Source organism: Paenibacillus pinihumi DSM 23905 = JCM 16419 (assembly GCF_000422505.1).
In the GTDB taxonomy this organism is placed as follows: Bacteria; Bacillota; Bacilli; order Paenibacillales; family Paenibacillaceae; genus Paenibacillus_D; species Paenibacillus_D pinihumi.
Window position 1 is genome coordinate 1 of the sequence record NZ_AULX01000027.1, and the last position, 115,343, is coordinate 115,343.

The window sequence follows — 115,343 nt, forward strand, 5'->3', positions numbered from 1 at the left end:
GGACGCTTAGCTCAGCTGGGAGAGCATCTGCCTTACAAGCAGAGGGTCGGCGGTTCGATCCCGTCAGCGTCCACCATATAAAGTAATTAACGACGCGGGGTGGAGCAGCCCGGTAGCTCGTCGGGCTCATAACCCGAAGGCCGCAGGTTCAAATCCTGCCCCCGCAACCAATTTGTTTTACCTTCGGAGAAATTCCGGGACTTATAATGTGGAGCTGTGGTGTAGAGGCCTAACATGCCTGCCTGTCACGCAGGAGACCGCGGGTTCGAATCCCGTCAGCTCCGCCATTTACATCATTTGGCTCGGTAGCTCAGTTGGTAGAGCAGAGGACTGAAAATCCTCGTGTCGGCGGTTCGATTCCGTCCCGAGCCACCTTTAGTGGAAAATTGTATACTTGCCGTTGTAGCTCAACTGGTAGAGCAACTGACTTGTAATCAGTAGGTTGGGGGTTCAAGTCCTCTCGACGGCACCATCATGGAGGATTAGCGAAGTGGCTAAACGCGGCAGACTGTAAATCTGTTCCTTCGGGTTCGGTGGTTCGAATCCATCATCCTCCACCAGTTTTTTTTAAGGCGGTCGTGGCGAAGGGGTTAACGCACCGGTCTGTGGCTCCGGCATTCGTGGGTTCAAGTCCCATCGATCGCCCCATTTAAGTAATAAGCCAACTGTGAGACATTAGCTCAGTTGGTAGAGCACCTGACTTTTAATCAGGGTGTCGTAGGTTCGAATCCTACATGTCTCATGCTTCATAATTTGCGGTCGTGGCGGAATTGGCAGACGCGCTAGATTCAGGTTCTAGTGGTGTAACAGCCGTGGAGGTTCGAGTCCTCTCGACCGCACCATACTTGCGGAAGTGGCTCAGCGGTAGAGCATCGCCTTGCCAAGGCGAGGGTCGCGGGTTCGATTCCCGTCTTCCGCTCCATAAGTGCCCTTAGCTCAGCTGGATAGAGCGTTTGACTACGAATCAAAAGGCCGGGAGTTCGAATCTCTCAGGGCACGCCATTTATTTTCTTATGATTGTCTTCGGGATGTAGCTCAGCTTGGTAGAGCACCTGGTTTGGGACCAGGGGGTCGCATGTTCAAATCGTGTCATCCCGACCATCATAATGCGGGTGTAGTTCAATGGTAGAACTCCAGCCTTCCAAGCTGGTAGCGTGGGTTCGATTCCCATCACCCGCTCCATAATTTAAACTTCTGAAACCCTTGTGTTACAAGGGTTTTTTATTTTCGTTCATATTGCTTAACTTAATATATCAGAGTGCACCTTGTCTATAGAAGGTTCCTTTGCAGGTTTCCCCAGGTTTTAACTCCAATTTAATCACTCCTTATTTATCCTTCTAAAGGTTGTAATGATTTTCTGTATTTTAAATCCATCTTTATAATTATGCTACAAAAGTCTCTATATCGTGGGACAGATTTAACTCCATCTAGTAAAAAATATCTATACGTTCTCATTATGTTCGGTTTATAAGTAAACCTTAATCGATTAAGATTGAAAGATAAAGAGAAGAAGGGGAGAAGAATGACTAAGAGAACAGTAGCACTGAGTATAGATGATTGCGCTATATTGGTACTTGATGTACCTGAAGGAGTTACGGACACTCAAGTAATCGTCTTATATCGGCAGACAGTTTTAAAGTGTGGAATAGTAAGGTCGATATATTTTTCCGAGTTAGAGCCGCTTAATCTAAAAAAAAGGAAATTAATAAACTCCGTGCAAGCTGCTGAAATAATAGGGATAACTCGTCAGGCCATTTATAAACTGGCATTAGCAAGCCAAAAGCCGGGATATAAAGGGAAGTTTCCTAAGCCGATACATACAGATCCAAATGGCAGAAATCCTTGGTTTGATCCAAAAGAAATAAACAACTATGCATTAAGTCGAAGTATGCAGGATAAAGAAAATGAGAATAGGGGCTAAAATATTTAATAGGGGTGCAACTGATGGATTTTGCTTTATTTATGATTTTCTCTACAATTGAAGGCTTGGCAACATACGCGTTAGCCCTCTATATATTCAGAATGGATTTAAAGAAATATATCTGGCATGTTCTTTTAATCATTCTGCTAGTGAACTTTCAAAACTATGTGATAAGAGACATGTTAGAGCTTAGTATGCTAGCCCCATTAGTAAATATAATTATAAGCGTTCTATTTTTTACTACAATCGTTCGTGTTCCTATTATATGGTCATTTATTATGGTATTAACAGGATTTTTAGGGTTCGCAATTATTCAGACTGCAATCATTTATTTTTCGTTCGGGTATTTTTCTATTGAACAGGTACAGCTATATACCTGGAAGGCTTATACTGTTCAAACATTGTGTGGACTGATAGGCACATTTTTGGGCTGGTTTATTTACAATAAAAGACTTGGATTCACATTTGAGTTTGAAAAGATTCGGCTCAAGGGAGAAAGATTTTTTGTAATTTTTCTTATTGCTGTTTCAGCTATTGGATTAATTGTAATGGTTTATTTTGGGGATATGGTTTTGAACTTGATTGGTTTCGTAGTTGCAATGATTATTTTTTTATTTTACTCTATTAGAAAAGAGGTTAAAGATAAAAAAGAATGGTGAATCTCATCGCTCATTCTCTTGCCGTGAAGATAAAAAGTATAGTTCCAGAGCATCCACGAAGTGTAGAAGTTTTAAGGTATTCCATTTCGTTTCTGCTTAATGCGTTTTTTACAACATTATTTACGTTTATAGTTTCTCTAACTACTGGAAGAGTCGTGGAGGCGATAATCGTCATGTGCGGTTTCGCCTTCCTACGGCAACTATCCGGAGGATATCATTTAAAATCGGGATCGCTTTGTATATTAGTAACAACTGTTATTTTTACTTTACTGTCTCTGCTATCATTTGAGCGGCATATCACGTACATTTTGATAATTGCCGCAGCGGTCCTGGCACTGATTTATGCTCCTTCTGGAATTGAAAAGCAAACGAGAATACCAACCAAATACTTTCCACTTTTAAAAATAGCTACTGTTGTAGTAGTTCTTTTAAATATTTTTTTTCTCTCTAATTCAATTGCTGCTGCTTTCTTTTTTCAATGTTTAACATTAATTAAAGTAAGGAGGAGTTAGATAAGATGAAAAAAAAAATGGTGTACCATATTGCAACAATTTTAGGGGCATTGGCCGTTATGATAGTTAGCACTGCTAGTTGGCTTTATATTCATCAGGAAAAGACACCAGAGGAGTTGCTGTGAAAAATTGGGGGTGTCAACATTGTTATTATCTTTAACTAAAGATGTTGAAGGTAAATCTGGATTCTTCCAGGTCAAACCAGAAGATGTTTTATATTTATCCCATGAAGATGGTCGTGTTGTATTCCACTTGAAGTATGAAGATTATACAGCATTTGGCTCATTGAAATATTTTTACGCGGCCCTGAATGCATCAGGATACAGGTACGAGAAAGTTGATCGTAATACGGTTGTTAATATGGATAATGTAGTTCTAATTGACCAGGAACGTGGAATGCTTTACTTTGATGAGCATATCTCTACCTATTCTAAGGGCTGCACTATCGCGCTCACGAATTACAGATCGATCGTCAAACAAATTAAGGACATTAATCCATCACTCATCATTAATTAGGAAGAACCACCTGTCTAGCGGGGACTTTTTAGTCAGAGTTCCTGCCTTGCGCTAAAATTTATAAAGCGATGAACGGATATATAATCGTAATCACAAATTGAATCAACCAATGTTGATTCAATTGACGAAAGCTCATGTTCGTCGCTCCCTATTTTATCACCGATTTCCTCAACCACGAATGTAACCCCTTAATACAGCACTTCAACTATTAGCATCGTTACCTTCTTTCTTTACCTGTCCAATATCTAACTAACCAGATCCATACGTCCAGCCTTCTTCTCATTTATATCCAGCATCAATTTTGTAAACGCTATTGTAATGGGTAGGGCGAATAGGGTATAATACAAGTGAGTAAAGCGCTTACCCTTACTTTTCTTTCTTAGAGATGAATGAAATAAGTGGAATGGACGAAACCTAAAGCTTAGCGGACAATGATGATCATGCTGAAAGCAGCAAGACAGCCGTTTTGTTGGCAGGTTCTTTTTCCCTTCTATACCAAGGGGTTAAGATCCAGACAAAAGCAGTAAAGCCCATAGCGGACGAAGTACCATCAGTGTTGTCTAAGAATGGTTGGGATCGGACAGACGGTAAGAGGCTTATAGTGATTAATTTGTTTGATCAGCCAGTAGATTTGTATATTTTTTTATTATAAGGTTAAGCGCATACCCTATATAGTGGAGGTTCGATATGAGTACAATCCGATTGACGATGGCTCAAGCGTTACTGCGTTTTTTGGATAATCAGTATATTAGTGTTGACGGACAAGAACAGAAGTTTGTAAAAGGTGTAATGGGGATTTTCGGGCACGGGAACGTGACGGGAATCGGTGAAGCGCTGGAGAATGATAAAGGCCAGCTGGAATTCATCCAAGGAAAGAATGAGCAGGGAATGGCCCATGCTGCAATGGCATTTGCCAAGCAGAATAACCGCTTGGAGATTTTTGCATGTACTTCGTCCATCGGACCTGGTGCGCTCAACATGGTAACTGCTGCAGGTACAGCGACTGTGAACCGGATTCCGGTTCTGTTCTTGCCTGGAGATATTTTTGCATGCCGTCAGCCTGACCCTGTATTGCAGCAAATCGAGGATCCGACTGATTACACCATTTCGGCCAATGATGCATTTAAACCTGTCAGCCGTTATTGGGACCGGATTTCCCGTCCGGAACAATTGATTACAGCAGCGCTTCAAGCGATGCGTGTACTGACTGATCCAGTGGATACGGGTGCAGTTACATTGTCGCTGCCTCAAGATGTTCAATGTGAAGCTTATGACTATCCGGAAGAATTTTTCGCCAAGCGAGTTCACTATATCGAAAGACGCCTGCCAACCACGGGTGCATTGCAGCGTGTAGTAGCAGCTATTCAGAGCGCACAACGTCCGCTCATTATTGCCGGCGGCGGTGTTCATTATTCTCTGGCAACTCAAGAGCTGATTGCCTTTGCTGAGAAGTTCGGCATTCCGGTAACAGAAACACAGGCAGGCAAAAGCGCAGTAGCCTGGAACCATCCGCTCTATATGGGAGCAATCGGGGTAACGGGTTCTCTGGCTTCCAACAAGCTGGCCAAAGAAGCTGATCTCATTATCTGCGTCGGTACCAGACTGGCGGATTTCCCGACGGCTTCGAAGAGTGCGTTCCAAAATCCGGATGTTCAGTTCCTGTCCATCAACGTTAGCTCCTTTGATGCAATGAAGCTGGATTCCACTATGCTGGTAGCAGATGCAAAGGAAGCGCTGATTGCCTTGCAGCAGAAGCTGGAGCAAAGCAATTATAAAGTGGCTTATCAAGCTGAGCAGCTCCAGACGCTTAAAGCGGAATGGGATTCAGAGGTTGACAGACTGTACAGCCTGGAGCGTGAAGACGGTCTGGTGCAAACAAGAGTGCTGGGCGAACTGAATTCATTCCTCGGCAAAGAGGATGTTATCGTATGTGCAGCGGGCAGCCTGCCGGGCGACCTGCATCGTGTGTGGCGCTCTGAGGCTCCGCAAACCTACCATATGGAATACGGATTCTCCTGCATGGGTTATGAAGTATCCGGCGCATTTGGCGTTAAGCTGGCGCATCCTCACCGTGAGGTATATTCGTTCGTTGGTGACGGAAGCTTCCTGATGCTGCATTCGGAGCTGCTGACCAGTATTCAGGAAGGCAAGAAGATCAACGTTATTTTGCTGAACAACCACGGCTTCCAATGTATCCATAACCTGCAGCGCGGCCACGGCAGCAACGGGTTCGGCAATGAGTTCCGCTTCCGTGAAGAGGAGAGCGGTCGTCTCACCGGCGGTTACATGCCAATTGACTTCTCTCTGATCGCACAAGGCCTGGGCGTCAAAGCGTTCTCTGCAACGACGATTGATGAGCTGCGCAGCGCGCTGGAAAGTGCGAAGAAAGAAGAAAGCTCTACACTGATTGAAATTCGTGTATTGCCTGGAACGAACACAGGCGACTACGAGTCCTGGTGGCGTGTAGGCGTTGCGGAAGTCTCCGAGAGCGAGAAGGTCAATCAGGCAAGCGACAAGCTGGGGCAAAAGCTGCTTCAGATTAAACCATATTAATCAGATGACGGAGGCGGAGCGATGAGCGGCAAAACATTAAAGCTTGGAATTTCCCCGATTAACTGGGTCAACGAAGACGTACTTGAGCTTGGGGATCATTATACATTTGAAGATTTGATGAATGACTTTGAATCGCTTGGCTTCAAAGCGACGGAGAACTGCCGGAAATTCCCGAAGGACCCGGTGGAATTAAAGCAGAAGCTCGCTGACAGAGGCATTCAATTGACTTCGCAATGGAAGGGCGTATTGTTCTCCGATCCTTCCCGCCGCGAGGAAGAACTGGCTGCTTACAGAAAGCATGTCGAGTTCCTTTCTCAAATGGGCAGCAAGGTTGTTGTAACCTGTGAGTTGGGCGGCTCCATTATCGGTGATCCGCGCCGTGACCCGTCCGAGCGGGATGTTAAGCCACTCAGTGATGAGGAGTGGAATGCGATGGTAGAAGGGCTGCACCAGGCTGGGGAGATTTGCCGCGAATATGGCATGAAGCTGGTGTACCACTACCATATCGGAACGAATGTGGAGCGCGGCGAGGAAATTGATCGTCTGATGGCAACCACCGACCCGTCTCTTGTGCACATGCTGTACGATACCGGTCATGCCTACTACGGCGGAACAGACCCGCTTGCGCTGCTGGAAAAGCACGCTGACCGCTTGGGTTATGTGCATCTCAAGGACGTACGTCAGGACGTACGGGATCGCGTAAGCCAAGAAGGAATTCCGTTCCAGACAGCCGTTATTCAAGGCGTATTTACAGTGCCTGGTGATGGCGCAATCGACTTTGAGCCTATCTTCCGCAAGCTGAATGAGATCGGCTATGACGACTGGATGATTATTGAAGCGGAGCAGGACCCTGGCGTAGCCAATCCGTACGAATACGCTAAGAAGGGCATCCAGTACATTGATGGTGTAATGGCCAAGCTGAATAGCGAAGGTTAATTCGGCTGCATTGAATTCGATTTGTATGGGGCTTGATGGGTAAACTCATTCATTCTAACCGGTCAGAATTGATTCCGGAATTATAGCGATCATAGGTTGAAATAGATTTATTAACGGTTCAGTAATAAAGGTAAAATATGCGCCTGAACATGTCATGGCATTCTGAAGATATGTTCAGGCAACAGGGAGGACATTATGGCAGAGCTTATCGTACCAACCAGCAAACAACCTGATGAGAACGGCAGAGTGCTGGAGATTACACCGGAATCCGCAGGCTGGACTTATGTAGGCTTTGAAGTGTTCAAGCTGGAGCAAGGACAAAAGCTGGTCAGACAAACTGGAGACCAGGAGTTTTGCGCGGTATTGCTGTCCGGCCGCGCTGCAGTCAACACGAATGAGCTAGAGAAGGTAGAAATCGGGCAAAGAATGAGTGTATTCGAGCAGATTCCGCCATATAGCCTGTATGTCCCGCCGCATGACGAGTTCACAGTTGAAGCTCTTACTGCTGTAGAGGTTGCGCTGTGCGCGGCGCCAGGCAAGGGCAATCACAAGGCAAGAGTGATCGAGCCTGCGCATGTTGGCGTTGAGAAGCGCGGCCAAGACAGCACGGAGCGCTATATCCATAACATTCTGCCTGAACAGGAGCCGGCTGACAGCCTGCTGGTCGTAGAAGTCTATACGCCAGGCGGCCACTGGTCGAGCTACCCGCCTCACAAACATGACCAGGACAATCTTCCTGTAGAATCATTCCTGGAAGAGACCTATTACCATAAGATCGAGCCTGCGCACGGCTTTGCCGTACAGCGTGTGTATACGATTGATGATCCGGAGCCGCTTGATGAGACGCTTGTGCTGAAGGATGGAGATGCCGTGCTGGTGCCTAAGGGCTTCCACCCGGTATCAGCAGCTCCAGGCTATAATCTGTACTATTTGAACGTGATGGCTGGACCGGTAAGAACGTGGAAATTTTACAATGATCCGGCGCATGAATGGCTGATGAAGGCTGCGCCAGCTAAGGAGGAATAGGCATGAGCGGCTTGAAATTCCCAGAAAATCGCGAGCTTGATTTTGTTGCCCTGGGCAGAGCTTGTGTAGACTTAAACGCGAATGAAATTAACCGTCCGATGGAAGAAACCTCGACGTTCACCAAGTATGTCGGCGGGTCTCCCGCGAACATTACAATTGCACTGGCAAGACTTGGCGCACGTACCGGGTTCATTGGCAAAATCGCGGATGACGCGCTGGGCCGGTTCATTAAGCAGTACATGGACAAGCAAAATATCAACACCGACAATCTGGTCGTGGATGATACAGGAGCTGTAACTGGTCTGGCTTTGACTGAAATCAAAGCACCAACAGATTGCAGTATTCTGATGTACCGCGAGCATGCGGCTGATTTGGAGCTGAAAGCTTCTGAAGTACGTGAAGACCTGATTGCCAAGAGCAAAGCTTTGCTGATCTCTGGTACGGCACTGGCGAAGAGTCCTTCCCGTGAAGCTGTGTTCCAGGCTCTGGCTTATGCACGCAAGCACAAGGTTGTAACGATTTTGGACATCGATTATCGTGCCTTTACATGGCAATCCCTGGAGGAAGCAAGCACGTATTGCAACCTTGCAGCAGCACAGTGTGATGTTATTCTCGGCGGACGTGAGGAGTTTGACATTTTGGAGCTGACCGCTGGGCCGGACACCAAGGATGATCAGGCAACCGCAAACTACTGGCTGGAAGACAAAGCCCAGATCGTCGTCGTGAAGCATGGCGGCAATGGCTCCATCGTCTATACGAAGGATGGCACAGTGTACAAAGGCGGTATTTTCCCGGCGAAAAATATGGTGAAAACCTTCGGCGCAGGTGATGCCTATGCAGGAGCTTTCATTTACTCGCTGTTCCAAAACCGTCCGCTGGACAAATGCCAGGAGTATGGCAGCGCAGCAGCTTCCATCGTCGTATCCAGCCACAGCTGTTCGGACGCAATGCCGACCGTGGAGCAGATCGAAGCGTTGATCGCAGAGCATAAAGCATTGCAGTAATAGAGTGCGGGCACGCTTAACCGTCAGCATCGCACATAGACAAGGCAGTAGCAGCAAAATATAGATAAAGCTGGCATCAGACCAGCCCTAATAGAGAAGTGCAGTGTGAAGCTGCCGGCACAGATCAAGAAGCAGCGTATTTTTGATTCAGTCCGGTAAAAGCATACTGTGATGGATACAATGGATAGGCAGCTTGGTGGGAAACGTCGTAAGGAATCGAGAGTCGTTTTGCAGCATTGTCATGCTGTTAAGCATAGAAGGATAAACCCTGTCAGTACAGGAAATGGAGGACATAAAAATGAGCACAGAAATCAAACAGGTTCTCAATTTTGTTGGCGGTAAATGGATTGAAGCAACTTCCGGTAAAAGCGATCAAGTAGTCAACCCGGCTACTGGAGAGGTTATCGCTACAGTTCCGTTGTCTTCAACTGCTGATGTAGATCACGCGGTAAAAACAGCGAAGGAAGCTTTCAAGGAGTGGAGCAAAACTCCGGTTCCGCGCCGCGCACGCATTATGTTCAAATATCAGCAATTGCTGGTTGATAAATGGGATGAGCTTGCTGAGCTGATCACTATCGAGAACGGTAAAAACCTGGCAGAAGCGAAAGGTGAAGTACAACGCGGTATTGAGTGCGTTGAGTTCGCTGCAGGCGCTCCAACCCTGATGATGGGAAGCACGCTGCCAGATATCGCAACAGGTCTGGAATCAACGATGTACCGTTACCCAATCGGGGTTGTCGGCGGTATTACACCGTTCAACTTCCCGATGATGGTACCTTGCTGGATGTTCCCGCTGGCGATTGCTTGCGGTAATACATTCGTGCTGAAGCCTTCTGAGCGCACTCCGCTGCTGGCTATTCGCCTGGCTGAGCTGCTTCAGGAAGCTGGATTGCCGGATGGCGTGTTCAACATCGTAAACGGCGCGCATGATGTCGTGAACGGATTGCTGGAGCATGAGCAAGTGAGTGCAATCTCCTTCGTTGGTTCCCAGCCTGTAGCCGAATATGTGTACAAAACAGCAGCAGCTCACGGCAAACGTGTGCAAGCGCTGGGCGGAGCGAAAAACCACTCCATCGTTATGCCGGATGCTAACATGGACTTGACTGTTAAAGAAATTATCAATGCAGCGTTTGGTTCTGCGGGTGAAAGATGTATGGCTGCTTCCGTTGTGGTTGCTGTTGGCGACACAGCTGATCAGCTTGTAGAGCGCCTGCTGGATGCTGCGAAGCAGCTTACGATCGGTAACGGACTGGAGAAGAACAACTTCCTCGGACCGGTTATCCGTGGCGGACACAAGGAGCGTACGATTTCCTATATCGAAAAAGGTGTAGAGGAAGGCGCGGAGCTGAAGCTGGACGGACGTACAAATGCAGAAGCGCAAGGCAAAGGCTACTTCGTTGGCCCGACAATCTTTGACCATGCGAAGCCTGGCATGACCATTTGGAATGACGAAATCTTCGCTCCTGTGCTGCAAATTGTACGTGTTGAAACTTTGGACGAAGCCATTGAGCTGACGAATAAATCCGAATTCGCGAATGGTGCGTGTCTGTACACTTCCGGCTTGAGCGCGGTCAGACAATTCAGAGAGACAATCGATGCGGGTATGCTGGGTGTTAACGTAGGTGTTCCGGCTCCTATGGCATTCTTCCCGTTCTCCGGTTACAAAAAATCGTTCTACGGCGATCTGCATGCAAACGGCAAAGATGGCGTGGAATTCTTCACTCGCAAGAAAATGATCGTAGCCCGTTATTAATTTGTAGGGGAAAGAAAGGAAGGCACACGGATGGAGCAAATCAAGCTGGGTATTATTGGAGCGGGCCGGATCGGCAAGCTGCATGCTGAAAATTTGAAAAACCTGCCGCAAGTTAAAATCAAGGCGATCTCCGACTTGTTCGCAGATTCGATTAAAGATTGGGCAGCATCCTGCGGGATCGAGAATGTAAGCAACGATTACCGCAATATTCTTCAGGACGAGGAGATCAATGCAATCCTGATCTGCTCTCCGACAGATACGCATATTTCGATTATTAAAGAAGCTGCTGAAGCGGGCAAGCATATCTTCTGTGAGAAGCCGATCAGCTTCAACCTGCAGGAGACAGCGGAAATCGTGGAGCTGGTGAAAAAGCATGGCGTGAAGTTCCAGACGGGCTTCAACCGCAGATTCGACCATAACATGAGCCGTGTGGAAGAGCTTGTACGCGCAGGTAAAATCGGCGATCCTCACATGCTGAAGATCACCTCCAGAGACCCTGCACCGCCTCACCCGGACTATATCCCTAGCTCCGGCGGCCTGTTCATCGATATGGCGATCCATGATTTTGACCTGGCGCGTTTCATGATGAACAGCGATGTTGTAGAGGTTTATGCTCAAGGCGCAGTTCTGATTGATCCTGCGTTTGCGAAGCATAATGATGTGGATACAGCTACGATCTCTCTGCGCTTTGCCAATGGAGCGCTTGGTGTTATCGATAACAGCCGTAAAGCGCATTATTATGACCAGCGTGTAGAAGTGTTCGGTTCCGAAGGCTGTCTGACCATTCAGAACGACTTCCCGAATTCTGCTGAGCTGTACACCAATGATGGAGTATACAGAGACAAGCCGCTGTACTTCTTCCTGGAGCGTTACAACAACGCTTATATTAAAGAAATTCAAGCCTTCGTGGAAGCGATCGTTGCGAATGATCTCGTCCCTGTTACGGCTAATGACGGCTATCAGGCAGAGCTGATCGCTCATGCTGCCAGATTATCTATCAAGGAAAACCGTCCGGTAGCCTTGAAGGAACTTGCTGCACTGTAATTGCAATATATGAGCCTTATCCTGCATCTGACAGGCTGGCCAGCCAGTACTTTAGAGCAGGTAGAAATATTGAACTTATGATCGTAATCAGGCGGTGCAAGGGCGTAGAGTAGCCCTCTTGCACCGCTTTTCTTTTATCCGGCGGATATTGGAAAACTGTGGAACGCAGGCAGCCTATATTTGGTATGCGGTTTTATTGCGATAATCGTTGCAGTTGACTATAATATGATACGTAGTGAGAATGATTTTCAATAGAAAGAATGGAGCGGCATTCAATGGACAGAACTTCAGCTGTACAGGACCATCTATTTCAATGGGACCGCGCCCAGGTAAAAATCATAGACGTCCGCCATCTTACAGTTGTATTGCCAGACCTATGTCACGCATGTGTACTGCCTGCGGGCAGCTTTTTATATGTCATAAGGGGATCAGCACATATTCAGACAGGAGACAGGAGCTACAGGGTCAGGCCAGGCTTCGTCATTCACAGCGGCAAGGGACAGGAACTGCAAATCGAGCCGCTGATTGAGGATTGCGAGATGTACTGGATTCTATATCAGGCGGAGCACACATCATCCGATATGCTGCCTTGCATGCATGTGGAGCCGTCTGGCGCTCCGCTCGATATCCAGTACGGCTTTTTATCCAAGTCCTCCGTTATCCTGCTTGATCTGGTCAAACAGCTCTATGAAAGCTGGCATCGCGGCAGTGACCGTGATCGGCTGTTTCAAAAAGGGCTGCTGCTTCAGTTTGTGCATGAAGTTGTCTGTCAGCTTGATGAGGGGAACGAGGAGCAGGGCTTGCAGGGTGATCCGGTCTCTCATATTGTGCAATACATCCATGAGCATTATGGAAAGCCGCTGTCCCTGCAGCATTTGGCTGATTATGTAAATTACAGCGTAGCCCATTTGTCCTCGATCTTTAAGGAGCAGATTGGCATCAGCCCGATTGAATATTTGATTCAGCTTAGAATTAATAAGGCGGCGGAGTTGATGATGGAGAACGACGCGCCGCTGCGAGAGATTTCTGCCAAGGTTGGCTATAAGGATGTTTATTATTTTGGGCGTATATTTAAGAAGGTTACAGGTGTGGCTCCCTCCCGGTTTAAGAAACAAAAAAGAATCGATGTTTCGATAGAATCCGAGTATAGTCCTGCTTTTATCCTAAGATCCTCCCTTGAAACCCTAAGGGACAAAGGTTATATTGATAATGATTATCAGTATAAACTTGGAGGGTCTACAGCAATGATACGATTTGTAAAACCAGGTGTGGCAGCAGCCATGCTATTATGTGCAATGCTCGTCCTGAGCGCATGCGGTGGAGCGGCAGGTACGAACAACGGTGTGAATCAGAAACCGGCAGGCAATCAGACTTCAAATAGTCAGTCCGCAGGCAAGGAAGCGAATCAGGGGGCTGAGCAGCAGAGCAGAACAATTAAGCATGCTCTGGGCGAAACTGTAATTGAAGGCGTACCTCAGCGTGTCGTCGTGCTGGAATGGTCGATTGCGGAAGATGTATTGGCGCTCGGTGTTCAGCCTGTCGGAATGGCAGATATTAAGGGAATGCAGAAATGGGTTAAAGTCCCGGTTGAAATCGGCAGTGATGTCGTTGATATTGGTGTCAGAAATGCTCCGGATATGGAACTGCTGACCTCTCTGGAGCCGGATTTGATTATCGGTCTGGACCGGAACCTGGAGACCAGCTATGAGGCGATGAGCAGTATCGCGCCGACGATTGCGTACCAGCCTTACCCGGTTGAGGACGGCCGTGACCAGTACGATGCCATGGTTGATACCTTTAATGAAATTGCAGACATTTTGGGTAAGAAGGACGAGGCTGCCGCTGTGATGAAGCAGCTTGATGATACCTACGCAGCAGCAAAAGCCAAGATTACCGAAGCCGGAAAGCTGGATGCGCCATTCGTATTGGCAATGGGCTACAGCAATCAGGACGCTGTTGTATTCCGTTTATCTACGGATAATGCACTTGCTGTGAAGGTGCTTGAGCATATCGGACTGAAGAATGCGCACAAGCCGGAGAAGACCGAGGTATATGGCTTTACTACAGCTGATGTGGAAGCCTTGCCGGCTTTACAGGATGCCAACTTCCTGCATATTATCCAGGATGACGATAATGTTATCGAGAACCAGCTGAAGAACAATGCGGTATGGAAAAGCTTGAATTTCGTCAAAGAAAACCGTGTGTACGGTTTGGGCGGCGACGTATGGCCATATGGCGGTCCTTTATCCTCGCAAATTCTGGCGCAAAAAGCGGCTGATCTGCTAACAAAATGAGCAGGCTGCAAACCCGTGTAAATATGATGGAGGCCTCTATCCGTCCAGAGCGGAAAGCCAGGGGCCTCCTATGGTTGCTAGCCGGATTGCTGCTGCTGTTGGCACTTGGCTTCATCAGTCTGACACAGGGACTGGCCAATATATCCGTACGTACCGTAGTGGATGCGATCATCTCTCCGCAGGATACGCCGGATCATCACCTCATTCGCGGTGTCCGGATGCCGCGTACCATCATGGCGCTTATCTCGGGGGCTGCCCTGGCTATAGCCGGTGCGCTGATGCAGACGGTCAGCCGCAACCCGCTCGCCTCGGAGACAACACTCGGGGTTAACGCCGGAGCTTATCTGGCTGTTGTGGCCGGTACAATTCTGTGGCCGTCCTTTTTCAAGCAGGCTCCTCTGTTGTTTGCGGCTATCGGGGGCTTGGCAGCCGCGGGAGCTGTTTACATGCTTAGTGGGGGCAAGAAGAGTACACCCATTCGGATGGTATTATCCGGGATGATCATTACGCTGGCCTTTTCATCGATTACCAATGCACTGTTTCTATTGAATGAGGAATCTGCCAGGGGTGTCTACCTGTGGGGGTCAGGGTCGCTGATTCAGAACAGCTGGTCCGGGGTACAGTTCAGCTGGCCGTGGGTACTGGGCGGCTTGCTCATTGCCCTGCTGATGTCCCGCAACCTCGATCTGCTCTCCTTCCAGGAGGAGACGACCCGTTCGCTGGGACAGCGTGTAGAACGGACCAGAGGTTTTGCCATGGTGCTGGCGGTGCTTGTCGCATGCGTCAGTGTCAGCGTTGTCGGGCCGATCGGATTTATCGGCCTGGTCGCGCCGCATATTGTGCGGCTGTCCGGCCAGCATCGCCATGCTTGGCTGCTGCCGCTCAGTGCCTTGTGGGGCGGCGCTATCCTGATCGGAGCGGATACACTCGCCCGCGGATTCGCCGATTTGTACGGGGAACTGCCGGCCGGGGCAGTGACCGCAATTATAGGGGCACCGTGGCTGATCTGGCTGTCCCTGCGTACCTCGCGCAAAATTGGCAGCAGCAGCGGATCGTCCCTGCAGGTTGGAACAGGCGGCAGGCGTCTGCCGTTTGGGCTGCTGATTACGCTGCTCGTTCTCCTGTTGCTGGGTTTAAGTGTATATAGCCTTATCAGCGGCAGCAAGTCGCTGTCGTTGGCCGAAATTGCTGCCGTCATTCAAGGCAAGGGAAGCGCAATCCATCAGAAGATAGTGATGGAGTTCCGTCTTCCGAGAATGCTGGTATCTATTCTTGCAGGAGCCATGTTTGCCGCGAGCGGGAGTCTGCTGCAAAGCGCGATTCGCAACCCGCTGGGAGATGCGCATGTGCTCGGGGTGACAGGCGGTGCGGGCGTAGGCGCTTTGCTGCTGATGGTTGCCCTGCCGCAGCTGTCCTTCGGCTGGGTTCCGGTTGCAGCGGTGCTGGGCGGCTTGGCAGCAGCAGCAGTTGTATTTGCCGCTGTTTGGCGGAAGGGGCTAGACCCGGGGAAAATGACGCTGGTAGGAATCGCGGTCTCCGCCGTAGCGCTGGCTATGATCAATATTCTGGTTATCCAGATCAAGCTGGGAGCGGCTCCGGCTCTGACCTGGCTGGCAGGAAGCACATATGGCCGGAACTGGGCCAACGTAACTGAGCTTGCATGGTCAGCGGCAGTGCTGCTGCCGATTGGCTGGTGGCTGGGACGCAGGGTGGAGCTGCTTACCTTCCAGGACGAGAGTTCTACCGGTTTAGGTTTGAAAGTAAAGTCGGCACGGTTGTATACATCGCTGATTGCGGTGCTGCTCGCGGCTTTGGCGGTTGCGAGTGTCGGCACCATCGGGTTTATTGGACTGCTCGCGCCGCATGCGGCCAGACTTCTAACAGGCATGAATCATAGGCGCTCCATTGTAGCCGCAGCCCTGATCGGTGCAATTCTGCTGCTGCTGGCGGATTTGCTGGGACGAACTATCATGGCGCCGAAAGAGCTGCCATCCGGAGTTGTCGTTGCTTTGATCGGCAGTCCTTATCTAATCTATTTAATCTACAAATCTTCGCCTGGCAGAAGGACCAGAGCGACTAAATAAAGGAAGTGACGGAGCCGTTCAAACCGATAGAAGTTTCGAACGGCTTTTATTTGGTTGTAGCGGGTAGCGGGAGTGATCGGGAATGGATTGAAGATATGAATTGAAGCTTATCTAATGGGACTTTAAATTTTCATTAGGAACCCATCCCTCTGCGGAGTCAAGGGTTCTTACGCACCAAGTCCAACCGTTGAGCTCTTTTAGGCCCGTGAGACTTTCACCTTCGTTAACATCCAATTCCTTGGCTGTATAGTCTTCCAAGACAATTCCTTCGGCTCCCATTGCGTCAATCAGTTGTCCTGGAACCCAGCCTCCATTTGTCTGGTCTGCTGTTGTACAGAAGTACCAATTATCCTCCTTGCAGGACATCCAGCATAACAAGAGCGCCAAGTTTGAAACCGAATATGAACGATTCCTTTGACTGAAGCGTATCCGACTCTCTGCGAAGATCGAGCAATTCCTCCAGTTCTCTGTATTCCTCAGCCGAAAGCTTCTTTTTCCACGCCAATAGCTTCTCCGAAACTTGCTGATTTACGGCTTTATAGTGGGGTGTCTGCGGAATAACCGACTCCTCAGGGTGAATCTTTCCCTCATATAACTCCTCCAAAATCCTTTTCATGGCATGAACGTCCTTTCAATTAGTTTATTTTTAAACTTGATGTTTCAAAGGCTTGTCCTATGTTAGAAATGATTTTACAGCATTCACCGTTCGCATCATTGATTTTATGCATTTTTCGTATAATTTTTATTGTTAAAAAACAAAAATGAGAAGAACCCTGGTTGACTATTTTGTTCCCGATCAATGAGGTATCGCATGATTGTTACATCTAGTGAATAATGGGGAAATGTCAAAGGTCCTCTCAGGGAGGACTTTTTCCCGTTTTGTCTGTCAAATGGTGGACACTGGGTAGGTATATTGCCCTTGGCAAATAGAAAAAATGGGGACCGATATATAGTTGTTTTATCTTTATTGACTCTATATCTAGTTATGCAAGTTTTGGGCATATAGTGATGCTCATGTCCACCATTTGACAGACAAAATGTCATTTTTGTCCTTGTACAGTGGACAATTCAACGTACAGTGAGCAATTTCAACGGATTCACGACCCTGCGGGCAGTTTTCAGTTAATATTCAGTTCGATTTTAGGTTGATTTCATATGCAGCGGATAGGATAAGCTTATCAACATAACCGGAGGTGATAACGGAACAGTTAACGGTCGTCTCGTTTTAGAACGTCAAATGTCCACTTCAACCTTGATGTCAAATGCCACTTCAATCTAAATATTAAAAACTTCATTTAAGAGAGGTGCACGATACAATGAAAAAATTTAAAACATTAGCAGCAGGTACACTGGCTTTAACGATTGCAGTAGGAGCAGGCTTGTTGAGTACTCCATATGTGAATGCAGCGGCGGTCAGCTCAAGCAGTCAGCCAGCAGTCAAAAATGATTTCAAACGCATCGGCTTCAACGCAGCACCATTCGATAAAGCAGCCCATCCTGTTCGCGGCGGAGGCTTTTTCGCAAATGATGAGCTGGCCAAGCTGCTGGGAGTAACAGCTGATGAACTTGGCCAGTCGCTCCGGTCAGGCAAAACGCTGGCACAGCTGGCGGCTGATAAAGGTGTGGATGTACAGGCTGTCACGGATGCAATTGTGAAGTCTTGGAAGGCCAAGCTTGACCAACAACTGGCAGACGGGAAGCTGACCAAGGAACAATATGACCAAAAAGTCAGTGAGCTGAACGATCATGTTGCAAAGCTGATCAATGGAGAACTGCCTCCGAAAGGCGGACATGAAGGCAGTGGACATGCTGGCAAAGGAGGTCCTGGCGGGCATGGATTCTCCAGGGGTTTCGCGGCTTCTGAAGAACTGACTTCTCTGCTTGGCGTAACAGCAGACGAACTGAAAGAGGCGCTTCTTTCCGGGAAAACGTTAGCTTCCATTGCGACTGAGAAAGGCAAGGACGTTCAAACCGTGATAGACGTAATTGTTAAAGCGGAGACGGCAAGACTGGATGAGGCCCTTGCATCGGGCAAGCTTACGCAAGAACAGCGCGATGAATGGGTTAACAAGCTTCAAGAACGGGTGTCCAAGCAGGTGAACGAAGGCTTTGGCGGTAAATTTCATCATGGTCAGCGTTCCGAGAGAGGAAGCAAATCAGGAAACGGTTCATCCAAAGCGGGATCAGATACCTCTAAAGGAGACAAAACGGCAAAGGCCCAATTTTTAAATCGCTCCGCCTCCGCTGATGCTTAATGCCCGTTGCCCGGTTCTGGTAAGCAGTCAGGCTTCAGACTATTGTTAGCAGGGATGAAGCGTCTATTGGTAGAGAGATGATGAAGCGTCTACTGCTAGCAGAAATGCAACGTATATTGAAGCGGAGATAAAGTGTCTTTCCCGGCTAAAGAGCCTGCTAATGTGCACAGAATGAGCGTATTATGAGTATCAATAGATCAAAAGCAGCTTATGAGTATCAAATAGGGATGTGAAGACTAATTCAGGCGTCGATACGATTGACAGACCTGAATTAGTCTTTTTGCTGTTCTTGAAAATGAATTCGCAATAAGCTGCTCGAACTGAAATGGCATCCTGAATGAAGCGAAGCACACTCTGCTTTAGAGACGAGATTCGGTTCACAACCTGGGACTGTGAAATAATTTTACGATATAAAATAATTTAATTAACAAAAAACCTTAAATTAAAACTATAAAGAACATTGATAAACTTTTCTATACTGATATCAGGATAAGCAGTAGATTTATTAGATTTAGCTTAGCACTTGCATAAATGTTATAAAATTAAAACAGAAACGAAAGGGAGGAAATCGTATTGGCAAACGATCATCTTGCTTCTATGCTGAGGAGCGCAAAGACCGGTGAAATTATTGATTTCGGCACTTATACTCAGACGGCTGACGCTTCAGACAGAACGCCTATAAAGTGGAGGGTACTGCAAGATTCGGATGGCGCGCTGTTCATTTTGAGCGAGTACATTTTGGATTGCAAACGATACTACCGTGATTTTACCGATACGACATGGCGAGACTCAGATTTGCGAAGGTGGCTGAACGATGAGTTTTATAATGCCGCCTTTAACGACCGCGAAAAGAGCTTCATCAAGACGATACACTGTGCAGACAACGGGGAGGGCAGTGCGGACACAGAGGACAAGGTTTTTTTGCTCAGTGTCTCGGAGGCGAAAGAGCTGACCGATAAGCCTGTTGAAAATTCTTTAGGTGCGAAGCGGCAGGCAATAGGAACGGAATTTTCCAAAATAAAAAAGAACGATGGATGTCGCTTATATGTGTATGATAAAAAAATCAAAGCTGATTATATCATGGAGAATGGTGAAGAATTTGGCTGCTCCTGGTGGTGGCTGAGAACTCAGCCTGTTAGTGCTTCACGTGCATTTTTTGTTGGCACCCGCGGCAGCATACGCAGTTATGGCCGTGTCCATTTAGCCTGCTACGGCGTGCGCCCCGCTTTGAATTTGTATGGATTATGATGCATATTCGTTCTTGACTCTCACGTTACGTGATACTCTATAGTAACCAGTGAAGGGAGCTGAAGCTATGGCAATGAAGGTGAAAGAAGTGGCTGATTTGACGGGGATCAGTGTGCGCACACTGCATCATTACGATGAAATCGGGCTGCTGCATCCGGAGGAGACGACTGAAGCCGGCTATCGTTTGTACTCTGGCCGGGATCTGGAGATGCTTCAGCAAATTTTGTTTTTTCGAGAGCTTGGCTTCCCTTTGAGTAAAATCAAGGAAATTGTGGTGAATCCGAATTTTGACCGTTTGGAAGCTCTGACCCTGCATCGCAAAATGATGCTGGACAAACGAAGTCGTATCGACCAGATGCTAACCACGATTGACAGGACGATTCAACATGCTAAAGGAGAGATTGCAATGAGCCATAAGGAAAAATTTGAAGGCTTTGATTTCAGCCACAATCCCTATGAACAGGAAGCAAGAGAGCGTTGGGGTGATGAAGCAGTGGACAAATCCAATGCCAAAATAAATAGCATGAGCAAAGAAGAGCAGAAAGCAATGGGAGAGCGGATGAATGAAATTTATCGAAATCTTGCTTCCCTGCGCCATGTCTCTCCGGATTCAGCGGAAGCGCAAGCGGCAGTAAAAGAGTGGTATGACTTCCTGAACAGCGGTGCTGTGGGGCACCATTATTCACTGGAAGTATTCAGAGGCCTCGGACAAATGTATGTGGATGATGAGCGCTTCAGAAAGAACATTGATAAATTCGGAGAAGGTCTGGCGGTATTCATGCGGGATGCAATGGCTGTCTTCGCTGAGCAAAGCGAAGCATAATTCCGTCTGGTCAGTAGAATTTAAGAAAACTGGGAACTGAGTATATCGGGCAGGTCAGACTGGGGTTGAGTCTGGCCTTTTTTTACATTTTGGATTGAAAAAACTGATTGGAAATAAATTGTCCCTTATGATACATTTTCTATATTCTTGGCTATTTGATTGTTGTAAATCATGGAATGACAAGGGGTGGCGAATGTGCGAATTGTGCTTATAGGGGCTAGCGGGACGCTGGGCAGCGCTGTTCGAAAGGAATTGGCAACGCAGCATGAAATTATTACTGCAGGCCGTAAAGATGCGGATGTACAGGTGGATATCTCCTCCCCTGAGAGTATCCGGAATATGTATCAATCGATCGGGCAGGTGGATGCAGTCGTCAGTACAGCGGGACGTACATTCTTCGGCCCTCTCACAGAACTAACGCCGGAAAATAACGAAATTACCATTCTGAACAAGCTGAAAGGGCAAATCAATCTTGTTCTCCTGGGGATCGATTACGTTCAGGACAAAGGCAGCTTCACGTTAACGACAGGGATCATTATGGATAGCCCGATCATTGGCGGCGCTTCTTCTGCCATTGCCGGTGGAGCAATCAGGGCCTTCACGCAATCCGCTGCAATTGAGCTGCCGCGAGGCATCCGCATTAACAATGTCAGCCCGAATGTGCTGGTTGAATCGATGGAGCAGTACGGGCCGTATTTCCCCGGCTTTGAGCCTGTACCTGCAAGCAGGGCGGCGCTGGCTTACCGTAAAAGCGTAGAGGGTGCACAGACGGGACAAACCTATACGGTGTACTAGAAATTAGGATAAAGCGAACCGGACAAGTATAGTAACAGGCAATTGAAAGTATGGACACTATGCAATGTTCAATGCACCTGAAAAGAAAAGAGAAGCTTCATCCCGGAATCCTGCCTGGTAAGAGGGGTGGCTGAAATGATCCGTGCAGCGGCTAATGTCTGGAAGGACTTCTTGCCCCAGTCCAGCACGCGCACCTTGCCATTGCGGACGGAATAGACCGCCACCCGCCTTCTTGTAGATACTCCCTTGCTATCCTTGTAGACAATCTCGACATTTCGTCCGATGTAAGGTTCAATTACCATTCTTTCCGCCTCCAACAGGAACATTTGTTCTTATTATAATACGAATGAATGTTCGGATTCAAGTCATATTTTTCTAACTCATTTAATTCTCTTTCTCTTTATTATTAAACGTGCCTGTTCCCCTTTAACCTTTTTGGAAGGTGAAGTTTCTCCCCGCTGCTTCTTTTCCCTTGGAATCAAATACGATAATCTCTAGCTTTTGCGTGCCGGAAGGCAGCTTGGCCGGATCAAGCGCAAAGGTATAAGGATACTGCTGCTTGGTGAGAACGGTGTTCCCATTGAGCTTTACGACAACTTTACTGATATAAGGATCATACGTTTTGACCCACACCATGCCGGTAGCGGCGGTTCCGATTTTGGTAGCTGATGAGAGCTTGCTGATTGTTTTGGTATAGCCCTTGGCAGAGCCTGAGTTATTCTGCCGGGTATCTTTCACAGACGACAGATAATAAGGGTCCTGAATCATTTTGCTGTAGGCGGACAATACTTTGTCATTCTCGGTCAGGCTGAAATTGTTCAGGCTCCGGTCTGCACTGTGGGAGTCGGTCAACGTATTCAGGCTGAACCAGTGAATGGCCTTCAGCCGCGGATATTTCAGCTTCACGCCATGATAGAGCATATTCATCTTGGTCTGGGCAAAGTAAACCGCGGAAGCGGAGATAGCCTTGCTGTAATGGGTGGCCGCGTATTCACTGATCATGATTGGCTTGCGGGCTGAATAAGCTCTGTAAATATAATCGAGCGTATCGAGCGGGTTCACCTGATCTGCCGGCTCGGTTACTTTGCCGTTGAAATATTTAACACTGTACATGCTCATGCCTACCCAATCGACCCATTCGTCGCCCGGATAATAGTCTTTAATATTTTGCTTCGGATTCGCTGCCGGCGACCATACCATGGCCACATTATCAGCTTCTTCCCTCATTACCTTGGCGACGAGGCGGAACTTCTCTATGTATTGCTTCGGATTGCCGTTCCACTTCACCCAGCCCCCGTTCATTTCAGAGGCAAATCGCAAAAATACAGGCACGCCCGCTGCCTTGGCAGCTCTTGCAAACTGGCGAAGATAAGCATCATCCTTGACGGAATCCAGGCCGTGATCCGGCTGGAACGCAAGCTGAACCGCTCCGCCTGACCGCTTGACGGTCTCGGCCCAATGCTCAGGGAACGGGCTGCCATAGCGATGATAGGTGAAATAGATCGCATGCTGCTTGCCAGTCAGCTTGTTAAAGGCATTAAACATATCGCCTCCAAGCATCTTCATCTTGCTGTCTTTATCGATATAAGCGCCAATATACATGCCGCTCTCCGGCTCGAATTTGGCCAGCTTGGCACCGCTTGCGGAAGCTGCCCTGCCATTTGTCTCTACATAGACGCCAATGTCGGTATTCAAAGCATCCGCCTTGGCAAGGACAGCATAGTATGTGTTCAGGTCGCCGTTTTGCTGCCCAAGCTTCTGATGGATTTTGGCTTCCCGGTAGTACGTATCTGCGGCTTTCTGATATTGCCTGTCCTGCTCATAGGCTTCTGCCAGCTTGCGCAAATAGCCTGCCTGCTCGGACTGGCTGACCGCCTGTTCGAGCTCTGAGATGGCCAGTTTGATTTTTCCCTGTTTCAGATGGGCTTCGCCATTCTGATAGAGCTTCCAATGATGAAGCTTGCTTCCGGCCGCATTCAGTACGGTAGAAGCGGGAGCCGCGGCAAGCAGGATGGCTAGCAGGAGGCTGACCGCAAGTGTAGACTTTTTCACGTTTGTTTCCTTCCTCTCTGTTGACTTGCCACTATCTTAACACATTGCAGAGCGGGGCGGTCCAGTCACGCTTACGGATTTATCCGTTGTGAAAAAAATGTAATTCGCATTACAGATTCTCCCCTTTTTCTATCGTATACTAGGTTCAAGAAATGAAAACAAGCGGAAAGCGCGGGGGATAAAAATGAAAAAGAAAATGATATTGTCCATGGCTGGCATGATGGTATTCGGTTTTGCAGCTGGAGCGGGTCTGATGCTGAATGATCAAGCGTATCTGTCGATAAAAGGCGTGATTAGTGGCGGGGGAACGAATAATTTTGTGACTGGCAATCCGGGCGGTATCCAGCAGATGGATATCCAGGGGATGGACCTGGAGACCGCGTTAATAGCCGTACAGAGCCAACGGGCCAATTTATTGGATAGTCAACTGAAAAGCCAATTGGAGTCGATAAACAACCGGAATAAGCTGATCAGCGATCTCAACGGCTTGATTACGGCAAGCCATGAGGCTCTTGCCAATTCTGTTCAGGGCGGATTTGCATACAAGAGCAATGATACAGTGAACAGACTGTATGATAACCGAGTCATTGATTCCAAGAAAACGGTGTTCAAGAGTGAGGAGATTCGTACAATAATTGAGAAATTGAAAGGGAAAGTGGATTCTCTAAACAGTTCACAGCAAATGGATATGCTGCGGATGCAGAGCTTGACCAACAAACATAATGAAGCTTTTGATGTCATGACGAATTTTATAAAAAAAATGCAGGATTCGCGCAGCTCGATTATCGGCAATATGCGTAATTAAATAGCGAATCTGCTATAATAGAGAAAACCCGGGGAATCTGTCTGATAGGCGGATTCCTTTTGTCTATGGAGAGGGACGAATGAACAGAACGGTTGAATTTTTGCGGGGGCATTTTCTCTTGCATGCAGTCCCTGAACAGGAGCTGGAAAAGGCTGCAGAAGCCATGTGCGAAATGGAGTTTAATCCTGGTGATTCATTAATAAAGGAAGGATCGCCTGGGAATTGCTGTTATTTCATTATAAGCGGAGAGGCGCTCGTCTCAACACATAATCTGACAGGCAAACCTATTATGCTCGATATATTGAAAGAAGGGGCACTGGCCGGAGAGATTGCGCTGATTATGCAGGAAAAGCGGACGGCAGATGTAAAGGCTGTCGGCATGGTCAGGGCGCTATGTCTGGAAACTGAGGCCTTCACCAGGCTTGCGGAAGCCAGCCCGATGTTTTATGAAAGTCTGCTGTACTCCGCGCGGATACGCCTTGTGCACGGACTGCTTCGCAAGGCGACAATCTGGTCCTCTATTGCCGATCAGGAGCTGCGCGGTCTGGCGGAGATTACGGTGAGGAGGAAGGTTGCACAAGGGGAGATTATTGTTCAGAAGGACGCGCCAGCCGGGCATCTGTATATGATTGCCCGGGGACGCTTTGAAGTCCGGAGAGAAGGCCGCCGCGATACGGTGCTTGGGAGCGGAGACTGCTTTGGCGAGGCCGATCTGCTGCTGGATGGTCCGCATACAGGCACTGTCACGTCCTTGGAGGACGGCCAACTGCTGATTATCGGGCGGGAGGAATTTCATTATATTCTCCAGCAGTACGGGCAGGTTCACAGGCAGCTTGCTGAAATGGTGCGTCTTCGTTATCCGGAGCTGAGTGCATCTGTGCAAGCGGCGCTGGCATCCTCCCGCTCCGGCGAGGGATTACCTGCAGAACCTCATAATCCGGGCAGCAAGACAGTCAAGCAAAGAACAGGCAAGGACCGCTGGATAGACCGGGTGCTTATATTCGGCGGGTTGTTCATTTTGTTCACGGTATGTGCCATTTGGTTCAAGCAGCCAGTATGGGTAGCGGCCGCATTGCTGACGGGCGGACTGACCGGGCCGGTCGCTTACGTATCCTATATGCGCAGCTCCCAGCTGCTCGGCTACCGCTCTTCGCGTCTCGTGCTGTCATTCGTGCTGTCTGCTGCAACGGCTGTCCCTGCAGCCTGGATTATTGAAAGGCAGCTGCTCTATCAGGGAGCAGGGACAGAGCTGGCCTTCGGTCCGATTGGCGGTCCGCTGGCAATTAGCCTCATTGAGGAAACGGTAAAGCTGCTCGTATGCGTGCTGCTGCTGCGCGGGCAAAGCAAACGGTTCCTGATGGACGCTATTGTATTCGGGGCCGCGGTCGGCATGGGCTTCGCGGCAGCAGAAAGCATGCTCTACGGCTGGAATTATTTGCAGAGCGGCACGACGACGGATATGCTGGCGGTCCTATGGGTGCGTACGCTGCTGTCTCCCTTCGGGCACGGGACCTGGACAGCGATTGCTGCGGCGGGCTTGTGGCACGGTCTTCAGCGCTATGGCAGGGAGACGCACCATACATGGTGGAATCGTTATGGCAACATGGCCGGTCTCTGGGGGGCAAGCATCATTCTGCACGCCTTATGGGACTACCATTACAGCAATGGAATATTGCGGCTTGCGGCTATGCTGATTATTGGCGCTGCGGGATTATTCCTGGTGTATCGTTTGCTTCGAAAAGGGATGCGGGAGGAAACGCAGGCGCTAATGCTGCTCAACCCGGACCTGGAGCAAAGGCCGGATCACCAATCGGAAGCTTCAACAGCTGCAGCGCTGGCTGATCTGCTGCTCCCGCAGAGCGGCAAGGCGGCTCCTGATCTTCAATGTGATGAATGCGGTACGCTGTCTCCTCATGATGCGCTTTATTGTGCCCGATGTGGCGGGGCGCTTCGCGCACCGGGAAGACAGATATGAAAACACATGAAAATGTAATATCCATCACAGAATATCCGTCATGAACAGCTTATTGTTAAAGCAGGAAAACAAACCATAGCAGGAGGCTGGACAATGAGCTGGACAGTAGAGGAAGCGTACGAAACGTATGATGTGTTTAAAATACGCACAGCGGAGGACCCGGAGTTTCGCGCCCTGGCGCTGAAGGACCCGGAAGCTGCGGTCAAGCAGCTGTCAGGGCTTGATCTTCCCGACAATCTGGATCTCCAGGTAACGGAAAATATGAACGGAGAGCTGGAAGTGTCCATGTTGTTTCTTTCCCCTGCGGGTGAAGAGGAGCTTGATGAGACAGAGCTCATAGAGACAGCCGGCGGCGCTGCGTACGGATCGCTTATTTTGCAGGGGCAATTGTACATGAACCTTAAAAAGTAGCGGCTAACAGGCTGCGGGCTATGTGCAAATTGAAATCAGGCATGGAATCATGATAGAGTAGAGGGCGCCCTGCTCCAGGGTGCTCTTTTTCGTAAACCGAGCATCATCCGAACGTCCACATTGTCCGGGGCGGCGGAGCGGATGAATGATGATTCGGGAAATTTTTTATTGCTTAGCGGATATGTTAAAATAAGGTTAAGCAAATCTTAAACCTAGAGGAGATATTCAAATGACTGAAAAATATGCATTGCAACTAGAGAAATATGCCAATTTGATTGTGAAGGTGGGCGTTAATGTCCAGCCTGGCCAGAGCGTATTTATTTCCGGATCGATTGAAATTGCTCCCTTTGTAAGAAAGGTTGCAGAGAAGGCTTATGATGCAGGAGCCGGCAATGTCTATGTCGACTGGTCAGACGAAGCGTTGTCCCGGTTGAAATTCGAACGCGCGGCAGATGAGGTATTCTCGCAATTCCCAAGCTGGGAGACAGAGAAGCGCAATTCCTTTGTAGAAAAGGGAGCCTGCTTCATCTCCATCGTATCATCCAACCCGGATCTGCTGAAGGGCATTGACACGAATAAGCTGAGCAGCTTCCAGAGGGCTTCAGGCCAAGGATTGCAGGAGTTCCGCAGAGCAGTTCAATCCAACAAGGTAAGCTGGACCGTTGTAGCGGCATCTTCACAAGGCTGGGCAAGCAAAGTATTCCCTGATCTTGAACCGGCAGATGCGGTTAACCGTCTGTGGGAAGCTATCCTTGATGCGGTTCGTATACATAATGATGATCCGGTACAGGCGTGGAAGGAGCATCACAGCACCCTGATCAGCAAGGTGGATGTGCTCAACAGCAAGCATTTGCACAAGCTTCACTATACAGCTCCGGGAACAGATCTGACGATTGAGCTGCCGGAGAAGCATATTTGGGTTGGCGCGGGCAGCAACAACTCGCAGGGAAATGCCTTCATGGCGAATATGCCGACGGAGGAAGTATTCACTGTGCCTTACCGTGACGGAGTGAACGGCTATGTGTCCAGCACGAAGCCGCTCAGCTACGGCGGCAATATTATTGACAACTTCAAGCTGACGTTTGAGAAGGGGAGAATTGTCAAGGTAGAAGCTGAACAAGGACAGGAGCTCCTTCAGAAGCTGGTCGATACAGATGAAGGCTCGCACTACCTTGGAGAAGTGGCGCTCGTTCCGCATATTTCTCCGATTTCCAATTCGAATATTTTGTTCTACAACACGCTGTTTGATGAAAATGCATCGAACCACCTGGCAATCGGCAGCGGCTATGCCTTCAATGTGAAGGGCGGAGAGAATCTGTCTGCTGAAGAACTGGCAGAAGCAGGCGTAAATTCGAGCATTACACATGTTGACTTTATGATTGGCTCAGCCGAGATGGATATTGATGGCATTGATTATGATGGCAATGTCGTGCCTGTATTCCGCAAAGGCGGATGGGCGTTGTAATCCAGCTGCATAATTCCCTTTACGGGCAAGCCTCCGGCCATGATGGACCGGGGCTTTTTCTTTTGGCCCGCATAATAAAGGGCATGCGTATGTTAAATCCGATAAGATTTTAACTATTTTTCCTATAAATATATTTTTCTAATAGAATCATGCTGGAAAAGGGATGCGCTTTTATGATAACGTTATACTTTGGTGCGCAGCATATTGCTCAGGCTTACAAATTCAGAGAAACAGGGATTCTCATTTCCAATACAAAGCTTGAAGCTTACAAGTTTCCCAAACGTATTTAATGATAGGAGTTAAGTGATGAATATGGATGTAAAAAGAAAAGAAATTACGTTGGATGAAAAATTTTTCGCACGGCTATGGTCCGGAATCGGGTCCTCTATTTCGCTTGAGGAAGGCTTGTCCCGATTGACCAAGAATGAGCTGGACGAGCTGCGCAGAGCACTTGCTGTTAAAAATGCAAGCGGTCTGAAAAAGCAGGATCTGATTCAGAAACTGCAGGATGCAATTGTGGAGTCGCTCTCGGACGAGCTTCAATATATGGATAAGGCGCGCTTTTCGCTCCTGATGGATATTGCCAATAATGGCGGAGTGCTTGCGCCGTTTGTTGGGGGTGTAAGTGCCGCATTGTATTTCCAAAATCGCGGTCTTGTTTTTGCCGGAGCCGTAGACGGTCAGAAGGCACTTGTCATGCCGCAGGAAGTAATTGAGAAGCTGAAAACTGTTCAGGAATCTGATTATACTGATAAGTTCAACCGCAACACGGAATGGATCAGGCTTTCTACCGGACTGCTCTATTATTACGGGGTGCTTGATACTGTGCAATTGGAGCAGATGGTGAGCGGCTATGTGAGCGAGTTTGTGGACAGCGAGGTATTTATGGATGTGCTTTACCATGCAGCTTCCTATTACTCAGATATTCTGTATACAGAGGAAGGCTGGTCCAGTTGGCAGGTTGATTCAGCCCGGGAATTGCTCGAGGGGCAGCAGTCACGTCCAAGCCTGGATTACTTCCCGTTCACAAAGGAACAGCTGCTAAAAGCTTCGGAGCCGAATTACGTGGAGCGGACACCGGAATACTACGCTCTGTTTAATTATATTAAAGTTAATTATTCGGTCAGCCATGAGGATGCGCACGATATTACAGCGGAGTGCGTAGAGAATGCGCAGGCCGGCGGATTATTCACAGAGACGATGCATTTTCTCAAGAGCCAGATTGAAATGGAAGATATTCAGACGCTGGATGAGGTGGCCGGATTGCTGGTCAAGCTGTTCAATGCTACGCGCCAATGGGAGCTCAAGGGCCGTTCGGCAAATGAAATGAGAGCACTCAGCAGCAATGTGCTGAGCAACCTTCCTCTGGCAAAGCCATTCCCTAACACTAGCAATGTAGTCAGCATAGACAGCAAGAAAAAAGTAGGACGCAATGACCCTTGCCATTGTGGCAGCGGGAAGAAATTCAAGAAGTGCTGCTCGCTTAATTGATTTCTATCGACGCTTCCATGAGGTTATGATATGATTGACCCTTGAAGATAGATTTTAGTGTGATAAAGGAGTACAGAGCGGCTTGCCGGTTTATGAAGGCAATTTCTGCTCGGCTTGAATGTTCTGATTCGGGAGGGTTATAGAGATGAAAAAGTTAAGTGTGATGGTACTTGTTTTGGGCTTGGTTCTTGTGGCTCTGGCGGGCTGCGGACCGAAAAAAGCTGTAGACACGTCTGCCGGGGGTTCCGGTGCTGCGGCCGGCAAAAAAATTGTCGTGGGTATCGATGACAAATTCGCCCCAATGGGCTTCCGCGATGATAATAATGAAATTGTAGGTTTTGATATTGATTTTGCAAGAGCGGCCGGAGAGCAAATGGGCCGTGAAATGGAATTCCAGCCAATTGACTGGAAATCAAAGGAATCCGAGCTGATGAGCGGCCGGATCGACCTGATCTGGAACGGATATACGATCAACGAAGACCGTAAAGCCAAAGTATTGTTTACAAAGCCATATCTGAAAAACAGCCAGGTAGTTGCTGTGCTGGACAAGTCGGATATTACGAAGCTGAGTGACCTTGAAGGCAAAGAAGTAGGCCTGCAATCCCTGTCTTCGGCAGCGGATGCTCTGGACAGCAGCGTGCTGAAATCCAAAGTGAAAGTATCTGAATATGCCGACAATGTGCTTGCGCTTAGCGACTTGAAGAACGGTCGTACAAAAGCTGTTGTCATCGATGAGGTTGTAATCAAGTATTACATGTCCAAGGAGCATGAAACGTTCAGGCTGCTGGAAGAGGCGTTATCTCCTGAGGAGTATGGCGTAGGTGTGAAAAAGGGCAATGAGGAACTGCTCAATGAGCTTCAGGCAGCGCTGGATGAATTGAACAAGAACGGCAAAGCTGCGGAGATTTCTGAGAAATGGTTTGGCGAAGATAAAGTCCTGAAATAGGTGAAGAACGATGAATCTAGAGTACCTGGTCAAAATATCCAAGCCTATGCTGGAAGGGGCGGGAACGACGGTCAGCCTGTTTCTGATCGCAATCGCCCTTTCTGTTCCGCTCGGCTTCCTGTTTACGCTGATGTCCAGAAGCCGGATCAAGGTGATCGCCGGGTTCGCGCACACTTATATTTACATCATGCGCGGAACACCGCTCACACTGCAATTGCTGTTCTTCTGTTTTGGATTGCCGATGCTGCCGGTGATCGGAGAGTTTCTGGTCATGGACCGCTTTGTGGCAGCTTGTCTGGGCTTTGTATTGAACTATGCGGCCTATTTTGCCGAGATTTTCCGGGGCGGCCTGCTTTCCATCGACAAGGGACAGCATGAGGCTTCACAGGTGCTGGGGCTGAGCCGCTGGCAGACAACGGTGAAGGTCATTATGCCGCAGATGTTCCGGGTAGCGCTGCCGGCGGTAGCCAATGAGTCGATTTCACTGGTCAAGGATACGGCACTGCTCTATGCGGTAGCCGTACCGGAGCTGCTTCACTATACACTGACAGCGGTCAACCGTGACTTCAACTTGACCCCGTTTATTGTAGCGGGAGCGATTTACCTGCTGATGACGCTTGTACTGACTTTGTTTTTCAAGTTCCTGGAGAAGAAGTTCAAATATGAGTAAAAGGATTGTCGGAGCATGAGTATTATTCAAGTGACGAATCTGAAAAAGTCCTTTGGCAGCCTGGATGTGCTGAAGAACGTCAGTTTTGAGGTCAACAAAAGCGAAGTAATTGCCGTCATCGGGCCGTCTGGATCGGGGAAAAGCACGATGCTCAGAAGTCTGGTCAATCTGGAGCAGATTAACGGCGGGAGCATCCGCATTCAGAATCAATATCTGGTGAAGGATGGCAGCTATGCGAATCAGCAGCAGATTAAATCGATTACGTCGGGCATGGGCATGGTATTTCAGCATTTTAATCTGTTCCCGCATTTGACCGTTCAGGGTAATCTGGAGCTCGCACCGCGCGCAGTTCAGAAGACGTCTGCCAGTGAAGTCCGCCGCAAAAGCCAGGAGCTGCTCGGCAAGGTCGGGCTGGCTGACAAGTCCGATGCTTATCCGGCAAGGCTGTCGGGCGGACAAAAGCAGCGGGTTGCCATTGCCAGAGCGTTGATGCTGAATCCTGCTATTCTGCTATTTGATGAGCCGACCTCTGCGCTTGATCCGGAGCTGGTGGGCGAGGTGCTGCGCGTCATGAAGCAGCTGGCAGAGGAACATATGACGATGATCGTGGTGACGCACGAGATGGGCTTTGCCAGAGAGGTTGCAGACCGGGTGTTGTTCATGGATAACGGCGAAGTTGTTGAATCCGGGACGCCAGAGCAACTGTTTGACAACCCGCAGCATGAGCGGACACGGATGTTTTTGAACAGGGTCGTAAAAGTATAATCGGCTTCGCGCTTCTTCGGTGGCCGTTCCGGCAGCTTTCAGGCGAAGGAGAGTGGAATCTGTATGCATTATCCGGCTTCTTGGCTGCAAGGCGCATCCCGTGGGGAAGTGATTGCTTGCGAGTTGCGGCTTCAAATGGTTAAGGGCGTTCTTCATCCGGGTGAGGTCATATCTGAAAATCGGATTGCATCCGACTTCGGGACAAGCCGTTCCCCGGTAAGAGAGGCGCTTCGGGCGCTTGCAGGCGAGGGTCTGATTCGCCTGGAGCGGATGGGCGCTGTTGTGCTGGGGCTGAGTGTACAGGACATGGAGGAACTCTATGATGTCCGGTATCTCATTGAGAGCTTCGTTCAGCAGCGGCTTGCAGGGACCGGTGAGGCTCAGGACCATCTGCTGGTCCGTCTGGAGCAATTGATTGACCGGATGGAGCTTGCCGCAAGGCATGCCGACGCCGTAGAATTTGCTTATCAGGACTTTGTATTTCATGATACGCTGGTAGAATCTGCGGGACATACCCGCATGCAGCATTTATGGAACAGCATTCGCGAACTGGTCAGGACGGTCATGCTGGTGACGACGGAAGCCGTCTTCGCTGGAGGAAATGATCGCCTTGCGGATGTGGTCGGGAAGCACCGGGACATTATCCGCGGCCTGGAGTCGAAGGATGAAGCCGTGATTTCCCGAGTCGTTCAACAATATTTTGCCGATTCCCGGCAAACGCTTAGAATGAGCTTGGACTGAACTGGTTGATGAGATGCTTGCCGGCTTCATGGTTCATTGGCCAAGTATGACGGATTGTTGGATATGAGCAGGCAAGTTATCCGGAAAGCCTGCACGTCATACTGCTGCCCTGTCAGGGAGGGCGGCAATTATTTTTTGCTCAACTTGTCGACAAGTACACAAACTCTGATTCATTGAAATAAATAGACTCCGATGTTGTTCGCCAGTAATTGCAGATAGTATGGAAGCAGGTAATCGTGGAGTAGTTAATAAGGGGAAATTGCACGGGATAACTATGGCTGAGAGGGTGGAGACAATATGAGCAACAGGAATACAACTTCTTATATGATCGGGGTCGATATCGGAACGACGAGCACGAAGGCGGTGCTGTTCCAGGAGGACGGGCGTGTGGTAGAACGGGCGGGACGCGAATATCCGCTCTATACTCCGGTGCCGGATAGCGCAGAGCAGGACCCGGAGGAGATTTTCTCGGCGGTGCTGTATGTTGTCAGACAGGTCATGGACCTGGGCGGGGTATCTCCTTCACAGATATTATTCGTCTCCTTCAGCTCAGCCATGCATAGTGTCATCCCTGTAGATGCCGATGGACGGCCGTTAATGCGTTGTCTGACCTGGGCGGATAACCGCAGCGCAGGGTGGTCGGAGAAGCTTCGCCATGAGCTGGGGGGACACGAAATTTACCGGAGAACAGGGACGCCGCTTCATCCGATGTCGCCGCTTACGAAGCTCCTTTGGCTGCGCCACGACATGCCGGAGCTTTTCCGCCAGGCAAGCAAATTTATTTCCATTAAGGAGTACATATTCACCAGGCTGTTCGGCGAGTATGTTGTCGATTACTCGGTCGCATCCGCTACGGGACTGATGAACCTGGAGCAATTGGACTGGGATCAGGAGGCGCTGCATCTGGCAGGCATTACAGTGGAGCAGCTTTCCAGACTGGTTCCAACGACATACAAGATGGAGGGGCTGGAAAAGGACTATGCAGTTGCAATGGGGCTCTCAGAGGCCACGCCTTTCATTATAGGAGCAGCAGATGGCGTCTTGTCCAATCTGGGTGTCAATGCGATTCAGCCGGGTGTTGTGGCGGTGACGATTGGCACAAGCGGTGCAATCCGGACGGTAATCGACCAGCCTGTCACTGATCCGCAGGGGCGAACCTTTTGTTATGCGCTTACAGAGCGGCACTGGGTCATCGGCGGTGCAGTTAATAACGGCGGGATGCTGCTGCGCTGGGTACGCGATGAATGGGCAGCTTCTGAGGTGGAGACGGCAAAGCAGCAGGGTGTGGATGTATATGATGTGTTGACGGAGATGGCGGGGGCGATCCGTGCGGGCTCCGACGGCCTGCTGTTCCACCCTTACCTGACAGGAGAACGGGCGCCGCTTTGGAATCCGGATGCGCGCGGCTCATTTTTCGGACTTACGATGCGTCATGGAAAGGCTCATCTGATACGTTCTGTTATGGAAGGAGTCATCTTTAATTTGTATGCGGTGCTCTTGGCGATGGAGGGGCAGATGGGGCAGCCTGTGCAACTATTGGCAACAGGAGGCTTTGCGCGTTCGCCGCTTTGGCGTCAAATCATGGCGGATATTTTCGGCCAGAAGGTTGTTGTGCCGGAGAGCATCGAGAGCTCCTGTCTGGGCGCAGTCGTACTCGGGCTGTATGCAACAGGCAGAATGGATTCACTGGATGCAGTATCGGGGATGGTCGGCGCTACAAATGAGCATCATCCTGACCCTGTCAATGAGGCGCTGTACCGTGAGCTTTTGCCAATCTATATGCAGCTTTCGCACAAGCTGGAGGATGAATACCGTGCAATTGCCGCTTTTCAGCGTAAATTAAGCAATTATTAATCATTTAAGACAGGCAATGTTAGCTCGTATCCGCTATAATGAATTTAGTTCTTTTGTGCGATGCATCTTATCCCAGTTAGAAATGAATTTACAAAAGGAGACGAGTTAATCTTGAGTACCGCCACTTCGCCATTGCGACGAGAGAATATTCCGCAATTGAATATTGTCCGGGCACTTTGCATTATTGCAGTGCTTTGCGTGCATTCTACATCGTTCGCGACTGAAAAATTAAGAGATTCGAATTACTTCTTTCTCTACAATTTTGTCAACATCTTCATGAAATACGGAACGCCATCGTTTATTTTTCTGAGCAGCTTTGTTCTGTTCTATAATTATTTTGAGCGTCCGTTCACGAAAAGCCTGATTGCAGGCTTTTACACCAAACGGCTGAAATACATTTTAGTACCGTATTTCATGTTCTCGGTTCTGTACTATGCCATCAGTTACTATCTAAACAATCGCGATCTCAGTGTGATCGAGACTTTGCAGCATTTCGGTTCACAGCTTTTGATCGGCAAGGCGTACACGCATTTGTACTTTGTATTTATTAATGCGCAGTTTTATCTCTTTTTCCCGTTGGCCTTATGGTTCTTGAAGAAGCACCCGGCTGTGCTTAAGTGGTGTATCCCGCTTGGCCTGGCGATTCAGTACGGGTTCGTATTTATGAACAAGTTTTACTGGCAGGTTAAATATCCGGGGAGCTGGATGTTTTCCTATATGGCGTATTTTCTGCTGGGTGCGTTCCTTGGAAGCTATTTCCCGAAAATCAAACAGTGGCTGATTGCCAGCCGTGAGAACGCAACTCCGGGAAGAGTGGCATTCTGGATACTGTTGTGGGCAGCATGGCTGACCGCTGCCTTGAATCATGTGAACATCTATTATCAAAGCCGTCTGTACGGCACGGTGTATAATACGACTTTGTATGAATTTTTATGGAATGCCCATACGTATCTTGGGACGGTCGTGCTTCTGCAGATCGCGTTCTTTATTTACCGGCATGTCTCACCGAAACTTGTGAAATGGATCAGCCAGCTTGGGGCGCTGTCCTTCGGGATTTACCTGCTTCATCCGCTCTTCAATCTGGTTTACCGGGCGAATCCGGTCACATCGGGCAACTCCATGCTTGTCCACCTGTGGTATATAGGCGGTTTCTTCTTCGCCCTCGTCTGCTCGTGGATTGTCGTTGGGCTGGTCGTAAGGTATGTACCGTTCTCCTGGATCATCTTCGGCAATTCTCCAGCGAAAAAGGTAAAAAAGGCCGCTGCTTAACAGCAATCATATAAAAGTCAAAAAAATGCATTCTGCAGGCAACGGACGCCTTGCGGAGTGCATTTTTCGTGTGCAGGTGGCTTAAGGTCAATATAAATCCAACTCATACAGAAGCTCAAACATATCGGACAAGAATGTTGAATAATCAAATGGATCATGACGCTGCAAATCCTGTATCATCTGCTGAAGTTGTTCCCACTTTGCCAGCATAACCATATTTTTTAACCGATGCTCATTGTCTTTGATCTGTGTTAGATGTTCTCCATGCCGTGAAATCATCCATTCATAGGTTACCAGTTCGGCGGAAGGAGCTGACGGAGCAGGCTGGCTGGTCTTTCGGGCAGTAAGCGCCGCTTTTCTCGCATGAAGCTGAGCCAGATTGTCCTGTTCCCTTTGTTTTCGTAATCGGATTAAATCCGGCTTGAACAAATTCTCGACCCGATTTGTCTGGAGATAGGAGAGGGGCAGTCCGATATCAATTTGCCGCTGAATATCTTCCGGCAGGGACAGGCTGGCATAATCCAGCGGCGGTGTCCAGCCCAGCTCAAATTTATTTAATATTTCATCACGTTCAAGATCGATTTTATGAAACCCGTTGATGATATCCCTGATGAGGTCAGGAGACAACAACGTGTAATTCCCCAAGCATGTTTCGCCAAGGCGGAAAGTCCGATTTTCCTTCCGGTGGCGGACAATGTAGCAGAAGCGCAAAGCCATGCCGCATTCACATTTATAAGGGCGATTCCCATAGCCCCCGTCCAAAATCTCTTTCAGTTCCCAATCGTTCAGCTTGTCCCATGCATCCTCAGCAGACTGGTCTTTATCCAGCACAATTCCCTTTTTTCGGGCAAGCCTTTCCAGCCACTTGCTCTTCTTGCTTTGCTTGATATAATCCTGCAAAAAGCTGATTTGTGCTTCATTCAGCAATTGATATAAGCGGTTAACTTCTTTTTCAACTAACGGAGAAGGCACAGGAGTTCCTCCATTTCAACCTTACTGTATATGTGAATTGTACCATTCTATTACCAGAAATACATCCGGATATCGCATGTTTGTATGACATGTTGAGAGGCTACACAGATTCATCCCCATACCTGGCCAGCGCCTTCGTCGCGGCTTCAAGCATTCGATGCTTGAAATAGTCGCCTTCGGCCACGCGGACCCGCAGGCCCAGAAAACGGATTTTGGAGAGGACAAATTCGGCCTCATGGCCGGGGAAGGCCAAGGCAATCCGGTAGGTGTTCGTACTATCGTTATACGCTACCTCTTTCTCAAAGCAGGAGAAAGCATATAAAATGCGTGAAAGCTCGGCGTTGTAGGCCGGGATGACTTCAATAACAGCCCGCTGCTTGCGCTGCAGCAGCATATCCGCTATGTGCTGAATCATATGTTTTGCTTTATCAGGGGGCATGGATATTTCTTCAACCGCACGAATATGAGCCAGCTTAGTCATCATGAGGGAACGTTCTCTGAACGGATACCAGATCAGATACCATTCCCGCTTCACCATCGAGTACTCCAGCTTATATGGGAAGCCCTGACGATTTTCCCACTGCTCACCATTACGCAGCTGATAGCTGACTCGTACCCCCTGTCTGTTCATGATCATTCGCCGAAGCGTACGCAGGAGCGGGTGATAGATCCGCTTGGGGATGCTGCCTGCTTTCTCCTCAACATAGCGGAATAGATGGCTGTCAGCTTCTCCGGCCAGCAGTCCCCGCAGCTTCTCAAGTGTACCCGAATCAAACGCGTCATCCGCCGCGGAGTGCTCAAGCATAGCTTTCAGCCAACTCCGTTCATGGGAGGTAATCGTGTAAGCCCCGGACTCATCCAGTCTGGAGTGGAGCTGGTAGTTAAAGATTTTCTCGAACAGGTTCATAGCAGGCTTTCAGCTCCTTCCATTCCTCGATCATCTGCCGGCGCAGAATTTGCGGTTCAAGCACTTCACAGCTTGAGCCGAAGCTGCGGAGCCAGGGCCTGATTTCTGTAATGCCGTTAACGATGATTTCATAGATGAAATATCCCGCATGCTCTTCCGTGATACAGCCCCATTGACCCTGCAGCAGTACACGATCCTTGATAAAGTTGGAACCGGACCCGGCGCCTGCGGGGGGATAAAATTTTACGATCACACGGACAGGCTCCCCTGTATCAATGAGCCAACTGTGTTTCATTTTCTCTGCCAGCAGATCCTGCTTCTCTTTGAAATAAGCTGCTTCGACCTGAGTATCGCCTTCTATTTGTGTCAGGCCCTCCATGCGGAGCTTTAATAGTCCGCGTTGTCTATGAAATCCGACTAAATACCATCGGCCATATTGATGGTCGTAAACAACTTTTAATGGAAGCATCGTGTCTGAATAGCCCTTCGTCTCCTTTTCAAACAACGGATTCGTATTCTGTGAGGAATAGCTGAGGGAGGACTTGGGCGAGAAATACATAAACTTCAGCCTTCTGCAGCTATCGATTGCATGCAGCACTACCGGAAGATGGGCTTCATCCAGAATGCGGGAATGGTAATGATACTTGTACCATAAAGTTTCTTGCCAGTCGGGATGCTTCCCGTCCAGCGGTTTCAGGGCTTTTTTCAAGCTTTCCCTTAGCAGGTAGCCCTGAACGGAAGGAACCTGGGTATTTGCCATGACTTCCACATAATCATACAAATCAAGCTGCTCCTCATCCGTCAGCCGGGTAACGATACTCCGGTCCAACCCGTAACGATAGGGCCGTCCGCCTGCCGCTTTACAGATTACGCCAACGTCTTCCAGATATTTCAGATCTGAGCGTATCGTCTTCTCGTCCGGTGGTATCAGCTCCGGCGGCAGGTCAGAACAGCATTGCTCCAGCAATTCTTTGGCGGTTAGTTCCTGTGTCTGCAATGCGGCTACGAGCTGGGAAAGGCGGTGACTCTCGGATTCCTTGAGCGATTTGGCCCGAAACAAGAAGAGCAGAACCGGATCAGCCGATTCGTAATATTGAAATTGCAGATGCTCTGCAAGCTCTCTGCCGGCAGCAGCAGATAATTCATTCGGGTGGTTAACCGTCTGCACGATATCTTTGAGGCGGCGCAATGTCTTGTCGAAGGTATGTACCGAGATGCCCAGCCGCTTGGCGAACTGCTGCCGGTTGTAAGCGCCGCTCGTAAGGGCCAGCAGCCGCAGGAACTGGATTTCTTTATCGAAGCTTTCCTTGGCCATTAAAAGCACCTCCTGTAAATCAAGTTAGCGGATAGCATTTGTTTAGCTCGTAATAGATTTACCCTGTTAAAAATACGAAAAATAAGCGAATATGAAAATATCTTGAAGGCTCAATCTAAGAATCAGTGCTTGACAGCGTAACGTCGAACGAGCGGAGAGGAAGAGGGAGGCTGGAGAAGTGAAACGTTCGCCTTTGCCCAGGGATTTCAACCGCTGAGGCGGTTACATTCAAGAAATCTGGGGACAACAGCGATCGGAAGCCCCCTCTTGCTCGCAGCGCTCCCCCCAAGTTGATGTCAAGAACTGATTTTTCGTGTAGAGCCGTTTTGAAAGGGGATAACTTTAATGCTTATGTCAGATATGCGTGCCAGAATTCAGACTGAACTGCTCGCCATTGAGCAGGAGGAACAGGTCCGTATTCTCTATGCTTGTGAATCTGGAAGCCGGGCATGGGGGTTCCCGTCCCGCGACAGCGATTATGATGTCCGTTTTATCTATATTAGACCTGCCAAGTGGTATTTGTCGATCTTTGAGGGCCGGGATGTTATTGAGCGTCCGGTTGACGGGTTGCTTGATGTGAACGGCTGGGATTTGAAAAAAGCGCTGAGGCTGTTCCGAAAAAGCAATCCTCCGCTGCTGGAATGGCTCCACTCCCCTATTCAATACATGGAACAGTATTCAGTTGCTGAGCAAATTCGCAAGCTGTCTCCGCTTGCTTTTGCCCCTAAATCTTGCATGTACCATTATTTGAATATGGCGAAGGGTAACTACAGAGATTACCTGCAAGGCGAACAAGTGAAAATTAAAAAGTATTTTTATGTGCTGCGACCGGTGCTAGCCTGTGCCTGGATCGAGCAGTTCAATACGATGCCGCCGCTGGAGTTTCCTCTGCTGGTACAGACTCTTCTTCAGGACGGGAGCCAGTTGCGGGTAGAAATTGAGGAATTGTTGGTCCGCAAAAGGGCAGGGGAAGAGCTGGACAAGGGGACGCGGATTGGAATTCTTAACGATTATTTGGAGGAACGAATAACATATTATGATCAGCTTGCTGCAAGCATGGAAGCAGCGGCAGCAGATCAGGATGAGCAGCTTGACCAGTTATTTTTGAGCGCGATCTGTGAAGTGTGGGGAAGGGATTTACGAACAGAATAGAAGGATTATAATAGATGAAAAGCGTTTGGATTTATTTGGCTAGTCTACTTGGCCACAGTCAGGCATGAGCTTCCTTGCTCCGTGAAGCTAAAAGACGGATGCGGCTTAACAGATCAGAGAGGTGATGCATATGTCGGATCAATTGTCGAAGTCTCAGCATTTAGCGCTGGAGCATATCACAAAGTATGCAAGAAGCCGAAAGGACGCTGCACAATCAGCCATCAAAGATATACTTCATATGTCCAATATTCCTTGGCAAAGCTATGAGACCGCCGTAATGAAAATGTTTTCGCATGCCAGGGTGGCCCTGCATTTTCATCCTGACCGTCCAGTTGGGGACATGTCAAGTGTAGCAGAGGCATTGCTGGAGCAGGGAATATATAAGAGCCAGTTCGAAACTCTCATTTCAAATGGCAGCGTATCGGCTTATCCGGGAGGAGCGCGGGATTTATGGGAGGAAAAGTTGTTTGGGGGTGCCTATCAGTCTGAGGACACGACGAATAGCCAGCGCCCCAAATATGGGGCATTGGATTTGATGCTGCACCCGGACGGGCCTGCGCCGCGGTTCGGGTCATGCTATTTCCTTCTGGCCCCCAAGGTTTCCGGCCGCTGTACATTTACATATGGAGATTCGCATGATGACCCGGACGAAAAGGGAACTTATAAGGAATTTGACGACATATTAGCCGCTCTTTTAAATGATGCTTTTTTTCGGGAGTACGTCATTGGTGCAAAAGATGTGACACCACAAAAATTGATGAACCATCTCTTCTACAATCTTGAACAGCCTTATATAGAACCTTCCAATTGCAAGCCCATCCGCAATTTGAACCACTATATCGAAGCCCAGATTCACGGGGATATTACATTGCAGGACGACGTAGACATCCTTGTTGCTGACCCGTCTTTCAAGGGCACTTACTTCGGACAGGTGCTTGAGAGGCTATGCTTGAAGTATTCCATACGGCTTTATTGGCATATGGGATTTATGATGCGAGCGGAAGAAGTGCCAGCAGATTTTAGAGGACCGGCCTTGCCTTCCTTAGCCAAACGGATTGCACAGAATGATTACATTGATGCCAGTGTGATCGGGGATGCTGTCAACCATTTGAAGCATCATCCTGATCAATGGAGCGACAGGGGGGAACATGCCGGGGTGCTCCAGGAATTAAAATATATGTGGCATATTCTAGTCCGGTTTGGCGGTGGTGATGGGTGGAAGGCAAATGTATGATCCTGATAAGGAAACACGGGAATCCGTCACTGGATGCCCATGTTTCCTTATGCTCAAATTGTTTGTGGGAAATTTCATTAATAGCAGCAGGTTGTCCGTAGACGGGGATCAGGAACATATTTCGTTTTGCCAGGATTGCCTTCCGCCCTTAGAACGGTCAGATCATTCAAGCGGACGATGAACGACCACAGGCTGTCAAAACGCAGTTCTTTTTTGTATTGGCAGACAAAGCCGCATTTGCCGGATAAAATATCCTGGGCCAGCTGCATCGGGTCCTGACCAGAGCTCTTCATCAGGGCTTGAAGGACATTATGGTAACGTGTCTGGGTCGAATACCAGTCCGGCTCCGGGCGATGGTCCAGAGCGGTCATCGCTGGATCAATAAATTGATTGGTAGCAATCAGGAACCGTTGTCCGGGCCCGGGTTGCCGGATAGCCATTCCTGCCGGACAGCATTCTACAACCGCCATGTCGCCGGTACGGTCTGCCAGAACGATATTCTGTGATGTGCATAACGGCAAAGGACGCAGAAGCAGAATGGCTTCTTGAACAGTCCGGGCTTTCTCCAACAAGTAACGTACGAGGATAAGGAAATTAAACCCGGGTTTGGTCGATTTGGAAGCCACAAAGGTCATTCCGACAGCAAGACCATGTTCATTGACCCCGTCTTCTTTACCGATTAATGAATCTCCCTGGCCTAGAAATGAATACCCGGAAAACGGCCTATACAGGCAGCTCTCGGTTGTTTTTTTGAATTGGGAGAACATATCATAATTACGGGCAAAAATCACATCATCTCCATGTTGAAAACAGAAAGTCGTGCAACCAAAATCTTCGCCATGAATTCCAATATTCAAGATAAAGGAGGCAAACCCTTCATAGGGAACATGCAAGCCCTCGGCCATTCCGCTGATCTCGTCAATAATTTCAGGGTAGTAGGTTTTGCAGATTGATTCGGAATTCATTCCGAATGCCAAATGAGTCTCATTTACAGGCAATAGAGAATCAAGACGAACCCCATTCTTATACAATAAGCTTCCATATTTGTACCCCATATCATAATGATGGCCTTGCAAACGCGGATGATACATGTGCATACTCTCCTTTTCTTTTATAGCGGATACCTGTATTTTAAAGAGAGCGATTCACATTTTCTTGATGAATCCTGCTGTTTCTTTCCCCGTAGTCATGAGTGTCAGGAGCGGATTTATGGAGTACTTGGATCGGATAATGGCAAGTGTACGATATATTGAGCGTCATCTGGATCAAAAATTAAAAATTGATGATATTGCAAAGCATGCGGGATATTCGAGTTTCCATTTTCAAAGACTGTTTCACCAAATCACTTTTCAGACAATTGGACAGTACATCCATGCACGCAAAATGACTGAGGCGGCGAAAATGCTCCGCGAGAGCCGGCTTCGCATTGTGGATGTCTCGTATCAGTTTGGCTTCGAATCCCATGAGGCATTTACCAGAGCATTCAAGGCAAGGTTTGGAGTGCTGCCGAATCAGTGGAAGAGGTCGGCTGTCATTCCCCCTAACCTGATTATGCCCGCGCTAAAAGAGGACTACTTGGCCCATATTGGGCAGCTTGAGCCTGAGGCTATCGAACAGGTGGAGATGGAGGCGATGATGGTGCGGGGATATCATGCTGAGGATAGTACCATTGAAAATATTCATCGTAGTTGGGAGCAGCTATCCAATTCGTGTCTTAACCGGGATGTCCCCAAATACGGCATCGTCCAATACCCCGAGTGTATGGATGGAGAGGTTGCTTATTCCTACCTGGCTGCGACGGACATAGAGCAGTTGAAGGCATTGGAGGGACAGCAACGCTTTCATATTCCCGGAGGGAAATATCAGGTCTTCTGGCATCGGGGAGAAGTGGAAAAATTGCCTCTTACATACCGGTATATATACGGGACGTGGTTCACGAGAAATCCGGTTCCGTTGGTCGGCGGTTTTGACTTTGAATACTATGACGGGTCTTTTCAGGCTGTAAATGATGCGGAAGCGATGGTGAAAATTTATGTTCCGATTGCATGATTTTATAGGGATTGGAATATAAAATAAAGGAATTTTTAGAAGTGTTTTTGAAAATTTTTTAGAAAATACGTATCATATATAAAGCACCCGTGATGGGAATTACTCATATGTTACTCCCATATAAAAAAATGGCTCGCCCGTATTACGCATGCTTTTCAAAAGCAGAGGCTCGGCGAGATCTGTTGACTTAATCTTAGTTGAAATTCAACAATTTTTAAATTTCTAAATTTAAGGGGCAACTTATTATCCAATAACACAACCAAGACCCCCTGCATATGCTGAATTTACATCCATAATGGCCAGACAACAACACATAACAGGCTGCTAGAGCATCAGATTTTGGTGTATTGCAGTTTCTTTGCGGACTTTTCCCTGCTTTTCCCTGCTTTCTGCCTGATAACAGTTTGTTATCACTATATTTACCTGCTTTCAAATCACATTTAACTATCATATAATAGAAGATAGTTTATTTTTAATAATCATAGTGATATACAAGATCAGGTTTCAATGGGTCCAGAAAAGGTGTTTGACCAGGTTGCAGCCTGACTTGCTATGGAGATGAAGCAGGAGCGCCTGGATTTTCTTCAAGTATTATCATGGTAAGGACGGTAAACATGAGTAACAGACAAAACACAACAGATGTTATCTTGATTGGTGCCGGAATCATGAGTGCGACTTTAGGGTCGCTACTGAAAGAATTAGTGCCGGACTGGGAAATTACAGTGTATGAGAGGCTTGCTAAAGCAGGCGAAGAAAGTTCGAACGAGTGGAATAATGCAGGAACGGGTCACGCTTCACTGTGTGAGCTGAACTACACCGTTCAAAAACCGGATGGATCGGTAGACATCAGCAAAGCGGTCAAGGTAAATGAAGAGTTCCAGGTTTCAAGGCAGTTCTGGTCTTATTTGGTCAACAGCAAACTCATTCGCAACCCGCGGGACTTCATCGCGTCCGTACCTCATATGAGCTTTGTTCATGGGGAGAAGGATGTTACGTTTTTGAAAAAACGTTTTGAAGCGATGTCCAATAATCCGCTATTTCAGGGTATGGAATTTTCCGATGACCCGGCCAAACTTGCACAGTGGATTCCGCTGATGATGCAAGACCGGTCCGCGAATGGACCGATTGCCGCAACAAGAATTGAATCCGGTACGGATGTCAACTTCGGTGCTTTAACGCGCATTATGTTTGACCATCTGAAGAGCAAAAACGTTGGTATCAAGTTCAAGTATAATGTGGATGATATTACGCGTACCAGCGACGGTTTGTGGGAATTGAAGGTACGTAATATCGATAACGGTACTGTAGAACGCCAACGGGCCAAATTCGTCTTTATCGGCGGCGGTGGAGGAAGCTTGCATCTGCTGCAAAAATCCGGTATCCCGGAAGGAAAAGGAATCGGAGGATTTCCGGTCAGCGGACTATTTATGGTTTGCCAGAACCCGGATATTGTAGCGAAGCATCATGCCAAAGTATACGGCCAAGCTCCGGTTGGCGCGCCACCAATGTCGGTTCCGCATCTGGATACAAGAGTCATCGACAACAAAGAATCGCTGCTCTTTGGACCATTTGCCGGTTTTTCACCGAAGTTTTTGAAGACGGGTTCAATGTTCGATCTGATTACGTCCGTAAAACCGCATAATCTCGTTACGATGATGGCGGCGGGCGTGAAGAACATGTCGCTTACCACCTACCTGATCAAGCAGGTTATGCAATCCAAGGAACAGCGCATGGAAGCTTTGCGGGAATTTATCCCGAATGCAAAGAGCGAGGATTGGGATCTGCTCGTGGCTGGCCAGCGTGTACAAATTATCAAGGATACGGCTGCAGGCAAAGGAACCCTGCAATTCGGTACAGAGGTTATCAGTGCCGCGGACGGTTCGATTGCTGCGCTGCTGGGGGCTTCGCCAGGCGCTTCAACTGCCGTGTCCGTCATGCTTGAAGTTATCCAGAAATGCTTCCCGCAGCATGTGGAGGCATGGGAGCCGAAATTAAAAGAAATGATTCCTTCTTACGGTGTGAAGTTGTTGAGTAAACCTGAACTTATTCGTGAGATTCATTCTTCTACAGCACAGGCGCTTGGCCTGAACAGCGAACCGCCCCTTGTAGAGCGGACAGCAGAAGAAGTCAAAATGGGCTGAACTATGAACACTTGATAAAGCCTGATGGTATAACTGCAAGACAGATGAGGCAGCGCCTGGAATTCCGGGTGCTGCCTTATTTATTTGACTTTGCAGGTGGTCCCGGAAAATGCATGTCAAATATAGGACATCAGGCAAATGGGTCTCACACCCGCTAAATGATATGATAAAGGATAGTGAGAGCAATATAATTCAGGAGGATTATTTTATGTATATCGTATCTCAGCCAAGGCCGCTGTCCCAAGATCCCTGTCAAGGGCTGCCCAAGGAAGCCGCCGCAATGATGCCACTGGCATATGTCCGGTTTCTGCAGCAATTTGGAGAAGGGACATACAGAGGGTGGATGAACGTCTCTATGCCGGATACAGAGGTGCTTCAGCCCTTTGCCGAATATGATCTATGGGAGCATGGCGAAGACAGCCCGATATCGCAGCAGCAGATCGGAGAGTGTATCGCGATCGGCTCAACGGCGGACGGTGACTTTTTGGCGGTGCATCCGGGCACATCGCAGCTGCTTTGGCTGCCCAGGCATGAGGAAGCGATCAGGGTGATTTCGATGCCGGTACAGGAGAAGGAGCAAGTGGAAGGACGGTTATACGCGGGGCTATTAGATACTCTGTTTATCCAAGTGTATGGCAGCGGGCAGGAGGGAGCCGTATATTACGAACCCTGGTCGGATACCCGCAGCCATCGCTTTTTACGGTTGCCGCCGGAAGGAAGGAAGCTGACGCTGCCGGAATTGGCCGGAATGTGCCGCGCGGCATTCCCGCCTGATCTGGTTCATGAAACTAAATATTCCGGACTTTTGTTTTACAAGCAGTTGGGTGGTTACATCCGGTTTAATTATGCCAATGAGCAGGAGGTTGCCCTTTTCTATGAACAGGATGCCGGGCCTATATATTCCGTTATAGAGCAGTGGCTGCTTTCCGAGGGATGTACGGCATATTAACCGTCAATAAGGAGGACAGGCTCATGAGAATAGATTTTTATCTTGATACACATGGCACTTGCGCGGGCCAATTGAGAGATGAACTCTTGCCTCTGGAAGAAGCGGCACAGTCATGGAAGTTTCCGTATGCGATTACTATTGTATGGCGGATCTTGCCGGAAAGCTATGGCCGCAAAACGTTCAGACGCTTCGATAGCAGAGATCATACACTAGCCTTGGATATGAGTATCAGCTATGAGCAGTATTTGCGGATGTCCAAAAATGAACAGCGCGAAGCCTTAGGCATCGGTCTGTATGATTACTTGGCAGAGTCTATTGCAAAATATAAGAAATATGCGGACACAGAAGCCCAAAAGCTGCTGCTGGCAAATATCCAGAATTGGATGCTGGAGAACAATTGGCTGAATGGAAAAATCAATCAGGCACGGGAGCTGCTGATGCAAGACATTGGTCTTTTCGAGGTCAGTCAGCAATTAAAAATACCGCTCAAGGAAGTGGAGTATATTTTGCTCCGTTTGGATGGTTATGAGCCGGCGGATGCCCATCCGGACAATATTACCGCAGCAAAAGCCCCGCCTTATGGACTGTAAAGCAGGCTATAAGGCGGGGGATTGGGGATCTGCAAGAAATCTAACTCATGTCCTCAATCACCGTCTCCAAAATATACCTCGTATGATCTTCAAGCTTCCCGTTCATGTGCTCCCGGATGACAGGAAGAGCTGATGCTCCAAGTCCGGCTAGTTGTTCATAGGCTTCGTAGTCTGTCTTCCAGAAGCTGTACGGACTGCCTTCGCAGAATTCTCCTCCCTCGATCACGGTAACCCAGTGCATCACCTGCTCGTCCAGGGGCTTTTGCTGTACGGCATGTACAGCCTCGCGCCCAGGTCAATGTACATTCGCAGAGCACCGGCCTGCTTGCAAAATAGTGCCTGCCATTTGAGGTCTTTTAAGACCTAAGCCCGGTTGTAATGGACTTCACAGTTCTCTATACTTTTCATAAAACTTGAAACAGGAGCAGATATCGGATGATTACACTAAAGGATATCGGTAAATTCGAGCAGCTTCCGGAGATCGCAATGCTCATATACAAAGGCGACGAAATGGCTCTGCAGACTGCGATTGCTGAGGGCTGGAATATCGAAGAGGATATTAAACTTAGCCAGCATTCAACATTAAGCCCTTTGGATCTGGCGCTTATAGCAGAACAGTCCGGGGTGGTTAAGCTGCTTGTCGAGCATGGCGCGGATCTGAATGTGAAGCAGAATCCCGCTTTTTTGAAGGCGGTCCGTTATTGCAAACCGGATATTGTCCGTTATATTGCAGCGCAAGGCGGCAAGCCGGATAAGCAGAATCATGTCGGATCTGGTGCGTATTCTCAGGCCTATTATGGCAACAAAGCTAATATTCCGCTTATTCAAGAGCTGGGACTGGATATTAAAAAGCACGGCAGCACGGTATTGCGCCAGGCTGTATCTGATCATGACAAGAAAACGATTGATTATTTGCTGGGCTGCGGGGCGGACATTAATTATAATGAGCCGGATATGGTCTATCCCTATAGGGCGACACCATTGACTGTTGCAGCGAGAATGGGCAATCTGGCGATGGTCAAATATCTGATAGAACGCGGAGCAGACGTAACCTTGCAGGAGAAGGATGGCGAGCGGGCCTATACAATAGCGGTCAGCAGCAAAAATATGGCTATGGCTGACTATCTCAAATCACTGGAGCCGCCAGAGTTCCATCATGTGGAGAACAGAAAGTATGAGCTGAAAAAATTTAAACTGACGGATGAAATGGTCCGCTTTCTCACTGGAGATAATCTGCGGCTCGCGCTTAAAGAAAATGAATACAAGATTGGCTATATCGACTTTTTTACTTTGACGGATACCATAGAGTTGAAGGTCGGCCGTCAAAAGCTGCTGCGCTTGTCCGCCAACATCGACAACTACTCTCATTTGCAGCTGGTATGGAATCCGAAGAAAAAAGGGCAGATTGGCTGTTATGACATCGAGCATCAGGAGTATGCCGACTTGTGCAGCCTGGCGGATTTTCTCATGCAGCCTGAATACTACATTATCAAATTTATTGAAGGAGATTAAATGACTTATGGCGTATCAAACAATAAAAAATGTACGTGTCTGGGGAGCACCGGACGAAGGAGCTTTATCCCAGGCGGTCACCTGCTCGCAGCATGGGAATGTCATTCAGGCGTTGTTGATGGCCGACCATCACAAAGGCTACAGCCAGCCAATTGGCGGGGTGCTGGTCTATGACGGGCAAATCTCGCCTTCGGGGGTCGGGTACGACATCGCCTGCGGGAACAAGGCGGTGCGAACAACGCTGATGGCGGCGGATATCAAGCCTGTGCTGCCACAAATTATGAATCAAATTGCAAGCAAAATATCTTTCGGCATGGGCCGGGTTAATGATGAGCCGGTAGATCATGAGCTGTTCGATGATCCGGATTGGGCCGTGTATGCCGCAATCGGCAAGCAGGAGCATGATAAGCTGAAGGCGCTGGCACGCCAGCAGCTTGGAACGGTTGGGAGCGGCAATCACTTCGTGGACCTGTTCGAGGAAACGGCTACAGGGCGGTTATGGGCAGCCAATCACTTCGGCAGCCGCGGCTTCGGACATAAGACGGCGAGCGGTTTTCTGAATCTTGCAGCAGGCCGTGAATTTCTGGGGAAAGCGCCGGGTGAGCATATGGATCAGCCTCCTGTGCTGCTGAAACTGGACAGCGAGCTTGGGGATATGTATGAACGGGCGATGAAGCTGGCAGGACGTTATGCATATGCAGGACGGGATTATGTGATTCAGCAGGTACTGTCCATTCTAGGGGCGAAAGCTGATTTCACCGTACATAATCATCACAATTTTGCCTGGAAGGAAGAGCATGAAGGGAAGCAGACGATTGTCGTTCGCAAGGGAGCGACTCCTTCGGCGCCAGGGCAGCTTGGTTTTATCGGCGGGAGTATGGGAGATATCTCGGTTATTGTACAGGGCAAGGATACGGAGGAAAACAAAGCTTCCTTCTACAGCACCGTTCACGGCGCAGGCCGTGTAATGAGCCGGACCAGAGCCGCAGGCAAGATGAATTGGAAGACCCGCACCCGCAGCGGCGGAGAAATAACTCCGAAGCAAATGAAGGAAGCAGTCGAGCGATACGGCGTCGAACTGCGAGGGGCGGGAACCGACGAGAGCCCGTTCGTCTACCGCAAGCTTCAGGGTGTATTGGATGCGCACAGCGATACAATTGAGGTGCTCCATGTGCTAAAGCCGATTGGCGTATGTATGGCGGGCGCGGATGAATTTGATCCGTATAAGGATTAACTGAGCTCTTATGAAAACGTAAATAAAGAGGGTCCAAGCCGAGCTGTCAGCAGACACGGATTCAAGTACAAACTGGATAATATTAACGGCATCAAAACTGCGAATTTACAGGGTCCACAGGCAACCTTCTTCCCGGTCAGGCCGTCTATTAGGCAAAGAGCAATTGTGATGGAGGATATGGCTATGCGACCTTTTGCTATCCGCAAATGGCACCGGATTGCTGTCGGTATGGGAGCTGCAATCTTGTGTGCGATGATTTATTATACAACCGTCTATAGTGCTGTAAATGAGAAGGTAATTGTTGCTCCTGCGCTGTACCTTTCGTACCATTCGGCAGAAGAGCTGTTCCAGGAGGCTGACCTGATCGTGATCGGTTCAACGGAACAGAACTTCGGAGACAGGGAGCATATGACCAGTTCACTGGCTCTCAAAGGGTCTTTGCAGGATTTTTATACGGTGACAACAGTTAAGGTGGATAAGGTCATTAAAGGACCAATCAGTGAAAACACCGAGATCCGCGTCGGAGAGCCAATCAGCTATTCCCAAGGACTCGATGGAATCTCGAAGATTACAAGGCCTAACTACAAAGAGCTGCAAAAAGGCAGCAAATATCTGCTGTTTCTCAAGAAAAATGATAAAGGCTGCTTTTTCGTGATGAGCGGCAGTCTCGGCAAATATAATATTGACAGCACCGACCCCGAGAGGGAAATGAATGAAACCAAGCAGCACATACTTGGAGAAATCCTGCAGGATAGCCGCTTTGCCATCATCCATTTATAATCCATCTGAATAAATAGAGGCTTAACCTACAAAGCCGGCTTCAGGCATATGCCAGAGGCCGGCTTTGTGTATGGGCATAAAGCCAGTAGCTTCTTACCGGATAAAAGGGTTGTCACGCTTTGGCCGGATCAACTAGAATGGAATAGCTCGCATGTATGGCGGTGCAATATTTAATTTGAGTATGATAAAAAAGCGAGGCGGAAAAATGAAAGGCTTATCTATTCTACTGGGCTTTACGCTGCTCGGCTACTTGATTCGTTCGGTGCTCGATATTCCAGTTGCAGGAAATGTAATTGGCTTGATTTTGCTTGTTATCAGTTTGTTTGCAGGATGGGTGAAGCTGGAGTGGGTGGAGGACACGGCGCAATTTTTGCTGCGTCATATGATGATCTTTTTTGCCCCCATCATTGTCGGTACGATGCTGTTCTTCGGGAGAATCGGCTCGGAATGGCTACCCATTGCGGCAAGCCTGATTGGCGCAACCGTCATTGTGCTGCTTGTATCCGGGTATGTGACAGCACGGCTAGCGGGAAAGCAGGAGGAAAAGGCCCATGAATAGTGAGGCATTCTATGACATGCCTTTATTCGGCATGACGGTCACCGTGTTGTTTTATACCTTGGCCCAACTGGTCAATCGCAGGTTCCGCTGGCTGAATCCGTTATTTCTGACGGCTGGCAGCCTCATGCTGCTGCTTCTGGTTTTCAAGATTCCCTACACCTCTTACCGGGCAGGCGGAGACATCATCACCTTTTTTCTGGGGCCTGCAACTGTCGCCCTTGCGGTTCCCTTTTATAAATATGCGAACAAGCTGAAAGGGCAACTGCTTCCGATTGCCGCCGGGGTTGCAGCGGGCGCGGTAAGCGGTCTTCTCTCCGTATGGTTATTGTCCAGTCTGCTCTCGGCTTCCAGGGAGACCTTGCTGTCCATGCTTCCCAAATCGGTGACAGCCCCGGTTGCGATTGAGATTGCCCGCACACTTGGCGGCACACCTGAATTGGCCGGTGTCTTCACTGTGCTGACGGGGCTGCTCGGCAGCATGATAGGGCCCCAGCTATTAAAGCTGTGCCGCATTCGCAGCGATGCAGCAATCGGAACAGCAATGGGAACTGCGGCCCATGGGATTGGTACGGCACGCATTTTGCGGGATTCCGAACTGCAGGGAGGAATTAGCGGTTTTGCCATGGGACTCTCAAGCATGCTGACACCGCTATTGTGCATTCCCCTTGGATGGTGGTGATTCATCCTTCGCCGGATAGCCCTGCCTGAAAACGGAATGAAGGCTTGTGCAACTTTTTCCATATAGAGACGTATATAACAGGCATAGACAAGGAACGGAGGCAATCCTATGAACTCATCGATTACAGTTGCAGAAGCATTGGCAGTCCGAAGCGCCATTTCCCGCCGGATTAGCCAGTTGTCCCATGAACGCGAGCTAAACAGCATGTCGGTTATTGAAAAGGGAGAAGTGGCGGAATACCCCTCCCGGACAGTCGATATGATTACATCCGAGCTGAATCGGGTAATGGCGGATTTCCGCAGGCTGGATCTGTTAATTGCCATTTCCAATACAACAACGGTAATTCAGTGGAATAATGGCGAACTGAAGGTGCTGGAGGCCATTGAGCTCGCCAAGCAGACCCGGAATGAGTCAGCCTATCTGTCCCAGCTTGGAAGCCGCAAGAAGCTGGAACGCCAGCTTAATAGAGGGACGGCGGACGGAGGCAAAAGCCTGTTCACAGTTGCGCTTTACGATCCTGAAGCGTATATGGAGCTTGCCAAGAAGAAGGAGAGAGAGGCTACAAAACTGTCCTCCTTGATCGAACAATCCAATCATTTGAATCATGTGGACTTTGACGCTACGGAATACACGGGTTAAGCTGTCCTTGGACGGCTTGGGGGCAGCATTCCAGCCGGGCTGATGTCTCCAAGCCGGTCCAAGGACCGGAAAGCAGGAAAGTGCGGGCGGCCGTTTATTGTTTGTCGGATACAAACATATACTTTACATCCAAAAGGGATTCTATAGCATAACGGATCACAACTTACGATTCGCCAGCTTACATGCTTACATCTAACGGACTTTAGAGCATATTTGAGAAGCCCCGTTTCCTGCTTTTAAAATAGACATAACAATTCCCAATTGACAGAATCATTAAAAATTTGCATAATTAGAATGAACATTCGATCTAATGAATGTCTTTTATTTTCACTTCATTAGAATGATCGTTCGATCTACTGTTGAAATTATAAATATGGAGGTTGAATCATTATGGCAAAAACAATTTTCATTACAGGCACAAGCTCTGGCCTTGGCAAGTTAACAGCGATTCATTTTGCAAAGCTTGGCTGGAATGTAGCAGCAACGATGCGCACTCCTGAGAAGGAAACCGAGCTTACGGCTTATGAGAACATCAAAATATTCAAGCTGGACGTTACAAACCTGGGGCAGGTGAATTCAGCAGTAAGCCAGGCTATTGAAGCTTTTGGCAGCATTGATGTTGTTGTCAATAATGCCGGAATGGGGGCATATGGCGCACTGGAGCTGGCCGAGGAGAAGGACATTGATTGGCAGTTTGCAGTGAATACCCGCGGACCGATTAATGTGATCCGCAAATTTTTGCCGCATTTTCGTGCCAACGGTGAAGGCATGTTCATTAATATCAGCTCCATTGTCGGATTAACGACGGCTGTTCCGCTTGGTTCCTTGTATAATATGTCCAAGTTTGCTCTCGAAGGATTGTCGGAAGGGCTGTTCTATGAACTGAAATCACTCAATATTGATATCCGGCTCATTGAACAGGGGGGATCATCAGGTAATAATTTTGTAGATAATATCGTATGGAATACAGACGACAACATTACGGCCTATGATGAGCTGACAGCTAAAGTAAAACAGAGAATGCATTCTGCAGACCCGGGCTTGCATGATGATCCGCAAACCATCGTAAATGCAATTGAGAAGCTGGCAACCAGAGAAATCAATACGTTCCGCAACGTTATTGGCACTTCGGGACAGTCACTGCTCGCCCTGCGGAATTCGGTTCCGATTGAGGAATATTTGGAGACAATCGGGAAAAACTTTATTTAAACCTGACAGATCCTGACAACGACGACGCGATTAAGATCGGGCTAGCGTGGAGAAGAAGTTATGGTTTGACAAATGGGCTCACCCTGCCTAAAATGGAATGAACGTTCGATTTATGAAAGATGTTCATTTGATTGGAGGTGTGCGTTCATGTTTGACCGATATAACAAGGTGCAGAAGGCTGTGCTTGAAACGACGTTATCTCTCATTATTGAGAAGGAGCTTCAAGCAACCTCCATGTCTCTGATTGCGAAAAAGTCAGGCATATCGACAGGAAGCATCTATCATTATTTTGATAGTAAAGAGACGATTATTAATGAGCTGTACAAGGCGATTGTTCTGTTTAACGGGGAATATGTGCTACAAAATGTCTATACGGATGAGCCGCTCCGGACAAGGCTTGAGCGGGCATGGGAGAATATGATCCGCCTGTCTCTTGAATACCCGAAGGGCTTTCAGTTCATTGAACAATATTCGTTCTCGCCATATATACACGATGAATCGAAGAGGCAGGCCTATGAAGGCGGATGGTGCGGCCCGTTAAAGCAGCTGTATCAAGAGGCGGTTGAGCAAGGCTTGTTCATTCCAATGGACCCGTTCTCGATGGTACAAATGCATTACGGATCATTTGTTTATGTCATTAAGGCTCACTTGAACAGGGAAGTAGCGATTACAGATGATCTCATCCGGCAGCTTCTTCAGGTGACGTGGAACAGCGTGAGCGCAGACAAGCAATAACAGGATGGAGACGTCCCGCGGCAGCGGGGCGTTTTTTGTTTGCATCTAAAAGCAATAATAAGCTTTTCCTTACAAATGGGCTTCTATTTCAACGGTCGCAAAATGTAGATTTGACCCTCAAGGCCGGCAAGCTATTCAGGCTTGTTAAAATAGGGATAATCTTTCTCTGATATAATAGCTGCAGCACAAAATAAGGGGGCTTGGAAAGTGGATGCTGCTGCAGTTCAAAAGAAGAAAACAGAACGATTGCGCGCTGTTATGGAGGTATTGGCGGTTTCAACCAAGCTCGGCTTCACTTCATTCGGCGGGCCAGTGGCTCATCTGGGGTATTTTCATAACGAATACATAAAGCGCAGACAGTGGATGGATGACCGCAGCTATGCGGATTTAGTGGCGCTGTGTCAATTCCTCCCGGGTCCTGCGAGCAGTCAGGTTGGCATAGGCATTGGCGTGATGAGAGCCGGATTATTAGGCGGAATTGCCGCCTGGATCGGCTTTACGCTCCCATCGTTAATCGCATTGGTGCTTTTCGCATATCTGCTTCACGGATTTGATATTGCCCAAGCAGGCTGGATTCACGGACTCAAGCTGGTGGCTGTTGCCATTGTAGCTCAAGCTGTCCTGAGTATGGGACAAAAGCTTGCCTCCGGCCGTAGTCGAGCAACAATAGCCATCTTGGCGATGGCGGTCGCTTTGCTGTGGCCAACAGCATGGAGCCAGATCATCATAATGATCTTGTCAGCAATTGCGGGGATGATGCTGTACAAGGCGAACGATTCAGAACTTCCGGCAATCCGGGTGCCGGTCCGCCGTTCAACAGCAACAGGAAGCCTGATTTTGTTTGTTGTCTTGTTGATTCTGCTCCCTGTCCTTGCAAGCAGCGGCTCCTCACACTGGCTGTCTGTATTTGACAGCTTCTACCGCTCCGGTTCCCTGGTCTTCGGCGGCGGCCATGTCGTGCTTCCTCTCCTGGAGCGGGAGATTGTGCCCGCAGGCTGGCTGTCCAAGGGGGAATTTCTGGCCGGATATGGCGCGGCCCAGGCGGTTCCCGGACCGCTGTTTACATTCGCAGCATATTTAGGGGCATTAATGGGTGGCTGGTTCGGAGCTGTTGTCGCCACGCTTTCCATTTTTCTTCCTGCATTTCTGCTTGTGGTCGGTGCTTTGCCGTTTTGGGATATGCTGCGGAAAAGGCCGGGCATTCAAGGCGCACTTGCAGGCGTGAATGCAGCTGTAGTAGGCATTTTGATTGCTGCGTTATATAGCCCGATTTGGACCAGCACGATCTTGGACGGGACTGATTTTGCCATGGCGGCGATTTTGTTTGCATGTCTTGCCTTTTGGAAAGCTCCGCCGTGGCTGGTGGTGATTATTGGAGCACTAGGCGGATGGCTGGTTTCTTTATTTCAGGCCGTATAAAAAACAAAAAACGCCCGTTAACACGGAGCGTTTTTTGACATGATCAGCATGATATTGAACGTATTACAAAGTGATCGTTTCACCATCCCCGGGAACAAGCACTTTGGACGCAAGGCCCTGATCGGATACATGGCTTCGCAGTTCTTCACGGGTCAACAGGCAATGGTTTACGGCCTCCATATGGCAGACGATAATGGTCGCGTACTTGGCTGCCTTATGGACCTGGCGGATATCTTCCTTCGTCATCGTAATCGGATCAGCGCCCAGGGGTTGGGCTGCCCCGCCGTTCACGACAATAACTTGGGGCTGGTACGTCCCGATGGCTTCTGCAACCTCACTGCACCAGATGGTGTCCCCTGCAATATACAAGGTTTGCTCATCGTAATGCTGCATGACAATACCGGATACAGGTCCCATAAGCTTGCCGATCTCGCCAGTACCATGCTGGCCGCCTGTTTTAAACAACGTAATATCGCCGAGCTTTGCAGGAGCTTCAAAGGTCTGTACATTCAGAAAGCCTGATTTGCGTATCGTTTCCGCATCGTCTGCGGATTGGGCGAAGATCGGCATGTCTTTGGGCAGCAGGTCAACTGCAGCCTGATCAAAATGGTCGGGATGCAGGTGCGTCACCATGACAGCATCGGCTTTGATAATATCCGCAACAGGGACTGGCAGTCCGACGAGCGGATTCATTTTCTCTTGATTGGCTGTATTCGGAAATCCGGGATATGCGCCTTGCTCCGCAAGGAAGGGGTCCACCAGAATGGTTTGGCCTCCGTACCGGATGATGAGTGTTGCATTGCGTATAAGTTGAATGTTCATGATTGTATTGCCTCCTTTCATATTTCACAGGAATAGCATAATATAAGGACAAGAAGCGGTACACGGATGAAATCAAGTCTTTAGAGGCAAAAACTTGAATGTTGAAAGAGGTTTGAACATGCTCGACGATACGGATAAAAAAATCATCAAAGAACTTAAACAAGACGGCCGGATGACGATGAAGGAACTGGGAGAGCGGGTACACCTTACCGGACAGGCCGCAGCTAACCGCGTTCTCAAGCTGGAGGAAGAAGGCATCATTGAGGGCTATACGATCCGCATGAACAGGCAAAAAGCCGGGGATGCCGTGCAGGCTTTTATCCATATTTTCACGAAAACGATGGATCATTATCCGTTAATGCAGTTCATGGATCAGCATCGCCATGTAATCCTGAACAGTTATCGAATCAGCGGTGAGGGCTGTTACCTGATAGAGGTTGCTTTCCCGTCGAATACAGAGCTGGACGAGTTTCTTCAGGAGCTGAACCGCCATGCCAATTACAGGGTATCCATCGTGATCAGCAAGCAGTTCTAGCAGGATTTGCAGACTACTTTACGAGAATGAAACGGCAAGTATAGTTTAATGCCATAATTTCCAAGGAGGTATTATGCATACAACAATCTATTTGGTCCGACATGCGGAATCTCCTTATATAGCGGGGCAGGAGCTGACGAGAGGGCTTTCCCCGGCAGGATGGCTGGCCGCGCAAAAAGTAGCGGATATGCTGCAGGCAGCCGATATTCATGTGATCGTTTCGAGTCCCTATGCGCGGGCCAAGCAGACTGTGCAAGTGCTGGCGGAACGCAAAGGACTGCCAATTTTGGAGTTTGAGGCATTAAGAGAGCGCTTGATTATCGGACAAGATTATAACGCGGAATGGAACGAGGTTGTCCGGGCCATAGAGAAATCCTTTACAGATTTGGACTACAGCCTGGAAGCTGGAGAATCGACGGGAAGGGCACAGGAGCGTTCGCTTCCTGTTATTCGTCAGCTGCTTGCTGATTATCCAGGAAAAAATATCGTGATAGGGACCCATGGCAACATTATGACCTGTATCCTCAACTTTTTTGATTCCAGCTATGGATATGAATTTTGGCGCGGCACTTCGATGCCGGATATTTACCGTCTGAGGTTTGCGGGGCATGAGCTGACAAGCTTGGAACGGGTATGGAAACCATAAAAGGGGATGATAGGATGAGTCAACAGGTGACACCGATATTCAGAATTTTCGATGAGCAGAAAGCGAAAGAATATTATATGGAATTTCTCGGATTTCAATTGGATTGGGAGCATCACTTTGAAGAGAATTTCCCGCTGTATATGCAAATTTCCAAAGATCAGCTGATTTTACATCTGTCTGAGCATTACGGGGATTGTTCACCCGGTTCTGCGATCCGGATTTCAATCCCTAACCTTGATGCCTTCCATGAAACATTGCTTGCAAAGCAATATAAATACTCTCGTCCCGGAATTGAACATACGCCTTGGGACACCCGGGAAATGAACCTGACAGATCCGTTTGGCAACCGCTTAGTTTTTTATGAAGAGCGGACCTCTGGCGTATAGGTGCTGTAATTCAAACAGGGTTGCCCTCTGGCGAGATAAAGTGAAGTGCATGGCGCTTCGCTTTATTTCACTTGCCTTTTTGCAATCCCGCACTCCAAATTCCTCAACCAGATTAACACCGTCTTGCTTTCGCCCCGCTGGATAGTCAGTGTCAGATGCAGCTGGAATTTTACATTCACTTAACTAGTCTTTCGACCACAACATCTTTAAAAATAGCCAAATGAACGAATTGCCATTCTCAAGCGTACTAAGAATATAATCAACAACAAACATGATATCGTCAACTACTGTCAGGGAAGTGAAATATGGATGAACTGGAGCTTGTAATGGCATCCCAGGAGGGGGACAGGCTCGCGCTGTCGATGCTGTTAAGAAACAATTATCCCTTCCTGGTGAGATACTTGATGAAAATCACGATGCATCCCCAGCTTGCAGAGGATCTCACACAGGAGACAATGATGAAGGCCATGGAGAAAATCAGGCTTTACAACGGAAGCTCCAAATTTTCCTCCTGGCTGATCACAATCGGAACAAATTTATATATGGATGTTCTACGAAAGCAAAAGCGGGAGCAAGCATGGCATCAGGAAGAACAGGCACTGCGCAAGATGAAATGGCAGGTGGAGTCGCAGGGTGACGAATGGCCGGAGCTGCTGGATGCACTGGCACGAATTAATGAAGGCATTCGCATCCCGATTATTATGAAGCATTATTATGGCTATTCCTATGATGAGATCGGCCGGGTAATGGGCATCCCTTCCGGTACGGTAAAATCCCGCGTATCAAACGGCTTGAAGGAACTGCGAAGGGAGCTTGCAGACGATGAACAATAAGGACAAGGAAAATAGCAGTAAAGCGGCTAAGGGCTTGCAGACGGAACAGGAGTTAAAATCAGACCTTGCTAAAATGGAGGAATGGTTTCCTGTCTATACCCCTGATATTTCCTGGTTTGAGACCCGGCTTGCAGCCGGAGAGAAGAAGCTTCGCCGCAAAAAAAACCGGGAATGGGCATTTTTTTATATGCTGGCAGTGGTCATTCTGGGCTCTATAATTGCTGTGGGAGCGGCAAATCCGATCTATTTTATTTGTATTCAATTGCTGGGACTTGTCATTGTACCGGCTGTGATTCGATATGAAAAAAGAAAGCGGGTCGTATAGTATGATGGATACTCCGTTCAATATGATGATTATCGCCATTGCCGTAATCATTTTGCTGGTGCAGGGATCGTGGATGTTCAGGGATGCCGGACGAAACGGTCATAACAAATGGCTTTGGGGTCTGCTTGGGCTCATTCAATTCCCGACCTATCTGCTGATTTATCTGCTGTTCGTCAGGAAGAAAGGGGGAAGGGCATGATTAAGGTAGACGAGGTTAGCAAAAGCATAGGCGGAAAGCCGGTTATTCACGATGTATCCTTCCATATTGCCCAAGGGGAGGTCGTTGGGCTTCTGGGACCAAACGGTGCGGGGAAAACAACGATGATCCGGCTGATGAATGACGTCATTACACCGGATCATGGAATGATCCATATCGACGGACAGCGTGCCACTGTGCATGGAAACACAATCCGGCAGCTCAGCGGTGTCGTGACAGAAAGCGCCGGGCTATATCCGGAGTTGACGGCAAGGGAGAATCTGAATTTTTTTGCAAGGCTGTATGGTGTGAAGCAACCGCAAAGACGCATTGACCAGCTGCTGATGGAGTTTGAACTTAAGGAGCACGAGGACAAGCTGATTGGGAAGTACAGCACCGGGATGAAAAAACGGCTTGCAATCGCCAAGGCGTTGCTGCATGAACCCAAGCTGTTGTTTCTTGATGAGCCGACCAATGGTCTTGACCCTGATGGCATCCGGGATATGATTGGTTACTTGCGAAAATTGAATGAAGAACAAGGGACAACGATTCTCATTTGTTCGCATGTGCTGCATCAGTTGGAAGATGTCTGCTCTTCTTATTTGTTCATCGACCAGGGAAGGCTGATTGAGAAGGGTACGCTGGAAGAGCTGGAACGCAAATATGCGGGCAAGATTGTAATTCATGTAAAGACGGGCTTGCGGGCCGGCTCATCTGAACTCAGCGGATATCAGGTCCGGGAAGCAGGGGAGCAGCTTCTGGAATTTCATTTGCAGGATGAACAGGCAATCTCAGACCTGCTGCGTCTGATGCTTCGAATCTCGTGGGTGCATGAGGTGCAAATTATGAACCGCAGTCTGGAGTCCATATATTTTGAAGTGAGGCGGCGCTGCCATGAACTATAATAAAATCATTGCTATTGCGGACAAGGATATGAAGATGACCCGAAAAACGGGAAAGGTATGGATTTCTCTCATATTGCTCCCCCTTATTCTTGGCGTGCTGATACCGGCCGCAATTGTCAGTATCGGACGGTGGGCGGATATTTTAGCCTTGGGGAACGGAAGAATCATGCTGCTTCTCGAACATCTTTCTATCCCGGATAAGATATCAATGCCGACGGTTAATCATCGTTTTGTATATTTTATGACGCAATATATGCTTGTCCCGATATTCATGCTGATTCCGGTCATCAATGCGATGATGATTGCAGTAAACAGCTTTGTGGGGGAGAAAGAAAGACGGACACTGGAGAGTTTGCTGTTTGCCCCTATTGAAATTAAAGATTTATTTATCGGAAAGCTGCTCGCTTCATTTATACCCGCTTATGCTTCGACACTTGCCAGCTTCCTGGTTGGCGGGATCATCATGAACGTGCTCGCTTATCCGATGTTTGGATCGATCATATTTCCATCCTTGAACTGGTTCATTCTATTATTCTGGGTGATTCCTGTTTTTACAATAAGTGCGATTTTGTTCAGTGTGCTTGTATCGGCCCGCTCAAAGGGCTTTCAGGAAGCACAGCAGATAGCAGGCGTTATTGTTCTTCCCATCGTCGGCCTGCTGGTCGGCCAATCAACGGGAGTCGTGCTGATGAGCCCGCTTGTCTTGCTGGTGCTTGGCGGCGCCCTAATGGGGTTGAATCTGGTACTGCTGGTTCTGATCGCCAAGCTGAATCAGCGTGGTTTGCTGTTTGAACGCCAAATTCAATAATAATCGGTTACAAGTACATTCATCAACGTTTGCGCAGAGCAAAAAATTCACAATCTCCGCGATTATGATAGGTAACCTCGCTCACGCCGGATTGGGTAACCACAAGCTTCTCGTCGAAACGGATAATGACAGCGCTGGATTCGATCAGCAGATCGTCCTTGAATACACGGACATGAATCTGCTGATCGACAGCTTCCTGAAAATCCGGATCGGCTGTAAGCCGGTAATTGATTGCCATCTGGAATTCTCCTCTCTTTAAGCACCTTATTGACTGTTGTTCGGGCTCAAAATCGATAGTTGACACGGAACGCTGAAGCAACGCTGCGAGAAAGAGGGGACTTCCGATCGCTGTTGTTCCCGGATTTCCTGTATTCCTCCCTATACGTGGTTGAAATCCGCGAACAAAGGCGAACGCTACGCTTCTCCAGCCTCCCTCTTTCTCTCCGCTCAAGCTGCTTACAGTGGTCAACCGCTGGTTCTTAGTTGAGCCGTTGTTCGATCTCTCCATTTTAGCAAAAACAGGACCAAAAACACATCCCAAGGTTAGCATGGATTTAACCTTTCCGGGGTTACTTAATGCTATAATCGGTTAAGGATATAAAATATAAACAAATGAAAAATGCCTGTTTTCCGGGCTTTGTTTGTCATGTGAATGATGACGGATTTCCCTGTGTATGCGGAGAAGTGCGTCGAATTGGCAATGCTATAAGGAGGGATACATATGTCTGTGATCAAAAACATGTATGCTGTCGGAAGAAACTACACGCTCCATGCCGCAGAACTGGGCAATGCGGTTCCGGAAAGTCCGTTAATTTTCATGAAGCCGTCTCATGCGGCGGTTCTGATGGATGGCGGTACCGTCCAGTTGCCGGATCGATTGGGCTCGGTTCATTATGAAGCAGAGCTGGTGATCCGGATTGCCCGGACCTATGAGCCGGGGGCAAAGGCGGAGGAACTGATCAGCGATTTTGCGCTTGGGCTCGACTTGACGCTTCGTGACGTACAGGCGGAGTTAAAGGCCAAGCAGCTTCCATGGCTTAAGGCCAAGGGCTTTAAGAATTCGGCTCCCATTACTCCGTTCCTCCGCTTCGAAGGACTGCCACAGCTTGCAGCGGCATCCTTTTCTTTGAAGATTAACGGGGAAGAGCGCCAGCGCGGCAATATCCGGGATATGATCTTTGATCTGCAAACGCTGATTGACCACATCGGACTCCATTACGGACTGGGCGAGGGTGACGTGATTTTCACAGGAACACCGGCCGGAGTCGGGCAAATCAGTGACCAGGATGAGATGGAGCTGTATTGGGGAGAGACGCTGCTGGGGTCCTGCCGTTTCGCTTTTTGATTTAGGCCAAACCATTGCAGTTTGGGTGAAAAAAGATATAATGAAACTTTGATAAAATTGATCTCCCTTATTATTTTGCCCTGTTGAAAGGAGGAGAGCTGCGGATGTCTGATGAGACCATCATCCGTTTCGAACAGGTGACGAAGCGGTATGATAATGATCCTCCGGTACTCAAGGCGGTCAGCTTTGAAATCAAGAGAGGCCGCTTCTATACGCTGCTTGGGCCGTCGGGCTGCGGCAAGACGACGATTCTGCGCCTGATTGCAGGCTTTATGGAGCCGTCGGAAGGAAACATTTATTTTAACGGAAAAGTGATCAACCGGGTGCCTGCCGAGAAGCGTCAGGTCAACACCGTATTTCAGGACTATGCGCTGTTTCCCCATTTGAATGTATTCGAGAATGTAGCATTCGGGCTGCGCATCAAGAAGCTGAAGAAGGCTGAAATTGTTAAAAAGGTGACCGATGCGCTGCGCTTTGTCAACCTTGCCGGTTACGAAACGCGTGAAATTACCGAAATGTCCGGAGGTCAGCGGCAGCGGGTTGCCATTGCGCGCGCCATTGTGAATGAGCCGGAAATTATTTTGCTGGACGAGCCGCTGTCCGCACTCGATCTGAAGCTGCGAACAGAGATGCAGTACGAGCTGCGGGAGCTGCAGCGCCGCCTTGGCATTACGTTTATCTTTGTCACGCATGACCAAGAGGAAGCGCTGGCGATGTCTGATGAGATTTTCGTGCTTGATCAAGGGATCATCCAGCAGAGCGGGACGCCGACAGATATTTATGATGAACCGATTAACCGCTTTGTCGCTGATTTCATCGGGGAATCAAATATCGTTCCCGGCCGGATGCTGCGCGACTATCTGGTTGAATTTGCAGGCAAGCCGTTTGAGTGTGTGGACAAGGGGCTGCGCCCGGACGAGGCGGTCGAGATCGTCATTCGTCCGGAGGATTTGGAGATGGTTGCTCCTGATCAGGGCAAGTTGCAAATTACAGTTGATTCCCAACTGTTCCGCGGCGTTCATTATGAGATCATTGGCTCTGATGACGCAGGCAACAGATGGCTTGTCCACTCTACGAAGAAGACAGCGGTAGGCTCGAAGACCGGGCTGGATTTTGATCCGGAGGCCATTCATGTTATGCGGTTTGGCGAATCCGAGGAGGAGTTCGACAGACGGCTGGAGGGCTATAGTGAAGCGGGAGCGGTACAGGCATGACCAGCAGAGCGCGTAATTTGTATCTGGTCCCTTATCTGCTCTGGATCGGGCTGTTCGTCATCGCTCCGATTGCGCTCATCGTGTACTATTCGCTGTTCGATGTGGAGGGACAGTTTACGCTGTCCAATTACGTAAAATTTTTTACGCCCGTTTATTTGAAAATGACACTCAGCTCGTTCTGGTACGCGTTCCTGATTACGTTCTGGTCCCTGCTGATTGCATATCCAACGGCATATTTGATTACGAAGACGAAGCATAAGCAGCTTTGGCTGCTGCTGATTATTTTGCCAAGCTGGATTAATCTGCTGCTCAAGGCTTATGCGTTTATCGGCTTGTTCGGAACGTACGGCTTTGCTAACGGGTTCCTGGAGCTAATCGGCATCGGGACGAAGCAAATCCTGTTTACGGATTTCAGCTTTATCTTCGTATCGGTATATATCTTTATTCCGTTTATGGTGCTGCCGATCTTCAACGCTTTGGAGGAACTGTCACCCTCGCTTATTTACGCGTCCCGTGATCTGGGGGCATCAGCATGGACAACGTTCCGCCGTGTTGTATTCCCGCTTACACTGGGCGGTGTGAAGGCTGGCTGCCAGGTCGTATTTATCCCGGCGCTCTCGCTGTTTATGATTACACGCCTTATTGCAGGGAACCGGGTCATTACGCTCGGCACAGCTATTGAGCAGCATTTCCTCGTGACGCAGGACTGGGGCATGGGGGCTACCATTGCGGTATTCCTCGTACTGATGATGGCGCTGATTATGATTGTGACCGGCGGGCGCAAGGCAAGGGGGACAAAATGAGACGGGGCATCAAATGGTCAAACCTGTATCTGGCAGCTGTGTTTCTTATTTTGTACGCGCCGATCTTCTATCTGATGTTCTATTCCTTCAACAGCGGCGGATCCATGAGGGAATTCGAGAGCTTCACACTGGAATGGTACGGCGAGGTGTTCTCCGACACCCGGCTGCTCATTATTGTACTGAACACATTGGTTATCGCACTGTTGTCGTCGCTGATTTCCACCATTCTGGGTGTCATCGGCGCATTGGCGATCAGGCAGGTCAGACGGCTGCGTTCCAAGCATACGCTGCTGTCCCTTAACAATGTGCTTATCGTCAGCCCGGACGTCATTATCGGGGCATCCTTCCTGATTTTGTTTACGATGATAGGCTTGCAGCTCGGATTCAGCTCGGTGCTGATCTCGCATATTGCATTTAGTGTTCCGATTGTGGTGCTTATGGTGTTGCCCAAGCTGGAGGAAATGAGTCCGACACTCATTGACGCGGCTCGTGATCTGGGCGCAAGCCGCTGGGAAGTTCTGACGAAGGTGACGCTGCCCTTTATCAAGCCGGGCATCTTTGCGGGTTTCTTTATGGCGTTAACCTATTCATTGGATGACTTTGCAGTTACCTTCTTTGTGACAGGCAACGGCTTCTCCACGCTGTCGGTAGAGATTTATTCCAGAGCGCGCCATGGTGTGTCGCTGTCCATCAATGCGTTGTCGACGCTGCTGTTCCTGTTCACTGCGCTGCTTGTTGTCGGCTACTATTTCATTCACCGGAGAACGAACGGCAAGCCTGCGAATGCGGAGGTGGGACCATGAAGCAGCTCGTACGCATGACGGCGGCTGTCATCATAATTACCGCTGCGCTGCTGTATTTGACCAACTGGCTCAATACATCGCAGGGTTTCCGGGGGAAAGACACGCTGACGATCTACAACTGGGGGGACTATATCGATCCCGAATTGCTCGCGCGCTTTGAGAAGGAGACCGGCATCAAGGTCATCTACCAGACCTTTGACTCCAACGAAGCGATGATGACAAAGATTGCCCAAGGCGGCACTTCCTATGACGTCAGTATTCCTTCGGAGTACGCGATCAGCAAAATGAAGCAGGAAGGACTGCTTTTGCCGATTGACCATTCCAAAATTCCGAACCTGAAGTATGTGGACAAGCGGTTCATGGATCTATCCTTTGACCACGACAACCAATACTCCATCCCGTATTTCTGGGGGACGGTCGGAATTGTATACAACCCGGAGATGCTCGGCGGCCGTGAGATTCACAAATGGTCAGATCTGTGGGACGAGAGCCTGCGCAACCAGATTCTGCTCGTAGACGGGGCGCGTGAGGTCATCGGCATGAGCCTGAACGCTCTGGGCTACTCGCTGAATGATACGGATGAAGGTCATTTACAGGAGGCGCTGCGCAGGTTGAATCTGCTCACGCCGAATGTCAAAGCGATCGTTGGAGACGAGATCAAGATGCTGCTGGCCGGAGAAGAAGCGGCAATCGGTGTCGTATGGTCTGGTGACGCATCGGAAATAATGAGCGAGAATGAGAAGCTGGATTATGTGGTGCCGAAGGAAGGGACGAATCTGTGGTTCGACAACATGGTGATCCCGAAATCAGCGACCAATATCGAAGGTGCCCATAAGTTTATCAACTTCATGCTGGACCCGGAGGTCAACGCCCAGAATACCGAATATGTCGGCTATTCGACGCCAAATGCGAAGGCATTGGAACTGCTGCCGGAAGACATTTCAGGCGATGAGCGGTTCTATCCGGACCCGGAGATGACGTCCAAGCTTGAAGTCTATGAAAATCTAGGGCCACGGATGCTGTCTCATTATAATGAGCTGTTCCTGGAGTTCAAGATGCATCGAAAATAAGCTCAAATAAAAATGGCTCCATCCGTTTATCCGTTACAAAAGGATAAGGGATGGAGTCTTTTTTTATATCATGAAAGCAAATGTTTGACGGCAAATTTCATGGCTTTTTGCCGCTGGGCATCCTCCACATGATGGCCGGTGAACGGATAGATCTCCAGCTGCTTTATGGCCGATGCTGCTGCATGATAGGCCGGAAAAATCTGTTCCGGCATGCATACGGTATCCTTGAGACCGACTGACATCAGCAGCGGTGCATGAAGGCGGTGGGCCAAATGTATCATGTCAAAATAATTCAGATGGTTAAGCACCGTATCCAAATGCTGCGGGTAGAACCTGACAAACTGTTGAAGCTCGGTCAGCGAACTGGTGGAATGGAACAGTCCATAATCGAGATGGCACAGGTTCGGAATATCGGCAATTGTCAGGCTGATTCTAGGTTCAAGTGCAGAGACAATCAGCGCCATCCCGCCGCCCTGGCTTGCACCGGTAATGCCTACCTTGTCGGAATCTATCTCCGGCTGGAGGAACAGCCAGTCTGCCGCACGCAAGGCATCGAAGACAATCGCCTTGTAATACATATGCTCCAGATCAAGAATTCCCTCCGTGATCCAGCCTTTGGTCATGCCGAAGCTGCTTCCGAGCGTATTGCCGCTCTCGCCGCCTTGTCCACGGACATCCAGGGCAAATACGCCAATGCCCAGACTGACCCAATAGGCGGAATGATCCGGCGAGATCGGCCCGCCGTTGTAGCCGGGGAAGGTGAGCAGGCAAGGACAAGGTGAGCTTGATGAAGCCTGTTCAGGCAGCATTAATCGTCCATGAATCGTTGTTCCGGCGAAGCCCTCGTAAGTGACATGATCGACCCTCATCTTCATTGAGGTCGTTTCCGGGGTCCTGTCAGCCGTATAGGGCTCGCTTGTCGCCTCTGCTATATTGCGTCTCCAATATTGCTCCAGATCTTGTGGCGGGCTTGTAACGCTTCTAATCTGATGAAGCTCCTGAACTCGTTTCTCGATGGCATTCACCCTGGGATTACCTCCTCATGGCGGCGAAAGCTTTGGCAGCAGCGGAAATCGTATATTCAATATCTTCATCCGTATGGGCTGTCGTCAGGAACCAGGCCTCATATTTGGATGGTGCCAGACATACGCCCTGATCCAGCATCAGACGGAAAAACTTGGCGAACTGCTCGCTGTCTGTATCCTGCGCTTCATCGTAGTTGGTTATCGGATGATTGCAGAAATGGGTAGAGAATGCGCCGCGAATGCGATTGATGGTCAGCGCAACTCCATTTTCATCAGCTGCTCCCTGAATGCCTTGAGCCAGACGTACAGCCTGTCTCTCCATCTGCTCATATACACCAGGAGCCTTTAGTACCTCTAGGCAAGCAATGCCTGCCGAGATGGAAGCCGGATTGCCTGCCATCGTTCCTGCCTGATAGGCGGGACCGAGTGGGGCAACCTGCTCCATTATATTTTTTCGGCCGCCGTAAGCCCCGATTGGCAGCCCGCCGCCAATAATTTTGCCAAGCGCTGTCAGGTCAGGCTCGATTGCCGCATGGTCAGAGAAGGCAGCATAGGTTTGGGAGCTTCCGTAGTGGAAACGGAAGGCGCTAATGACTTCATCATAGATGACGAGCGCTCCCGCAGCCCGCGTCAGCTTGCACAGTTCTTCCAGAAATCCGGGCTTGGGCATCACCATGCCGAAATTGCCGACAATCGGCTCAACCATAACCGCAGCGACCTCATCGCCCCAACGCTCCAGCGCAGTCCGCAGACTGTCCGGATCATTGAATGGAACGGTGATGACCTCATTGGCGATGCTGACCGGCACGCCGGCGCTATCTGGAATGCCAAGTGTGGAAGGACCCGATCCTGCCGCAACCAGCACGAGATCGGAGTGGCCGTGGTAACAGCCGGCGAACTTGATAATCTTGCTGCGTCCCGTGTACGCACGAGCGACGCGGATGGTGGTCATAACAGCCTCTGTGCCGGAATTGACGAAGCGTACCTTATCCATGGACGGGATCGCTTCTTTCAGCATTCGGGCCAGCTTGATCTCCAGCTCTGTCGGCGTGCCGTATAGGGTGCCGTTCTGTGCTGCGCGAATAATGGCTTCCGTAACATGGGGATGGGCATGTCCGGTAATGATAGGGCCGTAGGCAGCCAGATAATCAATATACTGGTTGTCGTCAACATCCCAGAAGCGGGCGCCGCTTGCACGTTTCATAAAGACAGGGGCACCGCCGCCTACAGCCTTGAAGGAGCGGGACGGACTATTCACCCCGCCGACAATATGTTCGAGCGCCTCTTCATACAGGCGTGAAGAATTTGGACGTTGCTCAGTTGACATCGTAATAGGGCCTCCTTGCGTTGATGGATGTTGGAATACATCCGAATAAAATGGAAAAGACAGGCTGCCGTCAAAATCAGACGGCTCGCCTGCCTTAATTATAACTCATAATCGAAATGCAGAAGTCCATAATAAAAGGAATCAGGAACGATTTTTCTTATCGCCCGGCTTGCTGCCATTAACTTCACTTGCTGTGTCCTTGTTATCGGCAGTACCACCGTCTTTGGTGGGTTCTTCCGGATTGGCCAGCGATTCATCCTGCTGCAGAAGCTCCTGGACGTATTCATGCACCTTGGCTTCATTGCGGACGCCAAGCACAGACGCGCCTCCAACTTTCAAATCATACAGCTGATCCATTGCAGGCACCTGTGCGGAGCCGGCCATATGAATGCCAAGTCCAAGCTGTCCAAGCTTGAGCATATCCTGTACGTCCAGATTTGTTTCAATATAATCCTGGACGCTCTCCAATATTTCTTTCATCCGCAGCAAATTCCATGAGGATTGCAGCTCTGTCGCTACTGCCTGCATGAAATTGCGCTGACGTTCGGTGCGCGTGAAATCGGACAACGCATCATGGCGGAAGCGTACATATTGGAGTGCTTTGTCTCCGTCGAGATGCTGCAGGCCCTTTTTTAGATGGATATCATACTTGTGTCCGTCTGCTTTATCAACATAGTTCATATCTTTCTCGACTTCAAAATCAATGCCGCCCATGGCGTCAATCAAGGACTTGAAACCTTCGAATTCGGCATAGACGTAATATTGAATTTTTAGGCCAAGTAGATTGCCGACTGCTTCCATTGCCAGGTTTGGTCCCCCAAACGTAATGGCAGTGTTGATTCGCTGCTTGCCGTATCCCGGAATATCAACATAGGTATCCCTCAATACGGAGAACAGATGAGCCTTCTTCGAGACGGGATCAATGGATGCGATAAGGATGGAATCGGAACGGGCAATGCCGTTGCTGTTCTCCTCACGACCGTCACCGCCAAGAAGCGCAATATTCACACGTTCAGTGCCTTCCCATTTCGGAGGCTCTGTGTAACTGGTTTGGGTAAACTGGTCAAATCTCGACTCGCCATCAGGCTTTTGGAAGTTATCCAGCGCATTATAAATGCCAACTCCCTGATAAGCTGCATATCCCGCAATAAGCACAACTACAATAAGCACGCCATAAAGAGTCATTTTCCATGATTTTTTCCATGGTTTTCTCTTTTTCTTGTCGTCTTTAGCAGACATTTGGTTTCATCACCCATTCGTATATTCTTTTATGAATAAATTTTGTGTAAAACAAAGTGACCTCTGTGATGCAGGTGCTGCAGCTTTAGCTTTTGTCCCGGCTTAATCTCAGCATATGAACAAGAGTTGCCGCCAAGCAGCATAGTGACTACCTTTTTACATAAACAAAGATGACACATGTTGACACTTGAATTTCATTCCATCCGGAATTAAGCTTATACATGTCGCAAAAGCACCTGGGATGGAGAGAATACGAAGTGATGTACTGCCAATTATGATGCTTGTGATAGAAAGCATATCATCATAAAATTATAAATTGCGGAGGTTGTCTAAGCAAGTCATTTTCTTTTATTCAGAACTATAACACAATTTCCCGGGAAATGTCGAAGGGAAGGAAGCAGGAGACTTTCATGTTAGCGATTGATGTAGAGAAGCTGCAAAAAAGCTTCAGAGTGCAGAAAAACCGCGAAGGCTTGGGTGGGGCACTAAAAGACCTTTTGCGAAGAGAATATACGGAAGTAGAGGCCGTCAAGCAGATTAGTTTCCAGATTCCGCAAGGCGAGATTTGCGGCTATATCGGAGAGAACGGGGCCGGGAAGTCGACCACAATCAAGATGCTCACAGGGATTCTGGTGCCAACATCAGGCAAGGTAGAGGTAGGCGGCTATGTTCCTTTTAAAGAAAGGGAAAAGTTTGTAAAAAATATTGGCGTCGTATTCGGACAGCGCAGTCAGCTCTGGTGGGATATCGGTGTAATCGAATCTTTTCATCTGCTGCGCAAGGTATACCGGGTTCCGGAGAATGATTTCCGCAAGCGGCTGGATGAGCTGGTAGAGCGGCTGCAACTGGGCGAGCTTCTGAACCGTCCGGTACGCAAGTTAAGCCTTGGCCAGCGCATGCGCTGTGAACTTGTTGCTTCATTGCTGCATAACCCGGCCATTCTTTTCCTGGACGAACCGACGATCGGCCTGGATATTCTGGTAAAGACAGAAATTCGGGATTTCCTCATGGGACTGAACAAGGAGTATGGCACGACCATTCTGCTTACAACACATGACCTTCAGGATATCGAGGCACTCTGCTCGCGGGTCATTATGCTGGATGACGGCTCGATTATCTATGACGGCAGTCTGGAGAAGCTGAAATCCAACTGGAGCAAAGGAAGGGAAATCCAGTTCCAATTCGCGCATCCGGTGAAGAAGGAGCAGATGGACAGCTGGACTGAGGGGCTGAATGTACAGTGGAGGCCGGAGAATGATCTGACAGCCAAGATGTGGCTGCCTCATTCGGTAAATGTATCTGAGGCTCTGTCGCGTGTCGTAGGAGCAGCTGAAATTCGCGACATTAAAATCTTTGAGACCAACACGGACGAGATCGTCAGAGAGATTTACCAATCGGAGAAGGTGTCTTCATGAATAATGCGTATTTGGATATTATCCGTATCCGGTTTTTAACGATGCTTGCTTACCGTGTTAATTATTATAGCGGTATTGTCATTTATGCCATTAACATTGGCGCTTATTATTTCTTGTGGCAGGCGATCTACGGGGATCAGCCGACACTTGGCGGATTTACGGTCGCACAGATGACAACCTATGTGGCCGTATCCTGGATGTCACGGGCATTTTACTTCAATAACCTGGACCGCGAGATTGCCAATGAAATCCGGGACGGCAGCGTAGCGATCCAGTTTATCAGACCTTATTCCTATCTGCTGGTCAAAATGATGCAGGGGCTTGGAGAAGGCTTGTTCCGCCTGCTGCTCTTTATGGTGCCCGGAATGGTGGTTGTATGTCTTATTTTCCCGGTTACACTGCCTACAAGCCCTCAGACATGGCTGATTTATTTCGTGATGCTCGTCTTCAGCTTCCTGATTAATACCCAGATCAACATGCTGACCGGGCTGTTCGCTTTTTACGTGGAAAATAACGAGGGCATGATGCGCATGAAGCGGGTCATGGTTGACTTGTTCTCAGGCGTTATTATTCCGGTCAGCTTCTTCCCCGGATGGCTGGAGGCGATTATGAAGTGGCTGCCGTTCCAGGCGATCACGTATTTGCCAAGTTCAGTCTTCACAGGACGGACGGAGGGCGGCATGGCCTTACAGGTGCTCGGGCTTCAGGTGCTCTGGTTTGCTGTTCTGCTGCTGCCGATCCTGTGGATTTGGAGAAAGGCGCGGCACCGGCTGTTCGTGCAGGGAGGATAAGAACATGATCTATTTGCAGTTATTTTGGGAATATTTTAAAAACTACGCCAAGACCCGTCTGACCTACCGTGCCGATTTCTGGATCGAAGTGTTGTCAGACTTGCTGTTCCAGGGTATGAATCTGATCTTTATTCTCGTTGTCTTCCAGCATACACAATCGCTTGGGGGCTGGTCACAGGCCGAAGTCGTATTCGTATACGGTTATTTTATGATCCCTTACGGCATTTTCACCACCTTCTTCAATCTGTGGAATTTCAGTGAGCGGTATATTGTCAAAGGGGAAATGGACCGGGTGCTCACCCGTCCGGCACATAATCTGGCTCAAATCGTGCTGGAGAATATGGACCCGCCGTCTTTGATCGGATCGCTGGTCGGTGCAGTCATTATGGCTATTTCCGGGGCACAGCTCGGGCTGTCCTTTGACTTTACTGATTTTCTGATGATGATTTTGCTGGTTCTCGGTTCAGTACTCGTCTATGCGGGTATTTATATTGCGATAACGGCGATCGGATTTTATTCCGATTCCCCGACAGGAATTGCGCCGCTGATGTATAATATTCAGAATTATGGCCGCTATCCGGTCGGTATTTATAACAAGGTTATCCGTTTTGTGCTGACGTGGATTATTCCATTTGCTTTTGTGGGCGTATACCCGGCCTCGTTTTTCCTGAACATGGACAGCGGGCATAATAGCCCGCTTGCGCTGCTGACGCCTGTTGTCGGGCTGGTGTTTGTTACCGCAGCGCTGCTGTTCTGGAATCATGGCGTCAAACGGTACAGAGGCGCAGGCTCCTAGAATGGAGTTGTAGCAGGGGACAAGGCGGGCATGTGATTTGAGCAATAGCAGCAGTTTCGTTCATGCGGAACCCAAGTGTGATGTCTTGGACAGCAAGGTGCAGGACTTGGCACATGTGTCACTAGCGGTCTGTAATGCCTTGGACGGAACTGCTGTTGTTCTTAGTAAGCAAGAAAGGAGAAACAAAATATGGAGCACGTATTGAAAATTGGTGAGCCTGTACCGGAGATTACGCTGCCGGCTGCGAATGGGGAGCAGGTGTCGCTGAGCAATTTTCGCGGCAAAAAAGTAATCCTGTACTTTTATCCGAAGGACAACACGCCAACCTGTACCCAGCAGTCTTGCGGTTTTCGTGATGCATATGGGGATATTGAGGACAGCGGTGCCGTCGTGGTCGGGATCAGTACAGATGATGTCAAATCCCATAAGAAATTTATTGAGAAGTATGAGCTGCCGTTCGTGCTGCTGGCGGATACAGAGCATGAGGCATGTGATGCCTATGGAGTGTGGCAATTGAAGAAGATGTACGGCAAGGAGTACATGGGAATTGTACGATCAACGTTCCTGATCGATGAGGAAGGACGGCTGCTGCGTGAATGGCGCAAGGTGAAGCTGAAAGGTCATATTGAGCAGGTGCTGGAGTCTTTGAAAAGCTAGAATAGCATACATAGTAAAAAGCAGCCGCGGGGCTGCTTTTTTGTATGATCAGGTTAGCCGGAATGTTCTGGCTGGCTTTTGAGTCTGTTTTTCCTTGTGCAATTCATTAAGACTTTATAGGTTCAAAAATGGCAAACTGCCGTTTTCCTGCTTTGGAGAGATCGATTCTTTTGAACTTCTCGTGCTGCAGCTTTTGCTTTTTATCAGCGATGACGGCAAGGACGGATTGTGCAGCAGCCAGATGCTCATATACATGCTCGAAAAATTCTGTTAACGGGTTTTCGCTTTCACTTTTCCAGGTGACAATGTCCCCGTAAGGCAGGTCGGTGATTACGATATTGACCGCGTGCGGAAGTTCGCTGCCGGGGCTTGCGTTTGTAATATCATGAGGGAATACCGAGACTTTTCCTATGGAGGTAAGGCTCAGATTGCCGCTTAGTTTATCTGCACTTATTAATGCTTCCTTATGGGAGGCTTTGTCATAAAGCCGGATATATTCTTTAATTTGTTCCTTGCGTTGATGAAGTCCTCCGGCAGACAGCAGGGACAGGTTTTGCTCCGCTATCTGGAGCACATCGGAATTAATGTCGGATGCATAGACAGATGAGAGTTTATCACCGTGAAGCAACCCGGCTGTTGTCAGCAAATATGCGCCTCCGCAGCATGGATCATAGATGGAGTAAGGGGCTTTCACGCCTTTACTTTCAAGGATGCCAAAGCACCGTTGCAAGATTTCACTTGCAAGCCTGACGGGAAAGGATGTTGTACCGTGTGCATTGTACAGCACTCTTCCGCTTGCCAGATCCTCATAGTTTTTTTGAACCGTTTCATAACGATAGATCATACAGGTTACCTTCCGTTTGCTCTCAATTTGTATGACTCTATCCTATCCCATGTGCCGGGTGAAATAAAGGGCATGATTTATGTACTTCGGTTTTCAGCCTTCAACCATCCCCAAATAACGCTTTTCCACGCCATTCAGTTCAACAATCAACACGAGTCCGGACTTTGGGGCCGGCTGGTAAATCGTTGTTCCTTCCGGCAGGCGGGAGGACATGCCGTTCACCCATGTGGATGACGGATCGCCCGTGGCGGTAATCTCCCCGACTTTTTCTTTGCCGGCAAACTTCAGCTGTTGTACCCATTCCAGAGTATCCGCAGGTACATAGACGATATCTCCCCACATGAACAAATCTGCCTGCTCATTCTCCTTGAAGAAATCTGCAGGGACAGGATTGACGGTTGTACTTTGCATGATGCCGCCAGAGCTGCTCCATCCTGAATCCGAGCAGCCGCCTATCAAAAGGGCTGCGATTATCATTCCGCTCCATAACAGTCTCATGTACTCATCCCCCTTGTTTTCCAAACGTAAATTTCTGGAAGAATGTTGCGGTGGGAGGGAGTTTTATCAGGGCAGCAGTCCTTAATGTTTCCCTATCATTGGATTAAAAGAAGAGTGAAATGGAGAGAATGGTTGCTAGAGGTAGAGTGCAGGGAGGGAATGTCACATGAATGTGCGCAGTTGGAGCAGCCTGTTTCAATCAGGGGCGGGAAGTATGGCAGCAAATGAGGATGAACAAGCCGTGCAGGATCAAGAGGGGTATCAATTGCTGTGGCGTATGCGAGGCGGTCTGGAGGACGTGCTGCTTGGAAAGCCGGATACGGTCCGTCTGGCGATGACAGCACTGCTGGCAGGCGGACACCTGCTGCTGGAGGATGTGCCGGGAGTGGGGAAAACCGTATTGGCGCGTGCTTTCGCCAAGGCGGTAGGGGGGCAGTTCGGACGAATCCAGTTCACCTCGGATTTACAGCCCGCCGACGTGACCGGCGGCTCTGTATGGGACGGCATGCAGCGGGATTTTGTATACCGTCCGGGGCCGGTGATGAATCATGTTGTGCTCGCAGACGAGCTGAACCGGACCACACCCCGCACACAGTCGGCACTGCTGGAGGCAATGGAGGAGCGAAGCGTCACTGTAGACGGCACGACAAGACTGCTGCCGGAGCCGTTCATGCTGATTGCGACCCAAAATCCGCTGCGTGATGAAGGAACCTTCCCGCTCCCGGAGGCACAGCTTGACCGCTTTATGATGCGTCTGTCTATCGGCTATCCCGCGCCAGCGGATGAGATCCGGATGCTGGAGCATAACGGAAGCACAGGAGCGCTGGGGAAAATGAAAGGCTTGATGAGCCCGGAGCAATGGCTGCTGCTGCAGCGCCAGACTCAGCTGGTTCATGTGCATCATGCATTGCTGGCCTATGTGGTGGACATTGCAGCAGCAACGCGAATTGCGCCGCAGCTTGCTCTTGGAGCAAGTCCCCGGGCTTCACGCGACTGGGTAAGGGCGGCGCAGGCATCGGCCTGTATGGATGGCCGCGGGTATGCCATACCGGATGATTTTAAGGGGACGGCTGTTCCGGTGTTGGCGCACAGGCTTGTTCTGAATCCGCAGCATGAAGCGGACGGCTGGAAGCAAGCGTCGATCCTGGAACGGATTATTCAGGAGCGTCCGCTTCCCAAGCAGCCTGCAGCCGGCAGCCGGAGGGTGCAATGAGAGTCCGGAAATGGGTGAGCTGGCCTGTCCTGCTGGGCTTGTGGGCTTTTCTGATAGCAGGCATTCGAATGCGGGGCGGCTGGTCTGAATGGTTCGTGCTGACGGTGTTGACAGGTGTCATGCTGTTTGCCGTGCTGGCGCCGCAGCTGTCGCTGCGCAGGGTGGAGGCCAGCCGCAGGCTGTCGGATGAGGTATTGCAGACAGGAGAGACATTGAGGATAGAGCTCAACTTGCGCATGGACGGCATTTTGCCCGTTGTCTGGGTTGCAGTCAGGGAAGAGATGGCCAGTCTGACGGACAGTGCCGCAGAGCCTGTCATCTACCGTAGAGTGCTGCTTCCATGGATGAAGCGGGAATTTGCTGTGCATTACCAGATTTCGCCTGTCCGCAGAGGGGAATGGGTTTTCCGTCATGTGGTACTGGAAGCTGGAGATTTGTTCGGTCTTGTAACAAAGAAGATAAAGGTATCCTGTGAGGCCAAGGTGCTGGTGCTTCCGCGCCCGTCTGCAGACAACAGCGGCATACGGCTGTGGAACTGGGGGAGCGGCGGAGCGCCGGGAAGTTTCCGCAGCGCGCAGGGCATTGCCCGGGCCGGGATATCGCCGCGCACTGGAATACAGTCGGGGACAGGTGAAGAGCGCAGGCCCTATGTCTATGGAGATTCATTGCGCCATCTGGACTGGCGCTCAGTCGCCAAGGGACGCAGCTGGCAGGTGCGCAGGCAGGAGCGGGAGGCAGCAAGCCACTGTCAGATCGTCCTGGACGGTTCAACGGAAGCTTATGGCGGTAATGGCGTGCTGTTTGATGCTTGCATCATCAGAGCGTTGCAAGTTTATGAGGAGCTGCTGCGTCACGGCGCCGACACAAGGCTGTATTGCAGCAGTACGAACCCTGTAGAGCTTAATGGGCGGGGTGGCAAGCGCAATCTGGCCGCAGCGGCAGTGAAACTGGCCCGGGCCCGTTCAGATGGCGGTCAAAGTGTGGCAGCGCTTATTGCAGGCTCGGTACTCAAGCTCCCGCGGGGTGGCTCGTTGATTTGGATCACCGGCGGGCTGGATCATTGGGAGGATGTACAGCAGCTTGCGGCAGTCCGGCAATGCAGGGCAGAGGTATGGCTGGTGACCGATCGCAAAGCACCGTCCCATGCTCTGCGGGAACGAATCAGATCCTATGAGCAGCATGGCGGTGTTCTCCGGCTATGGACGCTGGATATGCTGACAGAACAGCGAATGCTGGCTTGGGATGAGGAGGAGCGGCATGAGGACGGAAATGTTTCCTGATCCGGGGAAAGGCGTACCGGGGAATAGCGGGCAGCAGCAGGGACAGCCAAGGCAAAGCAGATCGGGAAAGCCGGGAAGGGCTTCGGAAAAAAAAGGCCAGGCAAGCAGAATTGCAAGTTCTGCTGATCCGGCAAGCTCCGCAAATCCCGGTGTACAAGGCATTCCGAAAAAGGAGCCTGCACTGCCTGCTGCGTTTTATAGACCGGACGGCATACCGTTATATTGGTCGTTCAGGCTGCGTCTGATTACGTCAGTGCTGCTGCTGGTCCTGCTGTTCCAGTGGCTGCTGCCGCTGGAGAGCCTAAAGCATATCATTGGCTTGTATCATATTAAGCCGCTTTTCCCGCTAATCGGGATTGCGCTTGCAACCGGCGCTGTACTGCTGCCCATGTGGGCGGTACTGGTCATAAATGGTGTCAGCTGCCTGTACGCCGTGATGAATTTATATTACGGCCTGTACGACAAAAGTGAATGGCTGCCGCGGCTGTTTCAAAGCTTAATGTCGGATGGCAATCATCTGATGAGCGGGAGGCTTGATCTGTCAGGGGAACTGCGGACGCTGCTGCTGTACAGCGGGGTAGTGCTGCTTGCCTGCACGATCCAGACTTTGGTATGGGCCAGGCTGTGGGGACCCGGTCTTGCTCTGGGAACGGGTGTGTACTTGCTTCATATGCATTGGGTAGGCGGTGTGGCGGTTGAAGCATCACTGTTATGCACCGCGGGGGCAGGCTTGCTCATGGCGAGCCTGATGACATATATCCGGGCAGTGCGGTATAGCGGAAGCGGCATGAGACGGCCGGTCCCGCTGGAGTTGAGGCGTTCATGGCCGGTACGCTGGTGGGCATCGGGAATGATCAGCGTGCTTGTACTGATTGCCATCGGATGGGGAGCTGCCGTGGATAAGCCAAGACTCATGAACCCGGTCAGTTGGCCGTCTGACTGGTCATTGAACCGGCTGCTGAAGTGGCATGGTGAGCCAGATTCATCTGCACTGGGGATGCAGGAGGCAAGGCTGCAAGGGATGGCACAGGACCATTTGGCCGGGCAGGCGGGAATGACGGGCTACAGTGCGTATAACGGGAGGATGGGATCCCCGCTTGTGGCAAATGACCGTCCGGTATTTATCGGGATTTCTCCGCTTCCGCTCTATTGGCGGGGGGACAGCCTGGATTATTACGACGGCGGCAAGTGGTCGCAAAGCCTGAAAAGTGAAAAATTGACTGCTGTTGGCGCGGCAAATAGCTTGGACCAGGAGTGGGAAGCGTCAGGCAGCGGCAATGCCATTGTCCAGACGGTTGTATTGGAGAAGCCGGACAGAGAATGGCCGCTTTTTCATTCCGGAAGCCGCGGGATGGTTCTGGAGATGAAAGCAGGAGAAACACCTGCTTCGGCATATCTGTCGGACGTGCAGGCGGATACGCTTCGTCCCTATACACCGCAGCCGATTGGAGTATATACCGTGCGCTCCGTACTGCCTGATTCTGCTCTCTTATCCGAGACAGATCCGGGAGCTTCAGATTCAGTGATTCCATCTGATATCGCCGAGAGATACTTGCAGCTGCCGGATGCTCTCCCGCAGCGGATCACGGGGCTTGCTGCTGAGATCACAGAAGGTGTGCAGGGGCGTTATGCGAAGGCAAAGGCGCTGGAGAGCTATCTCAAAACGGCTTACAGCTACACGCTGTCCGACACGGAAATGCCTAAGCATGACCAGGATTTCGTTGACCATTTTTTGTTTGAGCAAAAGCAGGGCTATTGTGTCCATTTTTCTACAGCAATGGTGGTCATGCTTCGGACTCAAGGGATTCCTGCCCGATGGGTGAAGGGATTCGCAACCGGGGAACCGATAGGTGAACAGGCTGTAGAGTCCGGGATGAGACCGATGGAATATCAGGTTAGAAGCAGTGACGCCCATGCCTGGGTGGAAGTATATTTTCCTGAAGCGGGCTGGGTCTCTTTCGACCCGACCCCGGGCTATGACGGGCCGCTTGCCGGGCTTGCAGCAGTAGGCGGGCAGAGTGATTCCGGCAGCTTGCCTGCAGATGGCAGCAGCAATGTATGGAATGTGCTGCAACTCGCAAGTGCAGCGCAGTTTGCAAAGGCCCTGTTTGCCAATTGGGTGGCTATCACAGCGCTGTTCCTGATCGTGTGTGCAATAACTGTCTGGCTGTGGAGCAGGCGGCATAGGACAGCACTGAACGCTGCGCTGCGCCTATATAACCGTGCATACGTCAGCAGACGCGGGGAACGACGATATTTTCTGCTGTTAACCGAAGTGTATTGGAATCTGCTGTATGGACGGTTCAAAAGGAATCCGTTACCTGCCATGACAGCGCGCGAGTATGCTGCCAGCTTGCAGCTGCCAGTGCCGGAAATGGAGCGTCTAGAGCAATTTATCCGCTGGGAGGAGCAGGCGCGCTATGGCGGAACGCAATTTACTGCACCAGCTCCGGACAGATTATTTTCTGTTCTGTTTCCTTTGCCCGAAACATGGAGAGGGAACCGTTATGATTACCTGCCCGGCAAGGACACATATATAATGGAAAAAAATCCGTCCGCGATTAAAAAATAGGAGAAGTGCGGCGAATTACGAAGATCGCCATAAATGTGCTGCCGGTGCGAACAGAGCCGTCCGTGCATGCTTGCACAGTCCAATAAGGGCAAGCTGCCCCAATAGCCTGTCTGATTGTACTTGACTCGTGCAAATCCCGTTATATATAATATTTTCTATGAATTGAGGGAGGCACGGAAATGACTACTGCTAATGAAATCATCGTTGTCCTTGACTTTGGAGGACAATATAACCAACTTATCGCCAGACGGATTCGGGATTTGGGCGTGTACAGCGAGCTGTTGCCTTTTAACACTCCTGTAGAGAAAATTCGTGAGCTGAACCCTAAGGGAATCGTATTCTCCGGCGGTCCGGCAAGCGTGTATGAAGAAAAATCGCCACTCGTTGATCCGGCGATCTATGACCTGGGTATTCCAATTTTCGGTATTTGCTACGGAATGCAACTGATCGCGCATCAATTGCAGGGCAAAGTGGAACGGGCAGGCAAACGGGAATATGGTAAGGCAGAGGTTGATTTCCTTGAAGGAAGCCACCTGATTACAGGACTCGACAAAACGCAAACGGTATGGATGAGCCACGGCGACCACGTTGTTGAGTTGCCACACGGTTTTAAGGTGGATGCTGGAACTGAGCATGCTCCGATTGCGGCAATGAGTCATGCGGACAAAAAGATTTTTGCGGTACAATTCCATCCGGAGGTTCGCCACTCTGTATACGGAAATGAAATGATCCGCAACTTCCTGTACGAAATTTGCGGCTGCGAAGGCAGCTGGAGCATGGAGACCTTCATCGAGGATACCATTCGTGAAATTCGCGAGCAGGTAGGCAACAGCAAAGTACTATGCGCTCTGTCCGGCGGTGTGGATTCCTCCGTTGTAGCGATTTTGCTGCACAAGGCAATCGGCAGCCAGCTGACTTGCATGTTCATCGACCACGGCTTGCTCCGCAAAGGTGAAGCTGAGGGCGTAATGGAGACCTTTGTCGGCAGGTTCGACATGAAGGTTGTGAAGATCGATGCCCGTGACCGTTTTATGGGCAAGCTCGAAGGCATTTCCGATCCGGAAATCAAACGTAAAAACATCGGTAACGAGTTCATCCGCGTATTCGAGGAAGAATCGGCCAAACTGGGTGATTTCGAATTCCTTGCACAAGGAACACTGTATACAGATATCGTCGAGAGCGGTACAGCGACTGCACAGACGATTAAATCCCACCACAACGTGGGCGGATTGCCTGAGGACATGAAGTTTAAGCTGGTTGAGCCGCTTAAAGCATTGTTCAAGGACGAAGTGCGCAAAGTGGGCGAGGAGTGCGGCCTGCCAAGCGAAATCGTTATGCGTCAGCCTTTCCCTGGCCCGGGTCTTGCGATCCGTGTACTGGGCGAAGTAACGGAAGATAAGCTGGAGATTGTACGTGAATCCGATGCAATCCTGCGTGACGAGATTGCGAAGGCCGGACTTGACCGTGAAATCTGGCAGTACTTCACTGCGCTTCCGAACATGAAGAGCGTAGGCGTTATGGGTGATGCCCGCACGTACTCCTACACCGTAGGTATCCGCGCAGTTACGTCCATCGACGGCATGACCGCCGACTGGGCGCGTATTCCGTGGGACGTACTGGAGAAAATCTCCGTTCGTATCGTTAACGAGGTGGACAACGTCAACCGTATCGTTTACGATATTACGTCGAAGCCGCCGGCTACGATTGAGTGGGAATAGGCTTGATTGGAATAATACGGTCTGATTCCGGGAAGCCTTGATAAATAAGGGTTTTCGGCATCGACCGTATGATGATTTCCAATTAACCTGCAACAATAGAGTGTTAAAAATTACTCTCTTTTATCTGCGTTGTTTAGCAAATAGAAGGGAGTATTTTTTATGACCAAAATCAACGAACTTATTCTGGATTTCAAACTAAATCAAGAAATCTTGGGAAGGGTAAAAAAGTATGTAGATCTATGCATGTATCGTCTACACCGTTGGGAACACTTTACAGATAAAGTGTTGAACATCACTGATGTTGAGGAACTAACATCGCTTCACATCAAAAAATATATACAGGAACGACAACGAATAGGCAAAGAGATCAACAGGACGATAAAAATAACATTGCGACCTTGAAGGTGTTTTTTCAATATCTTGTTGATGAAGAGTTCATTGATGAGTAAAATAATCCTTTACGCCGATTAAAAATCTCAAGGAAGCCAAGACAGTAATTGTCACATTTAATGATGATGAAGTATCGCGGATTATCAATGACCTGAAAGAAGAAACTTATTCAAACGTAAGGGACAAATTAATACTTATCATGCTGTTTGATACAGGGGTACGTGTTTCTGAGCTTTACAATATCAAGAACGACGATGTGGCGCGGAGACACATTCTTATTCATGGCAAGGGTTCAAAGCAACGTCTTGTTTAAATTAGCAATATTATGAGAAAGTACATGCGTAAATATGAGGAGTTGAGGAAGGAGTGTTTTAAGAGAAGATCGCAGGATGAAATTGAAAACTATTACTTCCTTGACCAATCTGCTGTTAAACTGTCTCGCTCATGTATTAATAAAATTCTGAAAGAACATTGCAGGAATGCGGGAGTCAGGAAAGAGGTTAGATGCTCGCCGCACGATTGCCGTCATTACTTTGCTCAAAAACAATTAAGAAATGGCATTGATGTATATAGTTTGAGCAGATTAATGGGGCATCTGATACTCAAATAACCAGTAAGTATTTGAGAGGGCTGGAGCAAGAAGACATTTTGCAAATTGAGCGTTTGCACAGTCCTCTTAATACAATAAAAATTAATCGTGACTTACAGGAGGAGCGATAATGAGCCACCTTTACCTTAACTTAGACGAGGATACTAACTTATGACTTCTCCAGATCGTTCAGCCTCACTGTAAGCTGGCTCTAGTAGAATATTCCAAGGGAAACTACACTGCCAGCCGCCGCGAAGCTATACGAAGCGAAATAGCGCGGCTAAGAGTAGAGCGAGATGTCACACTTAGCTTCTTTAAGCTAAATGTTTGATCATTCGATTTTAGTTCCGTTGTGTGATCGCCTTATTCAGCGATTGAGTCAACTCTATTGATGTTGCTCAGAAGCGTTTGCGCAAGGTTGTAAGCCACTTAAAAATCAGATTGGGAGTCAAGGTTCAAGTACCCCAATCAGTCGCTTAAAACTATGCTGGAGCTCTTCGCGTCTATCGCTCTGACCAACTAACCATTTGCTGATTAATGAAATAAACCTTACTCGATTGTTTGAGTAAGGTTTATTTCATTTCAGCAAAAACCACACACTCCATATTTATGTTTTATATTCATACTTTATATTCATGTTTTATATTCAAAGAACCTACTCCTATTTTATAATCCGACGGTATATTCATGAATCCTGCTCAAACTTCATATTTAAATCCTTGAGCTTACTAAATCCCTCTACTCCATCCGTATAATCCAATCCAATAAGTTTATTTCTGCGTCAATCTTGTCGATGTCCTTACTGTAGACTGTTACTGAAAAATGTTTACGTAGTATAGCAAGCTCTCAACTGACTATCTAGTCTTTTATGGCACTAATATAAAAATAGTTGCACCGAGACTTACTATTGCATCTCCAGCTTCTAAGAACAAAATGCTTGGTTTTTTCTAACATAAACTAGGGAAAGCAATATTAATTACTGTTTATGTTTATGAAGGTTATGATACAAAGAACCTCAAATTACTTTCGCTCCCGACAGGGAGCAGGGGCAGCAGGGGCGAAGCCCCAATCAGCGAAGCGTTCCCAAGGCGTTAGCCGCCGTATTTGTCGGACTTCGTTCGACAAGAGATATTAAAAGAATATTGTATCCTAATTTTACCCCAAAATATCACGCCGAAATTGCCGTGCCAGAGGGTATCAGACCCAAAATATCACGCCAATCAATTTTCGATTTTGACCACTATCCCTTGCGGTATAGGGCTTAAACCCTAACTTGCTGGTGTATCCTCTTTTCGAGGGGAAATATCACGCGCTGACCGACCCACAGGGGCGGCTTTAGGGAAAAATATCAAGGCAGGTATAATACTATTAAATCATCATAAATCCCTTGATGTTCCATCAATTTATGTCGGTTCGCCATCCTAGAAAAAAGGATTTTCCACATCGTAATGCCTTAGATCATCTGTTATGATGAGCTACCAAGTTAGCGGTGTCATACATCTCATACTAGCGCTCAGAAGTCGTCCAGTATAGTAGCACGCTCGTTGGAAGGCTCAAACAAAGGGAATGTTGGTTATGGGAAACGGGGGCGTACGACTATGATGGAAGGGCTAAGGAAGCGGGGCGATATAAATCTTGCAAAACAGCACCTAAGTTTCAATCTTGATCTACAATCCGTTGTTTCAGATATTCCTCTTTATTGCCATCACAAACGCCTAAATCAAGCTCCAAATGAAATAGAAAATCTGTAATAGCTTCATGCTGTGCGTTTGTCAGTTTTATTTCTTTGCTCTGATACCAATTAAGCAACGTGATTAAACAAAAATCTTTCGGTATGAATACTCCCGCTTCGCTTTTGATAACTCCAAGCTCGGCAAGTGATTTATCGGAAATCATGCTTCGCCCTCCTTTACTTCCACAAGTTCCATTAATCGAGATATGTCTTTAATGGAAAAGTGATTAGCAATTTTTTCAATTATAGGAATGTTGATTTCTGAACGGGCATTTCGACTCATATCAGACAAAGTGGCTTGTCTCACTTCGATTAATTGCGATAGTTTACTTTGACTTATGTTGTGTTCTTTTAGTAATTCGTCAAGTTTGAGGCGTAATTTTATCATAAGTTCATCGCTCCAATATTTTTAATGTTGACATTATACGATCTAGCGTATAATATAAAACTATACGATTCAGCGTATAGAAAGCATATCACCAACCAGTATAAAAATCCATACTGTTTTATAGCTTGTTGCTAAGAACATCAAGGCGGGTAAACGAAATTGATAATCATATAATGGTATTGGAATATAACTAAAAGCGGTAAAGAACGGAATTGAGGAGGAGTAATGTGGAAGATTGGGAAAGAAAAAAAGAACAGAACAGGGTCTTGAGTCGAGATAGTATAGTAAATATGAATGACGTAATGAAACCAATAATAGAAGCAGTTGCTAACCTTCAGTTGACGATAAAAAAGTCTTTAGAGAATATTGATTTTTCTAAACTGCAAGAGTTTGGGAGAGCGTTTGAGGGTTTTAGAGAAACAATCATTAAATACGGGGACAGTTCACAACGTTTTAAGACTTACTTCACTGAAATGGGTTACCCACCTACTTACGAATTACTTCCATATGAAGTAATTGAAATTGTTGAATTATATGAAACTGATAAAGAAAAAGCTATTCCCTATGTAAATAAATTAATGTTGGAAAAATTCAATTCAGAAGCCTTGAATCGTATGTTAGAACTTTGGAGTCAATCGAATTGGACACAAAACAGAGCAGGAATATTTAAAGACATAGTTCGCGCTCATGAGTTGGGGCTATATAATGTTTCTGTACCAGCTGCAATCGCACAGATTGAGGGGATAATAGCACAAGGATTTAGTCACGATGGCAAGATGGATGGCTCAAAAATGAAGGAATATTTAGTAAGGTTATTGTCGGAAGATAGTCAATATTCATTCGATGATGCAATTAAAACATTTTATTTTGAAAAAGTGTTGGTATCATTTGAGCATGGGAAGCCTTTAAGGTCGTTTTTAAGTAGAAATGCTATTTTACATGGTGCTGATGTGAATTATGGCACGGCTGAGAATTCACTGAAAAGTATTTTGTTACTCGATTACATGCATTTGAAGTTAACAGAATATTTTGGAGAATCACATTAATAACTCAAAAGCCTTCGCAGTAAAGACTACTTCAATAACTCAAAAAATTTTCCGATACGCCACATGACAAAAGAACCACCACCAGTACATAATAAATTACTTAGCGGCTAAAAAAAGTCGGCAGCTACTATCAATAAGTTATGGAACGCCATTAAATCGTTCTCGAAATGGGCAAAGAAGAAACGATGCAATTGAAGACACTTCAATAGTGAAAATGATGGATATTAAAAAACATTTGCTGAATACTGGAGTTAGAGTGCAGAGTTGTTTTCACTTGATCGTGCAGACGTTGAGATAAGTGAGCGTAAAGATGAGTTACATGTACTTGGCAAAGGAAACAAGGAACGTAAGCTACAGTTAAATGCAGAGGTAAGGAGAGCAATTCCAAAATATCTTGAAGAGCGAGCTGATAGCCATTCAGCTTTTATTTTTAAGTAATAGGCAAGAGCGAATTAGTGTTAGAAGCGTTAAATATTTAATGGAGAAACATGGTCATAACGTGCATCAAACTCGACATAGTTTCATCACTGATCTTGTACGATCTGGAGAAGACCTCAGCACAATACAGAGCTTGAGTGGGCATGCAAGTGCAGATATGGTTCTAAGGTATTCTATGCCAAGCGAGGAAGATAGACAAAGGGCGGTAGACAAATTATATAAGAATTCACCAACTGAAAGACAGTTGATAAATAGAAGGATGAAGTAGACGAGAGGAAGAAAATGAATGAAATATTTTAAAATAGGTACTGAAATTGATTGGTTTGAAATAATGGAGTTGAGTTATCTTGAGGACTTAAGAGTATTATTTAATGAAACACAGAACACTTGGCGAAGCAAGATGGATTCATTTCAAGAAGAAATAGATCAAATTGATGAAAAAGACAGAGAAGAATACATTGATTTTCATTATGATAATTTAGTTCAGATTAGAGATAACTTACCTAGAATAACCAATAACTCTATGCTAACGAATTTGTATTCTTTTTTTGAAGTAAGTTTAAATGATTTTTATGATAAGGTAAGAACTGAATCCGCCAGTGATGTTCAGACAAAGCATTTAACGAACAAGCTTATTTTTTTGAATGAGAACTTTGCCGTTGAAGCTGTTAAAATAGAAGAACTTATTCAACTTGATTTTGTAAGGGAACTTCGTAATCGGATAATGCATAGTAATGGGAAGGTAGAAAAAAAACAATTCGCAGAACTAGTGATTAAAATAGAGCAGTGTCCGCATACTAAATTATCTAGTTTGAATGAATTAATATTGAGTAATGATTTTATTGAAGAAACATTTGCATTGGTTGAAGATGTACTGAGGAATATTAATTCCAGTTATAGGGATAAGCAGCAACAAGATTAACTATGGGAAGTAAAAAGCTAGTAGTGAAAGTATGCAGTGAAATAGATCAAGTTTATGGCGGAGTTACTGTTTATCTAATCCGTATTAGGTAACAGTAGAGGGCATAGATTTAAATCAAAATGGTGAAATGAATGTTGAAAATCGCCGCGCACTGGTCTACCTCGACAGGCTTGGTATTTTGAATAATATTCAAGTAGCCCATTTCTTGAAAAGTAATGAGCCATTTGCTATAATTTTAGTGCTAGGGTGGGCGAACCTCTGCATTCTTAGGGGGAATCTAGTAAGCATGACTGAAATTTTGAAGTTTTTATCAAATATAGTTACTGTTATATTTGGAGGTTATATTGTTTTGATTATTTTGAATCGTATTAGCTTCACGTTTGCGATTCAATACAATCGTAGTAATTTTGAGCAAGTTAAGGATATGCCAAATGAGATAGTGAAAGATAAGGAATTGTATTTGAAACGAAATAAGTTATAACACAATAAAGAGGTAGCCCACCTGCTTAATGGGAGTTTTAAGCAGGTGGGATAAAGAATAAAAATATTAGAAATGCTAAAGAAAGTACCCTTGCCGAATTGCAAGGGTACTTTCTTTTTTTACTATCACTGAAAAAATTCTCTATATAACAAAGTGAATTGTGCAACAGTGTCAGATAAGATTTGGAGCAATTGAGAAAACGGTATTTTTCGCTTGTACAAAGGCATAGTGAAGAGGAAGCTAATAAGGGTTGAATGTAAATAATAAATTTTACTCTTTATATTTTATGTGTTGATGTGATCTACTAGTAGTAGAGGAAATATTAATCGGATATTTTGTAAGCGCTTTCTAAAATAGTTTTAAAAAGATGAGAAAAAGGGGATTATAGGCAGAATGGTAGGTTATAAGAGTGAAAAAATCATCAAGTCGCAGGTACAGTCAAAGAAAGCAAGAGTTGATAAAAAAGAGAGGAGCGAAAAATTGGAGTTTCAGGGAAGAACAATTTTGCATGGGAATAGCAGAAGAACTTAGATCAGGCGAGTTGGGCAAGAACTTATCTGATGAAGAATTGGTAGAGATGCTGGCATTATTACTAATGTCTTGCAAAAACTCAATAGTTCGAGTACAGGATAAAAGGAAAAAAACTTATTACGAGAAACCTCATCAATTCACAGACAAGTATTCAATGATAAGTGAAATTATTCACAAGAAAGAATTTCTCGAGAGCTGGATATACCATTATAAAAAATATAAGGAGAAGAGTATGAGATTAGAATATCGCCCTATATTGTGGAGAATTAATAGTAACAATGGATATTTGCTTGAAAATATAGAGGCTCAGGCATATGGGGAGAATACTGCTCAAAGAATGATTGAGCGGCGCTCTCAGCCTTGTATTGCTTTGGTAGTTAGTAAAGTAGACTCAACAGCGATCTTGATTGAAAGTCCAAGCGCGACTAATGCAGTTGCCAGAATCAATGAAGTAGTGGAGCTTTGTTTAACAAGGAGCAACTTACAAGGCAAATTATTACTCTTAATCTGCTTTTATAGCTGAATATAATTGAAGCGCTGGCCAGCTTTCAATAAATTGCTCCTGCTTATTTCGACTAATTATTTTTTGATTTTATGATTAAAAAATGGAGGTAAAGTAATGAAAAGGATGCTTAAAGTGCTTAACTTATCTATCATTTTGTCACTTGTATTTGTTTTTAATCCATTAAGTGAAACTGCTTTAGCTCAAATGCCTTATGACATGGATTTAGAGGAAGCCATCGATAATATTCGTACCGACGAACTTGACATTATAGTGCTAGGTCAAAATAATGATTTGGGATTAAATTACAATTTGGAAATTGAACTTCAAAGCGAAGAGCAATTTCAACGTGAAAAAAAAATCAATCTCAATCCAATTCATTCAATTGAGGAAATAAATTCAACAAAAAAAATATAAAAGCCTATGGATCGGAAAAGAATATCATAATGAGCTATTAAATAAAAATTGGGCTGCAAAACTTGATAAACTATTAGACAAAGGATTTTCAATTTACTTTTTAGATTTGGATGATGTAAATGTTTTACATTCGATATTTACAGATGAAAAATCTTATGAGACAGTCTCTGATGACAATCAATTTTATCCAACTGTCAACTTTGTTACTAAAAATAAAGATAATGAATATTTCTTTGGTGTAATTTGGACTGAAAAGGAAAAATTAAAAGAAGGAAATTATCAAGAGGATTTGAATCAAGTTATAGTCGCCAGTGCATGGAACAGAAAAAATGACAAAAATTATACGAGACAGCCTAAGGCTGATCAAAACATTGCGCATGCCAATGGCAATGACTTTTCTATTGGTAACTCCTGGAAAAATGTGCGTTCATGGCAGCAGAACACTTATTGGACAGATTTTGGTTCTTTAGTTGAATGGAGGGCAGGATACTATTTAACTAATCCTAGTGACAATAAGAACTATTATGCCGTAGCTATTGAATCAGGCATGTCACCTAAAAACAATTGTCAAGTAATTCTACCAGGTAACGATGATAGCTATTGTGCATCTGATAGATTAACTTATTGGTCCCAAGCAAATGCTTATAACCAACAGAATCTATTGAAATCCTATGCACCAAAATCAACTCCTTCATCAAATACAGTCTCTTTTAGTATAGGTGGAAATTATAGTAAATCAAGTGGAGCATCAGGTAGTATCGGTGCAAGTTATTCAGTATCAAGAAGTGATTTGGACATACTAGATCAAAGTAACCTAATGCAGCAAAAAGCGGAAATACAATTTAATTACAAATATTTCCTTGGTTTAGAAGCATCAAAATATGCAAAAGGGACCTCATGGCAAAACTTAGCTATTATTTATCAAGGAGTAGATAATGCAACATATTGTAATTTTCAAATAGGTAAAAAAGCTTCCTTTTATAAACGTTCAGGTATACAATATAAAAATGCTGAACAAACAGGAATGTTGGATATAAATAAATCATAAAGGACGTATATGAGAAAGAAAATTTGGATATTAGGGTTGTTGTGTCTGTTAATAGTTTCATTTACAGGATGTTCAAAAGAAGTGATAAAGCTAGATCAATCCAAGTTAAATCAATATTCAATTAGTTATATTGGAGAAGATCAAGCACTCGTTGAGCATCTGGCTGGCAAAGGGGCACGAATATCCATTAATAATGATGTTATGGATATTCAGCCGTACGACATTATTATTATCGATAACAGTATGGTTAAACGTTTAGATGCAGAACTAATCAAACAGGCAGTATTGAAAAATAAGTTTGTGTTTTTTGACCAGGCGAATAATACGCAAGACATTGACAGAATTTTCCTTGGACAGTCATCATACGAGGTCAATAAGGAAAGTGACCAGAATAGTATTATTCAACTTAAACGTACTCTAGATAATCAATATATGTTAAACGGTTCTGTATATAAGATTGATGAATTTAGATACGAAAGACTCCTGGATGTTATTTTCAAAATAATAGACGCATCATAATTTTAGAATCGGTCTCTCTGCTGTTATTCAAAATTTAGATTAATTTTATTAATTGGCCTATCTGTACATAATTTGTGCAGATGGGCCTTTTACTGTTCGTAGTTTATACATGTTCAATTTTATTAACATCTTTAGTTTAATGCATTCATTGAGGAAAAAGATGGATGCTGAGAACAACTCATTTCAGGTATAATTGACAAAGGGATTTACTATTCTATAAATTTCGCAGATTTTCCCTACGATTTTGGCAGGATAAGCTGCCGGAAATGAAGAAATGTATATATTTTCATATTCCGATGAAGGAGATTTTGAATCGATGCCCATTGATCAGCAGACGCTTAGGTCGACTGTTCCTTTTTTTGAAGATATTTCACCGGATTTTCTGGAGCGGATTGTACCGTTCATGTACGAGAGGACATTCAAGAAAAATTCAATCATTTTTATTGAAGGCGACGAAGGGGAAGAAATTTATTTTATCCGTTCCGGCTCGGTGAACATATACAGCTTCGACGGCTCCAAAAAAGTGATCTTGGCGGTGCTGCAAAAAGGCGACTATTTTGGAGAAATGGCGGTTATCCGTCCCGGTCTTGTCCGCTCAGCCACAGCGGAGACAGCATCGCCTACGAAGCTGTTTACGCTTCGAAGGACAGATTTTGAAAAGCTGATCGAGCAGCATCCATGGCTGGCCCTCCAACTGCTGGAGTACTCGCTGGAGCGGCTCAGACGGACTAATCAGCAGGTATATGACCTGACTTTCCTTAATGTAAAGACCCGCATTATGAAGCGGCTGCTCAGACTTTCGCAGGAATATGGGGTTTCAGAAGCTGAGGGCATTCGCATTGATGCCAAGCTGACGCATCAGCAAATTGCCGAGATGGTAGGTGCAGCACGCGAGACTGTCACCAAGGTATTGCAGGAGCTTCAGGAAGAGGGTCATATTCTGATTCGCAACAAATGGATTACGCTTCCTGACCGTGAACGGATGGAAAAGCTGCTTCAGGAAGAAATTTAGGGCTCTGGCAGCATAGAGATATGCCGAAGGTTGCAGAAAAAAACAAAAATTTGTTGACAAGGTGTTCACATTCTCTTTAGAATAAGTTTGAAATTAATAATAACTTTCTCTTTTCGTATAATTCCGGGAATCGGCCCGGAAGTCTCTACGAGGTCACCGTAATGATCTGGCTACGAAAAGCGGGACTGGCATGCCAGGGCATCTTGCCCCAGGTATACTTTTCCTGTCTTACGCGGAACCTAGGAGAGCGGAGCGATAATATCGCTGCTTTTTTAGGTTATTTTTGTTTGTCTCGTATTTGCCTGCAAGGCGGTAGGGTTCAGACAAGGCCGTGTAACGTAGCTTGCCCCTTGAAGGGCAAGCTGGAAGTTGAAAGAAGGTAGCGCGAAAGGCAGATTTGCCTTCGTATTGCTTTTTTTCTTTGCGCATATGCATTGCCCAAGGCTTCTATTACAGAGACGGGCCTTGTATTTGCGCGTGCTTGCACACAAATTTTGGGAGGGGTATGGAAACAATGAATCGTTTCTTCCGGTTACAGGAGAACGGCACCAATGTCAGAACGGAGATTATGGCGGGTCTGACGACATTTATGACGATGGCTTATATTTTGGCCGTCAATCCGAGTATTTTGAGCCCGACAGGACTGAGCTGGGACTCCGTGTTTTTGGCTACGGCACTGGCAGCAGGCATATTCACTATCTTGATGGGATTGTTCGTAAACTTCCCGGTGGCTTTGGCGCCAGGAATGGGTTTGAATGCTTATTTTGCGGCAACTATTCTTGCTTCACAAGCGACCGGAACGCCGATTTCTCCGGCAATGGGACTTACGGCTGTATTTATTTCAGGTATTATATTCATTATCCTGACAGTGACCCAGATTCGCCAAATGCTGCTGGTTGCTGTACCAGACAGCATCAAACATGCAATTACAGTAGGTATCGGTCTTTTCATTACGATTATCGGACTTAAAAACAGCGGCCTGCTGACCGTTTCGGTTGAGACGCTTAATGATATTCCAAAGGGCACATACACCGGCCTGCTCGGCTTCGAGTCTGTCATTCATATGGGAGATGTGCATAATCAGGGAGTCCTGCTGACCGTCATTGGAATTCTGCTGATTGCAGTTATGATGGTGCTTCGCATCCCGGGAGCGATTTTGTTCGGTATTTTGCTGACGACGGTTATTGCGATCCTGATCGGCAATGTAAATGTCGGCGACACATTGAGTGGCAAAACGTGGGTTCCGAATTTTGGAGAACTCAACTTCTGGCACTTTGACTTTGCAGGCGTATTCGAAGTTGGTCTGATTACAGTTATTCTGACCTTTACTTTCGTAGAGCTGTTCGATACATTCGGTACGCTGGTTGGTACGGCTACACGCGCAGGCTTTATGAAGGATAAAGAAAAAGGCCGCAAAAAAGTCGGTAAAGCAATGATGGTTGACGCGATCGGCGTCAGCGGCGGTGCGATGCTGGGAACAAGTACTGTAACGGCGTTCGTTGAAAGCTCCTCGGGTATTGCCCAAGGCGGACGGACAGGCCTTACAGCAGTAACTACAGGCATCTGCTTCTTGCTCTCGATCTTCCTTTCACCTCTCGTTGCTTTGGTTCCGGGATCTGCAACAAGCGCAGCTTTGATCATCGTAGGGGTGCTCATGATGCAATCCGTGAAGGATATTGATTTCTCCGACATGGTTTACGCAGTTCCGGCGTTCCTGACAATTGCGATGATGCCATTTACGTACAACATTGCCAACGGTATTTCCTTCGGTATCGTGTTCTACGTCATTCTGGCGACAGTAGCGAACCTGTCCGGCAAAGGCAAAGAGAAATACAACGTTCACTGGCTGATGTGGCTGCTCGCGATTCTGATCGTCGCACGTTACGTGTTCATGGCAGGACATTAATAGTCCGGTTGTTTAATAGGGTTCAATCTTAAAATCAAGGTATCTCCGCGAAGTTTTCATCCGGAGGTACCTTTTTATTTGGCTATATATAGCGCATGCATGGATTTTAATTAGGCACGTTTAGAACTTTCGTACGATACTCCTTCCTGAATAATCCAAGTATGATAAAGAATATTGCCGGAATGACAAGACAGAGAGCAGGGAGATACGACGATGAAAACTGAACTTATGGAGCAGGAACTGAAACGGTTAGTGAAAAAAGACGAACTGGACGAGCAGATGTTTGATCTGCTGCTCCGGGATAGCGAGACCAGCATGAAGCTGCATCTGGAGCAGGAGGAGGATTACTCCCGTCTGGGCAACAGCCGGATTGCCGGTTATCCTGATCTGCCGCCATCCATAGCATGGCCTTGTACAGAGGATGATGAGCACTATACCTTTTTGGCGCAAATCAATTTAGGCGAGATGCCGTTTTCTCCGGTTGAAGGGATGCCCAATGAGGGAATGCTGTATTTTTTCCTGGGGCTGGATGAGCCTGCTTATGATATTGAGCATCAAGTCTACTATTATAATGGAGACATGAGCTTGCTCAAAAAAACACTGCCCCCAGAGGGCAAAGTGGAAGTTGTGGAAGAACGGAGAGGATTTGTCCCGTACCGTGTCCAACTGCTGCCACAGCTAAATGTCATCTCTGATAGTGAAGCATACGAGACCTTATTGGATGAATATAGTGACAGTCTGGCTTATGCGACACTCTGTGACGGCAGTGATGCTATTTGGGGACAACATCAGTCATTCGCCGGAGATACGCCTATGGATGCCTATTTATGCCGCAACGGGATGAAAGACCTGCTGTTCAATACGTATAAAACAGTGGAGCGGGTCAGGGAAGAGGCGAAACAAGCTATGGAACGGGGAAGCGAAACATACAGTGAACACCTGATTTCCGATGTTTTGCCTCAGCTTGAGCAATTCCTGGCCAGGAAAGAGGAGCATGAGCAGGCGTCAAAAAACTGGCATGTGCTTTTCTCCCTTTCTTCATTGGATGAAGTGGGCATGTGCTGGTGGGATGCCGGATATTTGGAGTTTTATATGGATAAAGAAGATTTAAAACAATTGAATTTCTCAAATACCTACGTCAATTTGGCTACAAGCTGACCTGATCCGGAAGAAAAATATATCTTAAAACGAGTTAAGCGCGCAAGATGTGCCTGGCGATCCAAAATCGCCCTTCGCATCTTGTTTTTTTGCGTCTACTTTTTCAGGATATTATACAAATTTAAGTAAAATTGTCCGATAGAAACAGTAAGAGAGAAAAAATATCATTTATGGGTATTGTTCAGACCCGGAATTGGAGGCAGACATGGAGCATTGGGATACGAGAATGGTGCAGCTATCACGTGGTGCGAGGCCATCGGAATCAGGTGATCTGGCAAAAGATAAAAAGCTTCCCAACCTGGAGCAGCAATTCCTGGAGGTTGGCGGTGAGACGCTGACGTTTGTCACGCAAGAGCTCATGGACAGGCGGCTTTCAATGAAGCTGCCGAGAAACTTTCAGGAAATGAGCGAAGAGATGGCGAGGATCAAATATCCTTCCGACCGCCGGCCGCAGCTTATTTTCACCAATGAGACGGGAACGGTCAATTTGGCCTTTACCCATACTGCAAGTCCCGTAGAGAAGGCAGAGGTCGGGCAGTTCACGGAAGTGATGACGGCCTCGCTGCGTAAAGCCCAAAAGCTTCGAAAATGGCATGGCAGCGGCATGCTGGATACAGATGAGACTACTGTTGGCTACTGTGAATTTGTCTCCCCCACGCTGGAGGAGGATATTTACAACCTGATGGGCTTCCTGTCAATGGAGGAACGGGCTTTGCTTTGTACGTTTAACTGTCTGGGGGACGACATGAAGGAATGGCAGCCCATGGCTCATGCGATGATGAGATCGATTCGGCTGGCTGAGGATGAGGAACAGTCCGGGTAAGCAATTGCGGGAAGCAGCCACAATAGGGAGGAATCTGAATGAGCGTGGTAAAGCTGGAGGGATTAACGTATCAGAATATCAAGGTCAGCCCGTTTGATCTGACCCATCTGCAGGAATTGAAGATTACCAGAAAGCTGAACGACCATGCGTATATGTCCTTTACCGGGATTGTGCCGGAGGAGGAGAAGGACCGTTACATTCTGATGTGCGACGAGGATACCCGGGTGGAAATCAGCCAGTTGGAGGAGGAAGGCGGCAGTGTGCCGCTGTTCTGCGGGTTGATTCGCCATATCGCCGTCAAGGCGGTGCACAGGGTGTATTATCTGGAGGTCGAGGCTGTATCTCCGACCTATGAGCTGGATGTGAAGAAACGCAGCCGTTCTTTCCAGGATACCAGCTTGAGTTATCAGGCCTTGCTGAATAAAGTTGCCAGCTCTTATCAAGGGATTGATATTTTGGATGAGGCGACGTCGGGGGCGGCAATCGGACGGTTTACGATGCAGTATCTGGAGACAGATTGGGAGTTTTTGAAAAGGCTCGCTTCGCGCCTGCGCACTGCGCTTATCCCGGCGGTTCAATTTCAGCGTCCAAAATTTTATTTCGGCCTGCCCGACGGCAATGGAGGCTCGGAGTTGAAATCATCTCATTACCGTGTGCTCAAGCGGCTGGAGCCTTATCGGTATACATCCCAGAATACACAGGCTGAAGTCACAGAAAATGACTACATTTATTATGAAGTGGAGTCTGTCCAGGTGCTGAATCTGGGGGATTCCGTCAAGTTCAAGGGCCATAATCTATATGTGTATGAGGCTGTTACGACGATGACGGCAGGAATTGTGAAGCATCTCTACACGCTCAGCTCGCGGGCAGGGCTGCGTCAAAACATTTTATACAACGAGCAAATTATCGGTGCTTCCCTTCAAGGGGAAGTCATTTCGCTACAAGGGGACCGGGTGAAGGTACGTTTGCATATTGACGAGGAGCAGTCCAAGTCGGGAGCCTATGCTTTTCCTTATGCTTCGGTTTATACGGCAGAGGGCAACAGCGGCTGGTATTGTATGCCGGAGGTTGGAGACCAGATTCGCGTGTATTTTCCCAGCTTCAAGGAGGAAGAAGGCATCGCCAGCAGCTCGGTACGGCAAAACTCCGATGAAGGCGAATCGAACAAGGTCAGCAATCCGGATCATAAAGTTTTCCGTACGCCTACGGGCAAGGAATTGAAAATGACCCCTGAAGAGCTTGTGATTACAGGCAAGGACGGGGAGATATATATTCGTCTTAGTGAAGCAGGCGGCATCGAAATTGCCAGCAGTCTTCCTATCAGATTGATCGCCAAGGAAGACATTGTGATGAATGCGGATCAGAAGATTGTTCTGTCGGCAAAAGAGCAGATTAGTCTTGTCTGTAAGGACAGCAGCATTACGATGGATGGGGCAACGAACCTGTTGGGGACAGAATTGAAAACGAATTAGACACCGGGCATATCTCATGCTCACATTAAAAGGAGGCTGGCAGATGGACCGGGAGGATAAAAGAAGCCGCGCCTTGGCGGACTTCCGGGAGCGGATTGTGCTGCCAAGACGGAAGGAACGGCTGCTGCTGCTGGAAGAGCTGTATCAGAGCCGCAGAGAGACATTGGCAGAGCAGTTCCTGCAGGGACTTGGGAAGTGGTGTGCTGATATAGGTGAATTACAGGCACGTGGGGATAAGGGCCGGATCGGCACGATCGCCTATGGACTGTTGCGTACGCAGCTTTTGGAAGGGCGGCTGGTCTATATGGCTGAAGCGGCAGACAGCGGCTGGTTTATGGATGCTTCCCCGGTTCATGATTACTATGATGCAAGCTGGGCGCTGGCTCCTTGGACAGGATGGCTGGACGAACTGGAGCAAGGCCGCAGGGAATATCAAGGCCTTCTTACCGCATTGGATGCGGAAAAGGAGTGGCTGCTTGGGGCTGCAAACATCCAACCGTATATAACCGCTCTTATCCGTTATGCGATGCCCGTTGCGTCAGAGCTGGAAGCCGTGCAGAGCTTGGAAAAGGAAGACCTCTTTGAGGTCAGAGTGGGCGAATTCCGGGATTTCAGCGAAGTGGTGTACCGGGTGGATCGCAGACAGCAGGATGAAGCAGCTGTCCGGGCCCGGCTGGAGAAGCAGCAGGCAGGTGAAGACAGCGGCGCTTACGGGCATTTTTACAGGATAAATTTGTCCAGTGGTGACTACGGCGGTCAGGATTTCCGTTTTGCACGTTTTGACGCTAGTGACCTGTCCGGGGCTGTATTAGAAGGAAGTATACTTGCCGGAAGCCTGTGGGAAAATTCTTCACTCGAAGAGGCGGATCTGTCTGAGAGCTGGTTAAGCGGTGCCAGTTTTGAAGCATGCAATCTGCGGAATGCAGACCTGCAGTTGGCGGCAGGAATGCCTGGGATAGCTGTAGCAGCTGTTCCAGGCCAATCTGTATCCGAAAGCTCCGGAGATGCCAAAGCCGCCGCTGCACTGGACTATGCAGAACTTGGCCCAGGCTGGCAAGGGGTAAGTTTCGCCCGCTCGGATTTGTCTGGCGCGGATTTAAGTGCTGCTTTGCTCCCGGGCGCAAGTTTTGCCGGAGCCAATTTGTCGGGAGTAAAGTTTTGGGGTGCAAATTTGGAAGATGCGGATTTCCGTGGAGCAGTCTTGCAGGGGACAGACTTTTTTGGCGCGTTGCTTGAGGGAGCGCTGTGGGATGAGCATGTGAATGTCGACCAGCAGACAGAAGGTTCGGCGGATGGGATGAAGTCCATAAATGATGTACATGCGGGGGTGCGCAGACATTGATCGGGATGGAATATTTTCAGCTGGAGCTTGATCCCCGGATTCATGATGCTATGCGTCCAGTGGGACTTGGCAAGGTGCTGACACCGGAGCGGCTATCGGGGAGCAGGCAGGATGAACTCAAGGAGATGCGGCTGCAATTTGAGATCGAGGAACAAGGCAGTTTGACCTTTACCGATTTCATCGGGTATCCGGTGCCGCTATTGTCGGATGCACTCAAGCGGCTGATCAAAGTATATGATCCTTCGGTTCCTGCGTTCCAGATTGGACTCATTGACACCAAACGCCAAAAACAGGAACTGTATTGGCTGCTGCTTCCTCCAAAGGTTCGCTGTTTATCCGGGGATAGCCGCTATAGTGCGGATGGACGGCTGCAGGAAGCGGTATTGGATCAGGGGATGCTGGACGGGAGCCCGTTGATTCGAGTAGAGGGAGCCCCCGACAATTGGATGTATGTCCATCTTGGTCTTGCCGAGAGTATGCTGCGCAGGGATTTTTATGGAATCAAACTGAACAGGGCCAATATGAGCCAAAGAGCTTCGGGACTGTTGTGATTTATGGTGCCTGAGTCACTATCATGTACTAGACATGGAGGAGAGCTATAGTGATCTTGGAAAATGGCGTGGAAATTAATGAAAGCGGCGGCGAGGATGACAGCTATGTAGTGGCTGGGGCAATCCTGAGCTGCAGCTCAGGTACACAGCTGAATCGCCTGAAGCTGCCTTCCAGTCATGGAGTTTATGTAAAAGACAAGCCCCAGATGAACGTCAAAGACAGTGTATTGAATGTCAATGTTATGCCGTTTGGAAGATGTTTTTCCCCGATAAATCCGGCTGTGCAGGCAGGGGAAATGGATATTGAAGGAGTCATGAAGGCTCCTTGTGTACCGCTGTTGTCGTCCCAATGGACAGGAGGCAAAGAAAATGTACTGGTGGAAGGTGCTCCCGCCTTGGTCAACAAATGTACATTGATGTGCACCTTGGGAGGCTGTATCACCATTGAAGACGATGGCCAGGAATTGGGAGGAGTAAGCGTAGCTTCGCCTGCGGCAAATACAGGAGGAATATAGACATCATGATAGTCCACGGGGAGAAGGAGTGAAGGCGAGAAGGAGGAGAATATCAGGATGAGCAGTGTGATCGCTAAAGGAACGAATACGGCGGAATCTTTCGAAATCCGTCATTTGCGCCTTCAAGGCGGCTACACGATTCAGCGCTTGCTGGATGTGAAGCTGCACCGGGAGGCAGGCGAGCACGCAAGGCTGTGGATCCGCGGACTGCTGCCGGAGAACAGGCAGGAGGAAAGTGCCCGGTATACGACAGGGGAGCAGCCTATTGCGCTGGAGCAGTGGGATGATCAGGGGAAAAGGATTCGCATCCTCTTTCAAGGCATGGTCCAGAGCTTTAGTGTCCAAACGGTTCATGGCGTGAATTACGTGGAGATAGAGGCCGTATCGTATTCGGCACTGCTGGATATCGCCAAGCGGACACGTTCGTTCCAGCAGAATTCAGTTCCCGCTGTGCAGGTGCTGCGGCAGGTAATGTCCGCTTATACAGGCTGGGACCTGATTGACCAGTCGACAGGCGGAGCGAAGCTTGGCAAGCTGACCGTGCAGTACCAGGAGACGGACTGGGCATTTATGAAGCGGATTGCTTCCCGCCATGGCGCGAAGCTGATCGTCGAATCCGCAGCCGCTTCACCAAAGCTGTGGATTGGACTGCCCGAGGGCCAGGTCCATACCGTCACCCGGAATCTGCCGTATACGGTGAGCCGGGATATGGAGGCGCTGGCAAAGGCCAGGCAGCAAGAGAACGGCCGGAGCGTCTATGCGATGGATTACACGTGTTATGAGCTGGAAGCCGGGGATTGGTGGCAGCTTGGCGACAACGTACACTTTCAGGACAAGGAATTGACAGTCGCTGCTGCCACAACCGAACTGGCAAAGGGTCTGATTGTACACCGCTACCGCTTGCAGCCGGAGGGCGGCTTGCACGAGCTGGAGCAGCTCCATCCGGGACTGGTCGGGGCCTCACTAGATGGCAAGATTCTGGAGGTCAAGCAAAATCAGGTGCGGGTACACTTGAAGGCGGATGCGGAGCAGCCGACGGACAAAGCGAGCTGGATACCGTACTCGGCTGTCTATTCGTCCAAGAAGGGCGGCGGGTTCAATGTCATGCCGGAAAAGGGGGACGGCGTGCAGGTGTACTTCCCGAGTGCGAGGGAAGATGAAGCCATCGCCATGAGCTCCGTTCGTCAGGGAGGCGGCGCACCCTCCCCGAAGCTGTCGGACCCAAATACGAAATATTGGGGGACAAGCTTCGGGAAGGAAGTGAAGTTCGGCGCTTCGGAAATGAGCCTGACAGCAACCGAAGGGAAGCTGTACATTACGCTGGAGAACGGCGAAGGCATCCGGATGGAGAGCGATACCGGGATTGCCATGCGAAGCAAGCAGGATTTGGAGCTGACGGCGGAGAAGAAACTGATATTGGAACCGCAGGAAGGCTTGTACCTGCTCTGCGGGGAAAGCAGCATCGTCATGGACGGGAATACCGACATCCAGGGCAGTGTCGTAAGCGTTGAAGGCAGTACGAAGGCAGCGGTAGAGATCGAGGATCTGGAGCCGCAGCCGGAGGTGCCGCTGTTATCCGAGATCGAGATTCCCGAGCCGGAACCGGAGCCGCCAAAGAAGAAGGGCTTCTGGGAGAAGGCGCTGGATTGGACGCAGACCGCGCTGGATGTGGTCGGCATGGTTCCGGGTATCGGCACGATAGCCAACGTCGTCAATGCCGGAATCCATGTGGCGCGGGGCAATTACCTGGATGCAGGCATGTGTATGCTGGGTGCAATTCCATTTGCCGGAACTGTGGTCAAGGGAGCGAAGCTGATCGCAGGCGGTGCCAAGATGTTCAAGGCCGGGCAGAAGGCGACGCAGGCCGTGACCAAAGCGGTAGATGCGGTTAAGAAGGCGCGCGATGCGCTCAAAGCAGCGCAGAGTCCGATTCAGCGGTTAATGAGCGGTTCAACAGGCAAAGTGGTGACCAACGCCCGCAGCCTGACCAGCAACCTGAGCAATCTGGAGCAAGTGCAGCGGGTGCGCCAGATGATGGATGTAATGGCGGCGAAGTCGCCGAAGCTGATGCTAGGCTTGCAGGCGGGCAAAGAAGCGGCATGGGAGTATACCAAAGCCAAGAGCCGGGAGCGGCTGTTCGAGAGCGGCGGCATGCTGGAGTCAGTCGGCAACTGGATTGACGAGCATGGCGGAGACAACCTGCGCGCGGCGATGCTCCTGACGTCGCTGATGTCTGGTGGCAAGAGTAAGCGGGGCAGTGGCAGCAACCACTCTGGGAGTCTAGGGTTTGCTAATGTTGGCGGGAATGGTTCTTCTAATAAGAAGGGTTCTGCTGGGGATTCTTCCCCAGGAAGACAAGCTAGTCACGATGGGGCTCATACTCCAGCAACACAAGCTGCCTCTACTGGGAATTCTTCCGGGAAAGACAATTCAAATGATAAACCAAAGGCTGTAAATAGTGATTCAGGGCGTTCAAATCATTCCACAACGGATAATAATAGTATTGATCCTAACAAAAATAATCAGAGAAATAATAAGTCTGAGGGTACGCGTGAAGTTAGCTCTGGTAGGAGCAATTCAGACGAAATCTCAAAAGGAATTAAAAAGTTAGATGTAGAAATAGAAAGATTAAAAAGAGAAGGAAAAGATAAAGAAGTCAAAAGATTAACGCGAGAAAGAAATAAATTGGCCAACAAGTTGGATACAAAAGATGTTATTAGTGATCAATATGACTTGAAGGCTGCAAAGGAGTATGAAAGAAAAATCGATAATTCTAAACATTACTCTCATGATAAAGGTGAATTTGGGGAAGAAGTCACAAAAATCGTCGCTAGAGATAGTAATTTAGGTCAAGATGTTTCAGGTTTATTCCAAGTGGGGAGAAATGGTATAGACGCGGCTTTTCTATCGAAAGGGCCGCCGCCGAGGCTAACAATTATTGAATCGAAGGCATCAGATTCAGCTAGCTTTAGTTACTCGAAGAAACAGAAAGAGGGCGGAGATAAGTATTTCCAAGGCATGATAAACAGCAATGATTCTAGATATGCAGGCTTTGGAGATAAATTAGAGGAACTGATGGAGGAAAACCCCGGTCTAAAATTAAATTATATTAGAGTTGAGACAGATATCAAGATTACGAAGACTGGATTCGGTGTTGATGAGTTAAAGGTAAAAGAATGGGATAAGAAAATTCATTAATTCATAGGGAGGTTGCAATGATAAACCAAAAAAAAATAGAAATGGCTTTTAATAGATATAGGAGCAATTTCGTGGATGGAATTAAACTTGAAGATGTTAAAGACAAATATAATGTTAGTAGGAGTAAAATTGAAAAGATTGTTAAACAAAATGACACAGAGAAAGATCACATACTATTAATAAATTTAAATAAAATTTATTCATATTACTTGTCACAATGGAAAAACGATATATTAATTAACGTTGAAAACAATGCAAAAGGATTAAAGAACATGCATAAGGTAGTTTTTTACCAGTGCATGGGGCAAGATCTTTATACAATTAGATATCCTGAGATGATCCTAGGATATACATTTAGAGAAGTCGTCATCACATTAGTTCATTTTGCAATGTATGGTTGGGAGAAAGAAGAGGATATATTATACAATTTTATCAATCATCACTTCGGCGGACATCTAATTGATGCCAATGAAGAGAACAGACATATTTGGTTTTTGCTTGAGCTTTATTTGCAGTATAAAAATAAAAAAATCATGGGAACAAATGAAAAATTGCATCTGGCTGTGAAAAATAAGTTTAAGGAAGATGAGCGGCGATACCACTCGATTCCTGATGATCTGGACGTCTATGATGAAGTGCTTAAACGATGGTCCACTAGTGATCTGCAGGAAATAGAACATCTGATTTCGAAAATGTCTGTACATCATTCCGAATTAGTTTCAGAGATTGGTCAGTTGGGCGAATTTGGCGACTTCAGATATGGATTTTATCCATTTGAAATCTTATTTTTGATCCATGTAAGGAAAAAACTTGGGTTACCAATCCCTACTCAATTAGATGATTTTCTGATGAATACCTCTGAAGCGAAAATGGTGTTTGAAGATCCTGAGCCATACCCTGAATGGGACTCTGCACTTCAGATGATCGATCAATTCTATCGTAAAAACTATTCCGGATATATTCCTAACCAGCATGGAGAGTTGTTTTAGTAAAGGAGGGAACAAGTATGGATGATCAAGAAATAGCAGAAATCATATTCCCTGATGACAACGATCTGGAACAGTTTTTAAAGAATGAGGGAAGCTATGACATGCATGAAGACCTATTAAAATTCGGACTTGAGACGAAAAAGTTTTTATACGTTGACTATAAAGGTGAACAGTATCAAGAGATGGTCAATTTTATGCTAGACTATGAATTTGCCCATCACATTGAATTAGCATCAAAGGAAGAGCTTGAGCAGTTAGAGGCATATAAATATGAATTTTTACCTGATAAAATCAGAGAAGCTAACAAAATACTGTCACCAAAGGGGTATGGACTATTTTCATATCCAAATTCGGGCGACTTTTACGTACTATTCATTGGAAAATTAGAGAATATAACAAAATTGCTGCAAGAAGAATTATTGCTTGATGATAGAATTCCTTTCCAAGAAAGGTGTATTAAGTATTACAGCTAGCGTTAATAGAGACTTTATAACTTAGAGCCTATGATTGTACATCTTCAAGACTGACTTGTGTCAGGGTTTCCTTTCAACTTAATGCTCATAATTATTTTAACCATCTTAAATGTACTTTTCTTTCTAAAGGTTCCGCCATTTGATTTGTATGTATATTAATTGATTCAGCTTTATTAACCACATTGAACAGGTCAATTATGGTCAGATACCTACCATGATTGACCTGCCTTTTAATTTCTCTTCCAATGGAATTTATTGGTTTTGAAAATTGCGTTCTCTTAAAATGTAATAGTCTACCAAAAATAAAACAAAACAGACTGGTCTCTCACGTAAACGTGCAGGGACCAGCCTGTTTTGTAAGCAATCAATCTTCAAAGGAAGAAATTCCGGAACCGTTATTTAAATAGAAAAGAAGCTCCGTCTCAACCTGCTGAATGCGATCAAGCCGCAGGCTGTAGGTCGAAATCGACTCACCCGCTACATGGGCATTCAGAAGACCGGCGCTGCGCAGATTGGAAATATGATCGTGGGTAATCCCTTTTGAAATCCCCAGATGGCGAACAACCTCAATAAAACTTTTCGGCTCATCGCGAAGAAAACGTAAAATCCGAAGACGGCTTTTCTCGCTTAAGCTTCTAAGCAGCCGGTACAATTGAAGCGTCGGCTCATCTTCATCCGTTTGAAGCTCGATCCGGGCTGCATATTGACAGATGGTAAGCGTGCCAAATGAGTAAATTATATTGCCTGGCTGAAAATGATATTGCGGCACAAGTATAAGCTTCTCAAGCCCTTTAACAGGCTCAAAATATAATCCATTGGTCAAGCATGCCGCTTTCTCGTAAGCGCTCAAGCTTTGAAGTTCAGGCTTTTCTACTGTCTCCGCTTGAAGTCTGGATAAAATATCCGGATCGATATGCCGGAAGTAAGCCTCGTTCCAGTCGGAGAGCAGGGCGTATAACCGAGCGCTCACAGCGGTCATATTTTCCGGAAAGGTCTGCATATAAGGGGACAGCATCGCGTACAACTCCCCTAGTTGAAGATCCTTCAGCCAGGCCAGAAAGTCGTCTACACGATTGCTGGCAGGAGAAATATATACAAGCAAATGGAGGAGCTTCCATTCCAGATCGATATCCGTGTTATCCAGACGATTGGCGACCTCAGGGGATAGAGAGGCTTGAACCTCCGCTGGCCAGGAAGTTCCCAGATCGATTCGTTTATACCAGCTCTTGCACAAATAAGCATGGAGGCTGTTGATCAGTTCGTTGACGGGTCTGAACGATATTTCCAATTGGTAAGACAACAAAGCGCACTCCCTTTTTACTGAAATGACTGACTAAGATACTTGTACTGCCCCGAAGCGTAACATGTTTTCATAGTAAATCATTCTGCACTCACCGGGCAAATCTTTTTTCAGTCAAGCCCGCTAAGTATTGCTTACTGTGACCCGCTATACTAAATGGCAAGCGACATAATGATCGTTCCCTGCCTGCCGGAATTCAGGTGTCTCTTCCTTGCATTGTGCTACTGCATACGGGCATCTTGTATGGAACTTGCAGCCTGACGGCGGATTAGCCGGGCTTGGAATATCGCCTTTCAGAACAATTCTTTCCCGCTTCAGCTTTGGAATCGGGACCGGAATTGCAGACAGGAGCGCTTTCGTATACGGGTGCAGCGGCCGAAGGAACAATTCGTCCCGGGGAGCCGTCTCCATCATAGAGCCTAAATACATAACGCCGATCCGGTTGCACAGATGCTCTACGACACTCAAGTCATGGGAAATAAACAGATAGGTCAGTCCCTTGGTGTGTTGGAGCTTTTGAAACAAGTTAATGATCTGGGCCTGTATGGATACGTCAAGGGCAGATACCGGCTCATCTGCAATGATGAATTCGGGACGGAGAGCAAGCGCACGCGCAATGCCGATCCGCTGCCGCTGTCCTCCTGAAAACTCATGGGGAAACCGGTTATAGTGGTAAGCGGACAATCCGCATGATTCCATGACCTCCATGACATATCCGGGAATGTCCTCCTTGGCAGCAAGGCCGTGATCAAGCAGTGCTTCTCCAATTGCATCACCGATCCGGATGCGCGGATTGAGGGAACTGTAGGGATCCTGGAAAATAAGCTGCATCTGGGGTCTGAGCTTGTTCATTTCCGTTTTGGACAGGTCATGCACAGAAATGCCCTTGAACCGGACTTCACCATCTGTTTTGTCATGCAGCCGGAGGATGGTTCGTCCCACAGTGCTTTTGCCGCTGCCGGATTCCCCGACCAGGCCGAAAGTTTCACCAGGTCTGATTGTCAGGCTAATATTGTCAACAGCTTTAACATGTCCCACCGTACGATTGAGAAGTCCGGCAGTAATGGGGAAATATTTTTTTAAGTGTCGTACTTCAAGCAGTGCTTCACTCATACTGTGCCTCCTCCTCATACAACCAGCAAGCGACTTGTTGACCGTCTCCCGACTTTTTCAATTGTGGCTGCCGGGTGTGGCAAACGGGAAGGCAGCTTTCACAGCGGTCATGAAAGTAACAGGACTCCACTAATTCAAGCGGATTGGGTACTTGACCCGGAATCGAGTACAATTGCTCCAGGCGTTGGCCGATAACCGGCTTTGATTTCAGCAGGCCCCGCGTATAAGGATGCTTCGGGTGTTCAAACAACTCCACAACCCCGCCTTGTTCGACGATTTTCCCCGCGTACATTACGATTACATAATCCGCCATTTCGGCGACTACGCCAAGATCATGGGTAATCAGCATCATCGACATCTTGGACTGCTCTTTAATTTGACGAAGCGTCTCCAATACTTGCGCTTGTATAGTAACGTCTAGTGCCGTTGTGGGCTCGTCAGCAATAAGCAGCTTCGGACCGCAGGATATGGCAATGGCGATCATAATCCGCTGAAGCATGCCTCCGGACAGCTCATGCGGATAGGAGGAAGCAATCTGCTCGGCTCTTGGGATGCCCACAAGCTCGATAAGCTCGATAGTCCGTGCATATGCCTGCTTTTTGTTCAGCCTTTGATGGAGCATGAGCGGCTCCATGATTTGCTTGCCGATGGTAATGACGGGATTGAGGGAGGACATCGGCTCCTGGAAAATAATCGAGATATCGTTGCCTCGTATGCGACGCAGCTCCTCTTTCCCGATCTGCAGCAAATCTTTGCCATCGAATAAGATCTGGCCGTTGACGACTCGGCCGTTCGGCCCTTCGACAAGTCCCATAACGGACATTGCTGTTATGCTTTTCCCGCAGCCGGATTCACCTACTATACAGACGGTTTCCCCCTCACCTATGCGAAAGCTGACATCGTTAACCGCTTTAATCGGGCCGGCTTCGGTATGGAAATGGGTGCTGAGGTTGTTAATCTTAAGTAATGATTTCATAAGGATGCCGTTCACCTACTTTTTCTGTTTTGGATCGAGTACATCACGAAGCCCGTCGCCGAACAGATTAATGGCGATGACCGTTAAAAAGATAGCCAGACCTGGAGGAATCCACAGCCATGGACGCTTTTCAAAATCGATCACATTGTTAGCGGCGTCAATCATGTTTCCCCAGGTTGGAGTGGGCGGCATGACGCCAAGTCCGAAAAAGCTCAGAACGGACTCGGATAATATGGCTCCGCCGATACTTAACGTCGCGATGACGATAAGAAGCGGGAATACATTAGGCAGTAAGTGATGGAACAACTTCCTTCTGTCCCTCAATCCGAGCACGACGGCAGCCTGCATATACTCGCGCTCCCGAAGACTGAGCATCTGGCTGCGGACGAGCCGTGCCACGCCCGGCCAGCCGATAATGCTAAGCATGAGCATGACAAGATAGAGCCGGTAATCGGTAGGCACCTTCCACTCTGACATCAGCGCCCCCATGATAAACAGGATGGGGAGGCCAGGGATGGTAAACAGCAAATCTGCGGTTCTCATAATAATCTGATCCACAATTCCCCGGTAATACCCGGAGATAATGCCAAGGATGGTGCCAATGGTCATGGATAAGGCCATGGAGGCAAGCCCGACAGTCAACGATATTCTTCCCGCCTGCAACAGCCTGGTGAGAACGTCCCTGCCCAGCAGATCGGTTCCGAGCCAGTGTTTCATGCTGGGCGGTTTATGCATCATGGCCGGGTTGATTTTATTGTCGGCATAAGGTGAAAATAACGGCCCGATAAAGCAGATCAGAAACATGAAGATAATGAAGATGAAGCCTGACACGGCCAGCTTGTTTTTGCTCAATTGGCGGATTGATTGCCGCCAGAGTGAGGAAGAAGCCTCAACAGGGCTCCTCGCCCGAGCCGTATGGGTTGTAGTAGTTGGAATGGACAAGTTTCGGCCCTCCTAAAAGTTTTGCGAAGCAAAACTCGCTTCGAAAGGATACGCTTGGTTTTGCGAAGCAAAACTCGCTTCGAAAGGATCCGCTTAGTTTTGCGAAGCAAAACTCGCTTCGAAAGGATCCGCTTAGTTTTGCGAAGCAAAACTCGCTTCGAAAGGATCCGCTTAGTTTTGCGAAGCAAAACGACCCATTAAAGTCTGACACGCGGATCGGAAGTATGATAGAGAATGTCTGAAATCAGCGTTCCGATGACAGTCAGGATCGCAATGAACATCGTAAATCCCATCAGCAGGGGGTAATCCCTGACTGTAAACGATTGCATGTATAACTGGCCAATCCCGGGCCAGTTGAATATTTTCTCAATAATAATAGAGCCCCCGAACAAGCCGGGCAATTCAAAGCCGACCAGTGTAATAGCAGGCAGCATGGCATTTTTCAGAGCGTGGCGGAACAGGACAGATCTCTCCTTCAGTCCTTTGGCACGCGCGGTTCGGACATAATCCTGTTTGATGACATCGAGCATATTGCTGCGGAAGTAGCGGGTAAGCGATCCTACGCCGAGCATTACCATGACCGCGACAGGGAGCAGCATATGGTGCAGCACATCCTTGATGTATTCCCAGCCCACGGCTCTGCTGCCTGTAGTTATCATGCCGCCGGGCGGCAGCAGCTTCAAATCGACGGCGAATACTTTGATCAGGAACAGCCCGATAAAGAAGGAGGGAATGGACATGGCGGCAAATATGCCAATCATAACCAGCGTATCGAACAGAGAATATTGCTTGTACGCGGTCAAAACACCGATTACCACAGCGAAAAACCAGGTGAAGAAGGTGGCCACGACAGCAAGCAGGAATGAATTCCATATGTAATCCTGAAACAGATCGATAACGGATCTTTGCTGGGCAAGCGAGTAGCCAAAGTCGCCTTTGAATATATTGGCCATCCAATTGATATATCGTTCTATAATCGGCCTGTCCAGTCCATGAATCTCTCTCAGCTCCGCCTTGCGTTGCTCGCTCAGGTTCATATTGTTGTCTACGTAATCGCCCGGGGTCAAAGAATACAGGAAAAAGATCAGCATAGACGCGCCCAGTAAAATCATGATCATGTATAAACATCTTCGGAGCAAATACGTTCTCATGTTTTCTCCTTCATTAGCCATCCCCGAACCCTGAAAGGGAAATCAGGCGGGGATGGCTGCTTTTATTTCTTATTGAATGGATTGCCTGGGTTATTTCAATTCCCAGTTCGGCAAGCTGTAAGCAATTCCGGACAGCGGGTTCAGAACGAAGCCTTCGATGCGGCCGTTCATTGCCGTAATGGATTTGGTGTAGCTGGAGAACATGACCGGAAGCTCGTCATTCAAGATTTTGAACATCTCATGATACACCTTTTTGCGCTCTTCGATATCGCCTGTCGCCAAGCCTTGGGCGTACAGCTCTTCAATTTTTTTATTTTCGTAGCCTTTCGTCTCGCCTTTGATAAACCGGCTGACCCCTTGCGACGGGTCGCTGATAATCGTAGTTGAGAAGGATGCCATGTCGTAATCGCCACTTTTTACTTTGGCAGACAGCGTATTGAAATCCGGGAACTGTTCGGCTACCAGTTCAACACCAATTTCCTGATAGTTCTCCTTTGCAACAGCGATGAAAATATCGGTGTTTTGGCTTTTCGAGCCGAGGTAATGAATTTTCAGCTTTTGGCCGTCCTTCTCCCTGATTCCGTCAGTGCCCACGGTCCAGCCGGCTTCTTCAAGCAGTTCCTTCGCTTTATCCGGGTCATGCGGGTATGAATTAATGTCTTCTTCCGTATACGACCAAAGAATCGGTGAAGAAGGTATGTTGGCAACGGAACCGGCGCCTTGTCTGGAATCTACGTAGATGAGCTCGCGGTCAAGGCCATAGGTCAAGGCCTGCCTGACTCGCTTGTCCTGTAGATGTTCCTTCTCCAGATTGAACTGATTATATCCATAGTTGCTCGCTGTGCTTGGAATCAGATTCACAAAGCCGAGATTTTTTAATTTTTCAATATTATCTGTTGTGGCGGAAAAGCCGCCATAATCGGTCTCGCCGGTTTCGATAAACTGCCAGGTGTCCCCTTCAGTCGTCTTGTAGATGAAATACTCCGTCTTCGGCTTTCCGAATACATAATGCTCATTGGCTATAAAACGGACTTCCTGGCCCGGAACGAATTTCTCAAGCTTGTAAGGCCCATTTGTAATCGGATTGGCATGCAAGGTTTTGATGTAATCGAGATTTCCGAATTTGTAGTCCTTGCCATAGTAAGCTTTGGACAAAATAGCTCCGCCCAGTACAGTCAATGCCGTGGCATTCGTATCCTCCAGTGTGACCGCTATCGTGCGTTCATCAATGATCCGGATACCCTCGATGGAATCTGCCTTTCCTTCTTTATAAGCTTGTCCGCCCCTGATTTTCGTTTCTACCACATCATTGATGCCGTCATAGGCGGGATCATGCAGCAAGGTCCACGTAAATTCAACATCGGCTGTCGTCATAGGCGAGCCGTCACTATACTTCAAGCCATCACGAAGATAGAAGGTATACGTCAACAAATCATCGGATATGTCCCATTTCTCAGCCAAAGCAGGAATTGGCAGACCGTTCTCGTCAATTCGCACGAGTGGCGTGTACAGAACGGAGTTGACGTTGCCGTCATAACCAACCTGTGTGAAGTAAGGCGTAAACGCCCCGCTTGGATTGACAAGACCGACAATGATCGTATCCGTGCGCTGCTTCGCCCTGTCCGGAAGTTTGGACAGGTCTGTTGCAGCAATTGGCTGTACAAGAACATTTTCCGTTTGTTCAGGCTTCTGAGAAGCATTATCCAAATTCGCAGGACTATTCGTGACTTCTGGATTTTTGTTGGGTTCATTCGAGGAGCATGCAGCTGTTAGAACTGAAATGATGACCAGGAGCACAACCAGTATGTATTGTTGTTTTTTCATGTCAACCACCTTTATCCCTTTTTATGTTTGAAGAAGAAATTTTAAGAATGCTTTTAATAGTATTGATTTCACTTTGAATTGCCAGGAAAGAATCACCTCTTAAAGTAGGGTAGTGAAAATAAACAATAGAATTCCAATAAGATAAGTGTGAATTGTATGCGTGAGTAGCTACTCCAGATTAGTATAGAAATATTTTTCTGTTCTGTAAAGAGGGAACTTTTGTTTTATTCTCTGTGTAGAGAATGAAATTAAGAAGAATTTTTAATCCGATATTAGCTGAGCTTTTCCGGGTCCTTCTCCTATTTGCGACAATTAAAGGGAGCGGAGTATCTTGCAGCGACAGGGGACTGTGCCTGATACGGTTCATCGGCGTACTATTAAGATGCACTTTTTCTCTTTATGTATATGAATCATCATGGAGCCAAACAATAAGCTAAAAGGATAGCCTTCTCTAATACTCGCAACATTTGCAAACTAAAAATAACATGGTCTATATATGCAGACACTAAAAAGGGCGGATATAAAAAAGGGGGAAACAGCATGAGGACGACAATCATAAGGGATGGACAGGCTGTGCTGCCGGGTAAGGTTGTGAAGGCAGATATCGTAGTTCGCGGCGATGTCATTGAAGCGATTATCCAAGAACCTCAAGATCAAGTTAAGCTGAGTACGTGGATAAACCAGCCAGATTCTTCTCCAAATGACTCCGTTACCCTGATCAATGCTGCCGGCCGGTACGTTCTCCCCGGGCTGATCGATATCCACTGCGATGCCATCGAGAAAGAGGTTCAGCCTCGCCCCAATACCTTGTTCCCTCTGCAAATGGCATTGATTGAATTTGAACGCAAACTGCCGGTCCACGGAATTACTTCGATGTATCATTCCCTTTCCCTTGGAGTCGGGCTGAGCCTTAGAGGCGGTCATTTGCTTACCCGACTGGTTGATCTGATCCATGCCTACAAAAAGCGCAGAGCCATGATACGCCATGGCATTCATTTGCGTTATGAAGTATCCCATCTGGCAGGCATACCTGTCGTTGAACAATATGTGCAAGAAGGCAAGATTGATTATTTATCTTTCATGGATCATTCCCCCGGACAAGGTCAATATAAAGTGCCGGGCTCATTCGAAAGCTATGTCATGAAAAATCAGGCGGTTAATGTTGATGAGGTCAAAAAAATCGTGGAAGAGCTGTTAGCACGGCAGCAGCTTGTTGATTGGAAGCACCTTGAACGGCTTGGGATTCTGGCAGCTCAAAAAGGCATTTCGGTTGCTTCCCATGACGATGACAGCCCGGAGAGAGTTAACCGCTTCTTAAGCTTTGGCGTCAATATTTCCGAATTCCCATTGAATCTGGAAACTGCTCAGCACGCAGCCAGCAAAGGTCTTCATGTATGTGTGGGAGCCCCCAACGTCGTACGCGGAGGCTCCCACGATAACAATATGAGTGCTATTGCAGCCATTGATGCAGGTGCAGCGGATATTTTGTGCTCGGATTATCATCCCGCTTCTTTGCTCGCTGCGGTGTTCAAGCTGTCGGGTATACTTGATTCATCAGAGACAGCCATCGGATTGCCTGAAGCTGTTTTGATGGCCAGCTTGAATCCCGCCATTGCGCTCGGTGTGGATAAACAGCTAGGTTCAATTGAACCCGGAAAAAAAGCGGATATGATTATCGTCGAAACTTTTGACAATTACCCGATGGTATCCACAGCAATGGTTGATGGCACTGTCGTTTATGAAAGCAGCACCTATGTCCCATCACAGCATTAAGTTTACAGCATTAAGTTTACTGCTTATGCAGCTCGCTATGGAGGGAGTGCACAAGCCTGTTTTGGGTCGGACTGTCACAGGCCTTCCAAATAATTTCAAACAAAACACCGAGCCCGGGCAAAGCATGCTCGTCACCGCCAATGGAGCTTTCGATTACATCGGACAATTCTTCATTTGATTTGTCATGCACGCGTTGAATAATGGCTTGTCTAAGGTCCAGATTATCCATGCCTATCCCTCCATTTGATCGATTTCCCGTTTAATATTCCCGCACTCAAACTGTTTCATCCTGTTAAGCAAAGCGCGCAAAGTCAGGTTTAGCCATGGGAAAAGGCTCCCCGGACAGCAGTGGCTTCGGATGAAGCGGCAGATGTGATATAATGCGGTTAAAGCTTTTAGGAACGGGAGGACGGGAATGAGTAAAAAGCAATTTGCAATTATTGGAATGGGACGTTTTGGCTCAAGCGTTGCCCGTTCTTTATCTGATATGGGCTTTCAGGTACTGGCAATTGACTCTGACGAGCAGCGGGTACAGGAAATTGTCAACATTGTTACATATGCGGTTTCCGCAGATTCGACAGACGAAGAAGCAATGCGTTCCATCGGCATCCGCAATTTTGATGTAGTGGTCGTGGCTATCGGCCAGGATATTCAGTCAAGCATTTTGACTACGCTGATCTTGAAGGATATGGGGGTCTCCCGCATTATTGTGAAGGCTCAGAATGAGCTGCACGGGAAGGTGCTCAATAAAATTGGAGCAGACAAAGTCATTTACCCGGAGCGTGATATGGGCTTAAGACTGGCTCATAATCTAATATCGCCGAACGTTCTGGATTTCATCGAGCTGTCTCAAGATCACAGCATTGTTGAAATTCAAGCAACAGCGGGTATAATTGGACAAAGCTTGAAGGAACTGAATATACGCGCGAAGTACAATTGCAACGTCATGGCAATTAAAACAGGCACCAATATGAATATTTCACCCAATGCCGACGATTTGCTCAAACCTGAGGATATCCTCGTTGTAGTCGGAAAAAATAAAGATCTTAAGAGCCTGGAGCTGGCTTTTTCGGAAGGCTGATTGTGAAAATGAATAAGCATACAACCCATATTACATCGGTTCAGAACACGAAAGTGAAGCAGTGGGCTTCTTTGCTGGAAAAAAAGCACCGCGAGCGCAGCGGGCAATTTATTATTGAGGGTGTGCATCTGGTACTGGAGGCAGTTCAGGCAGGAATTGAAATGGAATGCATCGTCTATGACGCGGACAAGGGGATTCCGGCAGAACTGAAGGGCGGAACAGCCGCGGCGGCCCCATGCGAATGGGTGAGTGCCCCTGCCCCTGTGCTTGCGAAATGCACCGGAACGACAACCCCGCCCCCGGTATTTGCTGTCGTGTCCAAACCGACTTATAATAGTGAGAAATTGTTCAACGAGCAGGCACTGGTTATCGTGTTGGATGGTGTTAGTGATCCCGGTAATGTAGGCACTATCATTCGCAGCGCGGATGCTGTCGGAGCGGATGCTGTTGTTCTCGGTAAAAATTGTGCCGATGTCTATAACCCAAAGACGGTTCGTTCCACGATGGGGTCGTTGTTTCATTTGCCTGTTATTGAGGCCGATTTGGGACAGTTGCTGCCTGAGGCCAAGCAACACGGAATTCGCCTGACGGGAACAAGTCTGCAAGCCAATCATTCCTGCTATGGCTGTGACTGGACAAAGGCGACATGGCTCGTTATGGGCAACGAATCCAAAGGGCTTTCTGCCGAGGTTGAGCAGTTGATGGACGAAACGGTGCTTATCCCGATGCGCGG

Annotated in this window: 110 protein-coding genes, 13 tRNA genes, 1 pseudogene and 1 riboswitch (1 of these 125 running past the window's edge); of the genes and pseudogenes, 100 read left to right on the forward strand and 24 right to left on the reverse strand. The window is 48.0% G+C overall.

Annotation, left to right across the window (positions count from 1 at the left end; genetic code table 11):
- The 26 genes from H583_RS0109505 (at position 1) to fhuB (ending at position 16,302) form a co-directional block, all read left to right on the forward strand.
- A tRNA-Val gene (locus tag H583_RS0109505) sits at positions 1-76 on the forward strand.
- A 17-nt stretch (positions 77-93) separates the two neighbouring features.
- A tRNA-Met gene (locus tag H583_RS0109510) sits at positions 94-170 on the forward strand.
- Between the two features lie 40 nt (positions 171-210).
- Positions 211-287, forward strand: a tRNA-Asp gene (locus H583_RS0109515).
- Positions 288-299: 12 nt separating this feature from the next.
- Positions 300-372: transfer RNA gene (locus H583_RS0109520), tRNA-Phe, on the forward strand.
- Positions 373-396: 24 nt separating this feature from the next.
- Positions 397-472 (forward strand) — tRNA-Thr (locus H583_RS0109525).
- Positions 473-476: 4 nt separating this feature from the next.
- Positions 477-560, forward strand: a tRNA-Tyr gene (locus H583_RS0109530).
- Between the two features lie 12 nt (positions 561-572).
- A tRNA-His gene (locus tag H583_RS0109535) sits at positions 573-648 on the forward strand.
- A 21-nt stretch (positions 649-669) separates the two neighbouring features.
- Positions 670-742 (forward strand) — tRNA-Lys (locus tag H583_RS0109540).
- A 13-nt stretch (positions 743-755) separates the two neighbouring features.
- A tRNA-Leu gene (locus H583_RS0109545) sits at positions 756-842 on the forward strand.
- A 5-nt stretch (positions 843-847) separates the two neighbouring features.
- Positions 848-922 (forward strand) — tRNA-Gly (locus H583_RS0109550).
- Between the two features lie 3 nt (positions 923-925).
- Positions 926-1,002: transfer RNA gene (locus tag H583_RS0109555), tRNA-Arg, on the forward strand.
- A gap of 22 nt (positions 1,003-1,024) precedes the next feature.
- Positions 1,025-1,101: transfer RNA gene (locus tag H583_RS0109560), tRNA-Pro, on the forward strand.
- Between the two features lie 7 nt (positions 1,102-1,108).
- Positions 1,109-1,182: transfer RNA gene (locus H583_RS0109565), tRNA-Gly, on the forward strand.
- Between the two features lie 340 nt (positions 1,183-1,522).
- Complete coding sequence (locus H583_RS0109570; RefSeq protein ID WP_028560267.1) at positions 1,523-1,921, forward strand: helix-turn-helix transcriptional regulator; 399 nt, start codon at positions 1,523-1,525, stop codon at positions 1,919-1,921.
- A 23-nt stretch (positions 1,922-1,944) separates the two neighbouring features.
- Positions 1,945-2,580, forward strand: a complete 636-nt coding sequence (locus H583_RS0109575; protein ID WP_028560268.1) for a hypothetical protein — start codon at positions 1,945-1,947, stop codon at positions 2,578-2,580.
- Positions 2,574-3,092: an accessory gene regulator ArgB-like protein gene (locus H583_RS38110; protein ID WP_028560269.1), complete on the forward strand. Its 519-nt coding sequence runs from the start codon at positions 2,574-2,576 to the stop codon at positions 3,090-3,092. The genes H583_RS0109575 and H583_RS38110 overlap by 7 nt, the downstream gene beginning before the upstream one ends.
- A 5-nt stretch (positions 3,093-3,097) precedes the next feature.
- A complete protein-coding gene (locus tag H583_RS36030) occupies positions 3,098-3,217 on the forward strand; it encodes a cyclic lactone autoinducer peptide (protein WP_081667070.1) in 120 nt (39 codons plus the stop codon).
- Between the two features lie 19 nt (positions 3,218-3,236).
- Complete coding sequence (locus H583_RS0109590; protein ID WP_028560270.1) at positions 3,237-3,608, forward strand: LytTR family transcriptional regulator DNA-binding domain-containing protein; 372 nt, start codon at positions 3,237-3,239, stop codon at positions 3,606-3,608.
- Positions 3,609-4,295: 687 nt separating this feature from the next.
- The gene (iolD, locus tag H583_RS0109595; RefSeq protein ID WP_028560271.1) at positions 4,296-6,161 is read left to right on the forward strand and encodes a 3D-(3,5/4)-trihydroxycyclohexane-1,2-dione acylhydrolase (decyclizing); all 1,866 of its coding nucleotides are present in this window, start codon (positions 4,296-4,298) and stop codon (positions 6,159-6,161) included.
- 21 nt (positions 6,162-6,182) lie between these two features.
- Positions 6,183-7,097 carry a myo-inosose-2 dehydratase gene (gene iolE, locus H583_RS0109600; RefSeq protein ID WP_028560272.1) on the forward strand — a complete coding sequence of 305 codons (915 nt, stop codon included), beginning with the start codon at positions 6,183-6,185 and terminating at the stop codon, positions 7,095-7,097.
- A gap of 195 nt (positions 7,098-7,292) precedes the next feature.
- Positions 7,293-8,123 carry a 5-deoxy-glucuronate isomerase gene (iolB, locus tag H583_RS0109605; RefSeq protein WP_028560273.1) on the forward strand — a complete coding sequence of 277 codons (831 nt, stop codon included), beginning with the start codon at positions 7,293-7,295 and terminating at the stop codon, positions 8,121-8,123.
- A 2-nt stretch (positions 8,124-8,125) separates the two neighbouring features.
- Positions 8,126-9,127, forward strand: a complete 1,002-nt coding sequence (iolC, locus tag H583_RS0109610) for a 5-dehydro-2-deoxygluconokinase (protein ID WP_028560274.1) — start codon at positions 8,126-8,128, stop codon at positions 9,125-9,127.
- Positions 9,128-9,425: 298 nt separating this feature from the next.
- Positions 9,426-10,880: a CoA-acylating methylmalonate-semialdehyde dehydrogenase gene (locus H583_RS0109615; protein ID WP_028560275.1), complete on the forward strand. Its 1,455-nt coding sequence runs from the start codon at positions 9,426-9,428 to the stop codon at positions 10,878-10,880.
- 30 nt (positions 10,881-10,910) lie between these two features.
- Positions 10,911-11,924: an inositol 2-dehydrogenase gene (gene iolG, locus H583_RS0109620; RefSeq protein WP_028560276.1), complete on the forward strand. Its 1,014-nt coding sequence runs from the start codon at positions 10,911-10,913 to the stop codon at positions 11,922-11,924.
- Between the two features lie 275 nt (positions 11,925-12,199).
- Complete coding sequence (locus tag H583_RS38255) at positions 12,200-14,218, forward strand: ABC transporter substrate-binding protein (RefSeq protein WP_161631195.1); 2,019 nt, start codon at positions 12,200-12,202, stop codon at positions 14,216-14,218.
- Between the two features lie 26 nt (positions 14,219-14,244).
- Positions 14,245-16,302: a Fe(3+)-hydroxamate ABC transporter permease FhuB gene (gene fhuB, locus H583_RS0109630; RefSeq protein ID WP_051236264.1), complete on the forward strand. Its 2,058-nt coding sequence runs from the start codon at positions 14,245-14,247 to the stop codon at positions 16,300-16,302.
- 346 nt (positions 16,303-16,648) lie between these two features.
- On the opposite strand, the gene H583_RS0109640 is transcribed toward fhuB, so the two are convergent.
- The gene (locus tag H583_RS0109640; protein WP_028560279.1) at positions 16,649-16,918 is read right to left on the reverse strand and encodes a DUF6809 family protein; all 270 of its coding nucleotides are present in this window, start codon (positions 16,916-16,918) and stop codon (positions 16,649-16,651) included.
- Positions 16,919-17,618: 700 nt separating this feature from the next.
- On the opposite strand from H583_RS0109640, the gene H583_RS35245 reads away from it, so the two are divergent.
- The 4 genes from H583_RS35245 (at position 17,619) to H583_RS0109660 (ending at position 21,423) form a co-directional block, all read left to right on the forward strand.
- Entirely contained in the window at positions 17,619-18,557 is a 939-nt protein-coding gene (locus tag H583_RS35245; RefSeq protein WP_051236256.1) for a hypothetical protein, read from the forward strand.
- A 573-nt stretch (positions 18,558-19,130) separates the two neighbouring features.
- A complete protein-coding gene (locus H583_RS0109650) occupies positions 19,131-19,805 on the forward strand; it encodes a DUF6273 domain-containing protein (RefSeq protein ID WP_028560280.1) in 675 nt (224 codons plus the stop codon).
- Between the two features lie 67 nt (positions 19,806-19,872).
- Positions 19,873-20,628 carry a MerR family transcriptional regulator gene (locus H583_RS0109655; RefSeq protein WP_028560281.1) on the forward strand — a complete coding sequence of 252 codons (756 nt, stop codon included), beginning with the start codon at positions 19,873-19,875 and terminating at the stop codon, positions 20,626-20,628.
- A gap of 195 nt (positions 20,629-20,823) precedes the next feature.
- On the forward strand, positions 20,824-21,423 hold the full coding sequence (locus H583_RS0109660; protein ID WP_028560282.1) for a short chain dehydrogenase: 600 nt from the start codon (positions 20,824-20,826) through the stop codon (positions 21,421-21,423).
- 68 nt (positions 21,424-21,491) lie between these two features.
- Here H583_RS0109660 and H583_RS32435 read toward each other — a convergent pair whose 3' ends face one another.
- Positions 21,492-21,725, reverse strand: a complete 234-nt coding sequence (locus tag H583_RS32435) for a hypothetical protein (RefSeq protein ID WP_036709070.1) — start codon at positions 21,723-21,725, stop codon at positions 21,492-21,494.
- A 124-nt stretch (positions 21,726-21,849) separates the two neighbouring features.
- Complete coding sequence (locus H583_RS0109670; RefSeq protein ID WP_028560283.1) at positions 21,850-23,475, reverse strand: glycosyl hydrolase; 1,626 nt, start codon at positions 23,473-23,475, stop codon at positions 21,850-21,852.
- Positions 23,476-23,659: 184 nt separating this feature from the next.
- Here H583_RS0109670 and H583_RS37160 point away from each other — a divergent pair, with 184 nt between their 5' ends.
- From H583_RS37160 to H583_RS0109730, 11 genes are all read left to right on the forward strand, one after another.
- Entirely contained in the window at positions 23,660-24,280 is a 621-nt protein-coding gene (locus H583_RS37160; RefSeq protein WP_028560284.1) for a hypothetical protein, read from the forward strand.
- 79 nt (positions 24,281-24,359) lie between these two features.
- Positions 24,360-26,255: a cyclic nucleotide-binding domain-containing protein gene (locus H583_RS0109680; RefSeq protein WP_028560285.1), complete on the forward strand. Its 1,896-nt coding sequence runs from the start codon at positions 24,360-24,362 to the stop codon at positions 26,253-26,255.
- 93 nt (positions 26,256-26,348) lie between these two features.
- A complete protein-coding gene (locus H583_RS32440; protein WP_036709073.1) occupies positions 26,349-26,666 on the forward strand; it encodes a hypothetical protein in 318 nt (105 codons plus the stop codon).
- Positions 26,667-26,895: 229 nt separating this feature from the next.
- A complete protein-coding gene (locus H583_RS0109690; protein WP_028560286.1) occupies positions 26,896-28,131 on the forward strand; it encodes an aminopeptidase in 1,236 nt (411 codons plus the stop codon).
- A gap of 306 nt (positions 28,132-28,437) precedes the next feature.
- Complete coding sequence (locus tag H583_RS0109700) at positions 28,438-29,622, forward strand: Rho termination factor N-terminal domain-containing protein (RefSeq protein WP_028560287.1); 1,185 nt, start codon at positions 28,438-28,440, stop codon at positions 29,620-29,622.
- Positions 29,623-29,767: 145 nt separating this feature from the next.
- Positions 29,768-30,568, forward strand: coding sequence for an amino acid ABC transporter substrate-binding protein (locus H583_RS0109705; RefSeq protein WP_028560288.1), 801 nt, complete (start codon positions 29,768-29,770; stop codon positions 30,566-30,568).
- Positions 30,569-30,578: 10 nt separating this feature from the next.
- Positions 30,579-31,238: an amino acid ABC transporter permease gene (locus tag H583_RS0109710; RefSeq protein WP_028560289.1), complete on the forward strand. Its 660-nt coding sequence runs from the start codon at positions 30,579-30,581 to the stop codon at positions 31,236-31,238.
- Between the two features lie 15 nt (positions 31,239-31,253).
- Entirely contained in the window at positions 31,254-32,003 is a 750-nt protein-coding gene (locus tag H583_RS0109715; RefSeq protein ID WP_028560290.1) for an amino acid ABC transporter ATP-binding protein, read from the forward strand.
- A gap of 63 nt (positions 32,004-32,066) precedes the next feature.
- On the forward strand, positions 32,067-32,744 hold the full coding sequence (locus tag H583_RS0109720; RefSeq protein ID WP_028560291.1) for a GntR family transcriptional regulator: 678 nt from the start codon (positions 32,067-32,069) through the stop codon (positions 32,742-32,744).
- Between the two features lie 297 nt (positions 32,745-33,041).
- Positions 33,042-34,598, forward strand: coding sequence for a gluconokinase (gene gntK, locus H583_RS0109725; protein WP_028560292.1), 1,557 nt, complete (start codon positions 33,042-33,044; stop codon positions 34,596-34,598).
- A 111-nt stretch (positions 34,599-34,709) separates the two neighbouring features.
- Positions 34,710-35,867: an acyltransferase gene (locus tag H583_RS0109730; RefSeq protein WP_028560293.1), complete on the forward strand. Its 1,158-nt coding sequence runs from the start codon at positions 34,710-34,712 to the stop codon at positions 35,865-35,867.
- Positions 35,868-35,954: 87 nt separating this feature from the next.
- Here the strand turns inward: H583_RS0109730 and H583_RS32445 are convergent, their stop codons facing one another.
- From H583_RS32445 to H583_RS0109745, 3 genes are all read right to left on the reverse strand, one after another.
- Positions 35,955-36,839 carry a hypothetical protein gene (locus H583_RS32445; RefSeq protein WP_051236257.1) on the reverse strand — a complete coding sequence of 295 codons (885 nt, stop codon included), beginning with the start codon at positions 36,837-36,839 and terminating at the stop codon, positions 35,955-35,957.
- Between the two features lie 100 nt (positions 36,840-36,939).
- Positions 36,940-37,746, reverse strand: coding sequence for a WYL domain-containing protein (locus H583_RS0109740; RefSeq protein ID WP_028560294.1), 807 nt, complete (start codon positions 37,744-37,746; stop codon positions 36,940-36,942).
- On the reverse strand, positions 37,721-39,061 hold the full coding sequence (locus tag H583_RS0109745) for a helix-turn-helix transcriptional regulator (RefSeq protein ID WP_028560295.1): 1,341 nt from the start codon (positions 39,059-39,061) through the stop codon (positions 37,721-37,723). The genes H583_RS0109740 and H583_RS0109745 overlap by 26 nt, the downstream gene beginning before the upstream one ends.
- 351 nt (positions 39,062-39,412) lie before the next feature.
- Here H583_RS0109745 and H583_RS0109750 point away from each other — a divergent pair, with 351 nt between their 5' ends.
- Together H583_RS0109750 and H583_RS0109755 are read left to right on the forward strand one after the other, a co-directional pair.
- A complete protein-coding gene (locus H583_RS0109750; RefSeq protein WP_028560296.1) occupies positions 39,413-40,213 on the forward strand; it encodes a nucleotidyltransferase domain-containing protein in 801 nt (266 codons plus the stop codon).
- Between the two features lie 130 nt (positions 40,214-40,343).
- Complete coding sequence (locus H583_RS0109755; protein ID WP_028560297.1) at positions 40,344-41,447, forward strand: DUF3626 domain-containing protein; 1,104 nt, start codon at positions 40,344-40,346, stop codon at positions 41,445-41,447.
- A 77-nt stretch (positions 41,448-41,524) separates the two neighbouring features.
- Here H583_RS0109755 and H583_RS0109760 read toward each other — a convergent pair whose 3' ends face one another.
- Entirely contained in the window at positions 41,525-42,538 is a 1,014-nt protein-coding gene (locus tag H583_RS0109760; RefSeq protein ID WP_028560298.1) for a C45 family autoproteolytic acyltransferase/hydrolase, read from the reverse strand.
- Between the two features lie 118 nt (positions 42,539-42,656).
- Here H583_RS0109760 and H583_RS0109765 point away from each other — a divergent pair, with 118 nt between their 5' ends.
- The 4 genes from H583_RS0109765 (at position 42,657) to H583_RS0109780 (ending at position 47,176) form a co-directional block, all read left to right on the forward strand.
- The gene (locus H583_RS0109765) at positions 42,657-43,496 is read left to right on the forward strand and encodes a helix-turn-helix domain-containing protein (RefSeq protein WP_028560299.1); all 840 of its coding nucleotides are present in this window, start codon (positions 42,657-42,659) and stop codon (positions 43,494-43,496) included.
- Between the two features lie 596 nt (positions 43,497-44,092).
- Entirely contained in the window at positions 44,093-45,637 is a 1,545-nt protein-coding gene (locus H583_RS0109770; RefSeq protein WP_081667077.1) for a malate:quinone oxidoreductase, read from the forward strand.
- Positions 45,638-45,845: 208 nt separating this feature from the next.
- Entirely contained in the window at positions 45,846-46,586 is a 741-nt protein-coding gene (locus H583_RS0109775; protein WP_028560301.1) for a hypothetical protein, read from the forward strand.
- Between the two features lie 23 nt (positions 46,587-46,609).
- Positions 46,610-47,176 (forward strand): hypothetical protein, encoded by a 567-nt coding sequence (locus tag H583_RS0109780; RefSeq protein ID WP_028560302.1) that lies wholly within the window; start codon positions 46,610-46,612, stop codon positions 47,174-47,176.
- A 40-nt stretch (positions 47,177-47,216) separates the two neighbouring features.
- Here H583_RS0109780 and H583_RS0109785 read toward each other — a convergent pair whose 3' ends face one another.
- Positions 47,217-47,417: a hypothetical protein gene (locus H583_RS0109785; RefSeq protein WP_028560303.1), complete on the reverse strand. Its 201-nt coding sequence runs from the start codon at positions 47,415-47,417 to the stop codon at positions 47,217-47,219.
- Between the two features lie 194 nt (positions 47,418-47,611).
- Here H583_RS0109785 and H583_RS0109790 point away from each other — a divergent pair, with 194 nt between their 5' ends.
- From H583_RS0109790 to H583_RS0109830, 9 genes are all read left to right on the forward strand, one after another.
- A complete protein-coding gene (locus H583_RS0109790) occupies positions 47,612-48,688 on the forward strand; it encodes an ankyrin repeat domain-containing protein (protein WP_028560304.1) in 1,077 nt (358 codons plus the stop codon).
- A 7-nt stretch (positions 48,689-48,695) separates the two neighbouring features.
- The gene (locus H583_RS0109795) at positions 48,696-49,922 is read left to right on the forward strand and encodes an RtcB family protein (protein ID WP_028560305.1); all 1,227 of its coding nucleotides are present in this window, start codon (positions 48,696-48,698) and stop codon (positions 49,920-49,922) included.
- 183 nt (positions 49,923-50,105) lie between these two features.
- Positions 50,106-50,702 carry a hypothetical protein gene (locus tag H583_RS0109800; protein WP_028560306.1) on the forward strand — a complete coding sequence of 199 codons (597 nt, stop codon included), beginning with the start codon at positions 50,106-50,108 and terminating at the stop codon, positions 50,700-50,702.
- A gap of 205 nt (positions 50,703-50,907) precedes the next feature.
- Entirely contained in the window at positions 50,908-51,261 is a 354-nt protein-coding gene (locus H583_RS0109805; protein WP_028560307.1) for a CidA/LrgA family protein, read from the forward strand.
- Entirely contained in the window at positions 51,254-51,940 is a 687-nt protein-coding gene (locus H583_RS0109810; RefSeq protein ID WP_028560308.1) for an LrgB family protein, read from the forward strand. The genes H583_RS0109805 and H583_RS0109810 overlap by 8 nt, the downstream gene beginning before the upstream one ends.
- 108 nt (positions 51,941-52,048) lie before the next feature.
- A complete protein-coding gene (locus H583_RS0109815; RefSeq protein ID WP_028560309.1) occupies positions 52,049-52,579 on the forward strand; it encodes a hypothetical protein in 531 nt (176 codons plus the stop codon).
- Between the two features lie 390 nt (positions 52,580-52,969).
- Positions 52,970-53,788, forward strand: a complete 819-nt coding sequence (locus H583_RS0109820) for an SDR family oxidoreductase (RefSeq protein ID WP_028560310.1) — start codon at positions 52,970-52,972, stop codon at positions 53,786-53,788.
- A 147-nt stretch (positions 53,789-53,935) separates the two neighbouring features.
- Positions 53,936-54,523 carry a TetR/AcrR family transcriptional regulator gene (locus H583_RS0109825; RefSeq protein ID WP_028560311.1) on the forward strand — a complete coding sequence of 196 codons (588 nt, stop codon included), beginning with the start codon at positions 53,936-53,938 and terminating at the stop codon, positions 54,521-54,523.
- Positions 54,524-54,781: 258 nt separating this feature from the next.
- Positions 54,782-55,942: a chromate transporter gene (locus H583_RS0109830; RefSeq protein ID WP_051236266.1), complete on the forward strand. Its 1,161-nt coding sequence runs from the start codon at positions 54,782-54,784 to the stop codon at positions 55,940-55,942.
- Between the two features lie 63 nt (positions 55,943-56,005).
- On the opposite strand, the gene H583_RS0109835 is transcribed toward H583_RS0109830, so the two are convergent.
- Positions 56,006-56,764, reverse strand: coding sequence for an MBL fold metallo-hydrolase (locus H583_RS0109835; protein ID WP_028560313.1), 759 nt, complete (start codon positions 56,762-56,764; stop codon positions 56,006-56,008).
- 118 nt (positions 56,765-56,882) lie between these two features.
- Here H583_RS0109835 and H583_RS0109840 point away from each other — a divergent pair, with 118 nt between their 5' ends.
- From H583_RS0109840 to H583_RS0109875, 8 genes are all read left to right on the forward strand, one after another.
- Positions 56,883-57,299, forward strand: a complete 417-nt coding sequence (locus H583_RS0109840; protein ID WP_028560314.1) for an Lrp/AsnC family transcriptional regulator — start codon at positions 56,883-56,885, stop codon at positions 57,297-57,299.
- Between the two features lie 73 nt (positions 57,300-57,372).
- On the forward strand, positions 57,373-57,945 hold the full coding sequence (locus tag H583_RS0109845) for a histidine phosphatase family protein (protein ID WP_028560315.1): 573 nt from the start codon (positions 57,373-57,375) through the stop codon (positions 57,943-57,945).
- 14 nt (positions 57,946-57,959) lie between these two features.
- Positions 57,960-58,331 carry a glyoxalase superfamily protein gene (locus tag H583_RS0109850; protein WP_028560316.1) on the forward strand — a complete coding sequence of 124 codons (372 nt, stop codon included), beginning with the start codon at positions 57,960-57,962 and terminating at the stop codon, positions 58,329-58,331.
- Between the two features lie 305 nt (positions 58,332-58,636).
- Positions 58,637-59,164: an RNA polymerase sigma factor SigY gene (gene sigY / locus H583_RS0109855; RefSeq protein WP_028560317.1), complete on the forward strand. Its 528-nt coding sequence runs from the start codon at positions 58,637-58,639 to the stop codon at positions 59,162-59,164.
- Positions 59,154-59,489, forward strand: a complete 336-nt coding sequence (locus tag H583_RS0109860) for a YxlC family protein (RefSeq protein WP_028560318.1) — start codon at positions 59,154-59,156, stop codon at positions 59,487-59,489. Before sigY ends, H583_RS0109860 begins: the two co-directional genes overlap by 11 nt.
- A 1-nt stretch (position 59,490) precedes the next feature.
- Positions 59,491-59,688: a hypothetical protein gene (locus H583_RS0109865; protein ID WP_036709081.1), complete on the forward strand. Its 198-nt coding sequence runs from the start codon at positions 59,491-59,493 to the stop codon at positions 59,686-59,688.
- Positions 59,685-60,590 carry an ABC transporter ATP-binding protein gene (locus H583_RS0109870; RefSeq protein ID WP_028560320.1) on the forward strand — a complete coding sequence of 302 codons (906 nt, stop codon included), beginning with the start codon at positions 59,685-59,687 and terminating at the stop codon, positions 60,588-60,590. Before H583_RS0109865 ends, H583_RS0109870 begins: the two co-directional genes overlap by 4 nt.
- Positions 60,580-61,398 carry an ABC transporter permease subunit gene (locus tag H583_RS0109875; protein WP_028560321.1) on the forward strand — a complete coding sequence of 273 codons (819 nt, stop codon included), beginning with the start codon at positions 60,580-60,582 and terminating at the stop codon, positions 61,396-61,398. Before H583_RS0109870 ends, H583_RS0109875 begins: the two co-directional genes overlap by 11 nt.
- 22 nt (positions 61,399-61,420) lie before the next feature.
- Here H583_RS0109875 and H583_RS0109880 read toward each other — a convergent pair whose 3' ends face one another.
- Positions 61,421-61,636, reverse strand: coding sequence for a hypothetical protein (locus H583_RS0109880; protein WP_028560322.1), 216 nt, complete (start codon positions 61,634-61,636; stop codon positions 61,421-61,423).
- 483 nt (positions 61,637-62,119) lie between these two features.
- Here H583_RS0109880 and H583_RS0109885 point away from each other — a divergent pair, with 483 nt between their 5' ends.
- From H583_RS0109885 to H583_RS0109905, 5 genes are all read left to right on the forward strand, one after another.
- The gene (locus tag H583_RS0109885; RefSeq protein ID WP_028560323.1) at positions 62,120-62,743 is read left to right on the forward strand and encodes a fumarylacetoacetate hydrolase family protein; all 624 of its coding nucleotides are present in this window, start codon (positions 62,120-62,122) and stop codon (positions 62,741-62,743) included.
- 104 nt (positions 62,744-62,847) lie between these two features.
- A complete protein-coding gene (locus H583_RS0109890) occupies positions 62,848-63,957 on the forward strand; it encodes an ABC transporter ATP-binding protein (RefSeq protein WP_028560324.1) in 1,110 nt (369 codons plus the stop codon).
- A complete protein-coding gene (locus H583_RS0109895; RefSeq protein WP_028560325.1) occupies positions 63,954-64,760 on the forward strand; it encodes an ABC transporter permease in 807 nt (268 codons plus the stop codon). The genes H583_RS0109890 and H583_RS0109895 overlap by 4 nt, the downstream gene beginning before the upstream one ends.
- Complete coding sequence (locus H583_RS0109900) at positions 64,757-65,563, forward strand: ABC transporter permease (RefSeq protein ID WP_028560326.1); 807 nt, start codon at positions 64,757-64,759, stop codon at positions 65,561-65,563. Before H583_RS0109895 ends, H583_RS0109900 begins: the two co-directional genes overlap by 4 nt.
- Positions 65,560-66,633 (forward strand): ABC transporter substrate-binding protein, encoded by a 1,074-nt coding sequence (locus H583_RS0109905; RefSeq protein WP_028560327.1) that lies wholly within the window; start codon positions 65,560-65,562, stop codon positions 66,631-66,633. Before H583_RS0109900 ends, H583_RS0109905 begins: the two co-directional genes overlap by 4 nt.
- A 68-nt stretch (positions 66,634-66,701) precedes the next feature.
- On the opposite strand, the gene H583_RS0109910 is transcribed toward H583_RS0109905, so the two are convergent.
- The 3 genes from H583_RS0109910 to H583_RS0109920 form a co-directional block, all read right to left on the reverse strand.
- Positions 66,702-67,658: an acetylxylan esterase gene (locus tag H583_RS0109910; RefSeq protein WP_028560328.1), complete on the reverse strand. Its 957-nt coding sequence runs from the start codon at positions 67,656-67,658 to the stop codon at positions 66,702-66,704.
- A gap of 7 nt (positions 67,659-67,665) precedes the next feature.
- Entirely contained in the window at positions 67,666-68,985 is a 1,320-nt protein-coding gene (locus H583_RS0109915; protein WP_028560329.1) for a glutamate-1-semialdehyde 2,1-aminomutase, read from the reverse strand.
- Positions 68,986-69,126: 141 nt separating this feature from the next.
- Entirely contained in the window at positions 69,127-70,224 is a 1,098-nt protein-coding gene (locus H583_RS0109920; protein ID WP_028560330.1) for an LCP family protein, read from the reverse strand.
- A 410-nt stretch (positions 70,225-70,634) separates the two neighbouring features.
- On the opposite strand from H583_RS0109920, the gene H583_RS0109925 reads away from it, so the two are divergent.
- From H583_RS0109925 to bcp, 4 genes are all read left to right on the forward strand, one after another.
- On the forward strand, positions 70,635-71,639 hold the full coding sequence (locus H583_RS0109925; protein ID WP_028560331.1) for an ABC transporter ATP-binding protein: 1,005 nt from the start codon (positions 70,635-70,637) through the stop codon (positions 71,637-71,639).
- Positions 71,636-72,430, forward strand: a complete 795-nt coding sequence (locus H583_RS0109930) for an ABC transporter permease (protein WP_028560332.1) — start codon at positions 71,636-71,638, stop codon at positions 72,428-72,430. The genes H583_RS0109925 and H583_RS0109930 overlap by 4 nt, the downstream gene beginning before the upstream one ends.
- A gap of 4 nt (positions 72,431-72,434) precedes the next feature.
- Entirely contained in the window at positions 72,435-73,226 is a 792-nt protein-coding gene (locus H583_RS0109935) for an ABC transporter permease (RefSeq protein WP_028560333.1), read from the forward strand.
- A gap of 189 nt (positions 73,227-73,415) precedes the next feature.
- A complete protein-coding gene (gene bcp / locus H583_RS0109940; RefSeq protein WP_028560334.1) occupies positions 73,416-73,883 on the forward strand; it encodes a thioredoxin-dependent thiol peroxidase in 468 nt (155 codons plus the stop codon).
- Positions 73,884-73,989: 106 nt separating this feature from the next.
- Here the strand turns inward: bcp and H583_RS0109945 are convergent, their stop codons facing one another.
- Positions 73,990-74,727: a hypothetical protein gene (locus H583_RS0109945; protein WP_028560335.1), complete on the reverse strand. Its 738-nt coding sequence runs from the start codon at positions 74,725-74,727 to the stop codon at positions 73,990-73,992.
- Between the two features lie 93 nt (positions 74,728-74,820).
- The gene (locus H583_RS0109950; RefSeq protein ID WP_028560336.1) at positions 74,821-75,225 is read right to left on the reverse strand and encodes a hypothetical protein; all 405 of its coding nucleotides are present in this window, start codon (positions 75,223-75,225) and stop codon (positions 74,821-74,823) included.
- Between the two features lie 166 nt (positions 75,226-75,391).
- Between H583_RS0109950 and H583_RS32450 the strand changes: the two genes are divergently transcribed.
- From H583_RS32450 to H583_RS37545, 5 genes and pseudogenes are all read left to right on the forward strand, one after another.
- A complete protein-coding gene (locus H583_RS32450; RefSeq protein ID WP_245585888.1) occupies positions 75,392-76,438 on the forward strand; it encodes an AAA family ATPase in 1,047 nt (348 codons plus the stop codon).
- Positions 76,435-77,718, forward strand: coding sequence for a DUF58 domain-containing protein (locus tag H583_RS0109960; RefSeq protein ID WP_028560337.1), 1,284 nt, complete (start codon positions 76,435-76,437; stop codon positions 77,716-77,718). The genes H583_RS32450 and H583_RS0109960 overlap by 4 nt, the downstream gene beginning before the upstream one ends.
- On the forward strand, positions 77,696-80,290 hold the full coding sequence (locus H583_RS0109965) for a transglutaminase TgpA family protein (protein ID WP_028560338.1): 2,595 nt from the start codon (positions 77,696-77,698) through the stop codon (positions 80,288-80,290). Before H583_RS0109960 ends, H583_RS0109965 begins: the two co-directional genes overlap by 23 nt.
- Positions 80,291-80,469: 179 nt before the next feature.
- The gene (gene guaA, locus H583_RS0109970) at positions 80,470-82,008 is read left to right on the forward strand and encodes a glutamine-hydrolyzing GMP synthase (RefSeq protein ID WP_028560339.1); all 1,539 of its coding nucleotides are present in this window, start codon (positions 80,470-80,472) and stop codon (positions 82,006-82,008) included.
- 541 nt (positions 82,009-82,549) lie between these two features.
- A pseudogene (locus tag H583_RS37545) lies at positions 82,550-83,008 on the forward strand (tyrosine-type recombinase/integrase).
- 1,635 nt (positions 83,009-84,643) lie between these two features.
- Here H583_RS37545 and H583_RS0109980 read toward each other — a convergent pair.
- The gene (locus H583_RS0109980; protein ID WP_028560341.1) at positions 84,644-84,883 is read right to left on the reverse strand and encodes a hypothetical protein; all 240 of its coding nucleotides are present in this window, start codon (positions 84,881-84,883) and stop codon (positions 84,644-84,646) included.
- Positions 84,880-85,107: a helix-turn-helix domain-containing protein gene (locus tag H583_RS0109985; protein WP_028560342.1), complete on the reverse strand. Its 228-nt coding sequence runs from the start codon at positions 85,105-85,107 to the stop codon at positions 84,880-84,882. Before H583_RS0109985 ends, H583_RS0109980 begins: the two co-directional genes overlap by 4 nt.
- A 227-nt stretch (positions 85,108-85,334) precedes the next feature.
- Here H583_RS0109985 and H583_RS0109990 point away from each other — a divergent pair, with 227 nt between their 5' ends.
- The 19 genes from H583_RS0109990 to H583_RS0110080 all read left to right on the forward strand — a co-directional run bounded on the left by H583_RS0109990 (position 85,335) and on the right by H583_RS0110080 (position 104,450).
- The gene (locus H583_RS0109990; protein ID WP_028560343.1) at positions 85,335-86,153 is read left to right on the forward strand and encodes a hypothetical protein; all 819 of its coding nucleotides are present in this window, start codon (positions 85,335-85,337) and stop codon (positions 86,151-86,153) included.
- A gap of 478 nt (positions 86,154-86,631) precedes the next feature.
- Positions 86,632-86,859, forward strand: coding sequence for a tyrosine-type recombinase/integrase (locus H583_RS37550; RefSeq protein ID WP_245585890.1), 228 nt, complete (start codon positions 86,632-86,634; stop codon positions 86,857-86,859).
- Positions 86,860-86,877: 18 nt separating this feature from the next.
- Entirely contained in the window at positions 86,878-87,513 is a 636-nt protein-coding gene (locus H583_RS0110000; protein WP_028560345.1) for a hypothetical protein, read from the forward strand.
- Between the two features lie 286 nt (positions 87,514-87,799).
- Complete coding sequence (locus H583_RS36580; RefSeq protein WP_154665851.1) at positions 87,800-87,994, forward strand: hypothetical protein; 195 nt, start codon at positions 87,800-87,802, stop codon at positions 87,992-87,994.
- Positions 87,995-88,403: 409 nt separating this feature from the next.
- Complete coding sequence (locus tag H583_RS0110010; RefSeq protein WP_154665852.1) at positions 88,404-89,048, forward strand: hypothetical protein; 645 nt, start codon at positions 88,404-88,406, stop codon at positions 89,046-89,048.
- Between the two features lie 96 nt (positions 89,049-89,144).
- A complete protein-coding gene (locus H583_RS0110015; protein ID WP_028560348.1) occupies positions 89,145-89,444 on the forward strand; it encodes a hypothetical protein in 300 nt (99 codons plus the stop codon).
- A 106-nt stretch (positions 89,445-89,550) separates the two neighbouring features.
- Complete coding sequence (locus tag H583_RS0110020; RefSeq protein WP_028560349.1) at positions 89,551-90,492, forward strand: hypothetical protein; 942 nt, start codon at positions 89,551-89,553, stop codon at positions 90,490-90,492.
- A gap of 81 nt (positions 90,493-90,573) precedes the next feature.
- Complete coding sequence (locus H583_RS0110025) at positions 90,574-91,011, forward strand: hypothetical protein (protein ID WP_028560350.1); 438 nt, start codon at positions 90,574-90,576, stop codon at positions 91,009-91,011.
- Positions 91,012-91,327: 316 nt separating this feature from the next.
- Positions 91,328-92,023, forward strand: a complete 696-nt coding sequence (locus H583_RS0110030) for a Crp/Fnr family transcriptional regulator (protein ID WP_028560351.1) — start codon at positions 91,328-91,330, stop codon at positions 92,021-92,023.
- A 93-nt stretch (positions 92,024-92,116) separates the two neighbouring features.
- Positions 92,117-92,216, forward strand: a riboswitch (purine riboswitch).
- 321 nt (positions 92,217-92,537) lie between these two features.
- Complete coding sequence (locus H583_RS0110035) at positions 92,538-93,929, forward strand: NCS2 family permease (protein ID WP_028560352.1); 1,392 nt, start codon at positions 92,538-92,540, stop codon at positions 93,927-93,929.
- Between the two features lie 213 nt (positions 93,930-94,142).
- Entirely contained in the window at positions 94,143-95,087 is a 945-nt protein-coding gene (locus tag H583_RS0110040) for a DUF1963 domain-containing protein (protein WP_028560353.1), read from the forward strand.
- A 205-nt stretch (positions 95,088-95,292) separates the two neighbouring features.
- A complete protein-coding gene (locus H583_RS32460) occupies positions 95,293-95,910 on the forward strand; it encodes a hypothetical protein (RefSeq protein WP_051236259.1) in 618 nt (205 codons plus the stop codon).
- Between the two features lie 38 nt (positions 95,911-95,948).
- A complete protein-coding gene (locus tag H583_RS0110050; RefSeq protein WP_036709087.1) occupies positions 95,949-97,382 on the forward strand; it encodes a contractile injection system protein, VgrG/Pvc8 family in 1,434 nt (477 codons plus the stop codon).
- A 43-nt stretch (positions 97,383-97,425) separates the two neighbouring features.
- Positions 97,426-98,724, forward strand: a complete 1,299-nt coding sequence (locus tag H583_RS0110055) for a pentapeptide repeat-containing protein (RefSeq protein ID WP_028560355.1) — start codon at positions 97,426-97,428, stop codon at positions 98,722-98,724.
- Positions 98,721-99,275 carry a hypothetical protein gene (locus H583_RS0110060; RefSeq protein ID WP_051236260.1) on the forward strand — a complete coding sequence of 185 codons (555 nt, stop codon included), beginning with the start codon at positions 98,721-98,723 and terminating at the stop codon, positions 99,273-99,275. The genes H583_RS0110055 and H583_RS0110060 overlap by 4 nt, the downstream gene beginning before the upstream one ends.
- A 56-nt stretch (positions 99,276-99,331) precedes the next feature.
- A complete protein-coding gene (locus H583_RS32465) occupies positions 99,332-99,790 on the forward strand; it encodes a DUF4280 domain-containing protein (RefSeq protein WP_081667088.1) in 459 nt (152 codons plus the stop codon).
- 57 nt (positions 99,791-99,847) lie between these two features.
- A complete protein-coding gene (locus H583_RS36055; RefSeq protein ID WP_081667080.1) occupies positions 99,848-102,988 on the forward strand; it encodes a contractile injection system protein, VgrG/Pvc8 family in 3,141 nt (1,046 codons plus the stop codon).
- 17 nt (positions 102,989-103,005) lie between these two features.
- Positions 103,006-103,977, forward strand: coding sequence for a hypothetical protein (locus H583_RS0110075; RefSeq protein ID WP_028560358.1), 972 nt, complete (start codon positions 103,006-103,008; stop codon positions 103,975-103,977).
- Between the two features lie 17 nt (positions 103,978-103,994).
- Positions 103,995-104,450 (forward strand): DUF6630 family protein, encoded by a 456-nt coding sequence (locus H583_RS0110080; protein WP_028560359.1) that lies wholly within the window; start codon positions 103,995-103,997, stop codon positions 104,448-104,450.
- Positions 104,451-104,814: 364 nt separating this feature from the next.
- Here H583_RS0110080 and H583_RS0110085 read toward each other — a convergent pair whose 3' ends face one another.
- The 6 genes from H583_RS0110085 to H583_RS0110110 form a co-directional block, all read right to left on the reverse strand.
- Positions 104,815-105,750 carry an ArsR/SmtB family transcription factor gene (locus H583_RS0110085; protein ID WP_028560360.1) on the reverse strand — a complete coding sequence of 312 codons (936 nt, stop codon included), beginning with the start codon at positions 105,748-105,750 and terminating at the stop codon, positions 104,815-104,817.
- Positions 105,751-105,897: 147 nt separating this feature from the next.
- Positions 105,898-106,863 (reverse strand): ABC transporter ATP-binding protein, encoded by a 966-nt coding sequence (locus H583_RS0110090; RefSeq protein ID WP_028560361.1) that lies wholly within the window; start codon positions 106,861-106,863, stop codon positions 105,898-105,900.
- Positions 106,856-107,839 carry an ABC transporter ATP-binding protein gene (locus H583_RS0110095; RefSeq protein ID WP_028560362.1) on the reverse strand — a complete coding sequence of 328 codons (984 nt, stop codon included), beginning with the start codon at positions 107,837-107,839 and terminating at the stop codon, positions 106,856-106,858. The genes H583_RS0110090 and H583_RS0110095 overlap by 8 nt, the downstream gene beginning before the upstream one ends.
- A 15-nt stretch (positions 107,840-107,854) precedes the next feature.
- Positions 107,855-108,781: an oligopeptide ABC transporter permease gene (gene opp4C, locus H583_RS0110100; protein WP_028560363.1), complete on the reverse strand. Its 927-nt coding sequence runs from the start codon at positions 108,779-108,781 to the stop codon at positions 107,855-107,857.
- 197 nt (positions 108,782-108,978) lie between these two features.
- A complete protein-coding gene (locus H583_RS0110105) occupies positions 108,979-109,932 on the reverse strand; it encodes an ABC transporter permease (protein WP_028560364.1) in 954 nt (317 codons plus the stop codon).
- Positions 109,933-110,022: 90 nt separating this feature from the next.
- Positions 110,023-111,756 (reverse strand): ABC transporter substrate-binding protein, encoded by a 1,734-nt coding sequence (locus H583_RS0110110; RefSeq protein WP_028560365.1) that lies wholly within the window; start codon positions 111,754-111,756, stop codon positions 110,023-110,025.
- Between the two features lie 540 nt (positions 111,757-112,296).
- Between H583_RS0110110 and H583_RS0110115 the strand changes: the two genes are divergently transcribed.
- Positions 112,297-113,529 carry an alpha-D-ribose 1-methylphosphonate 5-triphosphate diphosphatase gene (locus H583_RS0110115; RefSeq protein WP_028560366.1) on the forward strand — a complete coding sequence of 411 codons (1,233 nt, stop codon included), beginning with the start codon at positions 112,297-112,299 and terminating at the stop codon, positions 113,527-113,529.
- Between the two features lie 16 nt (positions 113,530-113,545).
- Here the strand turns inward: H583_RS0110115 and sspI are convergent, their stop codons facing one another.
- Positions 113,546-113,758 carry a small acid-soluble spore protein SspI gene (sspI, locus tag H583_RS0110120; protein WP_028560367.1) on the reverse strand — a complete coding sequence of 71 codons (213 nt, stop codon included), beginning with the start codon at positions 113,756-113,758 and terminating at the stop codon, positions 113,546-113,548.
- A gap of 186 nt (positions 113,759-113,944) precedes the next feature.
- Here sspI and H583_RS0110125 point away from each other — a divergent pair, with 186 nt between their 5' ends.
- Positions 113,945-114,610, forward strand: coding sequence for a potassium channel family protein (locus H583_RS0110125; protein WP_028560368.1), 666 nt, complete (start codon positions 113,945-113,947; stop codon positions 114,608-114,610).
- An 8-nt stretch (positions 114,611-114,618) separates the two neighbouring features.
- Positions 114,619-115,343: the 5' portion of a TrmH family RNA methyltransferase gene (locus tag H583_RS0110130; RefSeq protein ID WP_028560369.1), read on the forward strand. Its footprint extends 76 nt past the window's final position; the window shows 725 of its 801 coding nt (coding positions 1-725); it begins with the start codon at positions 114,619-114,621; the stop codon falls past the right edge of the window.

Coding starts and splice junctions, on each gene's coding strand:
- H583_RS0109570 (WP_028560267.1), top strand. CDS start 1,523: ATGACTAAGAGAACAGTAGCACTGAGTATAGATGATTGCGCTATATTG.
- H583_RS0109575 (WP_028560268.1), top strand. CDS start 1,945: ATGGATTTTGCTTTATTTATGATTTTCTCTACAATTGAAGGCTTGGCA.
- H583_RS38110 (WP_028560269.1), top strand. CDS start 2,574: ATGGTGAATCTCATCGCTCATTCTCTTGCCGTGAAGATAAAAAGTATA.
- H583_RS36030 (WP_081667070.1), top strand. CDS start 3,098: ATGAAAAAAAAAATGGTGTACCATATTGCAACAATTTTAGGGGCATTG.
- iolD (WP_028560271.1), top strand. CDS start 4,296: ATGAGTACAATCCGATTGACGATGGCTCAAGCGTTACTGCGTTTTTTG.
- iolE (WP_028560272.1), top strand. CDS start 6,183: ATGAGCGGCAAAACATTAAAGCTTGGAATTTCCCCGATTAACTGGGTC.
- iolB (WP_028560273.1), top strand. CDS start 7,293: ATGGCAGAGCTTATCGTACCAACCAGCAAACAACCTGATGAGAACGGC.
- iolC (WP_028560274.1), top strand. CDS start 8,126: ATGAGCGGCTTGAAATTCCCAGAAAATCGCGAGCTTGATTTTGTTGCC.
- H583_RS0109615 (WP_028560275.1), top strand. CDS start 9,426: ATGAGCACAGAAATCAAACAGGTTCTCAATTTTGTTGGCGGTAAATGG.
- iolG (WP_028560276.1), top strand. CDS start 10,911: ATGGAGCAAATCAAGCTGGGTATTATTGGAGCGGGCCGGATCGGCAAG.
- H583_RS38255 (WP_161631195.1), top strand. CDS start 12,200: ATGGACAGAACTTCAGCTGTACAGGACCATCTATTTCAATGGGACCGC.
- fhuB (WP_051236264.1), top strand. CDS start 14,245: ATGGAGGCCTCTATCCGTCCAGAGCGGAAAGCCAGGGGCCTCCTATGG.
- H583_RS0109640 (WP_028560279.1), bottom strand. CDS start 16,918: ATGAAAAGGATTTTGGAGGAGTTATATGAGGGAAAGATTCACCCTGAG.
- H583_RS35245 (WP_051236256.1), top strand. CDS start 17,619: ATGAAAAAATTTAAAACATTAGCAGCAGGTACACTGGCTTTAACGATT.
- H583_RS0109655 (WP_028560281.1), top strand. CDS start 19,873: ATGGCAATGAAGGTGAAAGAAGTGGCTGATTTGACGGGGATCAGTGTG.
- H583_RS32435 (WP_036709070.1), bottom strand. CDS start 21,725: ATGGTAATTGAACCTTACATCGGACGAAATGTCGAGATTGTCTACAAG.
- H583_RS37160 (WP_028560284.1), top strand. CDS start 23,660: ATGAAAAAGAAAATGATATTGTCCATGGCTGGCATGATGGTATTCGGT.
- H583_RS0109680 (WP_028560285.1), top strand. CDS start 24,360: ATGAACAGAACGGTTGAATTTTTGCGGGGGCATTTTCTCTTGCATGCA.
- H583_RS32440 (WP_036709073.1), top strand. CDS start 26,349: ATGAGCTGGACAGTAGAGGAAGCGTACGAAACGTATGATGTGTTTAAA.
- H583_RS0109690 (WP_028560286.1), top strand. CDS start 26,896: ATGACTGAAAAATATGCATTGCAACTAGAGAAATATGCCAATTTGATT.
- H583_RS0109700 (WP_028560287.1), top strand. CDS start 28,438: ATGAATATGGATGTAAAAAGAAAAGAAATTACGTTGGATGAAAAATTT.
- H583_RS0109705 (WP_028560288.1), top strand. CDS start 29,768: ATGAAAAAGTTAAGTGTGATGGTACTTGTTTTGGGCTTGGTTCTTGTG.
- H583_RS0109710 (WP_028560289.1), top strand. CDS start 30,579: ATGAATCTAGAGTACCTGGTCAAAATATCCAAGCCTATGCTGGAAGGG.
- H583_RS0109715 (WP_028560290.1), top strand. CDS start 31,254: ATGAGTATTATTCAAGTGACGAATCTGAAAAAGTCCTTTGGCAGCCTG.
- H583_RS0109720 (WP_028560291.1), top strand. CDS start 32,067: ATGCATTATCCGGCTTCTTGGCTGCAAGGCGCATCCCGTGGGGAAGTG.
- gntK (WP_028560292.1), top strand. CDS start 33,042: ATGAGCAACAGGAATACAACTTCTTATATGATCGGGGTCGATATCGGA.
- H583_RS0109740 (WP_028560294.1), bottom strand. CDS start 37,746: ATGAACCTGTTCGAGAAAATCTTTAACTACCAGCTCCACTCCAGACTG.
- H583_RS0109745 (WP_028560295.1), bottom strand. CDS start 39,061: ATGGCCAAGGAAAGCTTCGATAAAGAAATCCAGTTCCTGCGGCTGCTG.
- H583_RS0109750 (WP_028560296.1), top strand. CDS start 39,413: ATGTCAGATATGCGTGCCAGAATTCAGACTGAACTGCTCGCCATTGAG.
- H583_RS0109755 (WP_028560297.1), top strand. CDS start 40,344: ATGTCGGATCAATTGTCGAAGTCTCAGCATTTAGCGCTGGAGCATATC.
- H583_RS0109760 (WP_028560298.1), bottom strand. CDS start 42,538: ATGTATCATCCGCGTTTGCAAGGCCATCATTATGATATGGGGTACAAA.
- H583_RS0109765 (WP_028560299.1), top strand. CDS start 42,657: ATGGAGTACTTGGATCGGATAATGGCAAGTGTACGATATATTGAGCGT.
- H583_RS0109770 (WP_081667077.1), top strand. CDS start 44,093: ATGGTAAGGACGGTAAACATGAGTAACAGACAAAACACAACAGATGTT.
- H583_RS0109775 (WP_028560301.1), top strand. CDS start 45,846: ATGTATATCGTATCTCAGCCAAGGCCGCTGTCCCAAGATCCCTGTCAA.
- H583_RS0109780 (WP_028560302.1), top strand. CDS start 46,610: ATGAGAATAGATTTTTATCTTGATACACATGGCACTTGCGCGGGCCAA.
- H583_RS0109785 (WP_028560303.1), bottom strand. CDS start 47,417: ATGCACTGGGTTACCGTGATCGAGGGAGGAGAATTCTGCGAAGGCAGT.
- H583_RS0109790 (WP_028560304.1), top strand. CDS start 47,612: ATGATTACACTAAAGGATATCGGTAAATTCGAGCAGCTTCCGGAGATC.
- H583_RS0109795 (WP_028560305.1), top strand. CDS start 48,696: ATGGCGTATCAAACAATAAAAAATGTACGTGTCTGGGGAGCACCGGAC.
- H583_RS0109800 (WP_028560306.1), top strand. CDS start 50,106: ATGCGACCTTTTGCTATCCGCAAATGGCACCGGATTGCTGTCGGTATG.
- H583_RS0109805 (WP_028560307.1), top strand. CDS start 50,908: ATGAAAGGCTTATCTATTCTACTGGGCTTTACGCTGCTCGGCTACTTG.
- H583_RS0109810 (WP_028560308.1), top strand. CDS start 51,254: ATGAATAGTGAGGCATTCTATGACATGCCTTTATTCGGCATGACGGTC.
- H583_RS0109815 (WP_028560309.1), top strand. CDS start 52,049: ATGAACTCATCGATTACAGTTGCAGAAGCATTGGCAGTCCGAAGCGCC.
- H583_RS0109820 (WP_028560310.1), top strand. CDS start 52,970: ATGGCAAAAACAATTTTCATTACAGGCACAAGCTCTGGCCTTGGCAAG.
- H583_RS0109825 (WP_028560311.1), top strand. CDS start 53,936: ATGTTTGACCGATATAACAAGGTGCAGAAGGCTGTGCTTGAAACGACG.
- H583_RS0109830 (WP_051236266.1), top strand. CDS start 54,782: ATGGAGGTATTGGCGGTTTCAACCAAGCTCGGCTTCACTTCATTCGGC.
- H583_RS0109835 (WP_028560313.1), bottom strand. CDS start 56,764: ATGAACATTCAACTTATACGCAATGCAACACTCATCATCCGGTACGGA.
- H583_RS0109840 (WP_028560314.1), top strand. CDS start 56,883: ATGCTCGACGATACGGATAAAAAAATCATCAAAGAACTTAAACAAGAC.
- H583_RS0109845 (WP_028560315.1), top strand. CDS start 57,373: ATGCATACAACAATCTATTTGGTCCGACATGCGGAATCTCCTTATATA.
- H583_RS0109850 (WP_028560316.1), top strand. CDS start 57,960: ATGAGTCAACAGGTGACACCGATATTCAGAATTTTCGATGAGCAGAAA.
- sigY (WP_028560317.1), top strand. CDS start 58,637: ATGGATGAACTGGAGCTTGTAATGGCATCCCAGGAGGGGGACAGGCTC.
- H583_RS0109860 (WP_028560318.1), top strand. CDS start 59,154: ATGAACAATAAGGACAAGGAAAATAGCAGTAAAGCGGCTAAGGGCTTG.
- H583_RS0109865 (WP_036709081.1), top strand. CDS start 59,491: ATGATGGATACTCCGTTCAATATGATGATTATCGCCATTGCCGTAATC.
- H583_RS0109870 (WP_028560320.1), top strand. CDS start 59,685: ATGATTAAGGTAGACGAGGTTAGCAAAAGCATAGGCGGAAAGCCGGTT.
- H583_RS0109875 (WP_028560321.1), top strand. CDS start 60,580: ATGAACTATAATAAAATCATTGCTATTGCGGACAAGGATATGAAGATG.
- H583_RS0109880 (WP_028560322.1), bottom strand. CDS start 61,636: ATGGCAATCAATTACCGGCTTACAGCCGATCCGGATTTTCAGGAAGCT.
- H583_RS0109885 (WP_028560323.1), top strand. CDS start 62,120: ATGTCTGTGATCAAAAACATGTATGCTGTCGGAAGAAACTACACGCTC.
- H583_RS0109890 (WP_028560324.1), top strand. CDS start 62,848: ATGTCTGATGAGACCATCATCCGTTTCGAACAGGTGACGAAGCGGTAT.
- H583_RS0109895 (WP_028560325.1), top strand. CDS start 63,954: ATGACCAGCAGAGCGCGTAATTTGTATCTGGTCCCTTATCTGCTCTGG.
- H583_RS0109900 (WP_028560326.1), top strand. CDS start 64,757: ATGAGACGGGGCATCAAATGGTCAAACCTGTATCTGGCAGCTGTGTTT.
- H583_RS0109905 (WP_028560327.1), top strand. CDS start 65,560: ATGAAGCAGCTCGTACGCATGACGGCGGCTGTCATCATAATTACCGCT.
- H583_RS0109915 (WP_028560329.1), bottom strand. CDS start 68,985: ATGTCAACTGAGCAACGTCCAAATTCTTCACGCCTGTATGAAGAGGCG.
- H583_RS0109920 (WP_028560330.1), bottom strand. CDS start 70,224: ATGTCTGCTAAAGACGACAAGAAAAAGAGAAAACCATGGAAAAAATCA.
- H583_RS0109925 (WP_028560331.1), top strand. CDS start 70,635: ATGTTAGCGATTGATGTAGAGAAGCTGCAAAAAAGCTTCAGAGTGCAG.
- H583_RS0109930 (WP_028560332.1), top strand. CDS start 71,636: ATGAATAATGCGTATTTGGATATTATCCGTATCCGGTTTTTAACGATG.
- H583_RS0109935 (WP_028560333.1), top strand. CDS start 72,435: ATGATCTATTTGCAGTTATTTTGGGAATATTTTAAAAACTACGCCAAG.
- bcp (WP_028560334.1), top strand. CDS start 73,416: ATGGAGCACGTATTGAAAATTGGTGAGCCTGTACCGGAGATTACGCTG.
- H583_RS0109945 (WP_028560335.1), bottom strand. CDS start 74,727: ATGATCTATCGTTATGAAACGGTTCAAAAAAACTATGAGGATCTGGCA.
- H583_RS0109950 (WP_028560336.1), bottom strand. CDS start 75,225: ATGAGACTGTTATGGAGCGGAATGATAATCGCAGCCCTTTTGATAGGC.
- H583_RS32450 (WP_245585888.1), top strand. CDS start 75,392: ATGAATGTGCGCAGTTGGAGCAGCCTGTTTCAATCAGGGGCGGGAAGT.
- H583_RS0109960 (WP_028560337.1), top strand. CDS start 76,435: ATGAGAGTCCGGAAATGGGTGAGCTGGCCTGTCCTGCTGGGCTTGTGG.
- H583_RS0109965 (WP_028560338.1), top strand. CDS start 77,696: ATGAGGACGGAAATGTTTCCTGATCCGGGGAAAGGCGTACCGGGGAAT.
- guaA (WP_028560339.1), top strand. CDS start 80,470: ATGACTACTGCTAATGAAATCATCGTTGTCCTTGACTTTGGAGGACAA.
- H583_RS0109980 (WP_028560341.1), bottom strand. CDS start 84,883: ATGATTTCCGATAAATCACTTGCCGAGCTTGGAGTTATCAAAAGCGAA.
- H583_RS0109985 (WP_028560342.1), bottom strand. CDS start 85,107: ATGATAAAATTACGCCTCAAACTTGACGAATTACTAAAAGAACACAAC.
- H583_RS37550 (WP_245585890.1), top strand. CDS start 86,632: ATGGAGAAACATGGTCATAACGTGCATCAAACTCGACATAGTTTCATC.
- H583_RS0110000 (WP_028560345.1), top strand. CDS start 86,878: ATGAAATATTTTAAAATAGGTACTGAAATTGATTGGTTTGAAATAATG.
- H583_RS36580 (WP_154665851.1), top strand. CDS start 87,800: ATGACTGAAATTTTGAAGTTTTTATCAAATATAGTTACTGTTATATTT.
- H583_RS0110015 (WP_028560348.1), top strand. CDS start 89,145: ATGAAAAGGATGCTTAAAGTGCTTAACTTATCTATCATTTTGTCACTT.
- H583_RS0110030 (WP_028560351.1), top strand. CDS start 91,328: ATGCCCATTGATCAGCAGACGCTTAGGTCGACTGTTCCTTTTTTTGAA.
- H583_RS0110035 (WP_028560352.1), top strand. CDS start 92,538: ATGAATCGTTTCTTCCGGTTACAGGAGAACGGCACCAATGTCAGAACG.
- H583_RS0110040 (WP_028560353.1), top strand. CDS start 94,143: ATGAAAACTGAACTTATGGAGCAGGAACTGAAACGGTTAGTGAAAAAA.
- H583_RS32460 (WP_051236259.1), top strand. CDS start 95,293: ATGGAGCATTGGGATACGAGAATGGTGCAGCTATCACGTGGTGCGAGG.
- H583_RS0110050 (WP_036709087.1), top strand. CDS start 95,949: ATGAGCGTGGTAAAGCTGGAGGGATTAACGTATCAGAATATCAAGGTC.
- H583_RS0110055 (WP_028560355.1), top strand. CDS start 97,426: ATGGACCGGGAGGATAAAAGAAGCCGCGCCTTGGCGGACTTCCGGGAG.
- H583_RS36055 (WP_081667080.1), top strand. CDS start 99,848: ATGAGCAGTGTGATCGCTAAAGGAACGAATACGGCGGAATCTTTCGAA.
- H583_RS0110075 (WP_028560358.1), top strand. CDS start 103,006: ATGATAAACCAAAAAAAAATAGAAATGGCTTTTAATAGATATAGGAGC.
- H583_RS0110080 (WP_028560359.1), top strand. CDS start 103,995: ATGGATGATCAAGAAATAGCAGAAATCATATTCCCTGATGACAACGAT.
- H583_RS0110090 (WP_028560361.1), bottom strand. CDS start 106,863: ATGAGTGAAGCACTGCTTGAAGTACGACACTTAAAAAAATATTTCCCC.
- H583_RS0110095 (WP_028560362.1), bottom strand. CDS start 107,839: ATGAAATCATTACTTAAGATTAACAACCTCAGCACCCATTTCCATACC.
- H583_RS0110105 (WP_028560364.1), bottom strand. CDS start 109,932: ATGAGAACGTATTTGCTCCGAAGATGTTTATACATGATCATGATTTTA.
- H583_RS0110110 (WP_028560365.1), bottom strand. CDS start 111,756: ATGAAAAAACAACAATACATACTGGTTGTGCTCCTGGTCATCATTTCA.
- H583_RS0110115 (WP_028560366.1), top strand. CDS start 112,297: ATGAGGACGACAATCATAAGGGATGGACAGGCTGTGCTGCCGGGTAAG.
- sspI (WP_028560367.1), bottom strand. CDS start 113,758: ATGGATAATCTGGACCTTAGACAAGCCATTATTCAACGCGTGCATGAC.
- H583_RS0110125 (WP_028560368.1), top strand. CDS start 113,945: ATGAGTAAAAAGCAATTTGCAATTATTGGAATGGGACGTTTTGGCTCA.